Origin of the sequence: Paenibacillus sp. FSL K6-2524 (assembly GCF_038005525.1) — a bacterium.
Lineage (GTDB): Bacteria > Bacillota > Bacilli > Paenibacillales > Paenibacillaceae > Fontibacillus > Fontibacillus anaericanus.
This window is the reverse complement of record NZ_JBBOSP010000001.1, coordinates 6,024,043-6,139,385: the sequence shown is the minus strand read 5'-3', so window position 1 is coordinate 6,139,385 and position 115,343 is coordinate 6,024,043. Positions and strand designations below refer to the sequence as shown.

Sequence of the window (115,343 nt, the reverse complement as noted above, 5' to 3'; positions counted from 1 at the left end):
AGGGCACAGTCGGCTCCAGGTGTTAGCGATGGTACTGTATCCGATTGGGCGAGAGGTTATGTCCAGGTGGCACTTGGGCAAGGATTGCTAAGCAACTCTTCGGACGGTACATTTGGCGGTAAAGAAGAAGCGAGCCGTAATTTACTTGCTACCGGATCTTTCGAAACCGCCAAAACGTTCGAAGCTACCAGGCCTCTTAAGGTGTCAGGAGCGGACTTCACCGCGGGGAACAAGTTGGAACTGACGCTAACAGTAGGGATCGATGGGAGTTCCGTTGATCTATCCAAGATTACGATTAACGGTGTGCCGCTTGATCCGAAGTTAGACAGTTATGTGCTGTCCGAGGACAAGAAGACGATCATTATCAAGTTGCATCAAGGTTTTAAGCTCGATACATCCAAGACACCGGTTATCGTAGTAAAAGGCTTGAAGACATTATTCGGTAACGAGGTGAAAAATGAGGAGAGTACATTAATACCGGTTAAGATAACCGAGCCTCCGGCGACGCCACCAGTAGTCACGCCATCGCCATCAACATCAACCCCATCCACGCCATCGACATCCACGCCTATACCCACACCAGGGCCTGATGTGACTCTGGCAATTAATGCCGCGAACGGAACCATCACGCAAACGACGGCTTCTTATCCGGTAACGGGATCGGTCACCGGGGTCGTGTATTATTCCGTGCTTCCATCCGGTTTGGCAGCTCCGAGCTTGGATGGTATTAAATTAGGGACGAATGCTGTCGTCCACGGTTCGGTTGAATTGGATGGAACCAAGGGAAATTTGGAACTGTACGGATTGTCAGCGGGCACTTCATACGTGTTGTATGCTTATGAGTCTGCCAATAATAAGACATCTACCATCTCCAATGTACCTTTTCAGACGTTGGTTGAGCAGCAAATCGGACCTGTGATTACTTTTAACGCATTGGTGACAAATAGAAGCAGGGGAGACGTTAGCGACTCGATCAATGCAAGTGTGAACGCCGATGGATATGATAAGCTATATTACGTTCTTACCGAGTTTAGTCCTTCTGATTCTCCAAGCGCTGATCAAGTAAAATCCGGGCAGGATGCAACGGGAGTTCCAGCGCTTCAGTATGGAACGATCGATACGGACTCACGGGAATCCAATATTGGTATCTCCGGGGACTTGCTTTCCAACATGACTTATCGTCTCTACATAGTGGGATCTAAGGAAAATTTGAATAGTCAAGTTGCGGAGTTTACCTTCTATCGTATGGATCCGATCATCGAATCGTTTATGAGTATAAGCATGCCTATCGTGACCCCTAATTTGATTACGGTCTTACCGGAGTACACCGGAAGTAATTATAATTTCTACTACTTAACAACAGATCAGTTTGCAGGTGTGAATCCACCTTCTGCTGATTATATTATTAATCAGGGTGGGCTTGGAACGTATAATTCAGAAGACAGAACAGTGAGTATTCAGGGTTTGTTTGCCGCCGGTATTGGACTTTATACGGTCATTGTGGAATACGATCAAACGGTGGGCGATTATATTCGCTCGAACGTAGTAACCTATATTCCTGTTCCTAGTAGTGAATTAGACCGGAGATAAAACAGAGGCCGCTGAAGAACTTGTAGTTTTTTGGAACTACTAAAGTTAGATGAATAAAAAGACGACCCTTATTCCCATTTTTTTGGGATGAAGGTCGTCTTTTCGTTTATGATTAACCGTGAATATATCGATTCAGTTTACTTTCTCATACTGCTTATAGATACATAGGAAATGAGCGGACGGCGAATTATTTTGTCGAGGAAGGCTCGGAGAATCTTGTACTCACCTATTTCCAATAGATATCATAATTATAATAAATTTTGAAATGATTCAACAAATTTATGTCGATACATGCCAAGTTTGTGAATATTACCGCAAGTGGCAATTGTAAGCCAAAGAAAGGGAGTTTATACTTAGCCTTAATATTGATAGATACATAAGTTATGATAACTATATTTTCTACTAGAGGGAGCTATTTATGAAGTTTTCCGTTGGTAAAAGCTCGAAACGTGATTTCAAGGAAGCTGTATCGGAAGCTGCAGCAGGGCTCGTTTCGCCCAAACTCCTGTTGTTCTTCTCTGATGTGGAGTGCTTTGAGGGGTATAACGAAGAAATTAAGGGACGGTTTAAGGACAGCATTATCCTCGGCTCCACCACCTTTGCGGGCTTCTGCAAGGATGGCGCTTATAAGGATAGCTTGCTTGTTATGGGGATTGAAGAGGGGATTGAATGCTACGCCGACGTGCTGGAGGACGCCAATCGGTATCCGCTGAAATATGTGGATCGGGTTCAACAATGCGTACAAAAGTTCAGTGATACGAAAAACACAGTATGCTTTGAGATCTCTGCTGCGCTGATAAGCTGCGAGGAACTGGTTCTGTCCACTCTCAATTCCATCCTTGAGGATAAGGAGATTCCCTTGTTCGGGGGATCAGCTGGGGACTACGGTAAAGCAGAGAAAACATTGATATCTTTTAATGGCACTATTTACAGGAATGCCTGTGCTTTTGTCATCATCAAGAACCTGGGCGGGAAGATCCACCTATATCGGGAGAACATCTATAAACCGACAGCCCATTACTTCACTGCAACGAAGGTCGATGAACGAAACCGGATTGTTCACGAATACGACAACCGGCCTGCCGCCAAAGTTGTAGCGGAGGCTCTGAATACCACGGTAGAAGGATTACCGAAATACTTAGATAGTTATCCCATGGGCAGAATCATCGGTAATGACATGTATATCACTGCTAACCAGATGGTCACTGCAAACAACGGGATGGCTTATCACGCTAGAGTCTATAATAATTCCCAAATGGTGCTTCTTGAACCGGATGACTACAAGAAAGTTATACATACCACCATCGAAACTGTCAAAAGAGATATTCCTAACCCTTCGCTGGCTATTATGATCAATTGTTTGGCTAGATCTATGCTGTTTGAGGGGGATGGATACCTAAGCGGCTTTGCCAAGGAAATGAGCTCGGCCTTGGGTAATTATATTGGATTTGCTGGGTATGGAGAGCAGTTGGGGCAGCAGCATTTTAACCAGACCATGGTCTTGGCTGTATTCGAATAGTGAGGTAGGATGCATATGAAATGGTTCAAATCAACATATAAAAATGTCGGGACGGATAACGTGGCGGTCGCAATTGAGCCTGTGCAGAAATTGATTCCAGAAGCGTCAATCGGTTACGACCAAGAAGTTCATTATGGTATTATGCACATCGAGAGGAAACTCGGTGAATTTATGAACGAAGAAGTCATCGTGACCCAATCTATTCATGAGATCGGTACAACTTACTCCCAGATTAACTCCATCCAGGACATGATCATGAATTTAGATGCTAACTTCAATCAGTTCCGGCAGTATGTTCAGGAAATTGATGGTGTAATGAGTCAAACAGATACCACTGTCAAACAAGCGGATGATAAGATGGGTATCCTATCGGATAAGCTGAATGGAACTTGTGAACAGCTTCACTCCATTACGGATGCGTTCCATGTGCTGGAGCAAAACTTCGGGCATATCAAGGAAATGTCCGCCAGCATTACCGATATCGCAAGGAACACGAATCTACTAGCACTCAACGCTTCCATCGAGGCTGCCCGTGCGGGGGATGCCGGAAGAGGGTTTGCCGTTGTCGCGGATGAAATAAGGAAGTTATCCTCCTCCACTGCCAAATTGGTCCATGGCATTGATGATAGCGTCACAGCGCTGTATCAAAGCATCGATTCACTTAAGGGAAGAATTGACCATACCACTGCAACCATTCAGGACAACTATCAATATGCCCAAAATGTACAGCAGGACTTTAAGCAGGTAACGGAATCTACGGTGGAAGTGAAGAATTTCAGCAATCATATTATTACAGGAATCGAACGAACGAGCTCGGAGATCAATGGCGCGGTGTCGGGAGTGGGCTCTGTAACCGAGCTTGTGACCTCGCTTGGCAATAAGCTGGAGAAGCTGAACTTGCGATTAAGTAAAAGGTCCATCATCATTTGCAGTATTACGGACTTTCTTCAGCAAATCGAAAATATGCTAACGGATTCGATAAGCCAAAAATCAAAGAAGCATTAATGGAATGTGTTGAAGTCATAACCGAATACGCTTAAGAAGGCCACCCGATGGGGTGGCCTCAGCTTGTCGAGAAACCCAGTCATTTTCATGACATCGGGTTTCTCTTTTTATTTTGGCAGATATAAAATCGGGAAACTAGGGGTTTAAACCCGGTACTCCAGGCGATCCAGGTGGATCGCCATCTTCTTCATATTCTGTACGGCTGCCGTCATCAGTGCTTGTTCTCTGACGTTTGGTAGCCCTCGCAAACGGCAATAGCGAAACCCATGGAGCTCTTTAGCATCCGCGAAGCTTCGCTCTATCGTTTCTTTTCGTTTACGGTATAACTGTTTGCCGGACTTGCTGAGCCGGTTATTCCGTACCCAGTCCTTGCTGTCTTCCCAAACATGTCGGGTTACCACCTTCCGGTGGTTTCGGGATTGCGTACATTGGTCCAGCAAGGGACAGTTCTTGCAATGCTCTGGATCGGACGCGTACTGCCGATAACCCTTGCGATCTGTGGTTCGGTAACCCAATTCATGGCTTGCAGGGCAGACGTAAATATTTCGCTCTGCATCAAACGTGAATTTCCATTTCGGAAACAAACCTTGCTTCGGATGAAATCTTCGGTGAGCAATTACCGCGAAAATATTTCTGCTTTGTAAACCTCGACAAATTGGCGTAGTTAAATAACCTGAATCTAATGCAACAGCTTCGACCTCAAATTTAAAACGTTCTCGCTGACGGTCCAAACGCGACAAATAGGGAACAGAATCATGGACATTTCCCGGTGTGACATGCACGTCCGTAATAAAATTGTACTTTGTATCCACCGTGCGGTGGTCCAGATAAAAGAAGCCCTCTGGTTTGCCATCCCGAATCATATATCCGCTGTCCGGATCCGTCTTGCTTACTTTAATTTCTTTGTCCTCAGTCACTTCCTCTCTAGGTTTTAGGGCTTTTTTCCGTGCTCTTTCCGGTCTTCTGCAACGGCGGCGTTTAGCTCGTCCACGTAATCTTTGGTATTTTGCAGCACTTGCTGTTTTGTGTACTGGTGTTTATTCGCATTTGCTTTCACGTGGGTAGAGTCACTCACCAGAACACGTCCGCCAACCATCCGGTGGGAAATGCCCTGCAAGACAATCTCATCGAAAATATCCTGAAAAATGTTCGTACCTTTAAACCGAGTTCGCCGATTCCAGCTAATAGTTGTATGGTCGGGCACTTTATCTGTTAATCCGAGGCCTAGAAACCATCGGTAAGCTAAATTGGTCTGAATTTCACGTTCTAATTGGCGTTCGGAACGAATGCCATAAAAGTATCCGAGAAATATCATCTTAAACAAAACAACAGGGTCAATCGCGGGTCGTCCATTATCCGCACAGTACAAGGGCCGAACTTTTTCATTGATAAAGGAAAAGTCGATATGTTTATCTACTTTGCGCAGCAAATGATCTTGCGGGACCAAATCTTCTATGGAAACAAACTCGTAGACTTGTTGTTTTTCTCGGTTGGAACGTAGCATACAGAACACCATCCGTTCTATAATAGTTACCTATATTATACAACATTAACGCGGTGTCGTCTTAAATAATTAATTCATAAAGAAGGCTGTCGAGACTTTCTCGACAGCCTGAGGCCACCCGATGGGGTGGCCTTAAATTTTGTCGTTACGTTTGAAAAATCGTTTGAAAATCTAAAGTCTACTAAGCAGGTATACCTGTATAATAGACATAAGGAAATCTATACCATCCGTTACTCTACATGTTCACTGAGGCGGATTGTGAGTTACTTACATAAATGTCTTAGAAGAGAGGAATACTTCTTGGCAAATCATTCACGAAAATACCAAATGAAAATGAGTCATATACTATTATTACTAGGACTATTCTTAGTTATTTTATCCTGTTCGCGCATTTTGTGGATGGAAATGTTTCATGATCAAAAACATGAGCTAATTAAAAACGGGCAATTCGATTTGCGCAGTTGGAATGCAGAAGATGGGGATATTGTTTTACTAGACGGGGAATGGGAGTTTTATCCCTCACAGTGGTTGATGGACGGCAGACGGCAACAAGCATTAGATGAGAATGAGCCAAGGCTTATTCAGGTTCCAGGAAGATGGAATGAAGCTCTGCATACTGAAAAATCAACTCCATACGGATTTGCTTCTTATCGCTTGCTTCTTTATGTAAATCAGGAAAAGGACCTTAATTATAGTATTCGTGTACCCAGCGTACGCACTGCATCAGAATTATATGTAAACGGTCGATTGCTTACTAAATCCGGACAGGTGGCGACAACAAAGGATGAATATATTTCGAAGGACCTACCTTATTCTACAACCTTTACAGCAGACGAAAACGGTGTAATCGAACTCGTCATTCAGGCGGCAAATTATGTGGATAGTCGAAGCGGGGGCATTGTCCGATCCATTAAATTTGGTTCAGAAGAAGCCATTGCCAAAGAGATGAAATCTTCCGTTTTTATGCAGTTTTTGGCAGCGATTATATTTATTATGCATGCTGTCTATGCACTTATTTTGTATTTACTAGGAAATAAGGAAAAGAAGCTGCTTTATTTCAGTTTGCTTGCATTATGTGTAACGATCACGAGTGTCTTTAGTACGGATGAGAAGTTGTTCCATCAATTATTTTACATTGGAATTAATTGGGATTTTAGGCTGACTAATATTGCTTTCGTTATTGCAGCCTATGCTTTGCTCCAGTGTACGAATCATCGCGAGCTTCTATATTGGCGTAGGATGTACCCTGTCTATAAAGTAATGAATCTAGGGACTGCCGGCATCACTTTCTTTTTAGATCCATCTCAAGTGATTATGCTCTTTCCGATTTATTATCTATTAGTTGGTATTGCTGCAGTTATCACGTTGATTACAATGGTTAAAAAAGTAATCAAAGGATTAAAGAGCAATCTTTTACTGCTTTTCTCTTTTCTTGCGTTGATGAACCATTCTCTTTGGTCGTTAATCTTGCTGGATAGTGGTTTGAGTCTTGTCTACTATCCGTTCGATATGATTATTGCGATGGGTTGTTTAGCTTCTGAATGGTTTAAGGGTTACTTTATCATGCATGCGAACACCAAAGAGCTTGCTGCAACCTTGCAAAGAATGAATGACCATAAGGATCAATTTCTGGCAAACACATCGCATGAATTTAAAAATCCGCTGCATAGCATTCTTAACATGTCACAATCCGTTTTAAAAAGGGAACAGCATTTATTGCAGGAACGGAGCATCAAGGAGCTTGAAACGGTTTTATCTGTAGGACGTCGAATGACATTAATATTAAATGATTTGATTGATGTGATGAGTTTACGGGAGGGCAATCCGCGTATACAGAAAAAAGTTATATCTATTCAGCCAATTGTGACCGGAGTACTTGATATGCTGCAATTTAATGCAGAAGTAAAGTCTATAACAATTGCAAATCAAATTCCTGAAGATTTTTCTCCAGTACATGCGGATGAGAACCGGGTTATTCAGATCGTTTTCAATTTACTTCATAATGCTGTGAAATTTTCGAACGATGGGGTCATTTCGATTCAAGCTTTTGTAAAGGACGGACGAGCTTATATCGTTATTACTGATACCGGGATTGGAATGGATGAGAACATGCTTAGGCGCCTATTCCGTCCGTACGAGCAAGCTAGCACGAGTGAGACCATGATTGAGGGTGGCTTTGGGTTAGGTTTGAGTATAAGCAAGCAACTGGTTGAGCTTCATGGAGGTACGTTAGATGTGTCCTCTGTTTTAGGAGAAGGCTCAAAATTCACTTTTTCATTAGAGCTAGCAGGCTTGGAAGAGAATGATGTGACGAACTCTTTTGAACCGTTACTATTACAATCCATGCCGACTCAAGAACATGTTTCGATCAAAGCAGTAAAGGCAGATATCCCGATGACTGCAAAACCAACAACTTTTTTAGAAATGGATCGAGACCGTCCAATCCTATTAATTGTTGATGATGATCCTATTAACCTTCAAGTGCTTGAAGCCATACTACCACCAGACGAATATGATATAACAATGGTAACGAGTGGCAAAGAAGCGTTAGCTGCATTGGACATAAAGAAGTGGGACCTGGTCATCTCCGATATTATGATGCCGCTGATGTCCGGTTATGAGCTGACACGAATGATTCGTGAGCGGTTTACACTTACAGAGCTCCCTGTTTTGCTCCTTACTGCAAGAAGCCGACCGGAGGATATTCAAAGTGGTTTTATAGCGGGAGCAAACGATTATGTCACGAAGCCAGTGGAAGCTATAGAAATCAAATCGCGTATAGAGGCGCTAATTACGATTAAACAATCCGTTCGGGAACAACTGCGATTAGAAGCTGCATGGTTACAAGCGCAAATAAAACCTCATTTTTTATTTAATACGTTGAATGCTGTAATAGCCTTAAGTGACATTGATTTGAATAAAATGCGTGATTTGCTTGATGAGTTCAGTAATTTGTTGAGGAGTAAATTTAAATTTCAAAACATGGATAATCTTGTTCCAATCCAAGAAGAGCTAAGTCTAGTGCGCTCTTATCTATATATTGAAAAGGTTCGGTTTGAAGAAAGGTTACAGGTTATTTGGGAGATAGACGAATGCGAGGACATAAAAGTTCCATTTCTTTCGATCCAGCCTCTTGTTGAAAATTCGATAAGACATGGCATAATGAAGCGCAGCCGTGGAGGAAAGATCCTTATTCGGATTTCTGTCTATGAGACGCACGCAGAGATAACAATTGAAGACGATGGGGGCGGAATAGACGAGGTTCAATTGCAACGAATATTAGAAAGAAAAGCAGATAGCCGTTCGGGCGTCGGATTGATTAATACCGATCAGCGACTAAAACGACACTTCGGACAAGGACTTAATATCAAGAGTACGTTAGGTACAGGGACAAAGGTAACCTTTCATGTACCTAACAGGTTGAATAGCGGGGATTAAGCTTGGTGATATCTATAAATCTATATAAGAGAAGCTTAACTTATATGGTGTTTGGTGGATATCAGGGGCTCAGAGTTCATGCAGAGTAACTTCACTGCGAATAAGGAATCGAGCATTTATACCAGCCTGACCAATCCCTTTAGAGATATAGAATGTGCCATGGGTTCCTGAATGCATTCCTTTGTAAATACCATCGGCTGCTAGCCTACCTTTATCTATGTATTGGAACAAATACGGCACGTTGAATTGCATACCGTGGAAATGGCCGGCCATCAAGTAGGTATACTTGCGTTTAATAGATAGAACAAGATTGGGGTTATGAGTGAGGACTAGAATCGGTTTGCTTGGATCGACGTTTGCGAATGCTTTATCAACCTTGCTTTTCTTGCTGCCAAAATCATCAATGCCAACAATTTGAAAGTTATCAACCAATATGGACTGATTGATAAGGACTTGTATGCCTGCGCCCTCAAGAATGCGGATAAGCTGATTAAAAGCAGTGAACTTTAGGCGATGATCATGATTCCCCAATACGGCAAACACAGGAATGCCGGGCCCTGCAATTGCGTGAGCATACCGCTGTACCTTGGATAAATATCGGGATTTTTGAGTGAAGTCTCCTGTGAGAACAATATAATCTGGAGCTTCTTTTTTAATTAAACGGGTCAATCTTCTCGGACTAATACGGAGTTTCTCCACATGTAGGTCACTAATTTGAAGAACGCGGCTTCCAATCCCACAAGAGTAGCTGACACGTTCCACCTTAAGCCATTGGGTCGGAAAGATCAGAAGGAAATAGATGACGGCAGCGATAAACAGGATAATGTAATAGATCATGGAGTACATCCTTCCTTTTTGCAAAGTGGATAAAAGTGATATATTCAAGTATAGATGGCTTAATCCCTAACAACAAATTCATTATAAAGGAATTGCGCCATTAAGGCAGCAATACAGTATAATACAACCTCCCGGGAAGGGTGCAGACACATGAATAAAACGGATCGTATGTTAGCCATTGTACTTGAACTGCAGCGTAACAAGGTGTTACGAGCCGAGGATTTAGCCGCTAAATTTGAAACTAGCGTAAGAACTATCTACAGGGACATTCAGGCTTTGAGTGAAGCAGGCGTATCTGTGATAGGGGCTCCTGGTCAGGGATATTCCTTAATGGATGGGTATTTCCTACCACCGGTCAGTTTCACGGTGGAAGAGGCTGTGACGTTACTCATCGGGACAGATTTTATCGAGCAGTGGTTTGATACCGACTATAGCCATAAGTCTCGAACTTCGAGAAGGAAGATTGAAGTCATTCTACCGGAGCCAATCCGCAGTGAGGCCTCCCGGATACGCAAGAGCTTTCGTTTGTTTACATTGGCTGAAGATATAGTACGAATACAAGAGAAGGTATACTTGGAAGCGATTCGTCGAGCGATATTGGAGGAAAGGAAAGTAAGCTTCCACTATTCCAAAAGAATTGCCGAAGTGGACGGGAACCGCCAAAGTGTTCGTACGGTTGCTCCTTATGGACTTGTGTTTCATCAAGGGGCATGGGTACTCATCGGACATTGTGAGTTGCGCCAAGATATCCGTCATTTCCGGTTGTCCCGGATGACGGAGCTTATCGATCTGGAGGATCAATTTAAGCAGCCAGCTGATTTTCATTTGGATGTATACCAGCCTTCAGACGACCGCAACGTCATTGTGTGCATCCTTGTCCAACCTGATATTGCCGATAAGGTAAGGGAGTCTAATAACTTTTATTTAGAAACCATAGAGGATCATACGGAAGGATTGCTGATGACCTTTCGCGTTCGACAACCCGATGAATTGCTGTACTTTGTGCTTGGCTGGGGAGCCGGAGTGGTTGTACTGGAGCCGGAATCCTTCAGGCAACGGGTTAGAACTGAATTGGAAAAAACGTTAAAACGGTACTGACATAATGGTGTCAGTACCGTTTTTGTATACTTAGATAAAAAGATAACTAAGGGAGCTAATGTATGATGATTACAACAAAGGAAGCATTACAACGCTTTGAAGAAACGGCGATATATTATATTCATGAACTGGATCAATTCAATATGGAGCAACTGAAGCAAAAGCCAAGCGACAACGAGTGGTCAATCGGGCAGATGGTTCAACATCTTATTAGCTCCGCGCTTTATATGCAGCTTCGTAATCTGGATCAATGCTTGGTGCCAAGCGAAGATCCTCAGGTACCTCGAAAGGAAAAGACCGAGCTTGGTGCGGCGGTATTTGCTCAAGGTAGTTTTCCGCCCATTCGTATTCAGGTTCCGCCTTCTGCCCAATATACACCAGAGCAGCCAGAGGGAAAAGAGCAGCTCATTCAAGGGTTACACAAAGCTATCCAGAGAATGAAGGAGATTGAACCGACCCTTGAAAAAGCATTCAAACAAAATACAGTGTCACATCCGTCATTCGGTGGACTGTGTGCGGAGGAATGGTTTCTGCTTGTTGAAATGCACTACCGTCATCATCTTCTGCAGCTAGACCGCTTGAAACAAGGATTGTTTGGAGCAGCGAAATAGACACGGTCATTTTGAGATCGCTCAGAAGGACTTTGTGACGATTGTTAATGCGATACTGGGCAAGGTGATACGGTGGTCCGTATCATAATTAGCTGGGGTAATAGCCTTTATTTAAGGAGTACACTTATTAACATGATATCTTCCTCTTGGCACCACCATAGGAGAACCTGAGATCGGATCCTCTATCACTGAGCAATCAAGCCCGAAAATCTCTTTCACCAAGGAGCTCGTTATAACCTTTGAGGGCACACCCTCAGACACAAGCGTTCCTTTATGAAGTGCGAAAATATAGTCTGCATAACGTGCGGACAAGTTGATATCATGGAGAACCATGACGATCGTAGTTCCGTGTGTTCGGTTAAGGTCTGTGAGTAGGTCAAGAATCTCAACTTGATATGCGATATCTAAAAAGGTTGTAGGTTCATCAAGAAATAGAATGTCGGTTTGTTGCGCTAGAGCCATTGCAATCCAGACACGCTGCCTTTGACCACCCGAAAGCTCGTCAATATTATGGTTGGCAAACTCAGTAATATCCATAATTCTCATTGCTTCGGCTACGGCCTCATAATCCTTTTTGGTCCATCCGCTGAACAATGACTGGTGTGGGAATCTCCCCCGCCCAACCAAATCTGCCACGGAAATTCCTTCCGGAACAATGGGCGATTGCGGCAGCAGCCCGACCACTCGGGCCAATTGTTTGGGTGAAATTTTGCCGATTGCCTTCCCATCGAGAGTGACTTTTCCGGATATAGGCTTGATAAGCCTTGCCAGTGTTTTAAGAAGCGTAGACTTCCCGCAGCCATTTGAACCAATAATGACACTGATTTTATTGCTGGGGATTTCAAGGCTTATTTTCTGGATCACCGGTTTATTATCATAGCCCGCTACTAATTGTTCAGCTTGAAAAGTATGTGTTACTGTCATTATAATTCTCCCTTTCGATTCATTCGGATCAGCAAGAAGATCAGATAAGGTGCTCCGAGTAATCCGGTTATGATACCCACAGGGAATCTGTATGCAAAAGCAAACTGTCCGATCAGATCTGACGCCAAAACCAGATTAACGCCAACAAGACCTGCCGGAATGACGTTTGAGAAGCCGACTCCAACTAACCTTTTTGCGATGGGTCCCGAAAGGAAGGAGACAAAGGCTATTGGACCCGTGACAGCGGTAGCAATAGCAATCATGATGACGGAACTCACAATAAGCGCAATTCTAGTCTTATCCGCATCGACACCGAGCGAAGAAGCCGCTTGTTCTCCAAGTTCCAATATATTTAGATGTTTGCCCAGCATGATAACGATAGGAGCAAAGATAAGCACCGTTATGACAAGAGGTGGAAGCTCCTTCATCTGAGAGCCATTGAGGCTGCCCGTGAGCCATCTGAGTGCTGCAGGAATATCTTGTTGTGCGCTAATGAGCAGAAGATAGGATATCACGGCGTCAAGCATGGCCTGTATGCCTATTCCGACAAGAATTAACCGCCCAATCGAGAATGACTTTCCTCTGGATAAGAAATAAATCAATATCACTGTTGCAAGACCGGCAAACACCGAAGCCACGGAAATAATAGCCCCGCTTGTATGAAGTATTATGATGCAAAAAACAGCCGCCGCACCTGAGCCGGAAGTAATTCCGATTACATTCGGGTTGGCGAGGGGATTACGCAGCATGGTCTGGAAGGTGTATCCGGCAAGACCGAACGCAAATCCGGCAAAAAGACCTGCCAGCATTCTCGGTAGACGTATGGTATTAACCGCAAAAGACACGCCCTTGAGCTGTTCTCCTGAAAGCGCCCGGATTACATCTTTAACTGGATAAATGGTGTTTCCGAGTAAAAGCATAGTGATGCAAAGCGTGCAAGCAAGCACCACAAGGATGCCGGTAACAAGGAGCCAACGGCGGCGTCTTTGACGTCTACCCGCCATAATAAAATCAATAGATGGATTCTTCATAATGAACGCACTTTCGATTTCATAGCTAATATGATGAGTATTGGAGCTCCTATAAACGCTGTAACTACACCGACTTCGACCTCTCCAGTACCGCCGATAAGCCTGCCGCCTACATCAGAAATCGTCAAAATGATTGCTCCTGTTAGAGCTGACATCGGTATAACAAAACGTAAGTTAGGTCCAAGAATAAGCCGCACAACATGAGTTGATAAAAGACCGATAAAACCAATAGGGCCTGCCAACGCAGTCGTCGCTCCGCATAAAAGAACACCCGCAAGAGCTGCGAAAAATCTCAATACGCCTGTTCGAACGCCCAGTCCGGTCGCAACATCATCTCCCAGTGCCAGCGCATTTAATGCCGGGGCAGTAATAAACCCTATCAATATTCCGACAATCAAAAAGGGGGAAAAAGTAGCAATACCATTCCAGGTTGCCGAACCTACACTGCCCACTTGCCAAAACCTGAATTGATCCATGACATCAGCGCGTGGAATCATGATTGCAGTGACAAGAGAAGAAAGGGCTGCGCTTGTGGCAGCCCCCGCGAGAACAAGCTTAATGGGCGTGGCACCGCCACGTCCCATCGACCCTATTCCGAATACGAACACTGCAGTAATCGCAGCTCCGGCTAATGCCAGCCATATATATTGGTTTGCGGTGCTTATGTTCAAGAATGCAATTCCGCAAACAACAAACAAGGAAGCACCTGTATTAACTCCCAGTATACTTGGGTCTGCAATCGGATTGCGGGTGACTGCTTGCATAAGTGCTCCGGAAACTCCAAGGGCCGCACCGCAAAGTAGACTGAATACAGTTCGGGAAATCCGCTTGCGCACCACGCTTGTCTCGAAGGAGTCTATATCCGGGTGGAATAAACCGTCTATCAGTTCTTTAACACTCATCACCCGAGATCCTAAGACCAGAGATGCAAATATGCATATTCCGAGCAAGATCATACAAATCACCAGAACCGTCGTAAAATTCCTAGGAGTATGCAAGCTGGATAGCTTATTTTTTGAAGACGATGAACTATTCATTCAGCTTATCAATAGCTCCGTCGATTAATGTCAGGTATTCATCCATGGTATAAGAGATCGAAAGTGGATTTGGGTTTCCGGAAGCCGCCAAAGGTGTACCGTTACCAATAAATACGACGGATCCTCTCTGGATCGCAGCAATTTTACCTAGAACAGGATCAGCTTTAACTGCTTGATATAAGCTTTCATCGCCATATCCAATGATAAGATCAGCATCGTTAAGGATGTCAGCATTCTCGGCGCTTAAATTCATGAAGAAGGCGGTTGGATCCGTAATCTGCGACGTAACGCTTTCGGGATAAGTCATTCCCAGCTCAATCAGGAAAGATCCGCGGGGATCAGCAGGTGTATAAATATGAAGTTGAGACATATCCTCAGCCGAGAAGTTAGCCCAAACTACCTTTTTCCCCTTCATATCAGGATGTGCACTTGCTTTCTCCTGAATGAGTTTCTCGGTGTCCTTGATAAGTTGTTCACCCTCCGCTTTCATGCCCATACCTGTTGCATTATTAATGACTTGTTCACGCCATGTGGTAGACCATGCAGTGGTCTGATAAGCCACAACCGGAGCAATTTGGCTAAGCGTATCATAGTCTTCCTGTGTAATACCGGAATAAGCTGCAAGAATGACATCCGGGTCGGAATCGGAGATCGCTTCAAAATCAAGGCCGTCTGTATCCTGAAAAATATTAGGATTTGTTGCGCCAAGTTCCTTCAGTTTTTCCGCTGTCCAAGGTAAAAGTCCGCTGTCATCCTGAACGCCGTAATTCGCCGCCGAGAAACCTACAGGTACAACACCGAGAGCAAGAACAACATCATGATTCGCCCATTGTATGGTAGCTACACGTTCAGGTTTGCTTTCAATAACAGTTTCGCCAAAAGCATGCTTGATCACGATCGGATATTCAGCATTTGCATCTTGGGAAGCGGGTGTTTCTGTTTTAGGTGTTTCGGCATCTACCGAAGCAGTCGAATTGGAGGACTGACTAGAACAACCAACTAGCGTTAGTGCAAGAAGGGCGGAAATGAATAATGTGGTTAATGACATCTTTCGTTTTGTGTTCATGTGTATCCCCTGTCCTATCAAGAAATGTATTTTTTAAATATATTTGATAATGATTCTCAATGTCAATAAATATATCCCTTCTATAGATGGGATGTCAATAAAAAATTTGCTAGTATGGTTCGAGGAGCCTACCGAGTATTAGTTATACCTTTTATATAAATTGTGAATATTTTAATTTATTAGTAATTGTGATAGACTACGATCAGATTATTACGGGAACAGAAAAGTTTAAGAGATAAGGATGGTGAAAATGGATAACAGACAAATTAAAACGGACGTTATTTTAATTGGTGCCGGAATTATGAGTGCCACACTGGGGACACTGTTGAAAGAATTAGCACCGGACTGGGAAATTAGAGTATTTGAGAAGCTCGCGAACGCAGGCGAGGAAAGCTCTAACGAATGGAATAATGCGGGAACGGGACATGCAGCACTGTGTGAACTTAACTACACCGTTGAACAACCGGACGGATCTATAGATATTAGCAAAGCTATAAAAATTAATGAACAGTTTCAGGTATCCATGCAATTCTGGTCTTATCTTGTAAACAGTAATCTGATACATAATCCGCAGGATTTTATCATGCAATTGCCTCATATGAGTCTAGTTCAAGGGGAAAACAATGTAACATTTTTGAAGAAACGGTTTGAAGCGCTTTCAAATAATCCTCTGTTTCAAGGGATGGAACTATCCGATGATCCAGGGAAGCTAATGGAATGGATTCCGCTTATTATGAATGGCCGAACATCCAAGGAACCTATAGCTGCAACCAAAATTGACTCAGGAACGGATGTCAATTTCGGTGCATTAACCCGCATGTTATTTGACCACTTAAAGAGTAAAAACGTCGATATCAATTACAAACATCAGGTTAATGATATTAAGCGTACTAGCGATGGTTCATGGGAATTAAAAGTGCGAAATGAATATACCGGTACCGTGCAACGCCATACTGCAAAGTTCGTTTTTATCGGCGGTGGGGGTGGAAGCCTACATTTACTTCAAAAGTCCAGAATTCCTGAAGGGAAAAAGACAGGGGGATTCCCGGTAAGCGGAGTATTTATGGTGTGTAACAATCCGGATGTTGTAGCTCAGCATCACGCGAAAGTATATGGTAAAGCTGCGGTGGGTGCTCCTCCAATGTCCATTCCGCATCTTGACACAAGATTTATCGATAATAAAAAATCGTTACTCTTTGGACCCTTTGCAGGTTTTTCACCTAAGTTCTTAAAAACAGGCTCCATGTTTGATTTGATAACTTCCGTAAAACCGGATAATCTTCTAACTATGTTGGCTTCAGGTGTAAAAAACGTTCCATTGACAAAATATCTGATTCAGCAAGTTGTGTTATCTAAAGAGAAGCGTATGGAAGAATTAAGAATGTTTGTTCCGAACGCGAGGAGTGAGGATTGGGATCTAGTGGTGGCGGGCCAACGCGTACAAGTGATCAAAGATACTGCTGATGGCAAAGGAATGCTGCAATTTGGTACGGAAGTTGTGAGTAATGATGATGGTTCGATAGCTGCATTGCTAGGCGCTTCTCCAGGTGCTTCCACTGCCGTTCACGTCATGCTAGAGATCATCAAAAAATGCTTCCCGCAACATTTAAAAGAGTGGGAGCCGAAAATAAAAGAAATGATTCCTTCCTATGGGGTATCACTCAAGGATAACCCAGAGCTTTTACACAAAATTCATACATCAACAGCGCAGACGCTCGGTCTAAGTAAAAACAAGCAATATCAAAGTTAATGTTCTGAATGTCTTGATGCTCAGAAAAAACACCTCCACACCTGAATGAATCGGTAGTTCATACCCATTTTTTCAAGCGGAGGTGTTTTTATTTGTCTCATTTGATAGTCAGTCAGACTAAACTGGAATGGCCTCATAGGCCAACTTCATGATTATATCTTTATGTTGAGGATATTTAGACAAAAGTTCATCTTGTGTAAATAACTCAAAGTCCCTAAATTCAAACCCAGGCGAAACCATGCACCCTACTAAGGAGAATGTATTTTCATCCATAACGGAGGATCCAAAGATCGAGTTTTTGGGAACTAACACTTGCGGAGACTCCCCCTTGTCCAAGTTTAGCCCTAGTTTATGCTCTATATAAGCCCCATGTTCATCAATAACATGAACTGTTAATGGACTTCCTGCATGATAATACCATAATTCATCGGACTTCAGACGATGGAAATGTGAGATATCATTAGAACCTAAGAGAAAGTAGATACTTGTATACAACTTTCTTTTCCCTTCAAAATCTACGGTTAATTCCTGATCTGAAGTTTGTTCCTCAGATTCAAATGTTCTTTTATAATATCCACCCTCTGGATGTGCATCCAGTCCTAGTTTGGATATATAGTACTTTGCGTCATGCTCTTTCATAGCATTATGCCTCCCCATAGATGTGTTTATTACGGCAATAATTAAAGCCAGTTTACCACGAATAGCCGTTAACACCTATTTTGCGTCTATAGAATTCTTTTAATCAGCAATCCCGATCGATGAGCAATCGTATGTTGAATCCCCTAATGCCTTCACGATAAAATCTGCTACATTAGCACGTGAAATCGTTTTTGACTTATCAGGTACGCTTGTAGCAGATTCCCTATACTGTCCTGTCAAAGGTTTATTCGTCAACCCCATGGGCCTGGCAATGGTATAGTTCAGTTTATTTGCCACAATATAATTAACGGCGCCTTGATGATCTATCAGCGCATTCTTTAGCATTTTCATGACTAATTTCCCACTAATACCCGGAATTTCATTATGAATGCCTGCAGAAGCTGTATAGACGATTCGATAGATTTTATGGTCCATCATTCCATCTACTATATTTTTGGTCATCTCTGCTAGCTCCGTAGATTTTTTCATACCTTGACTAGAGCCTAAACAGGATACAACTGCGTCATGTCCTGCAATGGCTTGGGTAACCTCTACTCTATTGAAGCCATCACCTTGGATAATATGTAGTTGCTCATGTTTCACTTGTAATTTTGAAGGTGTACGTACAAATGCGGTCACCTCAAAACCCCTTTCTAACGCCTGCTTTACCACACATTGACCTACCCCACCTGTTGCACCAAAAACAATAATTTTGATACTACCACTCCGTTCATTTTGTAGAGTAAGTATAACGTAGGGCAATAGATTGTTATACTCTTAGCCCTATGTTTATTATATATAAATTGGTTTAAGTACGTTCTATAATTTATGAGAACGGTTTCTTAAAGAAAGATAAAATTTGTAAGGGGGATTAAATTGAGAAAAATCGGACTATTTTCCGTCATCTTCGTACTTGTAAATGTACTGGTGTTATCCGGCTGTGGGACAGGATCTAATAATACAGCTAATACTCCAAATTCATCAAATTCTGAAGCGGGAAGCGAGCTGGAATGGGATTCTGCTGCGAAGGAATATGTAATGGAAGCGGAAGTTGCTTCGGGTGAACAAGCATTGAAGATTTGGGTCGAATATGAGGATTATGCCAAAGCACTCATTGCGGCATTCAAAGTCAAATATCCAGAAGTTAAAGTTGAATATGAAATTGTTCCAAAAGTTGAAAGTGTGGAACGCATGGGATTGGATGGAGAAGCCGGTAAAGGCGCTGACGTCTTCATGTTGAGTTACGATAAGCTCGGAATGGCTATCGATAATGCAACTGCCGCACCCCTTGGTCAGTATAGTGAATCGCTAAAAGAGAGAGTGCCAGCTACCTTTATTGAGGTAGTAAGTAACGAAGATCAAATGTTCGGCGTTCCGATCTCGACCGAATCGATAGCACTCTTTTATAACAAGACATTATTGAAGGAACTTACAGGAAGCGACCAACCTGCGGCAACATGGGAAGAGATCGCAGAGCTTGCTAAGGGATATAACAACAACGCTACAAACCAATGGACGATCCGTTTCCTAACAGGCCAATTGTATTATTCTTACCCTGTGTTATCTTCCTTGGGTTGGCATCTTTTTGAAGACAGTGATTTGTCTAAACCAAACTTTACATCGGCAGAGCTTACGAAAGGTTTGGAATATTACAAATCCCTACGAGACATCTGGAATGTTAACTCTGCAGACGCAACCTATGACTCGATCGAAAATGAGTTTATCAAAGGTAAAACACCTTATATAATTACAGGCCCATGGGTATTCAAGGATTTCGATGCGGCTGCACAGGAAGTCGGCTTTGAATACGGTGTGGCGAAATTACCTAAAGTAGCTTCGGGTGAGGTAGCCTCGTCCTTAACAGGTATTACGGTAGCTGCTGTATCCGGATATTCGAAGTACCCAGCCGCTGCACGGGTATTCGCTAATTTCATGGCATCCAATGAAGGCGCAGCTGCACTGCACCAATCGATTGGAGCGATTCCGGCACTTAAGAGTGACCAGATTCAAAACGTAGAAGGTATCGATGGGAACGATCATATCGCGGGTATTATCGCTCAATCTGAAAATGCCGATTTAACTCCGCAACTTCCAGAGTATCTCTATACTGCAGGCAATGCACTTATTGTAAATGTATGGGATAACCTGCTGTCAGTTGAAGAGGCGCAAGCGAAGGCAGAGAAAGAATACGCAGATTTGAAGGGTTTAGGTAACTAACCTAAATGCCTGAAACTGTGCAGAGATAAAGGTGAGAGAAATGAAAGATTCGCAAATCAAACAAACACCAAATTGGTTAGTTGGATTGTTGTCCGCCATTATTTGGGGCTCTGGACAAGTATTGAATAGGCAGTACTTAAAGGGGCTTCTCTTCTTTCTTATAGGAACGGGGAGTATTACAGCAGAAATTGTAACTGGCAACTACCTGAATATGAGTGGCGGTTATAGCCTTCGCGTGAATGGCGGCTTTTTCTTAAAGGGAATATGGGGATTAATCACGTTAGGTACGCAACCGCGGAAGATGGGGCTGACCGGTCTTACCGCGGGCGATCATTCCATTGTACTGATGGCGAATGGGATTATCTCTTTGTTAGTTATCCTTATTCTATTGTTCCTCTACGTATGGAATATAAAAGATGCAGCTAAAAGTAGAAGCGCAATTAATGAAACAGGTAAGTGGGAAAGTTCGCTGCAGTATTTCCAAAAAATATGGGGTTCGATGTATGCGTATATCGTGCTATCCCCCAGTGCGGTGTTGTTGTTATTTATAAGTGTACTGCCGATTGTATTTGGTGTAATGATCGCATTTACCGATTACAGTCGTAATAATACTCCGCCTACCAAACTTGTGCATTGGGTCGGGCTGGACAACTTTATAACGGTGACGCAAGTGTTCTCATGGATGCATACATTTCTAGGTGTCTTGGCTTGGACCTTCGTATGGGCAATCGTTGCTACCGTGACGACCTACTTCTTTGGATTCTTCCAAGCCGTTCTTCTAAATGACTCCGCCGTGAAATTTAAAAGGTTTTGGCGCAGTATCTACATTTTGCCATGGGCAGTACCAGCCATGATCTCTGCGCTCGTGTTCAAGTCGATGTTTAACGGGCAGTTTGGTCCAGTCAGTCAATTTCTACTTGATATCGGCCTTACGTCTGAAAGGATTAACTGGTTCACAGATCCCAATCATACGACGCTTGCACGGATATTAGCGCTGTTGGTCAATTTGTGGCTTGGCTTTCCCTACTTCATGGCACTTATCGGGGGTACGCTCACAAATGTCTCGGAGAGCCTTTATGAAGCAGCCCGCATAGATGGAGCTAGTTCTGGGCAGATGTTCTGGAGAATCACGTTACCTATTGTATACAAAGCAACGGCACCTCTGTTGATGTTGTCCTTTGTTAGCAATTTTAATAACTTCGGCGTCATCTACTTCCTAACGGAAGGTGGACCAGCTAATCCGAATTATAATTTTGCAGGTAATACTGATTTATTGATTACTTGGTTGTACAAGTTAACTCTCGATAACCGACTTTACAATATGGGTGCAGTCATGTCCATCATCGTCTTCCTGATCGTTGCTAGTTTCTCGCTACTAAATCTACGGAAATCGAAATCGTTTGAGGAGCTTTAAGCTATGAATCGTAAGCGTAAAAACGTTGCAGGAGTATTCAAAACAGTCCTGATCTACATGGAATTGATTGTTGTGGCGCTTGTCGTTATCTACCCTTTGGTTTGGATTGTAGGTTCTTCCTTCGGTAGTTCGAAGGGACTCGCTAATGCTTCTGCCATACCACACAATCCCACCTTGCAGAACTATAAGGATCTTTTTCAGAACACGAATTTTCCAATATGGTATATGAACACGCTCAAAGTTGCCCTAAGTAACATGGTGTTTGGTGTCCTTCTCTCGACTTTAGGAGCATACGCGTTTTCAAGATTCAAATTTAAAGGAAAAAAAGCGAGTCTGTTGACGATTCTAGTTCTGCAAATGTTCCCAGCCTTCTTAACAGCAATTGCTGTGTATATGCTGTTTCTGAACTTTGGCCTGCTGGACAGCTTAGTCGGTCTAGTCGTTGTGGGTATCGCTGCTCAATTGCCCTATAATATATGGCTACTTAAAGGATATCTCGACAATATTTCACCGAGTTTTGATGAGGCGGCCTTAATCGACGGTGCCTCACGTACACAAATTTTCACGAAAATTATTATACCGTTAGCGTCACCCATGCTGACTTTTGTAGCTGTATTACAATTTGCTGCACCATGGATGGATTTTATATTGCCAAGGTTGCTTATTTCTAGCGAAGAGAAGAAGACGGTTGCCATTGGCCTGTATTCGATGATTATCGATCAGACCAGGAATGAGTTCACGTTGTTTGCATCAGGATCGGTGTTGGTAGCTATTCCAATCGCGGTTCTATATATTGTGCTTCAGAAATATTTGATTAACGGGTTGTCGGCTGGTGGAGACAAAGGATAGGAAGGATAGATAGAGATGAGCCATACTTTTATGAAAGGCGTAGATATTTCTATGCTGACTGAAGTGGAAACCTTAGGGGGAGAATACTTCCTCGACAATGAGAAAAAGGATCTATTTGAAATATTACGTATCAAAGAGTTGAATGCAGTCCGGCTGCGATTATGGTTGAATCCTTATGATGAAGAAGGCGAGCCTTATTTGGGCGGAACTAATGATTTGGAGACAACGATTGAGTTAGCTAAAAGAGCTAAAGAACAAGGACTTCAGTTTATGCTTAACATCCATTACAGCGATTTTTGGACGGATCCGAAAAAGCAGTCGAAGCCAAAGGCGTGGCAATCCTTTTCCGGTGAACAATTGGAGGAGAAAGTTTACCTTTACACCAAAGAGGTTCTAGACGTATGCAGAGCTTGTGACGTTCTTCCGGATATCGTGCAGGTTGGGAATGAGACCACGAACGGTATGTTGTGGCCTGATGGTAAGACGCCTAAGTATCTTTTTGAAGAGAAAAAGTTCGAAGCCGTGGATGAAGAAGAGTGGAAATTATCCTATGATCGATTGGCTAGTCTGTTAAAGGCAGGAGTTCGGGCGGTAAGAGAAGCGGGCTCGATGAGAATCATCTTGCATCTTGATGCAGGGGGTTCTAACATTCTGTACCGAACTTGGTTCGATGAGATGAGTGCGAGAGATGTTGATTACGATATCATAGGATTATCTTATTATCCGATTTGGCATGGAACCTTAGAAGAGCTGCGATTCAATATGGAAGATATAAGTGTTCGTTATGACAAAGAGGTGCTTGTCGTAGAGACCGCTTACGGATTTACGTCAGAAAGTCCGTCTGGACATGATATTTTTACAGAGTATCTATCTAATCAAGCCGGGTATCCAGCTACAGTAGAAGGTCAAGCGCAATTTCTGCATGATTTGATGACGACGGTGCAGCAGGTCCCTAATAATAAGGGACTCGGAATCGTCTATTGGGAGCCCGCATGGTTGCCTGTGGAAGGGTCAAGCTGGGCGAGCTATGCCGGTATGAACTACGGGAATGATATCGCTACGATGGGGAATCATTGGGCCAACCAAGGATTATTCGACTTCAAAGGAAATGCGCTGGACTCCCTAAATGTATTCCGAAAATTTTGAGCATGGTATAATTGTCGGCAAGTAGTGGGAATTATCCATAACTAGACTGGTTGCTAACAGGTGGGATGATCCATGAGATGGAGCAATGAGAACATCAGATGTGTATTTAATTCATTAGAGCGTTCGCTTCCGCTGTATGTCGAAACGATCGGTTACAGTGCATGGGAACGCATATTCAATCGACCGGATGGATATCCCTATTATCACTGGCTTCACACGCTAGAAGGGGAGGGAATCTTTGAGTTTTCAGGATCAAGGGTCTCGCTAACTGCAGGCAAGGGAGTATTGATAACGCCTTTTACCCCTCATTTCTATTATCCTGTATCCGATCGTTGGTCGACTGCTTACATTACATTTGGTGGTGTGGCTGTAGCTGCGATATTGGATTCAATAGGAATGAACCAATCGGCTATTTATACCGAGTCGGATCAGTTTAGCTTCACGAATGTCATTGGGGAGATGATTCATAAGGTCGATCGGGATGCCGAATTCTCTGGATTGGAGTCGTCTACAGAGTTGTATCACTTTCTGATGCTACTGAAAAAATTTGGCATGCCAAATGATCAGCCCTCATTGTCCCAGTATTATGATAAGCTGCGTCCCGTTGTACAATGGATGGAGGAAAATTGTTCTGCCAACGTCGGACTACCGGAAATTGTAGGACAAGCTAATATGAGTGTTTCTTATTTGAATGAGCTGTTCCGCGATGCATTCGGCATGAGCCCCTATTCTTTTTTGATTCAACTTCGAATTCGGGAAGCCAAAAAAATTATGGTGACGAATCCCGGCATGGCGCTTAAAGAGGTGTCTCTATTAGCAGGTTACAATGACGTTAGCCATTTCGTTGCCACCTTTCGAAAGAAAGAGGGAATTACCCCAGCCAAGTATAGGGAACTGCATCTTGCTGCCCAAGCGAGTGATGCTCTATAAAGTGGATCTAAAACCAACTCCGTTAATGGAGTTGGTTTTTTGTGCAATGATCGAATTCGTAATTAATACTATAATGTTGGATATTATGGAATAGTTTTCGCTAAATATATATACATAGTTGAACAATTGATATGCAGTATGCCACAATAAGTTGGTGGATTTTCGCTGAGAAGGAGTGCATAGCAATTAAGAATATTGGTATTGATGTTGGCGGCACGCTAATCAAAGTTGTGAGTATGGAGAATGATGTTCTGAGTTTTAACAAATTCCCTGTCGCCCAAATAGAAAACGTCGCTATAGAGATGAATAAGTTGGATGATGCAAAGATATGTCTTACCGGTGGTAAGGCTGAATTGTTTGAATCATTTATGATAGGAAAACCTTTACATATTGTTGAGTTCGAGGCAACATGTCGCGGAGTACAGTATCTTCTTAATAAATATGATTCGAAGCAGCAAGAATATATAGTAACCAATGTGGGGACGGGAACTTCGATTCATCATGCTGGAAAAACTAAGCATGAACGTATCGGAGGAACGGGGGTTGGTGGTGGTACATTATTAGGTTTAGCTCGTCTGTTGACTGGTTTAACCGATTATGAAGACATCGTCAAACTAGCGTCCAAAGGAGAACGGGATCGAATCGATTTGAAAGTGAGTCATATTTATGAGGATGCAGAGCCTCCAATTCCAGGAGATCTGACGGCAAGTAATTTTGGCAGAATGCTAAAGTTACCTTCTACGGATGAGCTTACACATGAAGAGCTTTTGGCCTCGGTAGTAGGGCTTGTAGGGGAAACCGTAGCAACGACTAGTGTTCTTGCGGCTCAAAATTGTGGCGTCTCATCTGTTGTTTTTATTGGATCCACGTTTATAGACAATGAGTTACTTAGCGAGACTGTGCAAAGATATACTCTGCTTAGAGGAGCTTCACCCGTATTTGTTAAGAATGGTGAATATTCTGGAGCTATCGGTGCCTTACTCTATGGAGCTAGATCTTAGCTTCTATATCAATTCAGAGATTGATACATTAAACGCAAAAAAGGAGAGGGACTGATCACCCCTCTTCTTTTTTTGTGAACCAAATAAGGGGAACTTATTCCTAAATAAAGCGTTTGATACTATATCCATAACAATTAAGGAGGGCTTCCATGAATGGATTATTTGGGTTCATTCTGCTTGTCATAGGAATCTTAGGGGTCGCATCACCGTACTCAGCCTGGTATTTATCTATTGGTTGGAAAATTAAAGATGCGGAACCGAGCGACGCAGCACTCGCTATGCATCGAACCGTAGGCGTCATAGCCTCACTTGCTGGATTTATTCTAATCGTTTCGAGCTGTGCCTCTATGTTTACAGGTGGTTCGGATGCTAAATGGGAGAAGAAATTCCAGCAACGGCTGGAGACCGGAGTAGTGTCAGAAATCTCATTTGGTATGATCGATAAAATAAGTTTGACGGTTGAAGAGAGGAACGAGGTCGTGGAACTGATCAAGGAGGCGCGATTGGAGCCATTCGATACAGGGAGTATATACGGGGCTTCCGGTTCAGGGTCTATTTCTTTTGAGGATGGGTATCAAGTCGAGTTGGTTCTGTTCGGTAACTCCCATGGTATTGAGCTCCATCCTAATGAGACTGAGAATGCCTTCAGGATAGAGAGCAACGAGCTAGAAAGTTGGATTCGAACCCACGTTCTGAATCGTGAATGAAAGCTCATCTGAGCTGCTCCTTGAATTGGCCGGCAATTTGAACAGCGGCATCCAGCGATTCTGCATATAATAGAGAAGGTATGTTGCCGAGGCAGCATACCTTTTTATTTTTTTTGATGAGGCAATTGAACGTTTAGGTTAGGCTATTCGTATAATAGTTGTTCAACTAGAAAAATCGGATGAAGAAGATGATAGGACGCTATTCCAAGCGTTTTATATAAGCTAATGAAGAGGTGATGGAAGATGCTCACAATAAAACATTTTTCCAAACGGTATAAGGGTGGTAAGAAGGCGGTAGACGACTTGAATTTAGTGGTCGAGCGTGGTGATATTTATGGCTTTATCGGACATAACGGAGCAGGCAAAACAACGACCATTCGGTCGGTGGTGGGTGTGCTTGATTTTAAAGAAGGAGATATTGAAATTGATGGTATCTCGATTAAAAAGGATCCGGTAGCCTGTAAAGCCATTACTGCGTATATTCCTGATAACCCGGATCTATACGATCATCTTACCGGCATCCAGTACTTGAATTTCATAGGAGATCTCTTCAAAGTATCCAAAGCCGATCGTGAGGCACTAATTAAAAAATACAGTGATGACTTTCAGCTTACAGCCAGTCTAGGTGATATGATTTCTGCGTATTCCCATGGTATGAAGCAGAAGCTTGCTATCATCTCTGCGCTGATCCATAAACCTAAGCTGTTAGTGCTGGATGAGCCCTTTGTTGGACTTGACCCTAAGGCTGCTCACACGTTAAAGACGATCATGGCGGATCTCTGCCGCAATGGTAGTGCAATCTTCTTCTCGACTCATGTACTGGACGTGGCAGAAAAGCTTTGTAACAAAATTGCGATTATTAAAGCGGGTAAATTAATAACCCATGGCAGGACAGAAGATGTTAAGGGTGACAACAGTCTTGAAGATGTATTCCTGGAGTTGATAGCCAATGATTAATATATGGAGATTGACGAAGCTCCAGTTGCTATCTTCCTTTGGCTTGAATAAAGCACTGCATGCTCGTGATGTGAAGGAAAGACGCAAGTTACTTCTGCTGAGTATCAGTGTTCTGATTGGTGTGGGCATGATTGCAGTGGTTTCATTTGGATACAGCTATGCGATGGCGATGACCTTTGAATCAATAGGTCGGATGGATCTGCTACTTGCTATTATGATGGCTGTAACCTCCCTGATCGGACTCTTCACAACGATCTATAAGGCAAGCGGTGTATTATTCGGTTTTAAAGATTACGATTTGGTTATGTCATTGCCTATCAAAACGAGCCATGTTGTTGCGAGTCGTGTGCTTCAGCTCTATGTGCTGAATTTATTTTTTACTTTGATGGTGATGGTGCCAGCTGGGGTGGTTTATGCGATCAAAGTAAATCCTGGTTCGTTTTATTATCTGTTTTTTCTGATGACACTCTTATTTATTCCGTTAGTACCGATCATTGCTGCAACTATTGTTGGCGCACTAATCAGCTGGATCTCCTCACGATTTAAGGCGAGTCGGATGATCAATATCCTATTAAACTTTGCACTTGTTATTGCCATTATGGCGAGCTCGTTTCGTGTGGATGGTAATGAGCAAGAATTTGCTGATATGAGTACGGGGCTGGCGGGTATGATATTTAAGCTGTATCCTCTTACATCCATGTATATAGATGCCGTTTGCTCCTATCAGGTTGGCTCATTTGTCTTATTTATAGCGATATCCCTACTTTCATTTATGTTGTTTTGCACAGTACTGGCTACAAAATATAAAGCCATTCATACAGGGTTAATGGCTTCTCATACGAGCAGCAACTATCAGATGAAGTCGCTATCAATAGGGTCGCCATTTCGCGCGCTTTATAAGAAGGAGCTGCGTCGATATTTTAGTTCTTCCTTATATATACTGAATACAAGCATCGGCATGATACTTTTACTTGCGATGTCGATTTCCTTGCTATTCATAGATGCCGATGAGCTTGGACAATTGACTAACATACCGCAGCTTTCTACTTATTTGAACATACTGGCACCACTAGTCGTATCCATGTTTGTCGCTATAAGCTGTACAACGTCAAGCTCCATTTCTCTTGAAGGTAAGAATATATGGATTTTAAAGAGCTCACCTGTACCGAAACAAACGATACTACTTAGCAAAGTTGCGGTGAACCTTACCGTTACCCTACCTATCTTGGTTGTCAGCTGTGTGCTGCTGATGATATCCTTGCACACGGGATGGATGGAAAGCTTGCTATTGCTTGTGATCCCTGTGATTTATGCTTGTTTCTCCGCAATAATGGGTGTGCTGGTCAACTTAAAACTTCCTAAGCTGGAGTGGACAAGCGAAGTTACCGTTATCAAACAAAGCGCAGCGGTTATTGTAGCTCTATTTATAGGTATCATCAGCATAGTGATTCTGTTGGGTCTATCCCTTCTTTTGTCCAATATAAATGGGAATCTTATTTTGTTAGGCATTGGACTTATTATGATAGTGGTCTGTAACGTGATGTACCGATACATCGGGGCAAAAGGGGAGCAGTTGTTTCAGGCTCTTTAATAATTCAAAGAATGCCAAAGATATGTAAGCACGCTACTTGGTTATCTCGAATGGCTCTAAGCCGGAGAATTTCCTCCGCCTTGAGGCATTTTAATAGCGATAGCCAGAGTGAATATCGAAGACCCCAGGTATAACCTTGGGTCTTATTGCGCGCGAACATAGGAGTCTTCGAGGGTTAACCGAAAGAGGTGAAGACGCTCTGTTCGACGATTTCCTGGACTTCTTCCTTGTACGCGGCATATTGCTCAGCGGAAATGCTGCCGCTGCGAAGGCGGTTATCTAGTTGCTCTATAAGTTGTGTCGTTTGCAGTTGGATGACTTTCGCGATGTCTCCACCTTGATCCGTCGTAATGTCATACAGGGAATTACCTTCATATAAGGATTCATACAGCTCCTCGTCGGACGATTGATTGAGTGCTTCCAGCAAATCATCTTTCTCCGAAACACCAGTGTAGGACCACTTCGCTACGGGACTTGCGCTTGCAATGGAGTCGGCTAATGCGCTATTTCCGAAGGTTATAACTACAATCATCGTTCCGGCAATGATTACTCGTTTTATGTTCATAGTTAAATTCCTCTTTTCCATGGTTATTGGTGTTAATCATATGATTAAGAGATGTAAGAGTTTCAGCCTAGTGTTATTGTAACCAGCAAATCTGAGTGGAACCTTAATTGTTCTTTAAGATTATGTAAAGATTGGGAGAGTGTCCTCTCTTATCTTGGATAAAGTATATGCTTAATTATCAAAATGGAAGCGAAGTACGTTTGACAACGTTCGTAGTATTCTGCTAACTTATATGTGTAACGTTACACATATAGAGAGTAGGTGTTGGTTATCACGATAAGAGATAATTATTCGGTCCAATTCATAGAGAAGCAACTGGCCGCACTGGTAAAGTGTGCTTGGGATGATAGTCCTCTTTCTGCGCACGATATCATCGGTCGTACAGTAGTTTCACTCGTCTCCTCCGGTTCGGAACGTGGGGCATACATGGATTACTTTGGAGGGACTACATATCCGGTGGAATCCGGCTACGCTGCGGCAATGGAAGTGCAGGAGATCGGCGCCGCGGTAACGAATGTCAATGTAGGAGATATCGTGTTTGCTATGGTTCCCCATCGTGTATATAACCGAGTGAAAGATGACGAAATCATACATATTCCTGCAGGGATGCTTCCGGAGCATGCAGTGATTGGCCGTTTTCCAGCCGTATCAATGACGTCTATGATTCATACACGAATTCGTCCGACCGAAGTGGTTCTCGTGACAGGATTGGGTGTTGTTGGACTTATGTGTGCTCAGGTCATGCAGCATTGTGGTTACAAGGTTTATGCGTTCGACCCCAACTTGAGTCGTAGAGAAGTTGCACAATCCTGTGGACTGCGGCATGTATACGGTTCCCTTGACGATGTGCCTGAAGTAAAAGGAGTTGCTGGACTAGCAATGGAATGCTCCGGACGGGAAAATGCGGTCTATTCCTTGATGGCAAATCTGCGAAAAGGCGGAGAGCTCTATCTAATAGGCGTACCATGGTTTCGTTCTACGGATACTTTTGCGCAAGAGCTGTTATTGAATATTTTCTACGGGTACATTCATGTGTATTCTGGTTGGGAGTGGTCCTTGCCGGGTAATTCCACGGACTTCGATCCAAACAGTAATCATAATAGTATGGTGAGAGCCATGGAATGGATTCGGGATGGCTTGATCAAGGTTGAAGGAATTTATGAAGTCGTGTCCCCATCTGAATGTGCCGGGGTGTATGAGAGTATAGCGTGTGGGACTTTGCAGAAAACATGTGTCTTATTCGATTGGAGATTGTAACGGGTAAGAGACCCATTGGATGCTACACTCAAGGGAAGATTAATTGCATAGAGTATAGAACAAATATCATAATAAGATTATGTTGAGAAATGAGAATGGAGGTATAGGAATGGCAACGATTAAAGATGTAGCAGAGAGAGTAGGAGTATCCGTTACTCTAGTATCCCGAACACTGAATAATCAAAAAGGAGTTAAACCGGAATCCAGAGCGAAAATCCTTCAAGCTATGCGCGATCTAAATTACGTACCTAACGAGTTGGCGCGTTCTCTTGTACTCCAAAGGACGAATACGATTGGTATCGTTCTAGACTACCTTAGCTCTCCCTCAGCCAGTAAGCTGATTAAGGGATTAGAGAAAGGCGTAGATGAGTTTGATAAAGAGGGCGTATACAATATTATTTATTGCAGCGCGAGTGGAGATTTTCAGAAGAAGCAGAGGCATGTTGCATTCCTAACAAAGGGGAGAGCTGACGGGGTCCTAATCTATGGAAGCCTTGTTACTGATGATGAGATTATCATGAATTTATCCCAATCTAATTTTCCTACCACACTGATCGAGAACGATTTGGATTCGGTTAATGCGAATAAAGTCGTGATGGACAATGTAGATGGTGCCTATAGAGCAACGCAGTATCTAATAGGGCTTGGACATCGCAGGATTGCCCATGTGACAGGGAATATTAACCTTAAGATAACATTAGAACGGCTTAATGGTTACATGAGAGCGTTACAGGATGCTCAGATTCCCATTGATCCGACATTAATTATTTACCCCGATTTCAGCGTCCCTCAAGGCGGAGATACGCATGACGTATGGAGTATCGAAACCTATATAAGGTGCGGCTATGAGAGTGGTAATAAACTGATGGATCACCCAGATCGGCCGACAGCGATCTTCTTCGCGACGGATATCTCTGCCTTTGGAGCCATGAAGGCGCTTGAGGAGAGAGGGCTCTCTGTACCCGACGATGTATCTATTTTTGGTTACGATGATGAGCGTCCGGCTGATTTCGGTTTTCAATTCGAACCTATCAGCACAGTCAAGCAGCCGCTTGAACTTGCAGGATATACGGGAATTAAGCAAGTGATCAGCAGCTTGCAAGACTTGAATGCGCCGAAGGAAAGAATTGTACTGAAGACAGATCTAATCATTCGTAATAGTTGTAAAGAGAAAGTGTAATATCCTGATGGTTGAACTTCAATTATCGGCAAAGTGGCTTAACACATCTGCATATTTCTAGATATCTTTCACATATAGATCAGCTATAATCGACAGCCACTTGCCGGCGTTCCCCGTCCAGACTTCTTTGTAGGTAGCGTTATTGAATTGAGGCCAGTAGGGCTCATCTTCATTACCGAACGTTTGAATCCCTACCGGAATTTCACCCGTCATTTCACCGCTCATAACAGAGTATTGCTGCGCATAACGATAGCCCTCACCATACATCAGTGATTGGCCAAACGGATTTTTGCCCACAATCCACTGCAACTGTCCTTCGGCGATCTCCTTTAAATTACGGTCCTTCAAATAGGCAGCGGCTAATGAAGCGGCCTTCCCAGTAGATAAGATCACAGCATTGTTGCCTCTAAAGGAAAACCATACGGGGAACTTCCGCAGATAATAGGAGTCATTCAATTTGACGCCGTGTTTCAACTGGTCCTGATAGTCCTCTTGTGCACGGTGATCTGTCAGAAGATGCTGATAATGAAAGCTTTTCTCGTCTAAATGCTCTTTGATATGATACACACCACTCGATATCATTGGATAAGGCAACGTATAGGTCGATAGATCTTTCAGATATTGTCCGTAAGCTTGGATGGACTGTAGCCAGCCCTCCGCTTGTGGATGATTATTTTGCGTTTCGTGAATGGCGATAAGGGCATGCATGTACAAATGCTCCCGGGCTTGATGGTTAAAATGTTGTAGTACCTGTTTATTTGGGTCGCGATAGAAAAACCCAGATAATGTGGAGCTATTATCAAGGATAATGCCCTCTAGTTCTTGGCAATCTTGGACGTATGCGATAAACTCTGCAGCTTTAAGAGCGTACCATTCATCCTTTGTTATACGGTATAGCATCGATGCTGCCCAAGAAGCTGTCGCCATATATAGACTTTCCGAAGTTTGATATGTATGCTCCCAGAAGATGGGCTTCTGGTCAAAGCCATGTTGCTCAAATTCCGCTATCGCAAATTGAAAATCTTCCTTTGCAATTTGAACCAAGCGGTTGGATAGGGCATCGTTCGTTGTTATCAGCTGGCTACTAATGTAGGCCTCAATTCCCGCACAATAGAAATTCTCGTAAGCTTGATTATGAACGCGGGCTTCTGCATCGTCCATATTGCCGATCCGCCCATCTGTCCAGCGGGTAATGCCGGCGCTTGTCGCTCGGTATCCATCGCCGAAGCGTGTCTTAAGTATGAAATCTAAGCCCCATTCGCCTTCTTCTAATAGCCTGAGGTAGAGATCTTCGTCGAGTAGCTTCACCTTCTCCGCCATTTCGAAGAGGGAGAGGGTCACTTCGGCTGTTTGAATTAGCTGTTGTGATACATCCCCAGCATCGTGCCAGCCCCCATTGAAGGACAGGGTTGTATCCTCATGAGTTGCGATAATATCGGCGTGACAGCTACCATGAATGCCAGGGACGGGATAACCACACCGCTCGCAGAAAATGAAGTTCAATGCTTTCCAAACGGATGCATGCCAAATATCCACGCTATTCCCTATAGTAAATGGCTCGGAGGTTAATGCCCCAACTTGTAAATAATAGCTACCTTCTTGAGATAGTTCGGAGAAATCCATAATGTAGAATTTGCCTAGATCCGTCTCCATGATATCGATATTGCCGGAGTATGCCATCTTGTTTGTCTCGGCATGCTTTACTTCGAACCGTTGAGCGGGCAATTGTGAGGCAAAGGCCGTTTTGATCCCGGATAAGTTATATCCGCTGTGGGAGAAGATAATATCATTTGGTTTAGGAATCCAGCCTTTTGAGATCTCGAATTCTACTACCCTCTCAAGTTTCACTTTACGTAGGCGTAGCTCTAGCTCATCACCTGTAGTTCGTTCCTTGCCGACCAAGTAGTAGCCGATCGACAGCTCAGTAATCGCATCTCTAGGTAACCCTTCGATTTCCAAGTGTACGGTATTCCATTCGTGGTTGTTCAGATTGATACCATGATAGCCTTCACGATGGTAGATGTCAGGAACGGGGATAATGCCCTCATTTTTGAACCTCAGCATAATATATGGGTTAGGGACACCAGGGAAATTAGGATATACCTCGAGTGTGATCCGGTTGAAATCTTCCCAATTTTCACGGTCAAATGTCTTGACCATACTCGCGGTCCCAAAGTTTACGTAGTCGCCGTCTTCTGGGGCACCTTCTGGCCAGTCTGGCATAAGTGATGGAGAGCTTATCTGAAGCTCCTGATTAGGAAGTGTGAGTAAGTCCCAGATTCCTGTATTAATCCAGCCGGCACTACCTGGGTGCCTAGAGTCGAATAGATATTTTTCTTCCAGAACGGTATTGTTTTTTTGCTCATGCTCAAGTGAAAACTCCTCGTCCAGCACTAACGGCCGATGAATATAACCCGATTGTTTAATCGCCTCTTTGAACTTGGTGTTCATATCCTTCCAACTCCTCATCGTAATAATTTACTAGTCTCCAAACCAACCAATGCAGCGCCAATAAGTCCACTCTCGGTTTGCGAATGCTTCGGTAATACAAGACCATTGGTTACAAAGCGCATCGTACGTGGATTTAAATAGTGCTTAATTCTGTTCAAAAAGTATGTGTTATTCGTGACTCCACCACCGAGAATAATCGTGTCTGGATCGCTGACCCGTACCAGATTCATAATCGTTGAAGCAAGAGCCGCAGCAGCATCTTCAGTAACTTTCGAACAGAGCTCATCTCCGGATTCAGCCCCGTCAAATATGGCATAGGCTGATATGCGCTCGCCCTCTTCAATGTTCAAAGAGGTGGAGGGGTATTCGTCTTTCAAGGCAATGATCCGCTCATGTAATCCTAGACCCGATGCTAACCGCTCTACGCACCCCGTCCGACCGCATCCGCATAACACATCGCTATCCATCGCAACGACTGTATGCCCAATTTCACCAGCATTGAAATGTGAGCCTGTAATGTATTCTTTGTTAACAACGAAGCCAGCTGCAATGCCTGTACCGACATTCAAATATAGAAAATTATTGGATAAAGTTCCCCATCCGAAGTGCTGTTCTGACTTCGTAGCACAGGCTACGTCATTATCGATTCCGCAGGGCAAATGGAATAAAGCTTCGATGATCTGCTTAACATCCGTCTCTTGAGATTTACCGGGCTCAATTTCAAGCCATATCCCATTCTCATGATCAACTCGTCCAACAAGACCAATCCCTATGGCTATTTGCTCCTTAGCTATGAAGGGTACTGTTTTCTTATAATCATGAATTGCATGAATAATATGTTCGAGTGCAATAGTCTGCGTGGTTGTATCGCTGAGATAAGACTTGGTATTTAGGACCTCTCCATCTGGTGTAACCTCTCCCAGCAGTATTTTGGTTCCACCTAGATCTATCGCAAGAATGGATGTAGGAATCTCGTTGTCCACTAGAAAACATCTCCTGACTACTTGGTAACTTTACCATTTTGTGAATGTGTAACGTTTTCGAAACAAGGTTATCAAACAAGAAATTAGCTGTCAACTAAACAAAAGCGGGTTAAAAACATGATTTCACTGCAATTATTGCATCCCAAAAGCTGAAAACCTAGGTGTGACGCTGGAATTCAGCATTATAAGTTGATGTATTTCATAAGAGTTTAGTCCGTATTTGATAGGTTAACGGTGAACGAAATGTGAAAATATGTGTATAAAACATTGACAGGGTAAATATTACCTGATATTTTATGTGTAACGTTACACAAACATTTGACGAAAGTCCACTATTCGGAATCGTTCGTCGCCCAGGGTTAAGTTTGGTTGACACGCAAGAATGAGAAGGAAGAATAGTGAGAAAATTTGAGTTTTAGGCTCTGAGGAGGCAACCATGAAAATTACAATCATGCCGGACGAACAGAAATTTGATACTACAGCAGCTTGGAGAATTATCGCACAAATCATGCAGAAGCCAGATTCTGTCATTGGCTTATCTACCGGACAGACAACTGGTGGGATGCATCGAATCGTGTCAGACATTTATAGGGAGTATCCATTTGATGTTTCGAAAGTGACCTTCTTCAACGTTGATGAATTGACGAATTTGGAAAGAGAGTATTCAGGAAGCTGCTATACGATGATTTACGATCAATTAGTAAGGCATCTGGGTATTTCTGAAGATAACTTCATCATGCCACCAACATTATCGGATGATTTTGAAAGAGAATCGAAGATTTTTGAGGAGAGACTAGCTGGTCGTGGGGGCGTAGATTTACAAATGCTCGGCATCGGAATGAATGGTCACATTGGAATCAACCAACCCGGCACTCCTTTTGAAAGCGAGACTTGGGTATCCCCGATGGATCCTGACTTTGAAGCCCGTGTCCGTAGAGAAACTAACGTGCCGGACAGCTTAGAGTTAGGTGGACTAACACGCGGTATCAAAAATATAATGCACACACGTAAAATCATCCTGGTTGCCAAAGGCGTGCACAAAGCCAAGATCATCGAACAAGCGCTGCTCGGACCTGTGACAACAGACATCCCAGCTTCGATCATTCAATTGCATCCGAACTGTGAAGTGCTTATGGATGCTGAGGCTGCAGCTAGCGTCAAGCACTTGGTATCAAAATGGGATGGCATTTCATGAAACCCCTATCCGTTGCGTTAGGGTTGTATTCTGTTTATCGGGAGCTGCAGGCTGACATCGAACAAACGCTTTTTCGTGTAAAAGAGCTTGGCTACGAAGGCGTTGAGTTTTATGGCAAGTTTGTACACCCCCCCGAAGTGATTCGGACGCTCTTGGAACGAAATGGTCTTGTGAATTGTGGCTGGCATACCGAGTGGGAGTTATTGCAACCGGATACACTCCCCGCGACGGTTCAATATCACAAGCTTGCAGGTACTCGAAATGTGATCATTCCGGCGCTCGGCGGTCCATGGGAAATTGCCCATATCCAAGAGGAGGACTGCCCGGAGGTTTGGATACAGCACGCTAAGAGGATGAACCAAATAAGTAAACGACTGCAACAACATGGAATGAGGCTCGGGTATCACACGCACGCACACGAATTTGAGATTCGATACGATGACGGAACTACTCCGTGGGATCTGCTGTGTGAGCATCTGAATAATGACATCATCCTTGAACTAGATACCGGCAATTGCTTGGAAGCAGGTGTCGATCCAGAGGAAGTGCTTGCAGCAATTCCGGGTCGCCCCTTACTTGTACACGGTAAACCCTATTCCCACCGAAGCGGATTGGAGAGCTTTATCGGAGCGGAAGATGACGATAATAACTGGCCTGAAATTGCGAAGCAATGCCAGATTGCTGGTACGGAGTGGCTTATTGTAGAACATGAGTCTGAAAAGGCATATCCCGGTTTTGAAGGTGCAGAACGTTCTCTGCAGGGGATCCAATCCGTTCTGGAGGGATAGTAACGAAATGTATACGACAAATAAGCGGTTAGGCATTCACCACGTTTGCTTGAAAACATTTGATCTGGCCCGAACGGTTGCGTTCTATATAGAAGGTTTGGGAGCTAAGTTCTTGGTCGAGTGGGGCACAGATGGCGGGAATGATCATGCTGTGCTAGTTGATTTAGGTGACGGTGATATTATCGAGATCTTTCAATCTAACGATTCGTTCCCTATGGGCATATGGCAGCACGTGGCGATTCGCACGGAGGATATTGAAGCATCACTACTCAAAGCCGAAGCTGCAGGGGCAACTCGCAGGGGGCAACCGATGGACGCTGACATTACGGCCCATTCAGGGGAGATCGTTCGAATGCGCTTTTGCTTTATTGAGGCTCCAGGTGGAGAAATGATCGAATTTATACAAGATCGGTAATGCGCCGGAAATCAAGGAGGAATGGTTCCCAAATGATAAGAGATCAACTGAAAAACATGAGTTTGGAGCAAAAGGTCGGTCAATTGTTTATGTGTGGGTTTGATGATACGAAGCCCAATGATGCAATTCTAAGCCTGATTAATGATTATCATATTGGCGGCGTCAACTATTTCCGCCGCAATGCTAGTTCACCAGAACAAGTAGCCACTCTATCTGCAGATCTTCAACAAGCATCAGGCATTCCGCTACTTATTTCTATCGACCAAGAGGGCGGCATGGTGGCGGGGATTGAAAAGGGCGTTACTCTCATGCCTGGTAATATGGCGATTGGTGCGACGAGGGATATCGAAGCGGCCCACAAAGCGGCCTTCATCGCAGGCAGAGAACTGCGGGCTATGGGTATCAATATGGACTTTGCTCCTTGTTTAGACGTTAATAACAATCCGGATAACCCTGTAATCGGTGTTCGTTCTTACGGGGAGAGTCCGAGTCTAGTTGCTACCATGGGCTGTGCTGCAATCAAAGGGTATCAGGAAGCAGGTGTAACTGCCACCACGAAACACTTTCCTGGACATGGGGACACGAACGCTGACTCCCATCATGAATTACCACTAGTAGGTCATGATCGCAAGCGGTTACATGAGGTGGAATTAGTTCCATTCAAGCAGGCTATTGCTTCTGGAGTAGATGCAGTAATGACGGCGCATGTGATCTTTCCCGCTTATGAGGATCAAGATATTCCGGCAACATTGTCCCATAAGATATTGACGGGTCTGCTTCGGACGGAGTTAGGATTCGAGGGGATCATTACAACCGATTGTTTGGAGATGAACGCCATCCAAAAGGGTGTAGGTGTTGGTCTTGGGGCTGTTATGGCAATTGAAGCAGGAGCTGATCTGGTATTGATCAGTCACCAAATCTCGCTTCAAACCGAAGGGATTGAGGCGGTTCTTGCCGCTGTCCGCAGCGGAAGGATCAGTGAAGCACGCATCGAGGAATCGGTGGAACGCTTACTGAAACTGAAACAGAAAAATGGGCTATTCGAGCAAAGTAAGCCCGTGAATACATCAATCATCGCTACGGATGAATCGCTGACATTCGCGAGGTCGCTTAGCGAAGCAAGTATTACGCTCGTTAAGAACGAGGGTACATTCCCATTAAACTCTGACGCAAGAACGTATATTGTATGGCCGAATATGCGTCCAGTCTCAGAAACGGCTGAACCCGAAGGCCAGGAAGTAACGCTCGGTAAAATGCTGACAAGCAGGGTGACTGGGCTCAAGGAACAGGTTATTGACGTTAATCCAAGTGAAGATGAGATAGCGAATGTGTTAGCAGAAAGCTTGGATTACGAGCAGGTCGTTGTTGCTACGTATAATGCTAGCTTTTCAACGGGTCAGCAGCGACTCGTGCAGGAGCTCGCAGAAAGAGAAGGCATAGCGCTAATCGTCGCTTCCCTGCGAATTCCGTACGATTTAACAACTTTCCCTAAGGTTAAAACCTATCTAGCCTGCTACGAGAACAAACCGCTCACTATTCAGTCATTAGCCAAAGTACTCATGGGAGACATTCCTGCGAGAGGTAAGCTTCCTGTTACGGTAGGATCTTATGCAGCCGAGTGACCTAAGCCTAAGCCAGCTATCAACAACCTGAAATTGGGTTATCTCATGCATAGCTTGATCCCTTATGCTTCAAGCTCATTCCACATCAATACTAGAGAAGTTATGAAAAAACTGGAGGATGCCAAATGGATGGAGAATCAGCAATCCCAGGAGTACAGGCCAATCGCCCTGACTTAAAAGCAAGGGCTAAGAAATTCGGAAGAAAGTTTGTCAGTCAACGGTATTTGCAGATGATGGTGCTGCTTGGAGTAGCATGGATGATCATATTTAACTACATTCCATTGTACGGGATCATCATTGCGTTCAAGGAGTTCAATATTATTCATTCGATCGCTGAAGCGCCTTGGGTTGGATTAAAGCATTTCAAAGAATTTCTGACCGATGAAAACCTACTTTATGTACTAAAAAATACGCTGGGTATGAGCTTTTTTAAGTTACTCATTGGCTTTCCGCTACCGATATTGTTCGCACTCTTTCTTAACGAGCTTCGTAATGTGCGTTTCAAGAGATTTGTACAAACCATCTCGTATTTACCCCACTTTCTGTCGTGGGTCATTTTAGGTGGGATCCTGACGACCTGGCTTGCGGATGTCGGAATCATCAACAATATGCTAATGGCTTTGAATTGGATCGACGAACCAATTAGTTTCTTGGCAGAACCATCTTACTTCTGGACCATCGTCATTACCTCGGATATTTGGAAGGAACTTGGATGGTCTGCGATTATTTATCTAGCCGCCATTTCGAGCGTTTCACCTGAGTTGTACGAGGCGGCAACCATCGATGGGGCAAGTCGATTCCAACAGATGTTCCGGGTTACGTTACCTATGATTAAAGGGACTGTCTCAATATTGTTCATTCTGGCGATTAGTGGCATTTTGAACTCCAACTTCGATCAGGTATTCATTTTGAGAAACCAACTTAATGAAACCGCGAGTAATGTCATCGACACCTATGTGTATCAAACGGGGATTACCCAAGGGCGTTTTTCCTATTCAACAGCAGTCGGCCTATTTAAATCAATCATTGCCTTTATTCTTTTGCTCTGCGCCAACTTTGTCACGAAGAAGCTAAACGATACTTCATTATTTTAAAAGGATGATTAGAATGCGAGGGAAACGTAATTTAGGAGATTCACTCTTTGATTGGGGCAATGTGTTGTTAATGGTGTTCATCTGCTTCATCACGCTCTATCCGATATGGTATGTGTTGATCAATTCCTTTAACGACGGCGTCGACGCTATGAGGGGCGGTATTTACTGGTACCCTAGAGTGTTCAGTCTAGAAAGTTACGAGGCTGTTTTCAAAAATAAAGGCCTTATGACATCGATGGGTGTAACGGTTGCAAAAACGGTAATTGGTACTGTTGTACATGTATTGTTTACGGCGATGGTTGCTTATGGGGTATCGCGAAAAGACTTGATCGGGAAAAATATCTACATGCTTATAGGAACGGTTACGATGTTTTTTGGTGGAGGGCTAATCCCATCCTACCTACTAATCCGCGACCTTCATTTATTGGATACTTTTTGGGTTTATATCATTCCAGCGATGTTTAGCTTCTTCGATCTTATTATTTTTCTCACGTTCTTCCGCGATATTCCTGAAGGTATGGAAGAAGCGGCGAAAATTGATGGAGCGAATGATCTGAAAATTTTTTATCGCATTGTTCTTCCTGTGTCTATGCCAGTTATGGCGACAATTGCTATGTTCCACGGGGTCTTTCAGTGGAATGACTACTTCACAGCTGTTATCTACACGAACAACCCTGACCTACAGCCGATTCAAACGTTCTTGTATCGGATCGTCGCATTATCTGGATCGAATCAGATTGCATCTGTAGTACCTGGTAACGTTGTCCGGACCGTAACCTCGCAGTCTGTCAAACTAGCGACAATGGTAATTACGACAGTACCTATCGTCATGGTGTATCCATTCTTGCAGAAGTATTTCGTGAAGGGCTTCATGATCGGTTCAATGAAAGGTTAAATTCCCTCGGCTACAGACTTTGTTTCAATACAAAGATGTACATAAATACACATACGAAAAGGGGTTTTGAAGTTGAGCAAAATGCGTAAAGGTCTGATCGTTGGAATGCTTTTCTGCATGGTATTTGTCTCAGTCGCATGTTCGTCTACTAAGTCTTCAGAAAACACAGGTTCTTCTAATTCAGCTGAGCCTGTAGTACTAGACCCTAACGTACCAGGTTGGAAGTCTGACTTGACTCCGATCACGTTTGATTGGTATGTAAACTTCTCATGGTTCACTAATAAGTGGGGGGAAGACTATACTTCTAAGTACATCACTGAAAAAACCGGCGTTAACGTTAATCTGATCGTTCCAGCTGGGAATGAGAACGAGAAGCTCCAAACGATGATCGCATCTGGTGACTTACCCGACTTCCTCACATTGGGTGTAGATGATGGTGCGGTCCAGAAATTGATCGACGGTGGTTTGGTAGAATCATGGAATGAGCTAGCTGACAAATACGATCCGTATTTCTTCAATGCTTCAGATCCAGATAAAGTAAGATGGTTCACACAGGAAGACGGTAATTTCTACGGTTATCCGAACGCCTCTTCTTCACCAAATGATTTCACGAAATATGGTGTGCAATATACATCGAACCAATCATTCCTTGTCCGTAAAGATATGTATGAAGCACTTGGTAAACCGGACATGAGAACTCCAGAAGGTTTCCTTAATGCTCTACAGGCGGCAAAAGAAATGTATCCAGACGTAGACGGGCAACCGCTCATTCCGTTAACCTTTCACGAATTCACAGACAATGGTAACTACTCGCTTGAAAACTTTTTGCAGAACTTCTTAGCTATTCCGCAAGAAAAAGACGGGAAGTTATATGACCGCACTACGGATCCTGAGTATATCAAATGGTTAAAAACATTCCGCAAAGCGAACGAAATGGGATTACTCTCTAAAGATATCTTTATCGACAAGCGTCCGCAAGTGGATGAGAAAGTTACACAAGGTCGTTATTTCTCCATGCTATATCAAGTTTCAGACGTTGGACCGCAAAATGCCGAGGTTTATTTGAGTGACCCGAATAAGGTTTATATTCCGATTGACGGGCCGTCGAACTCTAATTTAGATCAGCCAACACTTGCAGGCCCAAGTATTAACGGTTGGACATTCACTCTTATCTCTAAGAATGTAAAAGATAAGAAAAGAGCTATCGAATTTATGACCTACATGATTAGTGAAGAGGGTCAAAAGGACATTGCATTAGGTGTAGAAGGTATAACCTATGAGAATGTTAACGGCAAGGATCAATTCATAGAATCATATTTGAAAGATACTAGTGGCAGCACTAAGTATGGAGCACAACAGGCATTTTGGATGCTTATGGATACGAACATGTGGTTAAACTGGGCACCGCCGACTATTGAACCGTACTTAACCTCTCAGGAATGGTCAAAGGGCAAAACTTATAACTTCTCGGAGTTTAATCAGCTTGATCCTGCAGGTACGTCTGAAGAAGGTATCATAGCGACGAATATCAAACAATTGTGGGGCAAGACATTGACGAAGCTATTGCTATCTAAGAATGATGCTGATTTTGATGAAACCTTTAATAAATTTATTAAAGAGCGCGATAAATTAGGATTTGATAAAGTAGTGGCATATCAACAAAAGAAATACGAGGAAAATAGAAAAAAACTCGGAATTGAGTAGTAATACTAACAATGAATAAGGTGGTTGTTATATGCTGAAGACGGTTTATGTCGTAAGAGATGATTTTTATCATCCAAAAGAAGTCATCGATCCGGAAATTGCCAAGGTCTTTAATTCAAATGAGTGGAATGTCGTCTTGACCAACCGTTTAAGAGATATACTAGAAACTGAACAACAAGTAGATTTGACGATGTTATTTACTGTGGGTCGTCCGGACGGGGAAGCAGACATTACGCATGAAGAGCAGAATCGTTTCATAGCCAAAGTTAAAGACGGAATGGGTGCCATGTTCGTTCATGCAGGTTTAGTCTTGATCGAGGAAGATAGCCCATTCTACGTCGAACTGAATTCTGGTAGATTTCTAGGACACTCGCATGATCACGTGCCTGTTGAGAACGTTACGATTCGTAACGTCTCTCATCCGGTATTGGAAGGCATTACTGGATTCACTGCTATGGACGAACATTACTATTGTTCGGTCGATGTCTCCCGCACTGATATGTTGATGTTAAGCACATCCGAAGTAGTGACCGCCGCTTGCGCCTGGGCACACTCGGTGGGAAGTGGTAAAGTGGTAGGTATGACGCCGGGCCATACTACAGAGGCACTTGGTCACCCGCAAATGATTCGCTTGATGCAAAATGCAGCTAACTGGACCACGGGTCTTTAGTCTAAACCGATGTTTCCCAAGATGCCTTGTTGCATTCCTTACGCGCATTGGGGATGTACATATGCAGTCAGAGGAGGAGTTTGAACTATGTCCGATATGCTTGTAAAGCTGTATGAACTAAATGAAGTTGAGTCCATTGAAGATTTCAAACAACGTACTGGGGTGACGATAAGGCGTGCAATGCCCCCAGAAAAACATGTTGTGACGGGATGGGTTAGTGAACATTTCGGTCTCCCTTGGGTAAGTGAATGTGAAGTCGCATTTTCCCGCCCTGCTGTAAATTGCCTAGTGGCTATTGAAGACAATAAAATGCTGGGATTTGCTTGTTACGACGTTACAGCTAAAGGTTTTTTTGGTCCTACAGGCGTTGATGAGAAGGAACAGGGTAGAGGAATTGGCACCATGTTATGCTTATATGCTCTGCAATTGATGCGAACCGAAGGTTATGGATATGCCATTATTGGAGGCGCAGGCCCAACTGAATTTTATGCTAAAACGATTGGGGCTACGATCATCGAAGGCTCAGTACCAGGCATATATAATGGAATGCTAAATAAAGATTGGGATTAACAAGAACTCCCCATCATCATCCGTATTGGATGCACGATGGGGAGTTCTTTATTCGTTCGTCTCTAGATGTCAGACTCGTCAGATTCCTCAGAAGAATTTGCGTCAGATTGAGCTTGCGCTGCTTCATTCCGGCTCCATTCCAAGAACGTAGATGTATCTTCATCTTCAGGGTCCATTTCATGTGCAATCTCAAATTCTCTGATAGCATCTTCAAGTTGATCCAAATAATAATAGGCGTACCCCACACGGAAATGCCATAGTGGGTTATTCTTTAACTCTTCGTCAACCTTCAAGAACCACTTCAGCGCTTCTTTGTAACGTCCCAGATTGTTCAGGGCTCTCCCCAAATGAATGGCTAGTTCATCGTCAATCAGCGGTGTAGGAATTTCATTAATTCGATCGACTATTTGGTTGTACTCATCCCCTTCATGCCAAGCATTCAGTTCTGCGATAAGTTCATCTCTCATTGCTTATGCCTCCCGATTATAGGTAGAAATAGTGTGAAAAGGGCATTTATCATCCTGAAAATCCCCTACTTAAGAAATACTTTACCACTTCTACGAGGAGTTTCCCATTCCTTCCATTACATTAGTTCAATTGAAAGACTATCGATCCACTGCATTAGTATCCGGAATGACGAATGAGACGGTTGTTCCTTCGCCCGGTTTACTGATGATAGACAGGCCTTGGCCGTACAATTGTGTTAGTCGTCGATTCGTATTGGAAAGGCCAATTCCACTATTTCCCTTCATGGTTGGACTCAATAGTTGATTTACTTTTTCTTGTTCCATACCCTTGCCATTATCTTTTACTTCAACAAGTGTGAAGTTATCCTGGCGTGTAATCCGAATATGAACCGTTCCACCTTTGTGTTGACTAAGTATGCCGTGTCTAACAGCATTCTCAATCAGTGGTTGTATCAGAAGTGGAGGGAGATGCAAGTGGATGCCGGGCTCAACCTCCCATTGGATATTTAACCTGTCTTCAAATCGCACTTTTTCAATATACAAGTAGGCTTCGGCAAGCTCCAACTCATGGGAAAGCTTGACCAGTTCTCCTGTATTTATGAAATCAAAACTGATCCTTAAAAACGAAGCAAAGGCATCGCCCAGATCTTGCATTTTTTTCGCATCTATATCACTAAGTGCCATAATTGAATTGAGCGTATTAAATATAAAGTGCGGATGGATTTGTGCCTGCAGATAAGCGGCTTCTATGCGTAAACGTTCATTGACCGATTGCTTCAAGGTGATTAGAGCCCTAATTCGGTATCTAAGTTCCAGTGCGTCTACCGGCTTGGTCACATAGTCGTTCGCTCCCGAAGAGAATCCAGTGTAGATGTCAGCCGACTGACTACGTGCCGTCAGTAGCAGAACTGGAAGATCGGCTGCAGAGTAATGCTCCCTTACTTTCTGAGTCAATTCGTAACCTGATATATGCGGCAACATGACATCGGCAATCAGTAGATCCCACTGCCGGGTACCTAGTAGTTCCAATGCCTCAAGGGCAGAATTGGCTGTTGTAATGTTGTAAGGCTCCGTCGACAGGATTCCAACAAGCACATTCAAGTTAATTGGGTCGTCATCAATTGCAAGGATACTCGCCTTCACTTCATTTAAAAGCGGCGGGATAAGTGAAGAGGCTGCCACTTCATCGATTGCGGCATCATGGAAGATGAATCTTGCTTGTTGATCTTCTGTTCCTTCCGTTACAGGATGGGTCAGAAGAGGGTGCTGCGATAGTGGGAGATCCACCATCCCCGCTAACGGCAGGTCAAAACTGAATACGGATCCTTTCCCTATGTCGGACCGTACGGTTAATGCACCGCCGTGTAATTCTATTAGTTGCTTGCAGATGCTTAAGCCAAGCCCGATTCCTCTCCCATCGCTTACCCCATAAGACCCTTGTTCATAAGGGAGAAATATTCGCGTCTGTGTGTCTTTGTTCATGCCAACCCCGGTGTCGGAGACATGGATCAAGGCATATCCGTGCCGCATCTCGGCGGACACTGAGATCGTCCCTTCTTCCGTAAATTTGATGGCGTTATGTAATAAGTTATACAGAACTTGCACAAGTCTTTTCTCATCGGCCATTACCGGCGGCATCGATTCCGCTATATCTATATTTAGTTGAATAGGTTTGCCTTCTATCATAAATCTTAGCATTTCGATGACCCCGGGAACGATGGATTGAATCTTTAGGGGCTCTTGCTTCAGCACGATGCGTTGCTCCTGAAGCCTTGCGACATCGAGAAGATCGCCGAGCATGTAAGACATGCGGCGACTTATGGTGATAAGAAGTTCCATATCTTTTAGGCTTTTCTTGTCCATATTCGCTTGTTCTTTGGTTACAACGGTCTGAGCGATGTTCATTATACCGTGCAGCGGTGTCCGCAATTCGTGTGAAGTATTGGCAAGAAATTGGTCTTTCAGTTTGTTGGATTTTTTTAACTGTTTGTTCAGCAGGGTATTTTCTCTAGTATTACGCAAAAATTTCTTGAACCAGTACGTAGAAAAGCCAATAAGGGCTGCAATGATATCTAATGGATAGTATACGACATTAACCTCTTTATGAGAGATTAATAAGGTCCAAAGAAAGTTAGACATAATACTTGCTGCCGATAATAGTAAGAAGATGATGTCGACGTCGTCTTGCTTCTTGAAGATCGTGATTCCCACTAAACAAATAGACCAAGCAATGGGCAGCAAATAGAAGAAAGTATATATCCCTAATCCAACCGTTACATTGACCAGTGAGGCGGATGAAACCAATATAAATGCTGAATAAGAAATGAGGGCGATGGTATATATTCGCAACCATTTGTTCTTTTTTGGAATAACCGAAGAGAATTTTCTGAAAATAAGTAGAATAAAAAAGGTTTGCCAAAAATGAGCAAGCAGGTTGATTTTTAGCGCCCATGTATAATTGATCGGCAGCCATAGTAAGAGTAGGTTATCATGACCAATTACAATACATACTCCGACCGCCAGCGTTAACAGACTGACAACGAATAGGGATTGTTCCTGGCGATTGAATAAATAGAGGATGCATGCATACAAACCGTGAAGCAGCAAAATAATAAACGCAACAAGTTGAAATCCGATCGAGTACCAACGCACGTAGTCGATTTCTGCTTGAGAGCCAAAACGAATGGAGTTCATGATACCACCGTTATCAGGATTATCGAAGTTAGCTATTCGAATGAGTAATTCAATTTCTTCCACGCCCTGAGCAAAGTAGGAAGCTGTGTAAGAAACACTTTTAGGGGTGTATTCATTGGCGTTCTCGGCTAGTTTTCCAAAAGTGCCTTCGGCCTTCCCATTTATCTCTACCTCAGAAGAGGTTTCTAATCCTCGTAACCAAAATGAGATAGGTTGTTTCAATGGATCAACTAGAATACGTAGTCGATACGTTGCATAACCCAAAGAGGAGCGGGTGCCTTCTGACAGCACACTGCTCCAATCTCCCGGAACTTGAATATAACGGGGTTGACTTTCGATCGAAGGTATATCTCGATAGGAAACGAACTTACCCGGGTAAAGTCCCCATTGGCCATCCAGAGGAATGCTTGAGGATGTATCTAAGTCTATGCCGCGCATGTCGAGTACACCATTCACAGCACGAGGGGACTCAGATGTGGAGAATATCTGGGACCAGGCCCATCGGAGGCCGAGGAGAACGCTAATAAATATTAGAATTATGGTTATATATTTTAGTGTGGTTTTATTCTTTATTCGCATCATCATATAAACGCAATTCGACATAAATGGCGTTTATCCTTTTATGCATTTTATACCTAAATCTACACCGATTGGCTCGATTTATTAATTCTCAATTGATTTGTAAATCAGTGAAGCCATTTGGCCGATCTTCTGTATATGCGTTAAATGAAAAGTGCTAGGCACGGTTCCTTGTGGAAACAGGGGGATACCTTCACCAAGTACCTTAGGAATGATAGTGATTTGAAGTTCGTCTAACAAATTGGCCGCTAAAAAATCACCAACAAGTTGCCCTCCTCCTACAAGCCATACATCGCCTTCTGATGTGAGTTTTAACCTTGGAATAAGTGTGGTAAGGGCTTCATCCGTAAATGTAACGTGCGGTGCAGGGGCTTGTTGCGATCTAGTCAGAACGTAGCATGGTTTGTCAGCATAGGGGAATTCATCAGCGAGTAACAGCACCTCGTCATATGTGAGGCGACCCATTATAACCGTGCCTACTGTTTTATAAAACTCTCCATAGCCACCGTCCCCACCATCAGCTTCGACATCCATCAACCAATCTACTGAACCGTCGAGCCTTGCAATGTAACCATCCAAGCTCATGGCGATATACAGCACCACTTTATTATTTTTCATATTCAATCGCTCCTTTCTATGGTTTATGATACCCTATAACTATGACAAAATATGACGTAATTAGGTGAGAAGATGAATAATCGAAGACTAAGTATGATGAGGTTATTAGATTCGAGAAAAAAATTTACTGCTCGTGAGTTGGCGATGCGGTTCAACGTATCGGTTCGTACGATTCAACGAGACCTAGACCATTTGCAACAGATGGGCTTTCCTCTATATGCAGAGGTGGGAGCGAACGGAGGTTACCATGTGCTACCGAACAGAATTTTGCCACCGCTTCAACTTACAGAGCATGAGGCGTTTGGGCTGTTTATGATGATTGAATACTTGGAGAAAGTATCTGACTTCCCCTATGGCTCGATTCGTGCCCAGCTAGCGGAACAATACTTTTCAAGCTTGCCGGTTGATGTACAAGATTCGATCACTCGCATGAGACAACACATTGCCTTTCTTCAACATCATTGCGTGCAACCAGAACCTATGACTACAAAAATACTAAGTGTTGCAGTCGAGAAGAGTAAGGCTGAGTTCATATATACATCCCGCAATGGAACGAAGAAGGTGGAGGCATACCCGCTTGGCATCTATTATGAGCATGGTTATTGGTATATGCCCGCTAAGAACAAGGAACGAATCTTACTGTATCGGGTTGATAGAATACAACAGTTTGATATACTTCATCGCATGGACGGTTCTATTCCAACGCTTAAAGATTGGCTAAGCTCAGAAGATAACAGGGCAAGCGTGGAAGTGGTATTGCAGTTTACTGACTTTGGAGCGAGGCTCGCAGAATCGGAACCTCTATTCAAGCCTGTTCAACAGAACAAATGGTGCGGGCAGGTTCCTCCGGATGAGTTCCCCTTTATGGCACGAAAATTGCTCTCGTATGGCCCCGAAGTGAAAGTCATAAGCCCGGTGGAGCTGCAAGAATTAATAATGAAGTTGTTGCAGAGTAGTTTAGCCCAATATTCCCATAATAAGTTTCTGTAATTTATTAGTTATTGAAATAATTGTTGTTATCTTTGAAAATATTATAGTGGAAAATGTTTTGCAACTGGGTTTCGACAGATAGCAAGAGAGGCGGATTACATGCAACAAGTATTAGATAATTTGATTACTGTAACAAATGAGTTTCTTTGGTCAAAGATTTTGATCGTTCTTCTTATTGTTTGTGGTATTTATTTCACCATCAGATCGAAGTTTGTACAGTTTGGTATGTTGAAGGAAATGTTTGTAGTTCTTAAAGGTTCTAATGAAAGGTCTAAAGATAGCATTTCATCGTTCCAGGCCTTTTGTATAAGTATGGCGGCTAGGGTCGGGACAGGTAATATAACCGGTATCGCGATTGCTATTGCATTAGGGGGTCCAGGGGCGGTCTTCTGGATGTGGATTATTGCGATAATTGGTTCAGCATCCAGCTTTATTGAGAGTACATTAGCACAGGTGTACAAAGTGAAAGATAAGACCGGATTTCGAGGCGGGCCTGCCTATTATATGGAACAAGGTCTGAACAAGCGTTGGATGGGAGCGATATTTGCTATACTGATTACGTTATCGTTTGGTCTCGTATTTAACGCTGTTCAGTCCAATACGATTACAGTGGCCTTCGAGAATTCATTTGGGACCAATCGGATCGTTCTGGGGCTTATCATAGCTGCTGTATTTGGGGTTATTATCTTCGGCGGGATCAAGCGTATCGCCAGAATGTCTGAATACATCGTAGTCATTATGGCTGTGATTTATATCGGGAGTGCTCTAATCATTATGCTACTCAATATTACCAAATTGCCTGAAGTTCTAGCACTTATTGTGAAGAGCGCATTCGGATTCGAACAAGTTGTGGGTGGATCTTTTGGGGCAGTGATTCTACAAGGTGTGAAACGCGGGTTGTTCTCGAACGAAGCAGGTATGGGTAGTGCACCCAATGCTGCGGCTACTGCAACCACAAGTCATCCTGTTAAACAGGGACTTATGCAAGCACTTGGGGTACTTACAGATACGTTAATTATTTGTTCTAGTACCGCATTTATTATATTGCTGTCCGATGCGTATAAGCAGCCAGGGTTAGACGGTATCAAACTGACGCAAGCTGCATTAAGCGAGCATATAGGTTCATGGGCATCAGGCTCATTAGCCATTATGATTCTCCTCTTTGCATTCAGTACGTTAATTGGGAATTATTATTACGGTGAAACGAACATAGAATTTTTGAACTCAAAAAAGTCAGTGTTAACAATCTATAGATATAGTGTTCTGGGTATGATTGTGTTTGGCTCTGTAGCTAAGGTTCAATTGGTATGGAATTTGGCTGATTTATTTATGGGTCTTATGGTGGTCGTTAACTTGATTGCCATCCTTTTACTATCTAAAGTCGCCTTCGCTGCTTTACATGATTACAAGAAGCAGAAACGTGCAGGGAAGGACCCTGTGTTTTATAAAGATAGTATTAAGGGTCTAGAGCACGTTGAATGTTGGGATAACCCGTCGGGTGTGGAGAAGTAAATAAATATGGTACTCAACCCGTAAAAATAGAAAACTCGTCCAGTGCATTCTCAGCATAGGACGAGTTTTTTTGTAATCGAGACGATATTATTTCCAAGTCGTAATAGTTTCAACAGGCAAACGGTAAGTTTGGAATCCTTCATTTGCTGCTTTACCGATTGTAATTAGCATAATAGGGATATAACGATCTTTATCCAGGCCATATACTTCTGCTATTTGATCTTTCTCATAACCACCAATGGGGTTCGTGTCATAGCCGTGTGCCCGTGCGACAAGCATAAGCTGCATCGATACAAGGCCAGCGTCAAGTATGATGGTTTCTCTCATGTTTTTCTCGGGCATCGCTTCATAGAGAGGTTTGAATGCATTCAGTTGAAACTCTTTGATTTCCTTAGGCATATATCCAAGCTCAACAGCTTTGCCGTAGATTTCTTCGGCATAGTCGATGTTATTCATATCTGCAAAGACAGCGATGACAGCCGATGAACTTAAGACTTTTTCTTTGTTGAATTTAGCAAGATCACCTAACGTTCCTTTTCCTTCTTCACTATCAATGACGACAAAACGCCAAGGCTGCATGTTGATTGAAGACGGTGCCGAAGTGGCCTCGGCCAAAATTTCCGTCATTTCCTCACGGCTAATTTTTACGCTTGGATCATATTCTTTAATGGACCGACGTCCATATACAATCTCGTTGAAATCATTTGTTTTCTGAAAGTTATTCATAGTTGTTATTCCCTGCTTTCTGTTGTTTGTATATATTTGAGGAGTCAATAGTTGATATGTCAATTAATATAATACAAAACAAAAGAGACTGCAATAGCCGGAATCATTTACCACTATAGGGTGGGGGTTATTCTAGCGTAAATCACAGTAAAAAGGAATTTCTCTGATCCTGTCGAAAACATAGGAGCGTGCCTGTATAGGTAACCCTTCAGGCAGGAAGGGAGCTCTTATGTCTACTTACAACCTTCTCGAACATCTATTATTCCCGTCGATTTTCTTAAATAAACAGAAGCTGGATCGTGAACCTGAACTGTGACCCGTAAGATGGAAACTTTGAAAAAAGTGACCCTCTTACGGGTCATTTGTGTTTTAATCGAACTATTGAAACAAAACCGTGGAAGAACTCATCAATAAAACGAGAGGTGATTTAAAGATGTTCAACGAAAATGAGATTAAACAGCTAGAGGGGAATCCAAATGTCGAGAACGTGACGGAGAAGAGTATTACGTATTCACCTACGTTTAAACTTGCAGCAGTTAAGGCCTATAAAGAGGGACAAACCCCGATGGAGATTTTCCTCAAAGCCGGATTTAATATGGATATTATCGGTCGTAAGAAACCCAAGCATTGCCTAAACCGTTGGCGTAATTCTTACCAGGCTCATGGAGAAGATGGACTGCTTGAGAATCATCGGGGAAAAGGATCTACGGGCAGAAGACCTGCAGGAGAACTCTCCACCGAAGAAAAACTAAAACGTGCGGAAGCACGAATCAAGCTACTTGAGATGGAGAATGACTTTTTAAAAAAGCTCGAGGCGCTCGAAAAGCAGAAAATGCTGAGGAAACGTTGACACCCTCCGAGCGCTTCCAGATCATTAACCACACCATCCGCAAGCACGGCCTACAGCGTATGACGCGCTACCTATGCAAGTTGGCCCATGTGAGTTTAAGCGGTTATTACCGCTGGCTTGCGGCTGAGGAATCCAGACAGTTACGAGAGGAAGCAGATGAGCGTGACGCTTTCCTTATCCAAAAGCACTTTGACGATTTGAATGGTAAAGCTGGAGCCTTAGTAGTGAAGATGAGACTTGAACGGAAGAGCAGCGTTGTCATGAACCACAAGAAGATTCGAAGATTAATGCGAAAATATAACCTTATTGCTACGATTCGGCAAGCCAATCCCTATCGTAAGATGGCGAAAGCTACAAAAGAGCACCAAACATGTCCAAATCTACTAAAGCGTGAGTTTGACCAAGGAGAGCCTGAGAAGGTACTGCTGACGGATATAACCTATATGCACTATGGGCATGGACAATGTGCCTATCTGTCCGTGGTGAAGGATGGATCGACGAGACAAGTTTTGGCTCATTATCTCTCCTCCTCTTTGGCCCTATCGCTAGTGGAACGGACTATGGAAAGGTTGCTGGATCGACTGGATAGCAATATTCATCCTGAGGCCATTTTACACTCTGACCAAGGGATGCATTATACTCACCCAAAGTTTCATCTTCTCGTCAATAAGGCTGGCATTAAGCAGTCCATGTCCCGCAAAGGGAATTGCTGGGATAATGCCTCGATGGAGACATTCTTCGGTCATATGAAGGATGAGCTAGAGTATAAATCGTGTACGACCATTCAGGAATTACGAGTTCGAGTAAATGACTATATGGAATATTACAATACGGAGCGTTACCAGTGGACATTAAAACAGATGACTCCTGATGAATTCAGAAGTCATCTGTTGACTGCCTAACGAAAGGCTCTTTTTCAGAACTGTCTACAAATAAGGTCACAGTTCAACTGGAAGGAAAGACTGTTCTTATAACGGGTGCAAGTTCTGGAATAGGTGAGCAGCTGGCATATATGCTAGCCGAGATTAAGGTTCATCTCATATTGGTGGCAAGACGAGTGGACAAGCTTGTAGCCATGAAAACCGCCATTGAAATGAAAGCTGCCCAAATAAGTGTGTTCCCGGCGGATCTTCGAAATGAGCAGGAGATGGAGGGATTACTCGCCTTTCTTCATCAGCTTCCGGATGGGCTGGATATCGTTATAAGTAATGCGGGTCATTCCATCAGGCGTTCCATTCATCAGTCCTTGGACCGCTATCATGATTTTACTCGTACAATGGCGATCAATTATTTTGCCCCGGTTCAATTACTCTTATCTACGCTTCCTCTTATTGAAAAAAAACAAGGACACATCATCAACATCTCGACCGTAAATACGCTGTTGCTCCCGATGCCCCATTGGGCGGCTTATCAAGCGTCGAAGGCGGCTTTTGATACTTGGTTTCGATCTGCCGCTCCTGAACTAAATATGAACGGGGTCTTCACTACCTCAATCTATCTTCCGTTAGTCAGAACACCTATGATCCTGCCAACCGCTGCTTATCAAAAACTACCTGCCATGTCACCACAGCATGTTGCAAGGATTATTTGCAATTCCATATATACGAAAAGAAAAACATATAAACCATGGTGGTTGATTGTCGGCCAGCTAGGATCCTTATTATTCAGAAGGTGCCTGGAATTTTCAATCCCGAGAAGGTTAAGGAAAAGGGGGAAACGGCAATGAGGCTATTTAAATTGTTCCATGTTATGTACAAAATCAGACTATTTTCCCCGTTATCCTTGTTTCGGTTATCTTCCGCCATTTATACATTTGGAATCAATTTGATGACGTTGCTGAATTTTTCAGCCCGGACTTACGGAGAAAAGATAGCGTTAGTAGATGAGCAGGAAAGCCTAACTTATAGCCAGTTGTTTGCACAATCCGAAGAGCTTTCGGTCGTTTTGAGGGAGAGTTACCAACTAGCAAGCGGCAAGAAAGTGGGTTTTTTGTGTAAAAATCATGCTTCTTTAGTAAAGGCGATTTTTGCGGTTTCTTTATCCGGGGCAGATGTATATTTGCTTAATGCGGAAATGAGCGAGAGCCAGTTGAATAACATCCTTGAGCGCCATGATTTTGACCTCATGGTCCTTGATGAAGAACGAAGTCCCTTGCTTGAACAATCTTCATATACAAAGTCCAAACTACTTAGCTATCATGATACGCTTCCGGCGATAAGCAACCTATTTTCTACGAGAAATTACACTAAGCATAAAAGGTACCGAACTTCCACAAGCAAACTTGTGCTTCTGACCGGTGGGACCACAGGAAATGCTAAGGAAGCTGCACATAAACCCTCGCTATTTAATTATTTAAATCCTTTCCACGACTTCCTTATTCGCTTAAAAATCTTGAATTATCACACTGCTTATATTGCGACGCCTATTTATCACGGTTATGGAGTAGCGGTACTGATCTTATTTTGCGCTTTGGGAAAGAAAGTAGTTGTTCATCGTGGATTTGATGCAGAGGAAGCATGCCGCTTGATTCGGGAGCACCAAGTTGAAGTGGTAACGGTTGTCCCTTTAATGTTACATAAAATGTTAAATACGAACGCGGATGATTTGAAATCCCTTGCTTGTATCGCTTCAGGTGGTGCAGAGCTCAATCCCAAACTGGTAAAAGAGACGCAGGGTCAATTGGGAGAGGTCTTGTACAATCTGTATGGCACTTCAGAAGCGGGCTTGAATATCATCGCAACGCCACAGGATCTAGCATATTCCGCATATACGATCGGCAGAAAGATTAAGGGCGTCCGCTTAAAAATAATGAATGAGCGCAAAGAGGAAGTAGAAGCTCGCACGGTGGGTCAATTTTGCATTAGCAACAGTTGGTCCATGAGAAACGGGGTTAATTCCTGGATCGAAACTGGTGATTTAGGCTATCAAGATGAGAAGGGCTACTATTTTCTGCGTGGAAGAGCGGACAGTATGATCGTCTCAGCGGGGGAAAATGTATATCCTCTTGAAGTGGAACAGCTCCTGCTCACGCACCCTCAAATTGAGGATGCGGCCGTAATCGGAATGCAGGACGAGCAGTTTGGACAGCGGCTGAAAGCCATTGTCCGACTAACTCCTCAGGCAGAAACGACAGAAGAGGAGCTTCTTCAATGGCTGCGCCCTAGACTGGCTCGATTTCAAATGCCCAAAGAAATCATTGTTGTGGATGATTTACCCTATACTTCATTAGGGAAGCTCGATAAAAAGCGGCTTAAATCATAATTACATGAAGTCGAAAAAATATCGGATGACGTGAAAAAAGACGGGCGAGGTGTAGGTCAAACTGTCGATTCGACTTAAGTAGCTTTTTTTCAAAGCCTCGAACCTATCGTCATCCCCGATTAACAAATCCCGCTTCAGCACTGACACCGTTAAGCTACCGAAGAAACCACTCAAGCTGATCAGCATGCCAGATAGGATCCCGAAGGTCAGGTCCAGCGGCGTCAGATAAGGATATATCAGATAGGATACCCCTGTCGTTACGAGGAACGCACATGCGAAACCTTCCCAAGTCAAATGTGGGTTAGAAGTGGGGACTACTTTCCGCTTGCCGAAATAGATCGAGGCCAGATGGTGCACGACATCATTAAGCTGGGTCAACACCACTAGAAAAAGTACAAGTCCCGCGCCATACTGTGGCGTAGCAAATTGAAAATAGGCCAGGTGACTAAGCCCAAAAACCATGAGCATAAGCCCCCATTGAGCCCGGCTGACACTGCGCAGAAATCCTACTGTTCCTTTGTTGATCAGTCGTGGGAGCGGAAGGAGCAAGAATACATACACAGGAATAAAGACAATAAACATCCCGTACCATTCGATATAAATCCAATAGAACTGCAGGGGAATGGATAAGTATGCCCACAGAAACAGTCTGCGATCGGCTTTTCTTGATCGAATCATGGAGAAATATTCTTTCAGTGCGAAGAAGCTGAGTACCATGAGGGACAGAAGTGAAACGACGGGGTTTAACAGCGTTGCTAAGCAAAAAATGAAGAGCATGCCCCACCAGGTTGTGATGCGAAATCCAATGCCTGTATAGTCTTTATCCGGCTGTATTTTGCCTATCGCATAATAGATCAATTGGATAGCCGATAAGGTTGCAAAAATAAGAATTAAGGTCAATAGTGAACTGTCCATTACCAATCACCAACTTATCGCAGGGTAGGATTTCATTAAAGGGATCATATGTTATTATGAAGGAATAGTCCAAACTTGATAAGGGGAAGTTTTGTAAATGGTAGCTGATCAATCGGTTTTTATCTTGCTTACGAACACCGGAACTCTGTTTACAAGAGTTATTCAAACCTACACGAAGGCTCCTTACAATCATGCCTCGATCTCCTTTAATCGGGAACTTTCAGAGTTGTACAGCTTCGGACGAAAGCACCCCAACAACCCCCTAAATGGTGGGTTTGTGAAGGAGGACCTGAAGACAGGAACTTTCAGCAAGTATCCGAATACGACGTGCGTGATCTATGAGCTTCAAGTATCCGAGCGTGAAATCGAGAAGATGAAGCGGGTCTTGCAGGTGTTTATCCAAAAGCGCCAAAAGTATCTCTATAACATTCTAGGTGTAGTGGGCATCGCACTGAAAGAACCAGTCGAATTCAGCAACTCTTACTTCTGTTCGCAATTCGTCGCAGAGATTCTGGAGCGGTCCGGCATCAAGTTATGGAACAAGCTACCTGCACTTGTAACACCGGATGATTTCCGGCAAAGTGACCGGCTGCATTTGATCTATGAAGGCAAGTTAAGTCAGTACGAGCTCCGGGCTTAGCGGCTTGATGCATACATGAATTAATGAAGGGCTCATCCATGAAATCAGTGCTTGATAAGAACCAGCGTGCAGTGGAGTTTTGGAGGAATGTGGACAAGCGGAGCGTTCGCCTTTAAATGAGAATTTCAACCACTACAATAGTGTATTCAGGAAATTCTCATTTAACAGCGATGGTAACATCCTCCAAAACGTAACATTACTTCCCGTTTTATTTCGTCAAGCACCGATTTTGATTTTGAGCCAATGAATGCGAGGTTAACTATAATGATCGTTTTCATCAGTATTATTACATTAATAGTCGTAACAATCCTATTCTTGAATCTATATCCGGCATTTGGCGGCAATCCTTCCCAAGAGCAGCTTCGTAAGTATCGCCAATCGCGAAACTATAGAAAGAATAAGTTCATTTATCCAGAACCTTCGAAGACAGTTCAACTTAAGAATATGGGCTCTTTACTACGCGATTATGCCAAGGGGAACCCAAATGTAAGACCTGCTAAGGCGATTCCGATGGACAAGTTTGATCTGAATAGTTTGGAGGGGCAAACACAGCCTTCCATTACATGGTTCGGTCACTCAGCCCTGTTGCTTCAGCTTGAAGGGAAAAGAATATTGCTGGACCCCATGTTCGGCAAATCGCCTTCTCCTGTGCAGATGTTTGGCGGCAAAAGATATAGTAAGGAGTTACCGTTCGAAATTGAGAATTTACCTGCCATCGACGCAGTTATCTTATCACATGATCATTATGACCATTTGGATTATGGGACCATAAAGCAGATAAAGGACAAGGTGACGCAATTTATCGTGCCTCTCGGCGTGGGTAGCCATCTAGAACGGTGGGGGGTCGATTCGAAGCGAATCAGTGAGCATGACTGGTGGGATGAATTCGAATTCCAAGGGATAAAGCTTGCTTGTACCCCGGCAAGGCACTTTTCGGGAAGAAGCTTATTTAATAGTGGTTCCACGTTATGGTGCTCTTGGGTAATCGCAACGAAAGAGACAAGGGTGTATTTTAGCGGAGACGGTGGTTATGGTCCTCACTTTGGACAAATCGGAGAAAAGTATGGTCCTTTTGATCTAACATTGATGGAATGTGGTCAATATGACACCAGATGGTCTGACATTCATATGATGCCGGAGGAAACGGTACAAGCTCATATAGATGTGAAGGGCGGAATCATGATCCCCATCCATTGGTCTGCATTTACGCTATCACTTCATGATTGGAATGATCCGATAGATCGCGTAACTACAGCGGGCCAGAAGATGGGTGTGAAAATTTCGACGCCGAAAATCGGGCAAACCGTGCTGATCGGCTCGGATACATATCCTACTTCGACATGGTGGAAATGACGATGAGGATTAAGAAATTAATTGACGAATTTTTATCATAACATTAGAATGCAAAAAATAACCAAATACTAAGACAAGGACAATTAGATCTATGTGAACTATCAGAGAGCTGCTGGTTGGTGCGAAGCAAGCAGCAACTGGATTCGAACAATCACCTCTGAGCAGATCCCCGAAAAGAAGTAGGCGGGTCCGGAATCCGACCGTTAATTTGGAGCATCATTGTTAGATGATGGCAGAGAGGGTGTATTTACGATAAATACACCAAACAGGGTGGTAGCGCGGAGTAACTTCGTCCCTAATGGGGGCGAAGCTTTTTTGCATTCTAATAAAGAATTGAGAAAGTATGTAGTTACTTCTTGAAAAACGATAAATGCACTCACAGGTTAATTCTAAAGGCATTATTCACTCTTTTATTTTTGTTATTCACTATTATTTACAGATTATTTTTCTTGGTTAAAGTAGTTACCAGTATATTGTCCTCTGTAATATATTCTTCAATTTGAACAATAATATTGCTGTTCTCTTCAACCCATATTTTCACCTTTTCATCCATAGTAGACATTTTAGTAGTTCTAATTATTTCTTCTGTAGTATTTTTTATATCTTCATTTCCAGAAATTTTGAAACTATTTATTTTACCATCTATAGTGGTATAGAATACATGCTCATCTTTTTCTAAATTAGTGATAAAAAAAGGAATTTCAAAATATGATCCCGCACTAATAGTTTGAGTTTTGGGAAAGGAAACTTGATCATTAGTAGTATTTACTTTCCCATCTTGTGTATATTCTTTAGATTTAGTTATAACATTTTTGGATTTATTTTGATTTTTAATAATAACATTTTTTTCGAACCTATTTTCCTCATTTAAATATTCAGTTTCAGTGAGGGATAATAATGAATATTCAGAGTTCAATTCATATTCCTTTATATTAGTTAAATCCTTTCCCAGCCCTGTTAAAAACTCTTTCGTTAAATATCTCTTTTCGTGTATTTGCGTATAGTTACTTTTCCCTCGAGTTATAGAAACTTCTTGAAAACCTATATTTTCGGAGGTAACTTTATTTTTTATCTCATAATAAAGATTTATAGTCTCATTTTTATTATAAACACTGTCCTTTATAGAATTATTATCTTTCATACTGGAATTTTCGTTTTGACAGGAACTCAGGAGAAAAATAGCAATAATTAATAAGATATATTTTATCCTCTTCATATAGTAGCCTCGATTCAATAGAATTTAGAGGAAGGGGGAGTACTCCTTCCTCTATGGTTCAATTAGCTCCAGTAACTATAGCCCCAATTCCAATACCAATGAAAAGTAAGACCAGGACCATTTCCATTTTCAACAAACCACGCCGTAGCTCCCTGTTGTGCTACATTAGCAGGAGTAAGTACTGGGTCACCAGTCCAAGTTTCAGTATATATTGCAGTACTTGGAGTTCCTACAAGGCGACCTTTTACTAATTGAAATGATCCACCAAGACTTCCAATACCATTACCAGCGATTTGTGGATTTATTGACCAATTAAAACTACTCGTTGAAGTTTGCTCTGTAGTACCTTTTGGAGACCAATCGTGTAAATTTATTGATCCACCCGTAGACTCATAATAATTAGCCCAACCTAATTTTGTAATTCCTGAATATTTTGAACTTGAAATCGTAACTCCTGAGATTGAAGAATCTTGTTCTAAAACAAAAATAGTGTGTTTTCCTGTATTGTTTGCCTTGTAAAGGCGGACAACACCATAAAGATTAGAATATGTGTCGCCATCTTGTGTAGGATATGAATTTAAAAGTGTGTAATCCGAAGTAGCATAGGTAGATGAATTAATGTAATAGCTAATTTCGTCATTTAAAGCCCGATTCCCATAGGATTTTATAAGCTCTCGATTTTTAATTGGGTCTGTGGTCAAGTACATTCCCTTAGTTGTTTTGGAACTCTCCTTTTTCACAGAGGTTTGAATTGGGGAAGCATTAACTGAACCAACTAGAGATGAGATTAGTAAAAAAGAAATTACAAAGGCAACTGTTTTTTTGAACAAATTATCCCCTCCTACAAATACAAATATTGGATGATCATCCTATATACAGAATATATGTAATACTTAGTTTTGTAAAGCCGGAGTATGTAGATTTATATATATATGGATGTTAATTCCATAAAAAATATAGGGTCAAAGCGAATGATATTCATAGAAGATACACATTTTACTTATTAAATGGATACAAGACAACAGCTTGACGTCTTGCATCTGGATACTTCATTTCACTTGCTGTTTGGTAGAAGGACTTAACGAAAATAGGAAGAACCCTCTTATATCGCCCTGAAATAACTATAACGTAGTTAGGTTTTGGAATTATTAATATGATGTATATAATAAACTTACCTCTTAAAGAGAACAAAGTAGAGAGAAAATCCTCTCTACTTTGGTTTGAAGTATCTAATTATCGTATTACAACTCGTTATTCCTCTTTTACAGTAACGCTTATTTCAGAGAAATCGGCTTGATCAGCAATCTATTCCTCTACGTAGATCGGACGATAGTTTCCTGTTCTACTGTTGAAGTTAGAATAGTGAGTCAGAATACTATTTGAAATGCGAAAAACTCATTTAAGATTGTAGTAATCTACATTGCCGCTGCTTCATTAAAGATCATTCTTTGAGGTTGATAGGGCTCAATCCCGTAGTTATTAGAGGGTGGTATCGCATCTTCCGCGTTGATAGGATAGATACCTTCTAGTGGAGGAAGAATCTCTTTTCCACCCTTCTTAAACCCTACAACAACATGTCCAGAGTAACCACTTTGCTTATTTTTAAAGAGGGGTTATTCCAGTGCTATAGTGGTAGAGCTATGCTCGGTCCTTGCATCCGATGGTTTGGTGCCGATGTTGTATGTTGATTCACAGAATCCAGATTCAAATAAGGTATATCGTAAAATAGGTTTTCGAGGAAAGCGGGGAAATAGTCGATATCAAATTCGAATAGCCAATAAGCTGCCCAAGGGAACGGGGGCAGCTTTTCTTGTTCAATCTCCTTTGAAGAAGCTCCTCTTGCGTTTAATCACAGCATCTTTCAACGAGTTAGTGTTTAATAAAGTTGTTATACAGAAATTATTAACTGATTACTTAAATAATCGGACGAGGTGAAAGCGTGTAGGATTCATTAATATCATCTACCCTGATGTTTACATCATATAAATTTTTTAAGGGGATGTTTATAAATGAATTTAACTTGGGATTTAGAAACTCTATATCCTTGCTTTGAGTCGGAGAAATTTAAAGGGGATCAGGAGCTACTTCGTCAATATATAACCGAATTAAATGATTGGGCTGACGTAAATCTGCATGATCATGAACACGCGGCTGCTAAAATGGAAGATTTCTTAAGACGCTACAATGCATTTAGGAGTGTATATACCTGTTTGTATTCGTATGCTGATTTAATACTAAATGCTGATAGTAGTACGGAAGCGATGAGCGTTCTGGATGATATTGTGGATACGAGTTCAGCAGCTACGGATGCTTTTGTGAAGTTTAACAAGTGGCTCAAGGGATTAGACAGGTTGGATACGATTATCGATACTTCACCGTATCTTTCTGAGCACCGATTCTATCTTAGCGAACTTCTAGACCAGTCCAAATTTTTATTAAGTGAAGAGATAGAGAGTGTTATTGCCAAAATGCAAAATACCGGGTCTAAAGCATGGCAAAGGTTCTATATGCAGTGTGCTTCGAATGTACTCACGAATCTGGATGTGGAAGGTGAGTCCAGAAGTGTGTCACTTTCAGAGCTTAGGAATATGGCGTATGACAGAAATCCTTCTCTAAGAAAAGCAGCGTACAATGCGGAGGCCGAGGCTTGTAAGAGCATTGCAGAGCAAAGTGCAGCCTGTATCAATGGCATAAGTGGAGAAGCTATTACGGTCTATGGAATGAGAGGATATCAGTCTCCTTTAGAGAAGGTGCTTGCGGCTTCAAGAATGGATGCCCAAACGTTGCAGGCGATGCAATCGGCTATACAAGAAAACTTGCCTATATTTCATAAGTATTATGAGAAGAAGGCGATGCTTTTGGGACATACCACTACAAGTCTTCCCTTCTATGATATCTTTGCCCCAATAGGGGAAGGTAATGTTACCGTATCGTATTCCGAAGCAAGGGACTGTATTGTATCCAGCTTTAGAACCTTTAGTGACGATCTAGCTGATTTTGCTCAGAAGGTGTTCGACAATCGATGGGTTGATGCGGAGCCGAGGGCGGGCAAAGGAAACTATGGAATGTGTATTGATATTTTTCCGATACAAGAAAGCAGAATTTTGACTAACTTTACGGGAAGTTATATCGATATCAGCGTACTTGCACATGAAATAGGACATGCCTATCATAGTTCCTGTCTGGTAAATGAAACGATGGTAAATACGGATTATCCTACACCTATCGCCGAAACAGCTTCGATCTTCTGTGAAAGTATTGTGAATAACGAACTACTGCGGATCGCACCGACGGGTGAGGCTGTGTCTATTTTGGAGAGGGGTATATCGGACGCTGGTTATTATATTGTTGATTTCTATGGCAGGTATTTATTTGAGAATAAAATGTATGAACGAAGACAGTCTGGTGCGCTGTCCGTTGAGGAACTGAATGAACTCATGCTTGCTTGTATGACAGAAGTTTATGGCGAGGGCATTGATCCTGCTACAATCCATCCTTATATGTGGCTGAACAAGATGGGGTATTTTTTGGCGGGCAATGAATATTTAAACTTCCCGTATTCCTTCGGGCTATTGTTCTCAAAAGGTCTCTATGCACAATATAAGAAAAGAGGGCAGGCTTTTGTAGCCCAGTATCATGCTTTTCTCAGTGCTACGAGTAAGAATAATATTGTTGATGCGGCTAAGATCATGGGCATTGACGTGCACTCCTCACAATTCTGGAAGGATGCATTACAGCTTATTGAAGAAGAGATTGAAGAGTTTATTAGTAGAGTCTAATGCATATCTATAGGATAATTTTATAACAGAAAGGGCTGCCGATGATCGGCAGCCTTTTGGTTATGAGAAATCCCTAATCTTGAAGTATTTAATAATCGTAGTGATGAGTTGTATACCCAGAATTACTCCAATAATAGAAAGTATTCCTTGTGTAGCATATGACCAAACTGTTTGGATTGTTTGCAACGCATCGCTATCATTCAGGATCAGATCGGTTTCTGCTATTAGCTGCATGAAATGAGGATTCCATATGGATGAATCCGCGAACATGAACACTGCCAGTACGAAATGGAGGACGATTGCCACAATATCAAATGTGATTAGTTTGATGCTCCATCTCCCCGCAATGATTTTCATGATATCACTCAGTATGCTTATAGCGAATACGATCCAAATGAACGGCAGAAACCTGTGGAACACTTCTCCATCAAAAATGGGGATAATCGTCCGAATACTGATATCTCGAGTGAACGAAACCCCAAAAAGATCGATTGAGAAGGTTAGCAACACTAACAAAATAATAGTAAACGTGATGCTTACAATGGGTTCAGACATTTTAATTCGGGCCTGTTGATTGGGCAGGGGAGGTAAATCGGATAGTTTCCATGAATCCATGCCGAGTTTACTCTTATTAATGCCCTTATAATCTACAAGGAAAAAGATGATCGTTACCCATGCAAATCCTTGGAAGAAGCCCGATATGATGGAACTTATATAGCTTGTTAACTCACTTTGTATTTGAGCGGGATCTAGAAGAGTCTCAATCACAAAGGCAACTGTCGTAGCAATTGCGATCGCTGCCAGCGCGATCTTGAGGACGAATAGATAGGTTGGAAAGAGTTCCGGGCCGATCAGATATCGCTTACTCCCTCTGTATTTATCCGCTAGATCACTTGGATTTCCAAGCTCAAGAAGCACCTCTTCCACGTCATTCTGGGTGATTTCTCCACCTTGAACGCGCTCTTCAACCATATCCTCAATTAATCCGTATAGTTCCTTCTCTATATCTGCTCTCTGTTGTTCAGGTAACTTTTGCGTTACAGCATGAATGTACCGTTTAACTACTTCCATCGTCCGTTCCTCCCCGAATTAAGCTATCAAGGCTGACCGTCATCATTTGCCACTCCAGGCATAACTGACGGTAAACTTCCTTACCAGTAGGACTCAGCATGTAGTACTTTCGAGGTCTAGTTTCATTCGTGTCCCACTTACTTTCAAGTAATTCTTGCTTCTCCAACCTGCGCAATAGAGGGTACATGGTCCCTGGATCGATGTTAATCCCCTTTTCTTCCAAAATAGAGACTAGAGAGTAGCCGTACTGCGGCTCCGATAATTGACTGAGTACGCCGATAATGATCGTTCCGCGCCGCATTTCTTGTGTTAACCCGTTGATGGTTTCTTTTATATCCATGAAACATCAGCTCCTGATACCACTATACTGTATGACACACACTATTGTAAATAATACATTAAAAATAAATTTCAATTATAATGAATATTGTATCTCCGTCTAGAGGCTGAGATCATTTCGGGTCAGAGTCTGATTACATATATTTCGGAGCACTGTACAATGAATATAGTTGAATGAGGGGACGGATGGATATGAGATGGCATCGATACATAACACGCTGGGCAACTTCAAGAGGTATAGAGGGGAAAGAAATCGATTATCAATGGCCATCGCCCTCATTACCGATCGTCAGCATTCGTAGTAATCTAGGCAGATACTCAGATCAGAGTTATGGAAATGGAAGTAAGCCACGTTTTAAGACAGCTGTAGGCTTAATTGCTATTGGGGATGTAGCTATTGGACTGGTCTCTATAGGTGCTATAAGTGTAGGATTGTTATCCGTGGGTGCATTATCGTTTGGTTTGTGGTTAGCACTGGGTGCAGTGGCGTTGAGCTGGCTTGGTTTATCCATCGGTGCGGTGGCAATTGCAGGTGCAAGTGCAGGAGTAGCGTTGGGTGCAGTAGCTATTGCGAATTGGGCTGTAGGAGCTGTTGCTATGGGGAAAATCGCTGTGGGGGCAGTCGCTATTGGAAAATGGGCATATGGCGTTGTCGTGATTGGTGAGCATGGGTTAGGATTAATTCCCATCACACTTGATGTATGGAATTGGTTCCGGGGATTGTTTGGTTTTAAAGGTTAGGGACCTTAAAGCATTGAATTAACTAGGGGTTAAAATATATCAGCCGCATCGCTATAGGAATAATCCTATTAGCAGTGCGGCTGTATTTTATTATTTTATGAGATTATTTCAGCTTAAAGCCCGCAGTAACAGGGTTGTGGTCACTGTTCTCGAAGTTCTGATTGTGTCCGGTAACATTTAGGATTTCTACATTAGGAGATACGAGAAATCCGTCGATCACAGCGAGGAAATTGATCCCTTCTTGATATGCTACGTCTAGCGTACGGACAGAAGGAGTGTTTGGATCGACTGCCCACTGGAAGCCATCTGGACCGAAGGTGTCCGGGAATGCTTGAAGCCATTCGGGCCATTCCTGCTGTGTAGGGAACTTACTTGGGTCCGTGCTAGGAAGTGAGTGATTCCAGTCGCCACCCAGAATGAGATAGTTATCTTTCTTCACTTCTTGATTGATATAGTCCGCTAGGAATTCAAGCTGTTGTTTGCGGATGGTACCGCCCTTGTCGAATGCCGACAAGTGAAGATTGATCAACACGAGCTCCTTACCATTATCTACGGGAAGTCTATTCTCTATAAATGCACGATCCAGCTCGAACAACTGAACAGGCCAACTTTCCTTGCCAGGTAGATCGAAGCGGGTTTGAGATGTGCTGTTGAATGTCGATAATGTCAACAAACCACTTTGTGCCCCGCCCATTGGATGAGTCACGGGGATAGGTACCCAAGGCACCTTGTAATTATAAGCAAACGTGTCGCTATATCCAGGAAGACTGTCGCTGATTTTCTTGACTTGGTTAATATGGTTACTACGTGAGGAGTTCACATCAACTTCCTGCAACATATACAGGTTGGATTGGGTATCACTCAGAAAATCTTCGATGGCGCTAAGGTTGGTCTCCGTTTGCCCCTTACTGCTAGATCTGGACATCGTGCCACCATCCATGAAGAAATCCTGTCCTTGGTCAAGGCCAGCGTAGCCAATATTGAATGTAGTGATGGTGAAGGGATCACCTTGCTTAAGTATAGTAGTGCTATTGTTGTTGGTTTGAAGCTCTACTTGAGCAGGAGGTTTATAATCACTCGCTGTAATATAGATCAGAAAAATAGCAAGTGCAGCAACTGGAATGAGCACGATCCAGGCTAGCCATTTCAGCGTTTTTTTGAGCATCGAGTATGGTTACCTCCTAGTATTTAAATCTTATCGTGCGGTGTTTTACGCTACAGAGAACTTACCATAATTACGAAGAAGGGGTCTAGTGGTTGACGCAAAAAAACCGCATCGCTATAGGAATAGAAGCCTAAGCGAAGCGGCTGTTTCTTTGACCTTATCTTGTGTAATCCTATCCAAGCAGTTTGGAGATTCGTTCTAGTGCCTCTGCCAGAACCGATCTCGGGCAGGCGAAATTAACTCGCATATAACCCTTGCCTTCTGAGCCGAACATAGCCCCACTATTCAATAAAACCTTAGCTTCTTTAGATATTTTATGTTCTAGTTCTTCACTGATATTCGTGTCTTTGAAGTCTAACCATGCCAAATAGGTACCTTGTGGTTTGGTGTATTTAACATTTGGCATTCTGTGATTCACAAACTCATGAATAAATTGTGCATTAGATTCCAAGTACACTAATAATTGATTTAGCCAATTGGCCCCTTCTTCCGAGTATGCGGCAGTTGTTGCCACAATGCCAAATGCATTAGGTTCCATAATGGAGGACTTCTTCAGTTCTTTATCCACTTTTTCTCTAATGACCCGATTTGGAATTATAATATTGGAAATTTGCAGTCCTGCTAAGTTAAAGGTTTTGCTTGGAGCTGTACAGATGATCGAATTATTCGCAAATTCCTCACCTAGTAGAGCGTAGGTAAGATGACTGTTCCCAGGCAAGATTAAATCGTTATGAATTTCATCCGCGACCACAACCACATTGTTTGCGTTGCAGATTTCCCCTAGCTTCCGAAGTTCATCACTGCTCCACACGATTCCCATCGGGTTATGGGGGCTACATAAGATAAGCATCTTCGTTTGTGGATCCTTAGCTAATTGCTCCAATTGATCGTAGTCCATCACATATTTATCGTCCACGAGCTTCAAAGGATTGTTTGCTACGATCCTATTGTTGGTCTCAATTGTGCTTCTGAAAGGTGGATATACGGGTTCTTGGATGATGATCTTATCACCCTCATCGGTTAAGGCTCTGATAAAGAAGTTAAATGCAGGGACGATCCCTGGCATCATCGTTACCCATTCCTTTTGAATGTCCCAATCATGTCTTGATTTCTGCCACCAAGTGAGTGCCGCATAGTAATCGTCGAGAGGAGAGGTATATCCGAAGATTCCATGTTCTGCTCTCTTTATTAAAGCATCAATGACAGGCTGAGGAGCACGAAAGTCCATATCGGCAACCCACAGTGGTAATATTCCGTCTGCATCAAAACCCAGTCTTTTTGTAAGAACCGTCCGATCCCATTTTAATGAGTTGGTGTTCTCTCTAGCTATAACATGGTCAAAATTATATTTCATAATAACCCTCCGAGTAAGTTGATTACGTCATAAACTTCATACTGTTACTCAGTATAACTTATTATGGACAAACACAAAAACATGAAATGTAATTACAGACTAATGGGCCAATCTATGGTGATAAGGGTTCTTGATTCTTTATATAGTTTGATTTTTTTGGGATATAATTAGTATGAATTAATAAGAAAAGAACATCGGAATACCTATAGGAGGCGAAGCGTAATGGCTAAATCGATCGTAGAAAAGTTGAATTTACATAAGTACGACCAAGTAGCGGTATTGAATCAACCTGAAGGAAGCGGTTATTTGGTCGAATTGGCAGACTATGATACAACGCTCAAGGAGCATGGGTATGATCTGATTTTTGCCTTTGTGTTAGATCTGGAGTCTTTAAAGGAACTGGTTGATCGCGTGATTGAACATCAGCACCTCAACAAGAATGGCTATCTCTTTGCGGCATACCCTAAAAAGGGAAACAAAGTCTATCCCACGTACATTCATCGGGACGATTTACTGGATGGTATAGGAAGCGATGAGAGTGGATATGTAGGGACAAGTAATATTAAATTTGCACGTATGGTGGGGTTGGATGATGTCTTTACCGTTGTTGGGTTAAAAGAGGACGCTGGAGGTAGAAACCAAACTTCTTCGCAATCAAGTCAACGAGTAGATGATTATATTTCCCTGATTCCAAGTGTGGAGAAGGATTTGGAGGATACGCCTGAGCTGCTTGCGATATATCAATCGCTTACTCCAGGATACCGCAAAGATTGGGCACGGTATGTCTATAGTGCGAAACAAGAAGAAACAAGAGCCAAGCGTAGAGAAGAAATGAAGATGATTCTTCAGGCGGGCTATAAGAGTCGAGAGTTATATCGTAAGGATCAAGCGTAATTTAAATAAGACATCAACTTACTCAGAAATAAACTCATCTATATCGTCTGTTCTAATATCAATATAGTCATCTGAATTATTTGCTTTTACCAAACGAATGTACATAGGTTTTTCATCTATGCTGCCACCACCGATAAGAAGATAATATTTTTCATCAATATCATAGTGCTGAATATATAATCCACTACCAATATCAGTGCTATCGTATATTTTAAAATCTTTCCATGAAAGTTCATTACCCTTTATAGATAATTCTATTACATTTTCTAATGATAAGTTGTCTTTTTCCTTTTTGAAAACTTGCGATTCTTCAGCTTCCTTATTTCCGCATGCTGTCATTGTTATAACCAAAAATAATATAAGAAAAGAACTCACAATCCTTCTCATCTACATGACCTCCTATATTATTATTCTATGCCGTCAATGGGAGTGGCGATAGTTCACCCAAATTATAACATTTTTTTCTTTTCGAAGTTGTAACTATAAACGTGCACTTAATGTCTCCTATATCTAAAGTATCAGTACCTATATCAAAATCTCTTGGAAACCATGAAAATAATGAATGAAAATGCATCAAAATTAATGTAAATTACCTAGTACGATATCATACCAACTGACCATGCGGTGTGATGTTTTGATATGTTACTGTGAGAATGTACTTAAAATTGAATAGGCAAACCTATGGAAATGTAGGGACGCAAAGCTAAAGGGACTAAAGTTAATCAAGTTTAGTGACGATGTCAGCCAGCTGCCAAAGAGTGTAATATTCTTTTTGTTATTTAAAGTTTATTAAAAGTGGAGTTTTCATTTTTAATAGACTTTGTGTGCAATCGGGCTACTCTTAGGGTAGTTTTTTTTGCGCCTTTTTAGGTCATTCGTCATAACTATCGTTCATCAGGAGGAAGAACGTATGAAGAAAATGATTGCAATCGTCACATCTGCAGCGCTGTTAGTTAGTATGTCGAGTGAAGTTGGGTATGCTTTAGCAAGTGAAATACATAACGCTAATGTAACGAAGAATGTGTTAGAGAGTAGGGTTAGTCAATCTAGCTTAGCATCGGTTAAGCCGTTCGATTTGTACGGGAAGGAAATCTTAAATACTTACAACACAGCTTTTAAAATGGATAATGCAAATATTAAATCGATCACGAATAATGGTGGTAACTATTCAGGTTCTCCTATAAACAAGGCGATCGATGGAGATATGAATACGCACTGGGAGACAGGTAAACCGAATACTTCAACGTTTACGAATGAGGTCGTATTTCTTTTAGATGAATCAACTACATTAAATAGAATCGTGTATGCTGCTAGACAATCTAGTGCAAAGGGCAAAGGGTTTGCTGAGGAGTTTGAAATTTATAGCTCTATGACGGACTCAGGCGATGATTACACATTGGTATCGACGGGTGAATATAAAGGTTCAACAGGCGACGTAGTTGAAATTAAATTTGCGCCGGCAACATTTAAGAGAATCAAATTTGTATACAAAAAGGCGAATCAAGAATGGGCAAGTGGGGCTGAGTTTTCTTTCTATAAAGAAGATGCCGTATCAGATCAGATGAAGAACTTATTTACGGATGATACATACAGTCAAGTTAGCGAAGAGTTTAATACATTAGACAAATTAATAGCTTTGGAGAATGAAGTGAAGTCACATCCGCTATACGCTCAATTTCAAGCGGAGATCGAGAATGCAAGAATACTTCTCTCAGGCAATTCAATAGGATCAACTACAGCAAAGGTTTCCACCCTTAAAGGTTATGGCACGGAATATGAAGCAGCTTATAGCGAAGCCTATCGTATGCCGAATTCGAACGTGTCCAAAGTAACGACTAATGGCGGAAGCTACCCGGGAACGAAACCAGAATACATGCTGGATGATCAGCCAAATACACATTGGGAAACGAATAAAAACAATGATGATACCTTCACGAATGAAGTTGTATTTGAATTAACGAATGCTGAAGTGCTGGACAGAGTAGCCTTTCTAGCTAGAGATAATCGGAAGGGATTCCCGGAGGCATTCGAGATCTATGCATCCGAGACGAGTAAAGGAGATACGTTCCAACTTGTTTCTAGCGGAACTGCAGTTAGTACAAATGATTTTCTGCAATTTAAGTTTGAGCCAACGAAGTTTAAGCGAATTAAGTTTAAGTTCACAAAAGCTAATATTAACAGACCGTTTGTGGCTGAATTTAGATTTTACAAGCAAGATCAAGTGAGTGATACGGTAAGTGACCTATTTACTGATGGAACGATGAGTTCGGTAGTTCCCGAATACAATAGTGTTGCAAAAATCAATGAGCTAGAGAAAGTAGCCTTAGCACACCCATTATATCCTCAGCTCAAAGATCAACTGGATTTGGCGATGAAGATCGTAAATGGTGAGGTACAAACCGAAGGTATGATCATTACAGCTGAACAACATGGCGATATGAAGAAGCATGCGCAGCAAAATCTTAGATTTAATATGGGCACAAATAACCAGCCTACTGGACTTGTGGCAATGCCCGGCGATACGATCAACGTCTATGTGGATGTCGATTCTACCGCTAAAGTACCTTCGTTAATCTTTTCGCAGCAAGAAGGTTCTTGGAATAGCTGGGCAAGGGGTGTACAATTGCGTGCTGGGAAAAATACGATCGTGGTGCCTGAATCTACTACCAACAATGCATATGCCCATGATGTAACGAAAGGTGGACCTGTTTATATCGTTAATCCTTATACGCCGGAAGAGCAAGGCAAAGCGCCTCTCCTTCGATTTGAAGGTGTAGAACGATTCCCGATGATGACAAAGGATACCGATCCAGCCGAATTTAAAACTTTCTTAACCGCGTATAAACAAAGATTAGACGCAGACAAAGCAGCACATCCGAACGTTAGTGACCGTGAAATGATTGATGTCGTCGAAATGGTGAGTGAGCGTATTATTTTCACGGGTACGGCTACCTTGGCCCACAATGAGTTTATAACGAAAGATCTAAATCCCATGGCTACTTTAACGGGTTATGATGTATGGATCAATAGATTATTTGATTACTTTGGCCTTGATGGTCGTAGTGAGAACCATGATGCCAAGCTTATTCGGGAGAATATTAGATTAATGCAGCCGTATGGTGCGATGTATGCAGCAGGTGACCATACCGGCATTCAAAGTGGAACCATACCCTTGATGCTACAGGATCTCAGCACGACGAATCCAGGTTGGGGCTTGTCGCATGAGATCGGGCACCGTATGGCTGTGAGTGAGCGGGAGTATGGTGAGGTCAGCAATAACATGTTACCTATGATGATGTCTGTAGAGCGTAATGCTATAGATACACGTATCCCATTTGAATCGGATATTTATAAATATGTTATTGAAGAAAATAAAGTAGCCATGGAACAGCAGGGTCTTTTTGCGAGACTCGGAGCGTTCTGGCAATTGGAACTAGCGCATCCAGGATATTGGGCGAAGTTAAATAGTCTATATCGAGATCGTAAAGTATCCCTTCCTAATGGTGAGAGCTCGAGACAGCAGTATTTAGTAGAATTCTCTTCAGAAGTGTTAGGCCAGGATTTGAGCAGCTTTTTTGCTAGACACGGCTTTACTGTAGATCCAGCGACGAAGGTGAAGGTAAGTAAATATCCAGCTTCGGGCAAGTTATGGTATATAAATAATTCGGTTGTCTATTATGAAGGAACAGGCATAACGGACAAAAATGTCTCCATCAATGTAAATATAAGTGCTAATGCAGCAACGAAAACGAATACGTTAAGCTTCAATATGGATAAAGCCTATAAACAAGATTTCCTCGGGTATGAGATTTACCGAAACAATGTCTTAGTTGGATTTACAGGTACCGACCAATTTGTAGACGCCAATGTGGATGGTACTCAGAACTATACCTATAAGATCGTTGGCTATGATAAAAAATTAAATACATTGAACCCTGTAGAGGTTAAGGCGTTCAAGCCAGCGTTATCGGTTGAAGAGCATGTCACGCTCAAGCTGAATCAAGCATTTGATCCAACCAGCTATGTTAAGGCGACGAACTATCAAGGGCAAGATATTACTAGTGCTGTTATCGTCAAATCGAATAACGTGGATATCACGACAAAAGGAAATTATGAGGTTGTCTATGAGATCAAGAGCGAAGGGACTACCGAAACCAAGACGACACACGTAACCGTAACCAGTGATTATGTGTATGCTTCGGATCTGGATGCGGTATCCGCTATTGTTGGCTCGGGCACATTTAAGAAAGACAAAGCACCATCAGGTAGCGCGATCACACTAGTAAGACAAGGCCTAGCTGCAACTTACGCTAAGGGTTTGGGGGCTCATGCCAATTCTGAAGTAGTATATAACATCGAGGGCAAGGGTTATGACTTCTTCGAAAGCTATATCGGTATCGATCAAGCGGTGAAAGGCAATGCGGCTTCCTCTGCAACGTTTGAAATCTATGTCGATGGAGAACAGAAATTTAGCAGTGATGTATTCAAATCGAGCACAGAACATGAATTTGTACAGATCCCTGTTACAGGTGCAAGTGAGATCAAACTTGTGACAACAGATGCGAACCATAATGGGAATTCATGGGACCACACCGTATGGGCAGATGCAAAGTTTACGAATAATGCTAGTTTGCCTACATTAACGGTTCCTGATGCCATGGAGTTTGTGAAGTTGAATAGCGATTTTGATGTTCTCAAAGGCGTAGAAGCATCGGATGCCGAAGATGGAAATCTGATTGGACAAGTTGAAGTTAACTTGAACGGTTTCAATTCGGGTAAATCGGGAACGTATCAGGTCGAATTCAAAGTGACTGACAGTGACGGCAATACGGTTTCGAAGTCAAGGCAAATCGTTGTGTACAGTGCTAGTTCATATCTTAGTGACTTGAACTGGGAATCAGCTAGAACAGATTACAATGTGGTTAGAAAAGATAAAGCGAGTACAAACAGTACGATTAAGTTACTTGTTGATGGTGTAATCCAAGAGTTTGAAAAAGGGATTGGAACGCATGCCAACTCTGAAATCGTATATAACCTTGCCAATACGAACTACGCTTATTTTGAAACGGTTATTGGTGTCGATCGCAATATCCCAGAGCAAAATAACTCGAGCGTGAAGTTCAGTATCCTAGCAGATGGTCAAGAAGTGTATAACAGTGGATTGATGAAATATGCTACGGAAGCTAAATTTGTTCGAATCCCAGTTACGGGTGTGCAGCAATTGAAACTAGTCGTAGACAATGCAGGGAACGGAAATGCTTCCGATCATGCGGATTTTGCAGATGCGAAGTTCCTTGTATTAAACAGTGTACCAGCACTTACGATACCTAAATCCATATCGACTAAAGTAGGACAAGCCATCCATATCGATGAGTATTACGAAGCCATTGATGCCGAAGATGGAGACTTAACTTCTAGTGTGGTAGTTACAGGTGAAGATCAAGTTAACTTTAATCGAGCTGGCGAGTACATGATCTCTTACAACGTTACGGATAGCGACGGCAATACAATCACGAAGATTCGTACGATCGCCGTTGTGAATATGGACGATCACAACTATCTGACGGATTATGATTGGAATGCTACGCAAAATAGTTACACGGCTCCTAGAAAAGATATCTCTATCAGTAGTAATACTCTACGATTAACAGATGAGAGCAATCGTGAAGTTGCTTATGAAAGAGGAATCGGAGCACATTCAAATTCTACGATTGTGTATGATTTAAGCGACAAGAACTACGATTACTTCACTTCATTCGTTGGTGTTGATCGACAAATGTACAGTTCCGTTGGTTCTGTAAGCTTTGAGGTTTATGTCGATGGAGAGAAGAAATTTGATAGTGGACTCATGAATGCAAGAGACCCACAAAAATTCATCGAAGTGGACATTAACGGTGCGGTGGAGCTTAAGTTAGTCGTGACGGACGGGGGAAATGGTAACGGATCTGACCATGCTACATGGGGAGATCCGAAGTTGCATTTTGCCAATGCGGATAGACTATTCACTGGAGTTCTGGAACAAGCGATCGTAGATGCTAAAGTCTTGGATTTAGAAGGTTTTACTGCGGAGAGCATTGCAGAATTCACTGCTAGCTTGTCTAGAGCGGAAGAAGTTGTTGCGAGTAGAGAAGTTACGCAACAAGAAGTTGATGCAGCAGTGGTAGCATTACAAGCAGCAACAGCAGGTTTAACCTCAATTGACTTAACTCAGGTGATTACCGTGCAAGATAACTATCTAAGTAATTCTATCAAGACAACTTTAGGTATTACGGGTGATATCACACTGGGCGATATGCTGGGATTGACTACATTAACGAGTGAGACCAGAAGAGCAAGATCGCTGGAAGGTTTGCAGTATGCCAAGAACTTGGTGACGTTAGATGTCACAGGCAATGAAATTACGGACTTCTCTCCTTTAAATGGATTAACGAAACTCGAAAACCTATTGATTGAGCCGCAAATCGTTGAGGTAGGAGGAACGTTAGAAGGACCGATTATTGAAGTGGAAAACTTAGTTACAGGAAGAGACGGTAATAAAGTTACCCCTTATTTAGCAGGGGTTAGGCACAATCAAACGTTTAATGAGATTGTTTTGGATATGAGTGAATGGGATCAAAACCCCGATAAGTTCACCATAGACCTTTCCAATGAAGATAAGGGGTATTACATGATGTTCATCTCTTATCAAGTAGAAGGTAGCCTTGTACAATTAATGTATCTGATTGATAACAAGTAAACTTTATGGCACAAAACGAGAAAAATAGGGACAGAAGAACAGTTTCCTTGTCCCTATTTTTTTCATTTGCTTTTTCTAACTCTAGTTGATAGGATAAGAAATTACTTGTAAATAAAAGGAGTTAGTAATCCATGTTACGTAAAGCGAGGGGTTGGCTGGAGCAACGGTCGCCTGCTCAGGTTATAAGCGGATATTATTTACTAGCCGTAATTGTATCCATTCTCTTATTTAGTATCCCGGCCGTCCATAAGCCGGGTGTTGATGTGTCATTTTTTGATACCGTGTTTACCGCGGTGAGTGTAGTAAGTGATACAGGTCTAGGTGTATTTAACGTTTCAGAAACCTATAGCGTATTTGGCTATTTTGTCATTATCCTCGTCTTGCAATTTGGTGGTATTGGCATTATGGCGATGAGTACATTTTTCTGGATGCTTCTAGGTAGAAAAATTGGACTTAAAGAACGCCAACTGATCATGGTGGATAATAATCAGTTTGAATTATCTGGCCTCGTACAATTAGTGAAAGAAATTCTGAAAATTATTGTCTTTGCCGAGCTTATCGGGGGACTCATTCTCGGATTCTATTATTTACGATTTTTCTCAACTTGGGAGGAAGCATTCCTTCAAGGTTTATTTGCGTCGGTCAGCGCGACCACAAATGCAGGTATGGATATAACAGGAAATTCACTTATTCCATTTGCAGGTGACTATTTTGTCCAACTAGTGACGATTACACTGATCATTTTTGGGACCATCGGGTTCCCTGTATTAGTTGAAGTAAAGAACTATTTTTATAGAAGAAGAAACAAATCAGATTCCCCTTTCCGCTTTTCCTTATTTACGAAGTTAACGACATTTACGTATGCGATTCTTCTTCTTATGGGGACGATTTTTATTTTATTGTTTGAATATCAACATTATTTCAAGGGTATGACGTGGCATGAGAGCTTCTTCTATGCTTTCTTTCAAGCAGCAACGACAAGAAGTGCCGGGCTTACTACCATGGACATAAATGATTTTTCAATGCCAACCCACTTGTTTATGAGCTTTCTTATGTTTATCGGTGGGTCCCCTAACTCTGTGGGCGGTGGGATTAGGACGACGACATTTGCGCTAAATATATTATTTATTTATCACTTTGCTAGAGGGAACCGTGATATCAAGGTCTTTAATCGAGAGCTTCATCCTGATGATGTGATGAAATCTCTGGCCATAACGTTATTAGCTATTATCATGTGTGGTATGTCAGTGATAGCTATAAGTATCTCCGATAGCGAACAGCAACTCATTGCTATTCTGTTGGAGGTGTGCTCCGCCTTTGGTACCGTAGGTTTGTCGACGGGGATTACGCCAGAGCTTAGTCCTTTTGCGAGATGCCTGCTCATGATATTGATGTTCATTGGAAGAATTGGTTTAACTTCGTTCTTATTTATCATAGGTGGTAGACAAAAGAAGGCAAAATTCAATTATCCAAAAGAGAGAGTTATTACTGGCTAACTTACAACGAAGTAAATTTTACAAAAAGTTCAGTTGAAATACGACATACTGTTGTCTGACATCGTCTATTATAATGAGTCTATTGATTCATAAGGAGATGATAGGTTTGGGTGAAATTATTAGAAAAGATATAAATGAAGAATATGCCTACTCCGGATATGTTGAAGCAGGTGATTTCATCTTTCTGAGCTTTTGCGTTGGTAATGTTGGGCAGTCCATTGAAATGCAGATTGAGGGAGCACTCGATAACATGAGTGACAGATTACAGCAGGCGAATTTAACCTTGGATGCAGTAGTGAAGGTAGATGTTCTGCTAAGAGATGTCTGGGGTATACCTGTTATGGAGGAGGTTTTCAAGCGGAGGTTTAAAGGCAACTATCCAGCTAGAAAGACTATCTCTACAGAGTTTGCGCATCATGGTGGTCCAAGTGGATTAAAGGTTCAAATTGATGGGATAGCCTATAATCCGAAAGTAAAGTAATACAGGGGGACAATAGGATAAACGGTAAAAGTAAGGGTGGCGTCGAGTCACATGGATATATACAAACAGGCTGACCATAATGCGTCTCCATGAAGCGTCGAATCTCGATGCGCTTTAGGAGGAACGCTTATAGGTCAGCCTGTTTTGCGGGTGCAGCCCTTTCTAGAATGGACTCATGCCGAGTGTATTCAGTTTCTCGCCCGTAATATCGACGCCCATTTTCGTCGTAATGTCGCGATAATGACCGACGCGGCGGCCGACTCGATAGTCGGTTTCATCTTTGTTGCCTTCAAAGCTACCGTTGATGATCATGATGGTGATTCCAAATCCCGCAGGCGTTAGCCCTTTAGAGATGTCAGTAGCTGAGGGTGTCCAATTTCCAACGATCACATCATGAGCTGATGGCTTTGGTGGTTGTGGCGTCATCCAGAATAACATAGCCGTCATAAAGCCCAATTTACCGTCGTTTGTAATAAGCTCCGGTTGTTGAAGTAAGGTATCTTTCGTCCCATAGATAATTCCACTAATTAGTCCATAATTGTAATTCCAACTCAATTGAATCGGACCACGTCCATGATACGATTTACCTGAAACTGGAGGGAAGTCAGCATGAGATTGAACGTAACCGATGTTGGTAGAATTGATATAACCCACTTCTTCATTCCAAAATAGACCCCAACGAAGCTCGCCACCAGGCGCTGTCGCCCAACCACCGCCCGTTTCATGCGCAATATTGGCGAGGAAGGCCGCCAGCTCACGCTTACGATTCTCAGCAGAACCTTCCTTAATAAATGAACCAAAATCAACTGTCTTGGAAATGATCGGAACCGTTAAGTTCCATGAAGCGTTAAAGTCGGCGTTTTGATAGATGAGTGTTTCTGTCTTCGTTGTCTTGTCCAATCGGAATACACGATTGTTCCATGTAGCACCCTCTCTGTATTCCAGCTTGTACTTAATATTTGCCACATCGGTTACAGCTGCGATCAGGTTACTATACGAATAATAGTCTGCTTGTCCCTGTTTATAATATGGCTTGTCCGCAGCAAATGTGTGCCACTCTGTAGAACCGATACGCATCGGGAACAGCGCTTCGTATTCACTTTTCGGTAGTGCGCTCTGCACGGCTGCAACCGCATTGGCTGGCGAAAATTGCGGGTCTATACCGCCCCATAGCGATGTAACTTGTGGATCGGTTAGTACACAACTTTGGCCAGCGTTTAATTCGCCTAGCGTGGTTCTTACGCTGATGCTCGAACTTGCCGTCGTGTTATTCTTGCCATCCCTTGCTTTTACGAAATATGAATATGGGGTATCTTGTTGTAAGCCCGTATCGGTGTAAGTCAGTGTGGATGCGTTGGCCGAGGAACCAACCTTTGTCTCGTTCCGGTAAATGTCATAACCCGTCACAGCAATGTTGTCTGTTGCGGCATCCCAGATCAATGTGATGGTGTTAGCTGTTTGCCCAGTCGAAACAAGATTCGTCGGAGCTGTAGGAGGAATAAGATCTTCTACGCCCCCCGTATCAGGACCAAGTAACAGCCACGGTGAGCTTGATGGATCACCCGAACCTGGTACATCGCCTTGCGTCCACCATTTGGCCCGGTACACACTGTTGTTATAGCTGACCTCATTGCCGCCCAAGTACACTTGAGTGGATACCCAAGGTGATGCGGTTAATGAAGCTTGCTCTTGTAATTCATTTGCGGAGATCGATTTTGTAAACGCTTCCATAGGTGTGAGTACTAACAATGCGGACAGTAAAGTGATGCATACGCGCATGAGCTTGATGCTTGTCAATTTACGTTTCATAGTTATCCTCCTATACTATAGATTTAAATTCACTATCAGTATAGTAGACTATGAATCTATTATCTATAGTCATATATGACTATATTATGTTAAAAATACATAATTTGTTATCCCGAATATTTAGGTTGAGCTAATGGATTTTTAAGAGCTACTCTTAAATTAGGATTAACTAAACGTTCATGTATTCTCATAATGTTAGCTTGATATTTGTAGGGTGTCCCTTCAGAATGAAGAGGATGCTATCGAAGAGGAGAATTATGGGATGGATAATGTTCTTGTACGCAATAATGTAAAAGTGATTGGAGAAGGGAAACAAACCATTATCTTTGGACATGGATTTGGATGCGACCAAAACATGTGGCAATATATCGTACCCTCATTTAAGACAAAGTATCGGATCATTCTATTTGATTATGTTGGTTCAGGCCACTCAGATATATCGGCATATAATGCGGAGAAATATAGTTCATTACATGGTTATGTACAAGATGTATTAGACATCATCAAATCGTTGGATCTTAAAGATGTTATATTCATAGGCCATTCGGTTAGTTCTATGATAGGGATGCTTGCATCTATCGAGCGACCCGACTATTTTGATAGATTGATAATGATCGGACCTTCTCCACGTTATTTAAATGAGGGTGAAGATTATTTCGGTGGTTTCGATAAAAGTGATATTACTGAACTCCTAGATATGATGGAGATGAATTTTGTGGGATGGGCTAGTTTTATGGCGCCACTTGCGATGAATAATCCTGACCCGATGTTATCGCAAGAGTTAGAACAAAGCTTTAGTTCATTAGACCCTGTGATTGCTAGACAATTTGCAGCAGCTACATTTTTATCGGATCATCGGAGTGATTTATCGAAAGCTACAGTTCCCACACTCATTATGCAGTGCTCGGATGATAGCATTGTACCTATACAAGTAGGAGAGTATTTACATCAGCACTTAAAGGGGAGTACGTTTCGCCTAATGGAGGCAAAGGGCCATTACCCACATATCAGCCATCCAGAGGAAACGATCACTTTCATTAATGAATATCTTCAATCAAGTTGATACGATTAAACTGTATTGAAAGGAAATGAGCGAATGGATGAGCGATTACAATATGCACCATGTGGGTATGTTTCCATAACTCATGAAGGAATTGTTATCGATGTGAATCAAACATTCCTTGCTATCATGGGATATAGCCGAGCAAACTTGGTGGACAATCATTTTGAATCTATCATGTCTACGGCAAATAAGCTTATTTTCCATACATATTTTTACCCTTTTATAAATCTCAATGGACATGTAGAAGAAATGTTTTTAAGTTTAAAAGATCATAAAGGTCTCGCCATTCCCTTTCTGCTTAATGGTAGAAGGTTTGAGAAGGAAGGCGTTGAGATTATAGATTGTATATTGATGCAGATGGGTAAGCGCATTGATTATGAGGTTGAAATTCGGACAGCCAAAAGGCAAATAGAAGAGGCGTATTGGGAGAAAGATCAAGCGCTAGTGAAGCTAGAACAACTCCATATGGAGATTGAACAGAAGCAGCAAGAACTGATGGAGTTAAACGCTAACTTAGTTAAACTGTCTGTTACAGATAAGCTTACGGGTCTGAAGAATAGACGGTTTTTTGAGGAAAAGTTAGAGGATCAAATGATTCTCTACAGCCAGACTGGGCAACCTTTTTCGCTGTATATCGTAGACATAGATCATTTCAAAAAAGTAAACGACACATGGGGACACCCGATGGGCGACTCTGTGTTAGCAAAATTAGCGGAGGTCTTACAGTCTCATGTCCGTAAAGGAGATATTGTGGCTAGATATGGCGGGGAAGAGTTTGTCCTCATCTTGCCTAACATGGATGCCGCTGAGTCCAAGATAAGAGCAGAGGAGTTGCGACTTACTGTAGCTAGTTCTACTTGGGAAACTGGGCAGATAACGGTAAGCATCGGTATAGCAACGTTTATCCAGATGGATTCAGATATTACGCTACTGAAAAAAGCCGACCTAGCACTTTACGCCTCTAAAGAGAATGGAAGAAATCGCGTCACGCATTTCACGGATATGAACAAATAAAGGAGAGAATACAGTGCACACATTAAATGAGAACCCTAATGTTGAAAGTCGCAACGTAATTAGCTTTCTGGAAACCGTGGATGTACGGACGGGGGAACGTACAATTTTGGCGCAATTCGATTCCCTAATTGAGGCTCCGAATTGGACTAGTGATGGCAAAAGGCTGATATACAACAGTCTAGGCCGGATCGTATCCTTTGATATTGCCACTAAGGAAAGTCTAGTTATCGACTCAGGTTATGCTAATCACTGCAACAACGACCATGTATTATCTCCCGACAATGCTCATATTGCGGTAAGCCATCATACGCGAGAGGACGGTATGTCTCGGATTTATGTTCTCCCTTTGGAAGGTGGCAACCCGAGTTTGATTACCCCTATCGCACCAAGTTATCTCCACGGCTGGTCCCCTGACGGCAGTACACTGGCTTATTGTGCTGAGCGTAACGGACAGTATGATATATATACGATTCCAGCAACGGGTGGGGTGGAATCCCAACTGACGGATACTCTCGGATTGGATGATGGCCCTGAATACTCCCCAGATGGAGGACATATTTGGTTTAATTCCGTGCGTACAGGACTAATGCAGGTATGGCGCATGAATGCCGACGGCAGCGAACCGGTGCAAATGTCCTTTGATGAAAGCAATAACTGGTTCCCGCATGTATCACCCGATGGTAAAACGGTGGCATATATTTCTTATCAAAAAGGCGATGTTGACCCAGGAGATCATCCTGCCAATAAGCATGTTGAAATTCGCGTAATGTCCAGTACAGGCGGTGAATTTCGTACGCTAGTCAAGCTCTTCGGTGGTCAGGGAACGCTTAACGTGAATTCTTGGTCTCCTGACAGTAGCCATCTGGCCTTTGTAAGCTATCAACTGAAGGATTAATAGAACACTTTACGATGAAGGAGATCGAGCGCTTGTTCGATTTCCTTTAATTCTTTCTCAGAAATATCCTTGATTCGTTCATCAAACCTCGATTTAACATGCGCAAAAACCTCATTCATCATGTCTTCCCCTTTTTCTGAGAGCCGGATAAATTGTTTGCGACGGTCTTCATTATCGGTAATCTTCTCGCATAATTGCTTTTCGTTTAATTTTCTTAGCTCACGGCTTGTGTTCGGCATGGACATCAGCATACATTCACTGATTTCACTTATGGTTACAGGTTGGCTGACTGCAATATATTCAAGAATCTTATATTGAACAGGTGTAATCGCTTCGGATTTCACATCTTTGGTTATCTCACTTGTTACTTGATGAACAGCAGCTGTGAAGGCCACGAATTTCTGGAATATGTAGTTCTTGTCCATAAAAATCACCTCTATATGAAACGATAGCAAAATGATTATCAAAATACAATTATCATTTGACAACTAAATTCAGAATATGGTACCCTTTGGTTATCAAATGATAAGTAAAGGAGTAATCCTATGAAAGCACTCATTATATATACACATCCGAATCATCAGAGCTTAAGTTATGCATTTTTGCAGGAAGTCATCCAGGGCGCTCAGGAGAATACTACAATTGAAGAAGTTAAGGTACTCGATTTATATGAGGAGGGTTTTAACCCGACCCTGGTGTTTAATAAACAGAAACGTAGAAGAGATATGCATCGTGACCCAGACTTTGCTAGGTACAGGGAACAGCTGATGTGGGCTGATAAAATCATCTTTGTATATCCGATTTGGTGGGGGCGTCCTCCGGCTATGCTGATGGGATATATCGATCAGATGTTTGCCTCGGGTTTTGCATATAAAGAAACGGGTAAAATGCTACCTGAGGGACTTCTTAAGGGAAAGTCAGTTGTCTGCATTTCCGTTATGAAGGGTCCAACTCATTATCCATTGCTATGGCTTAATAATTCCCACAAAGTCTTAATGCGCAAAGCGCTGTTCAACTATGTAGGGATCAAGAAGGTGAAATTCTTTGAGTTTGGCAACATGGAGAGTCCAAAGGGTAAACATAAGGAGAAATTGAACAAGATACATCGCTATTTCAAAACAGTGGCACAGTAAAGGTTGGATCGGGTGGACTGATGAACCTTCATCCTTAATAAAAATAAAGAAGGCGGCGGTAGCACCTGAGAGGTGATACTGGCCGTCTTCTTTAGGATTTATAATTAAAGAGCTTCCTTAATGACCTTCTTGTAATGCAAGACAGATAGCACCCCAAAAATGGAGTATAGCCCGGTATATAGTACCATAACTAGAATCATCGGCGTCCACAGCTCTGAGCCAAAGAAGAACCAGCCCGATTGGACTGCAAAGTAACTATGGCAAAGCCCGACGACTAATGGAATCCCGAAATTGAAGACTTGTTTTACTTGAATACCCTTTATCAGATCGCCCTGTGTGAAGCCGAGTTTTCGCAAAATCGTATAACTTGGTCGTTCATCTTCACTTTCGTCCATTTGTTTGAAGTAAAGAATACATCCCGATGTAATCAGAAATGTGAGTCCTAAGAAACCAACGACAAACATCATGAGTCCCATGTTTTGTTTCTGATAGTTGCTCGTCTCAAGCCTAGAGTCATAGGACTTAATATTAGTAAAGCCGATTTCTTTAAAAATATCATTGGCCGCTTTAATTTGATCCTGATCCAATATGTCGATTCCGATATACACGGATGCTTTCTTCTGAATAGAGGGATCTAAATCATCTTTCAAGCGTTGAAATACGGTTTCGTCTACTATGGCAACGGGCAAACCACCATAGCTAAAAAATCCAGACACGATGGTATCTTTCTTTAAACCTACAAGTTGTTGCGGAATGACTTCATGTTGACTCTTCAATTCAATTGAACCTGAGTCATCGAGGGGCATAAATTTCTGGTTCACATCACTATAACCTGTAAAAAGAGTCTCACCCGGTGACAATTGAGTATCTTTGGTCGACTTTTCACTAATTACAGCCAGGGTCATGAGATTCGGATCAACGAGCATGCCTTCCATACTCATATCCAGTATGTTCTCTACATTCACATCTACCTGGATGACATCAATGATTTCCTCGGAGTACTTAATGTCCTTTGCGAGTAAAGCTTCTTTAAATCGTTTCGCATCTTCGATATTTGTAATTGAAAATTCTGCTGGCACATAGTTCTCAGCACTCTTCTCGGCAGAATAGTAGGAGATATAGCTCAAGGATAACAAGCCAATCGCCAACGCAGATACGGTTGTAATAACGGTTAGTAATACGGCATTTGATTTCATTCGAAACATAATGGTGGAGAGGGATAATACCTCATTAATGTTCAAGTAACCATTTTTCTTCTTCCGAATGATATGAAATATAAAACTAACAGATCCTTTATAGAAGAGATAGGTCCCAACAATAACAGAAGCCAGAATGATCACCATGGCTATCAAAAGTTCATTCATGGTTACGAAGTCTCCTCCAAATAACTTAGAAGAAATGTAATAGCCAATTAGAATGAAGCCGATGCCAGCTATCCCGATGATCATTTCAAGAATCGAAACTTTTTTTATCTTGGCTTCCGTACTAGATTTCACGGCAAATAAGGATAGAATACTTTGTCTTTTTATAAACACATAATTCATCGACATAATAAAGAGATAGATAGCGCAGAACACAATCAATGTTTGAATTAGCGCATTGGTAGACAATCGAAGTGTTGCGATCCCTTCAACACCCGTGATTTTAAATAAGATCATGATGATTAATTTGGATACGGAGAACCCTGCAAAGATCCCCAGGAACAATGATCCGAAATACAGAAAGAAATTTTCGACGATAAGGATATTGAATATCTTGTTCTTGGTCATCCCTATTAATTGAAACAGTCCAATTTCTTTGCTGCGGCGTTTAATAAAGATCGTATTGGCGTAGAAAATAAAAATGGAAACAATAGCCACAAGCAAAATGGATGCTGCCTTTATTGCAGCTGCCCCTTTAATCGACCCCTTTGTTGGATCCATGGCTGGGTCGTACTGTAACGTGACGAATGCGAAATATAGTGCGGCGCTAAAGATTAAGGCAAAGACGTAAAGATAATAATTCTTTAGATTCTTCTTCAGATTGCGAAAGATGAGTTGATTAATGCTCATTCTGCACCCCGCCTAATACCCCTTGTGTTTTCATGATGTCTTTAAAGAAGGTTTGTCTTGTTTCTTCGCCTTTATTTAATTGAGTATAAATTCGTCCATCCTTTATAAAGATGACTCTACTGCAATAACTAGCAGCCACGGGATCATGCGTAACCATAACAATAGTCGCTTTTCGCTTCAGATTTAATTCACTTAGCTTGTTCAATAGATCCGAGGCCGATTTAGAATCAAGTGCACCTGTTGGCTCGTCCGCAAAAATAATGCTTGGTTCATGAATAAAAGCTCGTGCCGCAGAGGTACGTTGCTTTTGACCCCCGGAAATTTGATTGGGGTACTTGTCTTTTACATCATAAATGCCCAGTTCCGTCGCCACTTCTACAAACTTCTGATTGGCTTCTTTTTTCGGCATCTTTGTAATGGATAAGGGTAATAAGATGTTCTCCTTCACGGTTAGCGTATCTAATAAGTTGTAGTCCTGAAAGACAAAACCTAAATGATTCTTGCGAAATTCAGCTAATTCTTTTTCTTTCATCTGAGATATTTCGGTTCCTTGGATGGTGATCGTTCCGTTACTAATCTTATCAATCGAGGAGAGGACATTGAGTAATGTCGTTTTCCCGGAGCCGGATGCCCCCATAATACTAACGAATTCGCCTTCTTCGATGACCATATCCAGGCCGCTTAATACTTCTTGCTTATTAAATTTATTGCCATAGCTTTTATGGATTTTATTTGCTTCTAAAATAACCATCTCGTAACACTCCCATTTCTCAATAAACTATATAAGTTGAATTACTCATTGTGATTATAGGCTCCGAGAGCGAAAAGTTCTTACGATCGCTGTTGTCCCCAAATTTCTTGATTGAATTGTTATTAAGGTTGAAATTCGGGGACAAAGCATATGCTTACGAAGTAGCTTTCTTCCAGAAAGCTTTCAGGCGAACGCAGTTTACGCTTCCGAGGTAGCTTTCCTAAGGAAAGCTTTTAGCTTCTTCAGAATCATTTCGCTCTCTCCGCTATATCATTATTCTTTTATTCAACTTATATAAGTATAAAAGGCTTGGTCGTTCTTATCGTGCGATTGAGCGAACAAATAGCACAAGCATGTGACATTGTTGTCACATGCTTGTGATGTTAAGGAACTCGTTGCGTTTTGGAAAGGTTAATGTAAAGGTTGATCCTACTCCAAGTGCCGATTCTACACTTATTTGGATCAATAATGACTGTGCTGCTTTTTTAGCTAAATATAAACCCATGCCCGTTGCCGCATTGTCTTGTCGCATCGTTGTGGATGTAAAACCTTTATCGAATATACGTGATATATCCTTGGGGTCGATGCCGCGTCCGTGATCTTTTACTTCAAGGATGACCTGATCAGCCTGCGGGTAACTATTAATTATAATATCGGAGGATTCACTATATTTCACGGCGTTAGTTAGGAGCTGTCTTATGATAAAGGCCAGCCATTTCCGATCACTAAGCACTTCCGGTGAATCTAATTGGATGTCAAAGCCGACTCCTTTTTGAATACACCAGGATTGTAAGGTTTTAATTTCATTAAAAATGATATCTTCTAAATCGATCCGTTCCATAAATAGATCATTTTCAATAAACGGAATGCGTCGTTGATGGAGCTGTTGGTCAAGCAAGTGATGAATTCGCAACCATTCATAGGTTAGCTGAGTTTTCATCGTATCGTTGTCTAAACGCTCGATCATCAAATGCATAGCTGTTAACGGTGTTTTAACCTCATGAATCCAAGATAATAAGTCATCCTTCTCTTCCTCAAGAGCCATTAGACTTTGCGAGGCAACTTGTTTCAGAAATTCGGCTTGGCTGAGTATACTATCTTCAACAATTTGTTCAAAAGGACTTCCCACACTGGGCAAAGTCGATAGATCGAGATCGTTATTTCGCTCTTCTAGACCCTTGTAGAATCTCGTTTCTTTATGATAACGAATGATGACAAAGCCCATAAATAGGATCGTCGACAAAAAGACAAGATAAAGAAGAGGTTTTAGCGGGATTTCTGGGTCAATAAAGACAATAAAGATATTTAATAGCTGCAGAAGTATAAATAGAATGATCCAGCTATATCGTTCTCTGATAAATTTACTAATCATAGCTATTTGCCTCTTCCGTGGCCATATAACCTTGCCCAACCTTTGTTTCAATAAAGATGCCTAAGCCAAGCTCGTCCAATCTTTTTCGTAAACGATTCACATTAACTGTCAGGGTATTGTCGCTGATAAAACGTTTATCATCCCATAAGCTATTAATTAACTCCTCACGAGTTACGATCCTGTTCTTCTTCTCAATGAGTAGCTTCAACACAAAGACTTCATTCTTTGAAAGTACAATGGTTCCAATTGGATTGGTGACCGTATTTTTCTCATAATCTACAGTTGCCCCACACCACGTCTTGAGCTCCACTTTGTCCGTATTGTAATTGTAGACACGTCTGAGCGTCGCCTGAACTTTGGCAATGAGTACATCAAAGTGAAAGGGCTTCTGAATGAAATCATCGGCTCCTAGCTGCATGGACATTACGATATCGGTAGGGTGATCACGGGAGGATAAGAAGATAATCGGAACGTTGGAATGGGACCTGATCAACCTGCACCAATGAAAGCCATCGAATTTAGGTAATTGAATATCAATGACGACCAAATCAGGACGGATATCTGAAAATTGCTCCATCACTTTACTGAAATCAGTAATCCCATACACATCATAGGACCACTGCGATAATCTATCTTTGATCTCATGAAATAAGGTTGTATCATCTTCAATCAACAAGAGCTTAAACAAAGGATTCACCACGCTTTAAGTTTCTACTGCTACAGGAATTGTATAATAAAACCATAAGGGAAGCTATAGAGGGCTATATTTTGCTCCCGTTAATCCTGGTTTCGATAGAGACTGACGGATGAAAGGGATATATCAGAGTTTCTAAATCAAACAATTGATCAATATGATATACGCCGTGGGGAAGAGAGGAAGTATAGACCTTATTCGCTACGGCAGAAGCTACTTTGGCGGTAATATCAGCTTCGTTTTCTCCTTGTAAAAAGCATTCTACCTTCATATTTTCTTGCCCCTTGTTACCCCATGCATCGATTTTTACGGCAAACTTGGCGGTTCCGAATGACATCTTGCCGAACGCTTGAACGAAGGTATTTCGAATCGGCATGTACTTCAATAAGCGGAACATGCCTGATGCTCTCAGCCAAGCAAGTAATTTTGTTGTTAGATTTGAATCAAAGCAGAGGCGTGTAGAGACTGAAGGCACATCAAGCGTTTGCGGAAGCACATGCTGATCTGAAAAATTGAAGCGGTATGCTTTTTTTCGACCCAAGCCCGTTCCAAAGTCGGTTGTTTTACCGTCTCGAAAGCTTGAAACTGCCATCCTATTTCCATCCTTAACGACATCATATTGCGTGCCGAGGTTATCGATCGTCCATTCGATAGAAGCTTTGCCATGCTGATCTCCGAGCCCTAGCATGATGGATATATCGACTGACTCCGTCTGTTCCATCTGACGCTTTGCGTGTAGTGCCATTAGGTTCGTCATCCCCGGAGCAAGCCCTACACTCAGCGCTACTGTGGCATGATGGTTCATAGCTTCCGAATGTAATTGTTCCACCTGAGATAGAAACGAAATGTTCGCAGAAATGTCCACATAATGAATTCCCTTATCGAGACAAAGACGAACGAAGTGGGGATCTGTTTGATCCAGACACATGACGATCAGTTTCACGTTATTCAGAACATTAGGATCGACATGCTCGCTGATGTTGAGTTGTAATGGCTGGACCTTTCCGCCAGTAGTACGACTGAATTTGTCCGCACGTTCAAGATTTCTTCCTGCAGCAAAAACTTTGCCGGGATATAGATCGCCTAGCTCTCTGCAGATCCTTTGCCCCACATGACCATAACCGCCGATCACAACAATGTGTTCATTCATGTTCATCTCACTCATATCCTTTATCTATATAGTATAGTTACTAAACTAAATATCCAAAAAAATTACTTTTGTAAAAAGGAGTTCAATTTATCTATACATTTCTCGAATATTTCTATCTCTTGTTCACTTAATTGTGTACGCAGTTGATCGTAGAATCGGAGATGAACTTCCTCGTGAGCTGCGTTAGCCTCCTTCCCTTTCTCGGTAAGTGAAATCAGGGTCACTCTTGAATCCGTTGGATGGGGTGACCGCTCGACAAGCTCTTTAGTTTCTAAACGGGTAATCAGCTGTGTCACCGCACCTTTTGTAATGGCCAGACGTCCGGCGAGCTCACTCATAAGCACGGTTCCTTCAGAACCGATGGCTTCAATGGTATGAATTTCGCTTGGAGTTAAAGGTCCGGCGCTCCCAAAAGTATGGGGCTGGCGTTCAAGTCGGCGAAGCTGCATAATCATGCGTCCTAGTTTGCGACTTCCCGTATTGTTGTCGTTCGATGGGGTGTTATTTATATTATTCATGGGATTAGTATAGTTGCTAAACTTATTTACTGTCAAGGAATGGTGAAACTAATGGTTACAAGGCGGTCCTTGTCTCCGGGATGACTTTACTGATAATGTAGTATACAAGCACAACTTGATTTAGCTCGGATCACTTAATATAGGAGTGGGACAAGAATGAGGCAAATCACAATTTTGATAGCGGATGATGAAGCGGAGATTGCAGATCTGGTTGAGCTACATTTGCAAAAAGAAGGTTATCATATCATCAAAGCTGCTGATGGAAAAGAAGCGATACAAGCTATTCAATCCAAATCCATAGATTTGGCGATTTTAGATATTATGATGCCAGGGCTTGATGGTTATGAAGTTACCCGTCAAATTCGCGAGCGGCATCTTATGCCGATCATCTTTTTGAGTGCCAAAACATCGGACCTGGACAAGATCACCGGTCTAGTAATGGGGGCGGATGATTACATGACCAAACCTTTCAACCCCATGGAATTAGTTGCTCGGGTAAATTCCCAGCTTCGTCGTTCTATAGAATTTAGTCAACCTACACCTACAACTACGAATATAACTGTATTGGAAGCGGGGGGCTTAGCCATTTACCCCGAGCAGCATAAGGTTACCCTTTATGGGGAGAAGGTTGAGTTAACGCCGAAGGAGTTTGATATTTTATATTTTCTAGCTAAGCATCCGAAGCAGGTTTTTAATATCGAAAGTATTTTTCAGCAAGTATGGGGCGAGGCCTATTACGAAAGTGGCAACAATACGGTCATGGTACATATCCGGACGCTACGCAAAAAGCTTGGGGAAGATCAGAATAAGAACAAGTTCATCAAAACCATTTGGGGTGTGGGGTATACCTTCAATGGATAAACTCGTAAGCAGCTTCCGAACCAGGATGATTATGTTATTAGGCTTAAGCATGTTAATGTCCGGTCTAATTACCTATGGGATCTATAGAGTTCTTCAGTCGTATTATCGTTCCCAGGTTAGATTTGAGGATCCGTTGACGCCCATTCGCTATTTCATGAGGGATATTGGCGATTTAAACGCCTTTTTAATTATATTTATCCCGCTCGCGATCCTCTTTTTCTTCTTGCTAACCAAGCCGTATGCGACCTATTTCAATGAAATCTCTAGGGGAATTCATCATCTGGCTAATGGTGACTTTAAGAACCGTGTTCATATCTCCTCCCATGATGAGTTTAGAAAAATTGCGGATGACCTTAACCTGGCCAGTGCAAAGTTACAAGAGGCTGTGGAAAGAGGAGAGTTTGCAGAGAACAGCAAAGATCAATTGGTAGTTAATTTAGCACATGATCTGCGTACGCCGCTTACTTCTGTATTGGGTTATCTCGATTGGATTCTTAAGGATCATGAATTGACGGAGGAACAGGTAAGACATTACGCAACGATTGCTTATACTAAGTCCCAGCGCCTAGAGAAACTGATCGATGAATTGTTCGAAATCACTAGGATGAGCTATGGCATGCTACCCGTTGAAAAGTCACGTATAGATATAAGCGAGCTACTCGTCCAAATGAATGAAGAATTGTATCCAGCGTTTGAGAATAATGGCATAAAAACCAGATTGAATATCACGCCTAATTTATGCATTCACGGGGATGGAGAACTGCTAGCACGAGTGTTCGAGAATCTATTATCCAATGCGATCCGTTATGGCAAAGAGGGCCAGTTTGTAGATATCAATTGTGACCTTGTAGAAGGACAAGTGGTTATTCAGGTGATCAATTACGGAGGGTTTATCGCTCCAGAAGAATTACCTCATATTTTCGATATGTATTATACGAATAACCGTTCACGAACACATCAGGAGGGCGGAACAGGCCTCGGCTTATTTATAGCAAAGAATATAGTAGAGCAACATAAAGGAACCATCTCTGTCGAGAGCAATGTGATCCGAACACAGTTTGAAGTGAAGTTACCCCAGGAATTGACCTGATTAAGCAAAATTATTTGTTCAACTTATATGGCTCAATCTAAGAATCAGTGGTTGGCAAAAAACGAAACGTTACTTCCCACTATAGGGTCTATCAACCACTTATTTTTGTTTTGAGTCACTTTTATAGCCAAATTTAAGGAAAACTTTAGAATTGTTCCATCTTTTTTTAAACTCTTTTCTCTATCCTAGATATATGAAGGATCAAGGAGGAAGTTGTGAATGAAGAAGTGGGGCTTTTTTGTGATGATTATATTGTTGTTAGGAGTTGGATTTCGGTACTTTGGGCCAAGTTCTCAGCAAGAAAATAAGCTTATGAATGAACAACGATTAGTTCGAGGGGAAACTGCAACAAATAGCGAATCAAACACCGGATCAAACACCGGATCAAACACCGAGTCTAATACCAATAAAAATTCCGCTGCGAATACCGTATCGATAGATATTACGGAAGATCAGGTTTATCAGGGAGATTTATTGTTGGTTAACAAGGAGTATCCTGTGCGCGAAGAAAGTGTGAAGGCCGATATTGTTAATCTATTTGAGCAAAAAGACTTAGTCCAGGGATATGGATTGCTGGATACAAATATTCGGTTGTCAAAGAGTGTTGCGCAAACTTTTCTAAAAATGATTGAAGATGCTAAGGGGGATAAGGTAAATAACTTCTTAATCAGCAGTGGTTATCGAGATTTTGAAGAGCAAGATGGGTTATATCAACAAAAGGGATCAGATTACGCCCTACCAGCTGGTTATAGCGAACATAATTTAGGATTATCACTGGACATAGGTTCTACCGAAGCTGAGATGAGTACAGCATCTGAAGGAAAATGGTTGAAGGAAAATGCTTGGAAGCACGGGTTTATTCTACGCTATCCAGAGGATAAGACGGCGATCACGGGGATTCAATATGAGCCGTGGCATTTTCGCTATGTAGGTATGCCTCATAGTGCCATTATGCAGGAGAGAGGTTTTACATTAGAAGAGTATGTAGATTTCCTGAGAGACAATCAGAGCCTATTAACCGAAGTTGATGGGAAATATTACGAGGTGACCTATCATCCCGTTTCTGATGACACGGCCATTGAATTACCAGCGGGTCGCAAGTATGAGATATCAGGGAACAACATAGATGGGGTCATTATAACGATGGAATAAGGGGGGATGATGATGAAACTTAGAAACCCAATAATAAGGACTATTTTAGCAATAGGATTTATCGTGTACCTATATGCATTGATGAGGATGATTTTATTAAAGTGGAATGCTCCTGACTTTCCATTTCTCTACGGCCAATTGTTGAAAGCGTTGGAGAATCCTAATCGGGTATTCGGTTCCGGTGCACGAGTAGGTAACTTAGTCCCTTTTAAAGAGATCACGAATGCAATGGGGGATATATCCTTATCTAATCCTCATTCGCTTATTAACTTGGTAGGCAATATTGCTATATTTATTCCTTTTGGAATGTTTATTTCAGTTCTGTTCCATCAAAACGGTGCTACTTTTAGAAGAGTATTGATTTTGTCCTTCTGTCTTAGCTTGAGTTTAGAAGTAGCACAATTGGTATTGTACATTGGAACTTTCGATGTAGATGATCTGATACTAAACACAAGTGGTGGAGTGATCGGTTATGGTGTGGTTAAGTTGTTTACCTATAAACCACGGGCTGTCAGTTCAACTAATGGACGAAGTAGAAAAAAGGCTCAAAACCAAAATTAGCGGGTGACAGACCCTATCTGTAGATACCTCCGCTATTAACAAGTACTTATATTAGGTCCATAAGTAACCCCTGCTCGATGGAGTATGAATAACTGGAATTCCTCCTACTAATTTGGCTTGCATACAATCAATGGCCAACTTAACTGGAATTTCTCCATCTAATTCAGCGCTTCTGACCAGTTGTGACCGAAAATCGGTTGATTAACTGGAGTTATTCCAGTTACACGCGGAAGGATATGTCCTCTCAACAACTTAACTTGAGTAATTCCCTTTAAATCGGAAAAGGATCGTTATGTGGACTCGCAGCGTTTATGAACTATACGCATAGTGCTGCGTTATGGATTGTGGCTTCGGGCATAGGTGCGGAAGAACTGCGTGTTATAAATGAGACTCTAGCTGCAGCAGTGCTGTCTTTCAGCATGGAATGTGCTTCGTCCGATACTCATAAATAAGCCGCCACTTCGACTTCGTAAATAAGGTGAAGAATAAAGTAAAAGCAGATCTCCTTCGTTTAAGTACGAAGTGGATCTGCTTTTTCATCGGATTATAGGATAAGCGTATTAGTCTGCTTTGCTTTTCAAGAATCTTTTCTTCATAAATAGGAACACACACAATGCAAAGATCAGGGCTAGGGCAGCATAGACGATATTCGAATAAACATCCATATAACCCACGATATCTCCCCATGAAGCACCTACTGCAGCCCCAACATAGATGAGAACGGCATTCCAGATTAATGATCCCAGCGTTGTAAGGGAGATGAAGGTAGCGAAATTCATCCGTATGCTACCGGCAGGGATGGAGATCAAGCTTCTAATCAACGGGACGAACCGGCAAACGAAAACCGCCCATGATCCATATTTAGTAAACCAAGCGTCAGCTTTATGAATATCTTTGTTAGTTAAACGAAGAATGCGACCATATTTAACGATAATTGCTTCCAATCTCTTTACATCAAGCAAGACACCAATCCAATAAAGGATGACGGCTCCAACTATAGAACCAATTGTAGAAGCAATAATAACACCAATAATACTAAGATTAGATTGTGTGGTCATAAAACCACCAAAGGTAAGTATGACTTCCGATGGAATAGGTGGAAAAAGATTCTCAATTGCTATCAATAGAAAAATGCCGATATAGCCGAATTGATTCATGATTTCGGTAATCCAATGTTCCATTTCAACACTCCTAGAATTTTTTTCTTGTATCTCTATCTCTAGTTACATATTTTGTTCGTAAGATATGCTATCTTCCGATTCCTCCTGAATAAATCGATTCACAATTTTGGTGGTGTTCACCCAATCTTGAATAGACCTATTCAATACAAGTTTGCCCTCTTCCGTAATGGAATAATATTTACGCTTTCCCCCGTGGGTTTCATTGCCCCAAAAAGAGGAGATGGCATCGTGCTGTTCCAGTCGTTTGAGAGCCAAATAAAGCGTGGCCTCCTGTATTTCGAATTCACCTTGTGTCTTTGACTTTATGGCTTTAGATATTTCGTAACCATAGTTCTCCTTCTCCTTAAGGACAGATAAGATCAGAAGATCAATGGTACCCTTTAGCATTTCGGTATTCAAAATGTCACCCCCAACAAAGTACTCAATGTAATTGAGTACTAACCTATCATAAAATATATTACTTAACATTGCAAAGTACTCATCAAATATGAAAAAAACAAATTGCTAATTTAAATACAGTTAGATAAACTTGGAAAAAGTCCAGGGGGGATGAAGGGCGTGGCGGACATTAACGAGTTAAGGCAATTTCCTATACTGGAGACCGAACGATTACGGTTAAGACAGCTTGGATTAGCAGATACTGAGGCATTGTTCCAGACCCTCTCTTCGGAGGAAGTCATGCGGTATTATGGTAGATTTCCTTTGCTGGAACAGGTTGAGGCGGCAGAGTTGATCGAAAGATTCCGACTGTTGTTCGAGGATTACAGGGGCATTCGTTGGGGAATTGAGTTGAAGGAGAACGCGCAAATCATTGGATCAGTAGGATTTCACGCCTGGGCATTCTCACATAACCGTGCAGAGATTGGGTATGAGTTGAATGAGGCATATCAAGGACAAGGTTACGCCCGCGAGGCACTGACGGCAGCGATTTCTTATGCTTTTCAAGACATGGGTTTGAACCGGATCGAAGCTCTTGTATACCCGGAGAACGATGCATCGGAGAAGCTGCTGTTACGGCTTGGCTTTGATTTGGAGGGACTACTTAAGCAATATGCCTTCTTTCGTGAGACGTATGTTGATTTGAACATGTTTGCGTTGCTAAAAGGGTAGTTGTAGTGAATTTACAATCGGATTGATTAGCAAATAAGCCACTCGAATATTGAAGTGACCCCCTAAAGTTAGACAGGTTATTTTATTAGGCAATTTGTTGGGCATGAGTTCGGTACTGTACCGGACTCATGCCTTTTAGTTTTGCCTTAATTCGCTTGTTGTTGTAATAATGGATGTATTTTGATAGCTCTTGTTTAAAATGTGCGATACTTTCAAATTCCTTTAAATACAGAAGTTCAGATTTCATGATGCCAAAGAAGTTCTCAATGACGGCATTGTCGTAGCAGTTACCTTTACGGGACATACTTTGCTTGATGCCACGTTCTTCAAGGGCATGACGATACTGTTTCATCTGATAGTGCCAACCTTGGTCAGAATGAATAAGGGGCTTATCTACATCTGTTAATCGACTGAATGCTTGATCTAACATCGTAGAAACAAGCGAGTAGACCGGTCTTGAACCGATCGTATACGTAATAATTTCACCATTATATAGATCGAGTACTGGAGATAAATATAGCTTTTCTCCGAATAATTTAAACTCTGAAATATCCGTAACCCATTTCTCATTCGGCTTTTCAGCGTGGAAGTTACGTTCTAAAATGTTGGGTGCAATCTTGCCAATCATCCCTTTGTACGAGCGATATTTCTTCATACGTACCAGGCACTTCAATCCTAATTCTTGCATGATACGCTGAACCTTTTTGTGATTTAACTGACGTCCTCGATTCATCAATTCGTCGTGAATACGACGATAGCCATAACGTCCTTCGTGTTCATCATAAATCGCTTGAATCAATGCTTTTAGCTTCGCATCTGGGTCAGGCCTACCAATGTTCTTTACCCAGTAATAATACGTGCTACGTGGGACATCTGCCAACTGCAGGAGTGCTTTCACCGAGAATTCGTTCCTTAGTTCATAGACGACTTGTGCTTTGTCTTCTTTGGTGATTTTTCCTTGTTTTGAACTAAGGCATTCAACTTTTTTAAGTAAGCATTCTCCATGCGTAAACGCTCTAACTCTGCTTTTAAAGCCTCGACAGAACCATCATCTGGCACCTGTTTCTTGGCTGCTCCTTGTTTTTCACTATTCATGATAGGACGCCCCTTTTTCTTTGAGTTGAGGGCGTCCATTCCTTCATTCTCTATCCTTCTTCTCCATTTCCGAATCATACTAGGTTCAGATATGTTGAATATGGCTGCTGTTTCATTAGGTGACGTCCCATTTTCGTTCATATAATTGAGTACGTCTAGTTTATACTGAGTAGAATAGCTTGTATAGGATTTCTTAAAAGCGTCGGCTCCATGATACTTATATTGTTTAACCCAGTTCATTACGACGGCTGAACTCGTTCTTAATTCTTCCGCTAGCGAGTTAAAACTTTCTTTGCCTTCTAGGTAACTAAATACGGTCCGTAGTTTTATTGCTAAAGAATACTTGGACATAAAAACTGCACCTCCAATTGTTAGTTGTGTCTAACAATTGGGGTGCAGTTCAATATTCGGGTGGCTTTATTATATTCAGATGTAAACGTTCATAAATCATATACATTTAAGCCTTTTTGAATTAATTGGTTAATTTCGGGCACCTTATATCTATCACTTGCTACCACTATGTTTCTCATATTACTTTCTATTAAACTCGGACTATTTAGTGCATATGCACAATATTTTTCGTTGGAATATCAATTGTTAAACCATAGTGGCGCCAATATAATGAAAACGTATTCATTACTTCTCTGAGGAGGGTTTAAGATGACGGCAACATTAGATATTAGTTGGATTGGTGCTTTAGCCGGCCTAGCGCTAGCAATCATATTAATTTTGTTCAGACTGGCACCAACATATGCATTGATTCTGGGGGCAATTATAGGAGGATTTATTGGAGGGGCTAACTTTTCGGAGGTAATCAGTATTCTAATTTCCGGAACACAAAGTGTTCAAGGTACAGTTATACGGATTATCGCTGCAGGTGTTTTTGCTGGCGTGATGATGGAATCTGGATCAGCGGGAACTATCGCGAAAGTTATTGTTGATAAACTCGGTGGAACAAAAGCTATGCTGTCGCTGGCATTGGCTACTATGGTAATCACAGCGGTAGGGGTATTCATTCCTGTTGCTGTATTGATTGTTGCACCAATCGCATTGTCTGTTGGCCACAAAATGGGATATTCTAAGATTGCCTTGCTAGTGGCTTTATCTGGTGGTGGTAAAGCGGGGAACATTATTTCTCCTAACCCCAACACCATTGCAGCAGCAGGTGGATTTAAACTCGATGTTAACCAGGTGATGCTTGGTGGATTAGTCCCTGCTATTTTCGGGTTAGTAGTTGCGGTTCTTATCGCATCCTTAATTAAGTATAAAGGCACTAAAGTAACGGATCTTGAAGCGGCTGAATTGGAGAAGACAAGCCCTACAAATCTTCCATCTTTATCTAAGGCTTTAGTTGCGCCGATCATCGCTATTGTTCTTTTGATGATAAGCCCAATTGGTTCGATGTTAGGTGTTGATTTCCTAGCATCACTAAAAATTGACTCTTTGTTTATCCTGCCATTTGCCGGTATAGTTGGCTCCTTGGCATTAGGTAAGACCAAAGAAATATTGAATTATTGTACGGCCGGTTTAAATCGAATGACACCAACCATTTTGATCATTATTGGCGCAGGTGCCATTGGTGGATTGATTACAGCTTCAACCCTACCTGCAGAAGTTGTTGCTCTTGTACAATCCTCGGGCATTTCCGGTATGTTCCTTGCGCCAATTGCAGGTATATTGATGGCAGGAGCAACAGCATCGACTTCAACAGGTGTCATTTTGGCTACGGGTTCATTCTCAACTGCAATATTAAATACTGGAGTAGCGCCTCTATCAGCTGCAGTTATGACTCATGCCGGTGCTACTGTAATCGATCACTTGCCACATGGAACTTACTTCCACGTTACACGTAATGCCATGGGTATAAGCATGAAGGATAGAATGAAGGTTGTCCTGTATGAAAGTATGGTCGGTATAACGATGACTATAGTGGCAGTAATTCTTTATGGATTTATTTTATAAAAGGGGAGGAGAATAACTCATGGGAAAAATATTTATGTTGGCTCCTGATTCGTTCAAAGAAAGCATGACAGCAAAAGAAGTATGCGAAGCCATGGAAATCGGCATAAAAAGAGCTATTCCAGATGCGGAGTGCATTCATGTACCTATGGCTGACGGCGGTGAAGGTACAGTCCAGTCATTAGTAGATGCAACAGGGGGCACCTTGATACAGAAAGAAGTGACCGGGCCTCTGGGTACACCGGTTCTCGCCCATTATGGAATTTTGGGAGACGGTAAAACAGGTGTGATTGAAATGGCATCAGCCAGTGGGATCCATCATGTTACGAAGGAAACAAAAACCCCTTTAATTACAACTACCTTAGGAACAGGTGAATTAATTAAGGAATGTATTGAAAAGGGCATTACAGATATCATTCTAGGCATTGGCGGAAGCGCTACAAATGATGGCGGAACTGGAATGGCAAAAGCACTAGGGTATAAATTCCTGGATAAGCACGGCGATGAGTTGCAGCTTGGTGGCGGATATCTAGGTGAGCTGGATAAGATCGATGTTACTGATGTACTTCCGCAATTAAAAAATATTAATATCCTGGTAGCATCAGATGTAACCAATCCATTATGCGGTGAACGGGGCGCATCCGTTGTGTTTGGTCCGCAAAAGGGTGCCACGCCTGAAATGGTTGCATTCTTGGATGAAAATTTAAGACACTACAGCAAAGTTGTACAACAGCAACTTGGAATCGAAATTTTGGATGTACCTGGCGCAGGTGGTGCAGGCGGCCTAGGTGGTGGACTCATTGCTTTCACTAACTCCACAATGAAAAAAGGAATCGAAATTGTAATTGAATATACAGGTTTGAAAGAAAAACTACAAAATGTGGATTACTGCTTTACAGGAGAAGGAGGAATCGATTTTCAGACGAAATTCGGTAAAGCACCCTTCGGAGTTGCCCAAGCAGCTAAAAGTGTTAATCGCGATATGAAAGTGATCGCCTTGGCCGGATATGTGGGCCAGGATGTTGAAGCCTTGTACGATGAGGGGTTTGATGCCATCTTTGGAATTGTTCCTGGAGCAGCAGATATTGATACCTTACTGGCACGAGGTAGGGAAAATGTTGCCCGTACATCTGAAAGCATTGCTAGATTGTTAAAATAAGAGTCAAAAAGGGTGTCCCTAAGTCATAGGGGCACCCTTTTTTATATGATCCGGTTAATTAGCATAAAAATGAGTTCCACGAGCTCTAAAATATTTTTGGGATCTTTGCCTGTAATCGTGTGAATCTTGTTTAATCTATAGTTCAATGTATTTCTGTGGATAATGAGCTTTTCAGCGGTTACATTGGCGTTTAGGTTGCAGCCCAGATAAACCTGAAGTGTTTTTATCAATTCATCATTTTTTTCGAGTAAATGGATCAGCCGTTCTGCCTTAGTATCATTCTTTTGCAGTTTAGACATATCGGCGATGAATTCACATTTGGAATAGGAGATGGTTTTTTCGTTGAAATAAAAACCCTTCAATACACGCATTGCCGATTTGGCCTGCAAAAACCCCTCAGAAATCGTGTCGTTCACTTTACTGATTGAAATAAGCGCATCCGGATTCTGATTTCTAATTAATTGTTGTAGGGCTTCAACCTTATCCGCTTCCTGAATGACTAAGCAAAGCGAAGTTTTTGATATTTTAAAGGAGGGGAAGCCTACAGTGATATCCTCCGCAATCTCATTAGAAGAGTCCACATATAGGACTTGGGAGGGTTTGCTTAACTGAATGCCATAGGTCAATGCCTGATTCATTAATTCTTTCGTATAGGTGGTGTCCGAATCAATAATTAAGCTAAAAAACTCTTGTTTTAAGTTATTCTTCAAATTCTCTTTTTCCAAGGCGATGCTTTGGTCGATTAACAAAATAACAGCTGATTTTAAAAGGTTTCCGAAGGGTCTCGTTTCCTTTACTTCGCCGCTGATTCCTACCACTCCAACAATATGGCCATTCATTTCGATCGGTAAGTTAATGCCCTTCTTTACGAACTCCTCATCCTTGTGAATTTCTACAATTTTGCCCTGTTTTATAGCTTTCAATGCACCGTGATGCAGCGTACCAATCCTTCCTTTATTTCCACTCCCAATGATCATACCTGTTTGATCCATAATATTAATATTATATGGAATATCCTTCATCATTCTATCAACAATTGTTTGGGCCTGATTATGCGTCAACTCATACATAGCGGTATCTCCCTCATAATCATTTTTAGGCTTACCCCACAATTATATACGTATAGATTGTCGTTAGTATATGCGGTAATCACTATGTTTTAGCAAGTTGTAATGTTATCCGTTGTAGTAATGTCCAATGGCAAAAAGACATAGTCTCCATCCCTATGAATCGTACATTTACGAACAGGAATAGGATGTTTGAACAGGGGTCCATCTATAACTGTGGTATGGAACTCACCACCTTCCCCGCACGGGTCAATGCCACGATCTATAAGCTCTTTTACATATTCAAGGGTTAGTGTTCGCCCTAAATCATCTTTCCGCATACCTAAGGATAAGTTTACAGTTACAACAATCGTGGTAAATCCAAGATGGATAAATTCCTCGACCGCTTCTCTATGATCCATTTCCCATAGCGGCATCCCCAGCTTTAATCCCGCATTTTTCGTAACTTTATCATGCCAGCAACCGTGAGTGGGCACATCCAAGTCTCCAGTTACTAATACCTCGGCACCTTGATCCTTAGCCTGAGCTAAGAGTTGCATATACACCTCTTCATAATCTGTCCAACTTGCTGCCCCAGTATATACCGGTAGACCTATAGATTCAGCTTGAGCACGTATGAGCTCTGGAGGCATGCCATGGGATCTAGAACGTTTGCCTTCTTCCTCCAGCATCACGATTAGTCCTACTGCCGTTCCCATTTTCATGGCTTTATATAGAGCTAGGACGCTATCCTTTCCTCCACTAAAAGAGGCTATAAATTTATGCCCGTGGGCACCATTTTTCCAGTTCACATATTCCATGATTGTGATTCCTCTCCTTTTTGTATCTCTCATCAAACTCTAATGTATCTCCAAAGTCTTTCTCATTCATTATGTTTTAACATAAGGGTAATCACAATGAATATAGGAGGAAATAACTTGAAAATTCTAACGAAGTTTATGCTGGTATTGAGCTTATCCGTGGTCACTCTATTTTACACGAGCCTGGGAAGTACAGGAACTGTCTCTGCGCGTTCAATGGTCGATCTGGATCTCGACCTCGATCTTGGCTTTGATTTAGATCTCGATCTCAAGTTAGTTCATTTGGATCTGCAACAGTTAGGTAATACGGACACTGGAATAACCATCGATAAAGGGACGACTCGTATTAAGGTAGGGGACAAAACCAAGACGTTTTCTGTAACGAACCAAAACGGTACGATTGAGTTTAAGCAAGGCCACGTCAAGGATGTAGAGGTGCAAACGAAAGTGGTTGTACAAAATGCGACGAAAGAGGAAGCAAAGGTAGTTGCAAGTAAGGTGAAATTGCAAGTGAAAGAGGGTACAGCTTTAGACATCAAGACGTCTAGCGAGCCTTATGGAAAGAATAATATGTATCGTCCGAGTATTCATTTGACGATTACTTTACCTCAAACTATCAAATCTGACTTGAACGCAGTGCTGACGAATGGAAATATTTCTTTGTCAAAAGTTACTAGCATAGGTAAAATCAAATTAACATCTCAGAACGGGAACATCACAGCAAAGGGAGTTAGTAATGACATTTCTCTGCAAACGACCAATGGCGTAGTCCAAGTGTCCGATGCGAAGAAGAGTGTTCGCGCTAAGGTTACTAATGGAAACATTGTAGCCAATCGTATTTCGGGAGCACTCCACATGGAGACGACGAACGGCAACCTGTCTTCGGATGATGCAGTCTCATCCGTAAAGGCAGTAACTATGGCGGGGAACATTAATATTGAAAGCTCGAAAGTTGGCGGTGATTGGGACGTGTCGTCTACCGTAGGGAATGTATATCTAGCTTGGCCTGAGAAAGCAGCGGTGGAAGTCAACGGAACAACGTCCTTCGGAGAAATAGAAACGGATCTTCCGCTAACGGTTAAGAAAAATCATGTAACAGGTAAAATCGGCTCGGGTTCCTATCAAATACAAGCGTCCTCCATGGGCGGGTTATCATTAATGAAAAACTAGTAATTTGCGAAGAGGTGAATCAGGAGTGAAGGAACGGATTTTAATCATCGAAGATGAAATCGCTATGATACGCCTCTTAGAATTGGAGCTCTCTTATGAGGGATACGAGATCACGATAGCCAGTGATGGTCTTGTCGGTGCAGACATAGCCCTTAATGAGAACTTTGACTTGATTTTACTAGATTTAAATTTGCCTGGAATCAATGGAATAGAAGTCTGTAAGAGAGTGCGTGCGGTGAAGCAGACGCCGATTATTATGCTAACGGCCAGGGATACGATAAGCGACCGGGTACGAGGGCTAGATACGGGGGCGGATGATTATGTGCCGAAGCCGTTTGCAATCGAGGAGCTTCTCGCGCGCATGCGTTCCTTGCAACGTAGACTTCAGCTCAAGGAAACGGCGGACGTGCTGTACGCCAAAGATTTAACGTTAAATATGGTATCGCATTACGTTAGTCGATCCGGGCAAGAAATTGAATTGTCGCAGCGCGAATTCGAACTTCTTCGATGCTTGCTTGCCAATAAAAATCGACTGATGAACCGCGAAGCGCTGCTCAATCTCGTATGGGGTTATTCCTTCGAGGGAGAAACGAACGTAGTAGATGTCTATATAAGGTACATACGCATGAAAGTGGATGAAGGATTTAGTGAGAAGCTGATCCACACCGTCCGCGGCGGCGGCTATATTTTAAGGGACTGAAGGTGAGCGAAATGAAGGCATGGACGTTCTCTCGTAAAGTCAGCGCATCCATTGCGCTGACGTCCCTGGTTGTCGTGATGGTCGTCAGCGGATTCGTATATGTCACTTTCAAGCATTGGACTGAGAGCCAAGAGGTTGATTTGCTAGATGCTAAGCTTAGACAGTTCGAACTTCAACTAGGTGAGGTAGGATTTATATCTTCCTTACTTAACCCGGGATCTGGGGAAGGCACTGGAATGGCAGCGTTATTTGAACCGGATCTGTCCTCGCTTGAGTCCGACCTTGATGAGGGGCAGTACCTCCAAATGTTAGATTCCAGCGGCCTAGTATTAGCAGAGGTAGGCACGGAAGAACAGGTCAACAATGATGTTAAGTATACAGCGGAAAGAGATATAGAGTTACTTGTATTTGGTACTGTTAAGCTACAGCTTATGGATAGCGGACATTCACGAAGTGCAACCGCAGAGCGGGAGATCGGCAGGCTCCTTCTCCTTGGCTTATTAATAGCAGCCGTCGTGTCCGTCATTACGGGGTGGATCGTAGCCCGTTCGGCGTTGAAGCCAATTCGCATGATGATTGGGGAGGTGCGAAGTATCGGGGCGAACAATTTGTCTCAGCGGCTGCATTTGCCTGTTGCCAAGGATGAACTTCATCAATTAGGGGAGACCTTCAATAGTTTCCTGCATAAGCTAGATGTTTCTTTCGAGCAGCAGCGCCGATTCGTCTCGGATGCTTCACATGAACTGAAGACACCGATCGCTATCATCGAAGGGCATACGCATATGATACAACGGTGGGGCAAGAAGTCACCGGAAGTGTTAGATGAATCGCTCGCATTTATGATGGATGAAACTAAGAGAATGAAGGAACTAATTGCCCAGTTACTATTGCTTGCCGAAGCGGAAGAACCGCTATTGGACGGTGTAGGAGAAGTGTGTGATCTTCATGATACATTGAGGGAACTGATTCCCCAGACGGTACACGTCAATCCCGAAGTGATACTGGATTATGATGGTAGTCCGATTGGGGAAGCGATTCTGATTCGAATGCCAAGGGGCGCCAGTTATCAAGTGTTGCGAAATATTGTAGAGAATGCGTTTAAATATACGCCTAAAGGCGGTACAGTAAGCATTAGTCACTTCATAAAGGATGGGCAGGCGATTGTGATCGTAGAGGACACTGGAATTGGGATATCTTCCGAACAGCTGCCGCACATCTTCGATCGATTCTACCGCACAGAGGGTTCACGGAACCGGGCACAGGGAGGATCGGGTCTGGGGCTTGCCATTGCCAAAGCAATCATGGAGCGGTATGGAGGTTCAATTCACATCGATAGCACGTTAGGTCAAGGCACGAAAGTGACTTTGCGGTTTATTGGAGAGTAAGGGAGATTTAGCGATGTAATCAAAATATAAAATAGCATCTAAACTTATTGTATGTCTTTTTGACAATAAATAAGTTTAGATGCTAAACTATTATAAATATATTAAAGGATTTGCATTAAATTTTTTTGCTCATTTAGTTTAGTAACTATACTACACGGAAAAGCTGGTGATCATCTTGAATATATCTGCACCACCCGCAGAAGCTCTATCAGGTAGACATCGTTTTTTGATGATGGCCTCCATATGCATAGGAGTATATATCTCTCATTTTACAGCAGGTATCGTGAACGTCTCGCTTCCTAAGTTCATGATAATCTTTCAAACGGAGCTGGAAACGGTTCAATGGATTACTACAGGGTATTTACTCGTCATCGCTTCCTTACTTCCGATAATGGGCAAATTAGGGGATCGCTACGGGCATCGGTGTATTCACAATCTCGGATATGTGTTTTTTACCATCAGCTCTGTTCTAGTGGCATTTTCACCTAATATATCCGTGTTGCTTATTCTTAGAATGGTTCAGGCCATAGGTGCTGCGATGTTTCAAGCCACGAATATTGCACTGATCACGATTCATGTACCGAAGGGAAAAAGAGGTCACGCGCTAGGTATCATGAGCACTGCTGTTGCCCTTGGTGCGATGACTGGACCTATCATCGGTGGATTTATCGCTGAATGGCTGAGTTGGCAATGGTTATTTTTGATGCATGTTCCTGTTGCTCTTGTTGCCACATTGCTGGCTATGCGCTATATTCCCGAGCGAGGACAGGAAAGACAAGAGGAACCTTTCGATAGTATTGGAATGATCTTATTCATATTTGTGATCGGCTCTGTCATATTCGGAATATCGAATGGAAATGCATGGGGATGGCTATCCGCTGAAACCTTATCTCTGTCTGTTGCTGCTGTCATCGCCTTCTTTCTCTTCCTACTGAGAGAATCAAGGGAAAAAAGCTCTTTTTTGCCACTTGGGGTGTTCCATATCCCGGAGGTATCCTATGGATTAATCATAAGCTGTGTTTCTTTTATGCTGGCAAATAGTGTTCTAGTCACCATACCCTTTTTCTTATCTCGAAATGCTGGCTTCTCATCGGTAACCGTAGGAACGATCATGATCGCCTATCCGATACTTTTAGCCTTTACAGGTCCTGTTGCAGGTCATTTGTCCGATCGTTATGGATCTAGGTCCTTTATGTTCATGGGGTTATGTGGTATGGGAATCGGACTAACGGCGCTTGCCCTTTATCTCCATCAATTGTCGACGGTTGGGATTGTCGCCGTACTAGCATTAATAGGAGTGGGAATGGGGCTTATTGCATCACCTAATAACAGCTTTATTATGCGATATGTTCCAATGAAAGATGTTGGCTCGATAGGAGGAATGATCGCATTAACGCGTAATGCGGGGATGGTTCTGGGAGCTGCCTTAGGACTTGGAGTGATGAATGGAGATGCCATTCAGGATTCTGCACCTTTATTAGGTGCTTTAAAGTCCGTATTCGGATTAGGGGGTATAATTTGTATGGCTAGCATTATCATGCTGGGTTATAGCGTACTCCTAAACAAGAAGAAAGCTTGATGTCACCTTTACGGCACGTTGTTATGACAAGTGATTTTGCCGTATTTATGACACGGTGAACCAACCGTATCGTAAGGCTCGTGAATCTTCAAATGAATATTATTCAATGAAAGAAGTAGGTGTTCGACTCCCCCTTGTGCCCATTAGAAGGACCAGCTACAGGAGCGGGTCTTTCGCTATTCATATAGCTAAGTTGTTGACAAATTGTAGACATGAGATTTAAGCCATTGACCTTTCCGCTAACCAATCAGAGAGGTCTTTTTGCGAAACAAGAAATAATATACATGGGTCTGTGAAGTTTACAATAGTAATCTGATCATTGAACGTCTAGCATTAAGTATAATGGGACGACGCATTTGGCGGATAAGGCGTACTTCGAAATGGAGAGTTTATGAAAAAGACTATTGTTTTTGTATTAACGATACTTATATTATTCTCAGGATTCGCAACACAAAGTTATGCGTTGTCAGATACGCAATCTGCGGCAATACAAGCGTTGCTGGATGATGCCTCTCGTATATCAGGTGTGCCGGGAATGTCAATCTCCATACTTGCTGATGATGAAGTGTTCTACTTTTCTTCCGGGTATGCAGACCGTGAAAATGGGTTGTCTGCAAGTGAAAATACACTATATGAGTTGGCCTCGGTCAGTAAAGCTTTTACCGGCATGGGTATTCTGCTGTTGGAAGAGCAAGGGCTGCTGTCAATGACTGACAATGTCCAAAAATATTTACCTTGGTTTACGTTAAAGTATCAAGGGAAACCTGTTGATATGCAAAGCCTTACACTCAATAACTTTCTTCACCATACTAGCGGCCTAACAAATCGTAGGCATACTCAAAATATTCCACAAGGCAATACGCCAGATTTGCTGCAAAAGACTGTGGAAATGCTGGTAGATGCTGAGTTGGCGTTCCCTCCCGGTGAACAGTATAACTATGGAACCGTTAATTATGACGTATTGGGTTTGGTTATTGAGATTGTGTCGGGACAAAGCTATGAAGACTTTATGAGGGAGCAGGTATTTCAGCCGTTAAGTCTTCACCAGACGTATGTTTATAAAGAAGATGCTCAAGCCACCGGACAGTTGGCACAGGGCTATCGTTCTTCCTTTTTTATGACAACTCCATATAACGCGCCGGATTTTTCCGGGAATAAACCCGCAGGCTACATCATTTCTTGTACAAAAGATATGGCGCGTTGGATGGGCATACAGATGGGCATACAGATGGGTATTGTGCAGGACATACCCGAAATATTCCATACGGTTATCGAAAAATCACATCAGGGTGATATGTCTGTTTCGGCTGTCAACGAAATGTATTATGCGGCGGGCTGGTCGGTAAACGCCAACCAAACGATTATAGAGCACCCAGGGGGTAATCCCAATTTCGCAACCGAAGTGGCCATACTGCCAAATGAACGAACAGCCGTCTGCTTGCTGACCAACGGCGCAAATACTAATAGAAGTATGGTACTAAAAGTTAAAGATATATTAGACGGCAATATAACGCAGTCATATGAAATAAGCGGCACACAGCTTTTGGACATCATTTTGTCGTCTACCACAATTATTCTTTGCCTATTGGCCGTTCTGTTCTTTCTCTTAGGATTACGCAGAAGGAAAACGAATGAGCGGCAGCCAATGACAAAAAGGCGAATAATCGTAACAGCTATTTTGTTGATTGCTACGATTGCCCTGTGTATAATGTGCGGTGCATTAGATTGGTCAACGATACTTATTTGGCAAACATATAGTGTTCTTACGGCTTTGATTTCGTTGGCATTATTAACAGCAAGCATTACATGGTTTGTATACACTCACCGATATAATGCCTCGCTCCGAAAATAAGCATTTAAACTCCCGCTATGAAGGGTCAAATCACCATTAATCATTCAACTATCGGGATACGATAATTGAACAAAGCGAGAAAAAGAAAGGGCCATCCAAAGAGGATGGCCCTAAAACTTGCCGTTACAGATAGCACGGTGAACCGTATCATAAATAGAGGCAGTTTTTTTCTGAACAGCTTAATTTACATGGGTTTTGGTCGACATATCAAAATCAACATCTTCAATAAATTCGATAATTTCCCCGTTGGGACTGTGAATGATAGCGTTCTTTATTAGAAGGGGCGGTTCGCCAAGAGAAAGGTTATCAGGTTCTATAAAGGCCTCTGCTCCATGAGCAAGGGCTTTTTGATACATTTCATCTACATTATCCACATAGAAGGCGAGATGTAACAACGCTCCGTGAGCAATATCTTCTTCAGACAATGCTTTCTTACCTTGAGCAGGGATGACTGCATCGTTATCAAAGATCTCAATGCAGGTTCTTTGGTCAGGCGAAATCAGCATGGAAGCTTCTTTAATTTGAAAGGAGGGTAAACTCCAGTGATGACCTAACTTGAACCCTAAAACTTCAATATAGAATGTAATGGTTGCTTTATAATCTCTGGCTTGGATCGCTACATGTGAAAGGCCTTTTACGCTCATCAATAATCGCTCCCTTATAAAATATATATTTATTATAGTTGCATTAATAAGTAAGATACATACAAAAGATAAGTGTTTTATAGTAATATGATTCTTAAATATAAGGTATTTTTGGTGAATGGGTTTATTTTATTGAATTGAATCAGGGGGCTCTAGATATGGAACATCTTATGGATGAAATTGATAAAAAAATCATGGCATTACTTCAGTACAATGCACGAATGTCCATTTCTCAAATCAGCAAAGAGGTTTCGATGTCGCAACCATCCGTTAAAGAAAGAATGATCAAGTTGGAAGAAAAAAACATCATATCTGGGTATAACACAGTTTTTAATTTACGGGAAATGAATCGAGGCACGACCACTTTTATTCTATTAAAAACAGAACATTGCCAAGAGCTCACTGTTTTTTGCGAAAATGCTATGGAAGTAACTGATTTATTTCGCATTAGTGGAGAATATAATTATCTCATTAAGGTACAAACCGCATCTATTGAGGAACTTGCTGAATTTCAAGATTCCCTTATAAAGTTCGGCCCTTCAAAGTCTCATATCAGTTTGAAAAATATATTGGAAAACAGGGTTTTGCTCTAATTGGAGGTAAAGCTGTTCTTATATTAATCGCGAGTCTAAACTTGCCGTTACAGACTTCATGGTGAACCTCATCACAGATAGTGATAAAATGGAAAGTAGAAGTAGTCGTGAACTGTTAACTTAATGTGTTTTTCGATGAGGTTATTAATTCGTTTGCAAAGGAGTGGGACATCATAGAGTATCGTCGTCTTGGAAACAGTGGATTAGAGGTATCGGCATTAGGGCTTGGAACCAATGCATTTGGCAAACGGGCCGATCAGGACACATCTACGAAGATCTTGCATTATGCCTTGGATAGCGGTATTAACTTTATAGACACAGCTAATATTTATGCGGGCTCTGAGTCAGAGAGAATTATTGGGCAAGCTTTGGATGGAAGACGAGATAAGGTTGTATTAGCTACAAAGGCAGGATTAGTGAAGGGCGATGGTCCGAACGAGCGGGGGTCATCACGCTATCATTTGCAACAGGAGCTGGACAACAGTCTTAGACGCTTGAAAACAGATTATATTGATTTGTATCAAATCCATACATTTGACCCGTATACTCCGCTTGAAGAAACATTGCGTACTTTGGATGATATGGTCAGTTCAGGTAAGGTCCGTTATATTGGGGCATCTAATTATGCTGCATGGGAGTTAATGAAAGCGCAGGGGATTAGCGAGAACAAAGGTTATACGCGGTATATTTCTACTCAAGTTAGTTATTCCCTCGCGGATCGAACGCCTGAACAGGAACTAGTTCCTTTCTGCTTAGATCAGGGTGTGGGGATTATCCCCTATTTTCCGTTAGCAGGTGGTATTCTTAGTGGGAAATATACGTCAATAGACCAAGCACCTCCAAGTTCAAGAGCCGTTACCGACCCGAATTTCAACAGATTTCTCAATGAGAGAACGATAGCACTTGGGCAAAATGTAAGTAAACTTGCAGCAGAACATGGCTATACTCCTAGTGCGATTTCGATTGCTTGGCTTATGGATCGGCCTGCTGTCTCAACAGTGATCGTGGGTGCAACACGTGTCGAACAACTAGAGGCTAATTTAAAGAGCGTTGATATCCATCTCGATTCCGAAGTAACTAAACAGTTGGATGAAATCAGCGATCCATTTCGTTATAGCGAACCATTCGCTGTTTACCGTTTAACTTAATTTAGATTCAGTCATTTCACTTATAGTAGGGAGGGGCATTATGACAAAGTTTAAGATCAGCTCTATGCAAGGTCTACACTATAAACAACGGCGGTTGTTTGTATAGAGCGAAGAATTAATTTTACCGCCATAATTCAGTAAGATGATCCTTATAGGATGATCGGTTGTTTATAGAATAGACTTTGCTACCTTAAAAAGTTCAATAATTTTAAGGAGTAGAGTGATCATGAAATATGTAAACGCTGATCTTATTTTTCCGGAAGAGTTGTTAAAGGAAATACAGAAATATGTACATGGTGGCTTAGTATATGTCCCCAAACCTGATGAGGTACGTAAGAAATGGGGCGAAAATTCAGGTGGCAGAAGCTATTTGAATCTTAGAAATCATGAGATCCGCCAAAAATTTTCTGCTGGGATGACGATTGATCAACTTTCAGGTCAATTTTGTCTTTCCTTCGATAGTATTAAGAAGATTGTTTATGTTAAAAAGTAGACTACATAAGGTCACATTGGATGGAAATCTGATGTGGCCTTTTTGTGCAAAATTTATTTTAAAGTGTTTATTATATATCTTTAGAGTGCCACCACTTTTATACTTACTTGTACAAAGGGGGCATCAACTATGATGGAGTTTTTTCAATATGACACTGATGAGAATAGACGTTCATTGTTAGCACGAGCGAGGAAAGTTGCTTTATCGGCGTTGCAACAGTATGACCTGGAGTGGGAACGGATCCAATTCATCCAATTATCCGATACGATCACCTATAAAATCGAGACAAGTACAGCGGGAAGTTATTTACTTCGTATTCATTCGGCAAGGCTCCGCAAAGAGGAAATTGCTTCAGAACTTGTACTTCTTCAAGCTTTGAATAAATCGAGTGAGCTCAATTTACCTGAAGGTCTGGCAAGCTGTAATGGCTCTTATGTATTGGAAATAGAAACGGAAGAAGGGTATCAACGTCCCTATGTCACGATGATGCGCTGGGTAGACGGCGAGTATGCAAGCGGGAAGCTTTCGGACAGCTGTGTATATAACGTGGGCGTTATGATGGGGAGACTGCATGATGTAGCAGCGAGTTTTGTTCCACCTGCTGATTTTGTTCGTCCTGAATGGGGGGCTGATCAATTTAGAAGTGAATTTGCTAAATTAGAACTTTATCATACACGGTTCCTATCAAATGATGGATGGAAGTCATACCAAGCTGCAGCCGAGACAATACTGTCCGAGCTCACTGAAATGGAGCGCAGCGACCAGAACCATGGACTCATTCATGGGGATTTACATACGGGCAACATCGTTTTTAATGATGAACAACCGTATCCGATAGATTTCGGAAGATGTGGTTACGGTTATTATCTCTACGATATGGCGGGTTTGTTACTAGAGCTTAATCCGAAGCAGCGGGGGATGTTTATCCAAGGTTATGAGAGTGTAAGAAAGTCGGAACCGGGTTATATTCGGCAGCTAGAGTGCTTTTTCATTATGTTCATGATCGAGAACTACTGCCATCATGCGCCAGATCCAAGAGAAACCTCCAGCCTAATCGAAGAGCAACCGTACGCTGGGGCTTACATAAGAGAATATTTAAGTGGCCATTCATTCTTATTCGAAGTAATCGAACCTGTGAAAAATATATAGGTTAGAGTTAGTAAAAAGAAGGGAGCAGGTCAGTATGAAAATCGAAGTAAAATTAACCACTAAAGAAGAGGCCTACATTATAAAAAATATGTACCCACTATACCTTCACGACTTGTCGGGGCACTATGGACTTATTGCAGGACATACTCCAAATCGTCATGGAATATTTGAGGATAGTAATGATTACACAACATTACAAGATCAATATGATGTCCAGAACATTTGGTGGGAGAAACCAAACTGTCTTTATCCGTATTTAATCTTTGTAGATGATATTCCAGCTGGCTTTGAACTTGTTGCTACACCACCTTACTGCACGCCGGGCATTGATTTTTTTGTGAATGATTTCTTTCTTATGCAGCCGTTTAGAGGTAATGGGATTGCACAATGTGCTGCAACGAAAGTATTCGAGATGTTTAGAGGTAAATGGGAGCTATTTACGAACCCAGCGGACAAGAATGTGATCGGACAAAAGTTTTGGCGTAAGACCGTATCTAATTATACAAAAGGTAATTATGAGGAAGTCTTAGGGCCAACGATCGATGGTAACAAGTTAATCTTCAGATTTTGTAATACATAACATGTAATGTAAGTGTAATAAATGGCGGGGATTTGTGTAAGTCATAAGCGTCAAGTGACACATGTTACAAATGTTATATTGGCAGCCCGAAAAGATGCCTTTAGAAAAAAAGTTCACCGTTTTTTGAACTTTTAGCAGGGAGCGTCGTTATACTGTCTGACAATCTACTCGTGCGCGCGGGGGGTGGCCAAGTACGAATGGAGGCAGCCAATCATGCAAGTAGTAATCCAGCAATTATGCAAAAAATATGGCAGCAAACAAGTGCTGAACGGAATTAACCTGACACTCAGCACAGGAATGTTCGGCTTGCTCGGGCCCAACGGGGCGGGGAAATCAACATTGATGCAAGTATTGGCAACAGCAATACCGAAAACATCGGGAGAAGTGCAAATCGGTCACTGCAAGCTTGGGCGCGATGAACGTGAAATTCGTGGCTTACTCGGCTACCTGCCACAGGAGTTTGGGGTTTATCGCAAGTTGACAGGGGCGGAATATCTCGATTATGTCGCGTCCATGAAGGGCATTACAAATGGAAAAGCCCGGAGGGAAGCAGTAGCTGATATGCTGCGCAAAGTAAATCTGGAAGAGAAGCGCCATGTCCGTATAGGCAAATATTCTGGCGGGATGCGGCAGCGCATCGGTATTGCTCAGGCGTTGCTTGGTGATCCGCAGTTTATTATTGTGGACGAGCCTACGGTAGGGCTGGATCCGGAAGAACGCATGCGTTTTCGTGATATGCTGGCAGAGCTGGGCAAAGATCGTACTGTGCTGCTGTCTACACATGTCGTCGCCGATATCGATAATAACTGTCAGAGCATGGCGATTATGAGCGGGGGGCGCATCGTATTTCACGGTACGCAAGAACAATTGCTCCAGCGTGTGCAGGGACAAGTATGGACGGTCCAGGTGGGTGATGAGAAGCTTGCAGAGCTCAAGGAGACCGCGGTCATCGTGACTGCGAGGCGTTCAGGAGCTGGTTACGAGGCTCGAGTTCTTGCCAGCTCTGTGCCGTTGCCTGGAGCAGTCCAAACAACAGCAGGGCTGGAGGACGGATATATAGCGGTCATGAGAGCGGGGAACAGCCAATGAACCTGATTCGCTATTACAAAACCGAGTGCAAGCTGTTGCTGCGCGGCCCCGGCTTGTATCTGATGTTGGCAACCATGGCTGGCATCCTGTATTTGATGATTCAGACGATCGATGCAAAATTGGATCGTGCAGTATACGTAATGGATATATCTGAGGTGTATTGGAATGTAGCCATCATTATTTTGCCTTTGCTGGCAACGGCGATCGCACGGCGGGATGAAGAATGGAAGACAGCATCCATGATGGCCACCTTCCCGTATCGGACATGGGAAATGGAGGCTGCACGCTTGCTCTGCGCAGTAACCCTTCCTTTATCAGCTGCGCTCGTGCCGATGGGGGCTTATGCATG

The 115,343-nt window shown here is 42.3% G+C and carries 102 protein-coding genes, 1 pseudogene, 1 riboswitch and 1 other annotated feature (2 of these 105 only partly in view); of the genes and pseudogenes, 66 read left to right on the top strand and 37 right to left on the bottom strand.

The window, feature by feature from the left end:
• The 3 genes from NST85_RS28495 to NST85_RS28485 form a co-directional block, all read left to right on the top strand.
• Positions 1 to 1,590 carry the 3' portion of an S-layer homology domain-containing protein gene (locus NST85_RS28495; protein ID WP_341191007.1) on the top strand. It extends 465 nt beyond the left edge of the window, so 1,590 of the gene's 2,055 nt are visible here — the last part of the coding sequence; the start codon falls outside the window, past its left edge; the stop codon is at positions 1,588 to 1,590.
• 418 nt (positions 1,591 to 2,008) lie between these two features.
• The gene (locus NST85_RS28490; protein ID WP_341191006.1) at positions 2,009 to 3,109 is read left to right on the top strand and encodes an FIST signal transduction protein; all 1,101 of its coding nucleotides are present in this window, start codon (positions 2,009 to 2,011) and stop codon (positions 3,107 to 3,109) included.
• 15 nt (positions 3,110 to 3,124) lie between these two features.
• Positions 3,125 to 4,114: a methyl-accepting chemotaxis protein gene (locus NST85_RS28485; RefSeq protein ID WP_341191005.1), complete on the top strand. Its 990-nt coding sequence runs from the start codon at positions 3,125 to 3,127 to the stop codon at positions 4,112 to 4,114.
• Positions 4,115 to 4,257: 143 nt separating this feature from the next.
• Here the strand turns inward: NST85_RS28485 and NST85_RS28480 are convergent.
• A protein-coding gene (locus NST85_RS28480) for an IS1182 family transposase (RefSeq protein WP_341188322.1) occupies positions 4,258 to 5,618 on the bottom strand; the annotation gives its coding sequence in 2 pieces (ribosomal slippage) (positions 4,258 to 5,048 and positions 5,048 to 5,618; 1,362 coding nt in all).
• Positions 5,619 to 5,945: 327 nt separating this feature from the next.
• On the opposite strand from NST85_RS28480, the gene NST85_RS28475 reads away from it, so the two are divergent.
• Entirely contained in the window at positions 5,946 to 9,056 is a 3,111-nt protein-coding gene (locus tag NST85_RS28475; protein ID WP_341191004.1) for a hybrid sensor histidine kinase/response regulator, read from the top strand.
• A 69-nt stretch (positions 9,057 to 9,125) separates the two neighbouring features.
• Here NST85_RS28475 and NST85_RS28470 read toward each other — a convergent pair whose 3' ends face one another.
• A complete protein-coding gene (locus NST85_RS28470; RefSeq protein WP_341191003.1) occupies positions 9,126 to 9,893 on the bottom strand; it encodes a metallophosphoesterase in 768 nt (255 codons plus the stop codon).
• Between the two features lie 150 nt (positions 9,894 to 10,043).
• Between NST85_RS28470 and NST85_RS28465 the strand changes: the two genes are divergently transcribed.
• The gene (locus NST85_RS28465) at positions 10,044 to 10,991 is read left to right on the top strand and encodes a helix-turn-helix transcriptional regulator (RefSeq protein WP_341191002.1); all 948 of its coding nucleotides are present in this window, start codon (positions 10,044 to 10,046) and stop codon (positions 10,989 to 10,991) included.
• Positions 10,992 to 11,056: 65 nt separating this feature from the next.
• Positions 11,057 to 11,602, top strand: a complete 546-nt coding sequence (locus NST85_RS28460; RefSeq protein WP_445671191.1) for a DinB family protein — start codon at positions 11,057 to 11,059, stop codon at positions 11,600 to 11,602.
• A gap of 111 nt (positions 11,603 to 11,713) precedes the next feature.
• Here NST85_RS28460 and NST85_RS28455 read toward each other — a convergent pair whose 3' ends face one another.
• From NST85_RS28455 to NST85_RS28440, 4 genes are read right to left on the bottom strand one after another with little or no spacing between them, the layout of a single operon-like run.
• Positions 11,714 to 12,526, bottom strand: coding sequence for an ABC transporter ATP-binding protein (locus NST85_RS28455; RefSeq protein WP_341191001.1), 813 nt, complete (start codon positions 12,524 to 12,526; stop codon positions 11,714 to 11,716).
• A complete protein-coding gene (locus NST85_RS28450) occupies positions 12,526 to 13,557 on the bottom strand; it encodes a FecCD family ABC transporter permease (protein WP_341191000.1) in 1,032 nt (343 codons plus the stop codon). The genes NST85_RS28455 and NST85_RS28450 overlap by 1 nt, the downstream gene beginning before the upstream one ends.
• The gene (locus NST85_RS28445) at positions 13,554 to 14,594 is read right to left on the bottom strand and encodes a FecCD family ABC transporter permease (RefSeq protein ID WP_341190999.1); all 1,041 of its coding nucleotides are present in this window, start codon (positions 14,592 to 14,594) and stop codon (positions 13,554 to 13,556) included. Before NST85_RS28445 ends, NST85_RS28450 begins: the two co-directional genes overlap by 4 nt.
• Positions 14,587 to 15,660: an iron-siderophore ABC transporter substrate-binding protein gene (locus tag NST85_RS28440; protein ID WP_341190998.1), complete on the bottom strand. Its 1,074-nt coding sequence runs from the start codon at positions 15,658 to 15,660 to the stop codon at positions 14,587 to 14,589. The genes NST85_RS28445 and NST85_RS28440 overlap by 8 nt, the downstream gene beginning before the upstream one ends.
• Positions 15,661 to 15,910: 250 nt before the next feature.
• Between NST85_RS28440 and NST85_RS28435 the strand changes: the two genes are divergently transcribed.
• Positions 15,911 to 17,410 carry a malate:quinone oxidoreductase gene (locus NST85_RS28435; RefSeq protein ID WP_341190997.1) on the top strand — a complete coding sequence of 500 codons (1,500 nt, stop codon included), beginning with the start codon at positions 15,911 to 15,913 and terminating at the stop codon, positions 17,408 to 17,410.
• Between the two features lie 117 nt (positions 17,411 to 17,527).
• On the opposite strand, the gene NST85_RS28430 is transcribed toward NST85_RS28435, so the two are convergent.
• Both NST85_RS28430 and NST85_RS28425 read right to left on the bottom strand, forming a co-directional pair.
• A complete protein-coding gene (locus NST85_RS28430; protein WP_341190996.1) occupies positions 17,528 to 18,049 on the bottom strand; it encodes a cupin domain-containing protein in 522 nt (173 codons plus the stop codon).
• 99 nt (positions 18,050 to 18,148) lie between these two features.
• Positions 18,149 to 18,811, bottom strand: a complete 663-nt coding sequence (locus NST85_RS28425; RefSeq protein ID WP_341190995.1) for an NAD(P)-dependent oxidoreductase — start codon at positions 18,809 to 18,811, stop codon at positions 18,149 to 18,151.
• A gap of 114 nt (positions 18,812 to 18,925) precedes the next feature.
• Between NST85_RS28425 and NST85_RS28420 the strand changes: the two genes are divergently transcribed.
• From NST85_RS28420 to NST85_RS28380, 9 genes are all read left to right on the top strand, one after another.
• On the top strand, positions 18,926 to 20,266 hold the full coding sequence (locus NST85_RS28420) for an extracellular solute-binding protein (protein WP_307400351.1): 1,341 nt from the start codon (positions 18,926 to 18,928) through the stop codon (positions 20,264 to 20,266).
• A 40-nt stretch (positions 20,267 to 20,306) separates the two neighbouring features.
• Entirely contained in the window at positions 20,307 to 21,680 is a 1,374-nt protein-coding gene (locus NST85_RS28415) for a carbohydrate ABC transporter permease (RefSeq protein ID WP_307400353.1), read from the top strand.
• A gap of 3 nt (positions 21,681 to 21,683) precedes the next feature.
• Positions 21,684 to 22,529, top strand: coding sequence for a sugar ABC transporter permease (locus NST85_RS28410; protein WP_341190994.1), 846 nt, complete (start codon positions 21,684 to 21,686; stop codon positions 22,527 to 22,529).
• 15 nt (positions 22,530 to 22,544) lie between these two features.
• Positions 22,545 to 23,675: a glycoside hydrolase family 53 protein gene (locus NST85_RS28405; RefSeq protein WP_341190993.1), complete on the top strand. Its 1,131-nt coding sequence runs from the start codon at positions 22,545 to 22,547 to the stop codon at positions 23,673 to 23,675.
• Between the two features lie 72 nt (positions 23,676 to 23,747).
• Complete coding sequence (locus tag NST85_RS28400; RefSeq protein WP_127191549.1) at positions 23,748 to 24,605, top strand: AraC family transcriptional regulator; 858 nt, start codon at positions 23,748 to 23,750, stop codon at positions 24,603 to 24,605.
• 131 nt (positions 24,606 to 24,736) lie between these two features.
• On the top strand, positions 24,737 to 25,606 hold the full coding sequence (gene coaW / locus NST85_RS28395) for a type II pantothenate kinase (RefSeq protein WP_341190992.1): 870 nt from the start codon (positions 24,737 to 24,739) through the stop codon (positions 25,604 to 25,606).
• Between the two features lie 149 nt (positions 25,607 to 25,755).
• Positions 25,756 to 26,313: a DUF6199 family natural product biosynthesis protein gene (locus NST85_RS28390; RefSeq protein WP_341190991.1), complete on the top strand. Its 558-nt coding sequence runs from the start codon at positions 25,756 to 25,758 to the stop codon at positions 26,311 to 26,313.
• 243 nt (positions 26,314 to 26,556) lie between these two features.
• Positions 26,557 to 27,270 carry an ABC transporter ATP-binding protein gene (locus NST85_RS28385; protein WP_341190990.1) on the top strand — a complete coding sequence of 238 codons (714 nt, stop codon included), beginning with the start codon at positions 26,557 to 26,559 and terminating at the stop codon, positions 27,268 to 27,270.
• Complete coding sequence (locus NST85_RS28380) at positions 27,263 to 28,861, top strand: hypothetical protein (protein ID WP_341190989.1); 1,599 nt, start codon at positions 27,263 to 27,265, stop codon at positions 28,859 to 28,861. The genes NST85_RS28385 and NST85_RS28380 overlap by 8 nt, the downstream gene beginning before the upstream one ends.
• A gap of 175 nt (positions 28,862 to 29,036) precedes the next feature.
• Here NST85_RS28380 and NST85_RS28375 read toward each other — a convergent pair whose 3' ends face one another.
• Positions 29,037 to 29,426, bottom strand: a complete 390-nt coding sequence (locus tag NST85_RS28375; RefSeq protein ID WP_127191556.1) for a hypothetical protein — start codon at positions 29,424 to 29,426, stop codon at positions 29,037 to 29,039.
• Between the two features lie 264 nt (positions 29,427 to 29,690).
• Here NST85_RS28375 and NST85_RS28370 point away from each other — a divergent pair, with 264 nt between their 5' ends.
• Complete coding sequence (locus NST85_RS28370) at positions 29,691 to 30,683, top strand: zinc-binding dehydrogenase (RefSeq protein WP_341190988.1); 993 nt, start codon at positions 29,691 to 29,693, stop codon at positions 30,681 to 30,683.
• A gap of 109 nt (positions 30,684 to 30,792) precedes the next feature.
• Positions 30,793 to 31,863 (top strand): LacI family DNA-binding transcriptional regulator, encoded by a 1,071-nt coding sequence (locus tag NST85_RS28365; protein WP_170220153.1) that lies wholly within the window; start codon positions 30,793 to 30,795, stop codon positions 31,861 to 31,863.
• A gap of 57 nt (positions 31,864 to 31,920) precedes the next feature.
• On the opposite strand, the gene NST85_RS28360 is transcribed toward NST85_RS28365, so the two are convergent.
• Positions 31,921 to 34,314, bottom strand: a complete 2,394-nt coding sequence (locus tag NST85_RS28360; protein WP_341190987.1) for a glycoside hydrolase family 9 protein — start codon at positions 34,312 to 34,314, stop codon at positions 31,921 to 31,923.
• 14 nt (positions 34,315 to 34,328) lie between these two features.
• The gene (locus NST85_RS28355; protein ID WP_341190986.1) at positions 34,329 to 35,297 is read right to left on the bottom strand and encodes an ROK family protein; all 969 of its coding nucleotides are present in this window, start codon (positions 35,295 to 35,297) and stop codon (positions 34,329 to 34,331) included.
• Between the two features lie 436 nt (positions 35,298 to 35,733).
• On the opposite strand from NST85_RS28355, the gene NST85_RS28350 reads away from it, so the two are divergent.
• From NST85_RS28350 to NST85_RS28310, 9 genes are all read left to right on the top strand, one after another.
• The gene (locus NST85_RS28350; protein WP_307400382.1) at positions 35,734 to 36,492 is read left to right on the top strand and encodes a 6-phosphogluconolactonase; all 759 of its coding nucleotides are present in this window, start codon (positions 35,734 to 35,736) and stop codon (positions 36,490 to 36,492) included.
• Positions 36,489 to 37,280, top strand: coding sequence for a sugar phosphate isomerase/epimerase family protein (locus NST85_RS28345; protein WP_341190985.1), 792 nt, complete (start codon positions 36,489 to 36,491; stop codon positions 37,278 to 37,280). Before NST85_RS28350 ends, NST85_RS28345 begins: the two co-directional genes overlap by 4 nt.
• A gap of 7 nt (positions 37,281 to 37,287) precedes the next feature.
• Positions 37,288 to 37,695 (top strand): VOC family protein, encoded by a 408-nt coding sequence (locus NST85_RS28340; RefSeq protein WP_307400387.1) that lies wholly within the window; start codon positions 37,288 to 37,290, stop codon positions 37,693 to 37,695.
• A 32-nt stretch (positions 37,696 to 37,727) separates the two neighbouring features.
• Positions 37,728 to 39,317 (top strand): beta-N-acetylhexosaminidase, encoded by a 1,590-nt coding sequence (gene nagZ, locus NST85_RS28335; protein WP_341190984.1) that lies wholly within the window; start codon positions 37,728 to 37,730, stop codon positions 39,315 to 39,317.
• Positions 39,318 to 39,442: 125 nt separating this feature from the next.
• A complete protein-coding gene (locus NST85_RS28330; RefSeq protein WP_341190983.1) occupies positions 39,443 to 40,411 on the top strand; it encodes an ABC transporter permease in 969 nt (322 codons plus the stop codon).
• A 70-nt stretch (positions 40,412 to 40,481) separates the two neighbouring features.
• Positions 40,482 to 41,306 carry a carbohydrate ABC transporter permease gene (locus tag NST85_RS28325; RefSeq protein ID WP_370877732.1) on the top strand — a complete coding sequence of 275 codons (825 nt, stop codon included), beginning with the start codon at positions 40,482 to 40,484 and terminating at the stop codon, positions 41,304 to 41,306.
• Positions 41,307 to 41,387: 81 nt separating this feature from the next.
• Positions 41,388 to 43,010 (top strand): extracellular solute-binding protein, encoded by a 1,623-nt coding sequence (locus NST85_RS28320; protein ID WP_341191180.1) that lies wholly within the window; start codon positions 41,388 to 41,390, stop codon positions 43,008 to 43,010.
• A 31-nt stretch (positions 43,011 to 43,041) separates the two neighbouring features.
• Positions 43,042 to 43,680, top strand: coding sequence for a ThuA domain-containing protein (locus NST85_RS28315; RefSeq protein ID WP_341190982.1), 639 nt, complete (start codon positions 43,042 to 43,044; stop codon positions 43,678 to 43,680).
• An 87-nt stretch (positions 43,681 to 43,767) separates the two neighbouring features.
• Positions 43,768 to 44,250: a GNAT family N-acetyltransferase gene (locus NST85_RS28310; RefSeq protein ID WP_341190981.1), complete on the top strand. Its 483-nt coding sequence runs from the start codon at positions 43,768 to 43,770 to the stop codon at positions 44,248 to 44,250.
• Positions 44,251 to 44,312: 62 nt separating this feature from the next.
• On the opposite strand, the gene NST85_RS28305 is transcribed toward NST85_RS28310, so the two are convergent.
• The 3 genes from NST85_RS28305 to NST85_RS28295 form a co-directional block, all read right to left on the bottom strand.
• Positions 44,313 to 44,717, bottom strand: coding sequence for a tetratricopeptide repeat protein (locus NST85_RS28305; protein WP_341190980.1), 405 nt, complete (start codon positions 44,715 to 44,717; stop codon positions 44,313 to 44,315).
• 138 nt (positions 44,718 to 44,855) lie between these two features.
• Positions 44,856 to 47,849 (bottom strand): hybrid sensor histidine kinase/response regulator, encoded by a 2,994-nt coding sequence (locus tag NST85_RS28300; RefSeq protein ID WP_341190979.1) that lies wholly within the window; start codon positions 47,847 to 47,849, stop codon positions 44,856 to 44,858.
• Between the two features lie 225 nt (positions 47,850 to 48,074).
• Positions 48,075 to 48,608: a dihydrofolate reductase family protein gene (locus NST85_RS28295; protein WP_127191571.1), complete on the bottom strand. Its 534-nt coding sequence runs from the start codon at positions 48,606 to 48,608 to the stop codon at positions 48,075 to 48,077.
• A 72-nt stretch (positions 48,609 to 48,680) separates the two neighbouring features.
• On the opposite strand from NST85_RS28295, the gene NST85_RS28290 reads away from it, so the two are divergent.
• Together NST85_RS28290 and NST85_RS28285 are read left to right on the top strand one after the other, a co-directional pair.
• The gene (locus NST85_RS28290; RefSeq protein ID WP_341190978.1) at positions 48,681 to 49,598 is read left to right on the top strand and encodes a helix-turn-helix transcriptional regulator; all 918 of its coding nucleotides are present in this window, start codon (positions 48,681 to 48,683) and stop codon (positions 49,596 to 49,598) included.
• A 99-nt stretch (positions 49,599 to 49,697) separates the two neighbouring features.
• Positions 49,698 to 51,110 (top strand): alanine/glycine:cation symporter family protein, encoded by a 1,413-nt coding sequence (locus NST85_RS28285; protein ID WP_341190977.1) that lies wholly within the window; start codon positions 49,698 to 49,700, stop codon positions 51,108 to 51,110.
• Between the two features lie 87 nt (positions 51,111 to 51,197).
• Here NST85_RS28285 and NST85_RS28280 read toward each other — a convergent pair whose 3' ends face one another.
• Positions 51,198 to 51,836 (bottom strand): nitroreductase family protein, encoded by a 639-nt coding sequence (locus tag NST85_RS28280; RefSeq protein WP_341190976.1) that lies wholly within the window; start codon positions 51,834 to 51,836, stop codon positions 51,198 to 51,200.
• Between the two features lie 433 nt (positions 51,837 to 52,269).
• Here NST85_RS28280 and NST85_RS28275 point away from each other — a divergent pair, with 433 nt between their 5' ends.
• From NST85_RS28275 to NST85_RS28260, 4 genes are read left to right on the top strand one after another with little or no spacing between them, the layout of a single operon-like run.
• Positions 52,270 to 52,686, top strand: coding sequence for an HTH domain-containing protein (locus tag NST85_RS28275; RefSeq protein WP_246054465.1), 417 nt, complete (start codon positions 52,270 to 52,272; stop codon positions 52,684 to 52,686).
• Positions 52,683 to 53,588 carry an IS3 family transposase gene (locus NST85_RS28270; RefSeq protein ID WP_246054466.1) on the top strand — a complete coding sequence of 302 codons (906 nt, stop codon included), beginning with the start codon at positions 52,683 to 52,685 and terminating at the stop codon, positions 53,586 to 53,588. The genes NST85_RS28275 and NST85_RS28270 overlap by 4 nt, the downstream gene beginning before the upstream one ends.
• Positions 53,561 to 54,412 (top strand): SDR family NAD(P)-dependent oxidoreductase, encoded by an 852-nt coding sequence (locus NST85_RS28265; protein ID WP_341191179.1) that lies wholly within the window; start codon positions 53,561 to 53,563, stop codon positions 54,410 to 54,412. The genes NST85_RS28270 and NST85_RS28265 overlap by 28 nt, the downstream gene beginning before the upstream one ends.
• On the top strand, positions 54,409 to 55,947 hold the full coding sequence (locus NST85_RS28260; RefSeq protein ID WP_341190975.1) for an AMP-binding protein: 1,539 nt from the start codon (positions 54,409 to 54,411) through the stop codon (positions 55,945 to 55,947). The genes NST85_RS28265 and NST85_RS28260 overlap by 4 nt, the downstream gene beginning before the upstream one ends.
• Here the strand turns inward: NST85_RS28260 and NST85_RS28255 are convergent, their stop codons facing one another.
• Positions 55,948 to 56,862 carry a phosphatidate cytidylyltransferase gene (locus tag NST85_RS28255; RefSeq protein WP_127191577.1) on the bottom strand — a complete coding sequence of 305 codons (915 nt, stop codon included), beginning with the start codon at positions 56,860 to 56,862 and terminating at the stop codon, positions 55,948 to 55,950.
• Between the two features lie 97 nt (positions 56,863 to 56,959).
• Between NST85_RS28255 and NST85_RS28250 the strand changes: the two genes are divergently transcribed.
• A complete protein-coding gene (locus NST85_RS28250; protein WP_127191578.1) occupies positions 56,960 to 57,502 on the top strand; it encodes a hypothetical protein in 543 nt (180 codons plus the stop codon).
• A gap of 264 nt (positions 57,503 to 57,766) precedes the next feature.
• The gene (locus tag NST85_RS28245) at positions 57,767 to 58,855 is read left to right on the top strand and encodes an MBL fold metallo-hydrolase (RefSeq protein WP_127191579.1); all 1,089 of its coding nucleotides are present in this window, start codon (positions 57,767 to 57,769) and stop codon (positions 58,853 to 58,855) included.
• A 61-nt stretch (positions 58,856 to 58,916) separates the two neighbouring features.
• Positions 58,917 to 59,155: a binding site (T-box leader), on the top strand.
• 133 nt (positions 59,156 to 59,288) lie between these two features.
• Here NST85_RS28245 and NST85_RS28240 read toward each other — a convergent pair.
• Positions 59,289 to 59,996: a hypothetical protein gene (locus tag NST85_RS28240; RefSeq protein ID WP_341190974.1), complete on the bottom strand. Its 708-nt coding sequence runs from the start codon at positions 59,994 to 59,996 to the stop codon at positions 59,289 to 59,291.
• Between the two features lie 137 nt (positions 59,997 to 60,133).
• On the bottom strand, positions 60,134 to 60,901 hold the full coding sequence (locus NST85_RS28235) for a hypothetical protein (protein WP_341190973.1): 768 nt from the start codon (positions 60,899 to 60,901) through the stop codon (positions 60,134 to 60,136).
• A gap of 787 nt (positions 60,902 to 61,688) precedes the next feature.
• Between NST85_RS28235 and NST85_RS28230 the strand changes: the two are divergent.
• Both NST85_RS28230 and NST85_RS28225 read left to right on the top strand, forming a co-directional pair.
• A pseudogene (locus NST85_RS28230) lies at positions 61,689 to 62,006 on the top strand (GNAT family N-acetyltransferase); the annotation flags it as partial.
• A 74-nt stretch (positions 62,007 to 62,080) separates the two neighbouring features.
• A complete protein-coding gene (locus NST85_RS28225; RefSeq protein WP_127191582.1) occupies positions 62,081 to 63,850 on the top strand; it encodes a M3 family oligoendopeptidase in 1,770 nt (589 codons plus the stop codon).
• A gap of 60 nt (positions 63,851 to 63,910) precedes the next feature.
• On the opposite strand, the gene NST85_RS28220 is transcribed toward NST85_RS28225, so the two are convergent.
• Complete coding sequence (locus tag NST85_RS28220) at positions 63,911 to 64,921, bottom strand: HAAS signaling domain-containing protein (protein ID WP_127191583.1); 1,011 nt, start codon at positions 64,919 to 64,921, stop codon at positions 63,911 to 63,913.
• Positions 64,908 to 65,261 carry a PadR family transcriptional regulator gene (locus NST85_RS28215; RefSeq protein ID WP_127191584.1) on the bottom strand — a complete coding sequence of 118 codons (354 nt, stop codon included), beginning with the start codon at positions 65,259 to 65,261 and terminating at the stop codon, positions 64,908 to 64,910. The genes NST85_RS28220 and NST85_RS28215 overlap by 14 nt, the downstream gene beginning before the upstream one ends.
• A gap of 191 nt (positions 65,262 to 65,452) precedes the next feature.
• Between NST85_RS28215 and NST85_RS28210 the strand changes: the two genes are divergently transcribed.
• The gene (locus tag NST85_RS28210) at positions 65,453 to 66,001 is read left to right on the top strand and encodes a hypothetical protein (protein WP_341190972.1); all 549 of its coding nucleotides are present in this window, start codon (positions 65,453 to 65,455) and stop codon (positions 65,999 to 66,001) included.
• A 103-nt stretch (positions 66,002 to 66,104) separates the two neighbouring features.
• On the opposite strand, the gene NST85_RS28205 is transcribed toward NST85_RS28210, so the two are convergent.
• Both NST85_RS28205 and NST85_RS28200 read right to left on the bottom strand, forming a co-directional pair.
• A complete protein-coding gene (locus NST85_RS28205) occupies positions 66,105 to 67,166 on the bottom strand; it encodes an endonuclease/exonuclease/phosphatase family protein (RefSeq protein WP_341190971.1) in 1,062 nt (353 codons plus the stop codon).
• A 172-nt stretch (positions 67,167 to 67,338) separates the two neighbouring features.
• Entirely contained in the window at positions 67,339 to 68,520 is a 1,182-nt protein-coding gene (locus tag NST85_RS28200) for a MalY/PatB family protein (protein ID WP_341190970.1), read from the bottom strand.
• A gap of 222 nt (positions 68,521 to 68,742) precedes the next feature.
• On the opposite strand from NST85_RS28200, the gene NST85_RS28195 reads away from it, so the two are divergent.
• Positions 68,743 to 69,414, top strand: coding sequence for a YdeI/OmpD-associated family protein (locus NST85_RS28195; RefSeq protein WP_127191588.1), 672 nt, complete (start codon positions 68,743 to 68,745; stop codon positions 69,412 to 69,414).
• 18 nt (positions 69,415 to 69,432) lie between these two features.
• Here NST85_RS28195 and NST85_RS28190 read toward each other — a convergent pair whose 3' ends face one another.
• The gene (locus NST85_RS28190) at positions 69,433 to 69,801 is read right to left on the bottom strand and encodes a hypothetical protein (RefSeq protein ID WP_127191589.1); all 369 of its coding nucleotides are present in this window, start codon (positions 69,799 to 69,801) and stop codon (positions 69,433 to 69,435) included.
• Positions 69,802 to 70,076: 275 nt separating this feature from the next.
• Positions 70,077 to 70,170, top strand: a riboswitch (cyclic di-GMP riboswitch).
• 154 nt (positions 70,171 to 70,324) lie between these two features.
• On the opposite strand from NST85_RS28190, the gene NST85_RS28185 reads away from it, so the two are divergent.
• The 3 genes from NST85_RS28185 to NST85_RS28175 all read left to right on the top strand — a co-directional run bounded on the left by NST85_RS28185 (position 70,325) and on the right by NST85_RS28175 (position 78,127).
• Positions 70,325 to 76,150, top strand: coding sequence for an NPCBM/NEW2 domain-containing protein (locus tag NST85_RS28185; protein ID WP_341190969.1), 5,826 nt, complete (start codon positions 70,325 to 70,327; stop codon positions 76,148 to 76,150).
• Positions 76,151 to 76,281: 131 nt separating this feature from the next.
• Positions 76,282 to 77,646, top strand: coding sequence for a TrkH family potassium uptake protein (locus NST85_RS28180; protein ID WP_127191591.1), 1,365 nt, complete (start codon positions 76,282 to 76,284; stop codon positions 77,644 to 77,646).
• A gap of 106 nt (positions 77,647 to 77,752) precedes the next feature.
• Positions 77,753 to 78,127: a RidA family protein gene (locus tag NST85_RS28175; RefSeq protein WP_127191592.1), complete on the top strand. Its 375-nt coding sequence runs from the start codon at positions 77,753 to 77,755 to the stop codon at positions 78,125 to 78,127.
• 162 nt (positions 78,128 to 78,289) lie between these two features.
• Here NST85_RS28175 and NST85_RS28170 read toward each other — a convergent pair whose 3' ends face one another.
• Positions 78,290 to 79,936, bottom strand: a complete 1,647-nt coding sequence (locus tag NST85_RS28170) for a glycoside hydrolase family 19 protein (RefSeq protein WP_127191593.1) — start codon at positions 79,934 to 79,936, stop codon at positions 78,290 to 78,292.
• 262 nt (positions 79,937 to 80,198) lie between these two features.
• Between NST85_RS28170 and NST85_RS28165 the strand changes: the two genes are divergently transcribed.
• The 3 genes from NST85_RS28165 to NST85_RS28155 are packed head-to-tail and all read left to right on the top strand — an operon-like array spanning position 80,199 to position 82,908.
• Positions 80,199 to 80,999, top strand: coding sequence for an alpha/beta fold hydrolase (locus NST85_RS28165; protein ID WP_127191594.1), 801 nt, complete (start codon positions 80,199 to 80,201; stop codon positions 80,997 to 80,999).
• 33 nt (positions 81,000 to 81,032) lie between these two features.
• Positions 81,033 to 82,013, top strand: a complete 981-nt coding sequence (locus NST85_RS28160) for a sensor domain-containing diguanylate cyclase (RefSeq protein WP_127191595.1) — start codon at positions 81,033 to 81,035, stop codon at positions 82,011 to 82,013.
• A 13-nt stretch (positions 82,014 to 82,026) separates the two neighbouring features.
• The gene (locus NST85_RS28155; RefSeq protein ID WP_127191596.1) at positions 82,027 to 82,908 is read left to right on the top strand and encodes a TolB family protein; all 882 of its coding nucleotides are present in this window, start codon (positions 82,027 to 82,029) and stop codon (positions 82,906 to 82,908) included.
• Here the strand turns inward: NST85_RS28155 and NST85_RS28150 are convergent.
• Entirely contained in the window at positions 82,905 to 83,333 is a 429-nt protein-coding gene (locus tag NST85_RS28150) for a MarR family winged helix-turn-helix transcriptional regulator (protein ID WP_127191597.1), read from the bottom strand. The two genes, NST85_RS28155 and NST85_RS28150, sit on opposite strands and share 4 nt — an antisense overlap.
• Positions 83,334 to 83,453: 120 nt before the next feature.
• Between NST85_RS28150 and NST85_RS28145 the strand changes: the two genes are divergently transcribed.
• Entirely contained in the window at positions 83,454 to 84,041 is a 588-nt protein-coding gene (locus NST85_RS28145) for an NAD(P)H-dependent oxidoreductase (RefSeq protein WP_127191598.1), read from the top strand.
• A 104-nt stretch (positions 84,042 to 84,145) separates the two neighbouring features.
• Here NST85_RS28145 and NST85_RS28140 read toward each other — a convergent pair whose 3' ends face one another.
• The 6 genes from NST85_RS28140 to NST85_RS28115 all read right to left on the bottom strand — a co-directional run bounded on the left by NST85_RS28140 (position 84,146) and on the right by NST85_RS28115 (position 90,577).
• Entirely contained in the window at positions 84,146 to 86,092 is a 1,947-nt protein-coding gene (locus NST85_RS28140; RefSeq protein WP_127191599.1) for an FtsX-like permease family protein, read from the bottom strand.
• Positions 86,082 to 86,843 (bottom strand): ABC transporter ATP-binding protein, encoded by a 762-nt coding sequence (locus NST85_RS28135; RefSeq protein ID WP_127191600.1) that lies wholly within the window; start codon positions 86,841 to 86,843, stop codon positions 86,082 to 86,084. The genes NST85_RS28140 and NST85_RS28135 overlap by 11 nt, the downstream gene beginning before the upstream one ends.
• 367 nt (positions 86,844 to 87,210) lie before the next feature.
• On the bottom strand, positions 87,211 to 88,215 hold the full coding sequence (locus NST85_RS28130; RefSeq protein ID WP_127191601.1) for a sensor histidine kinase: 1,005 nt from the start codon (positions 88,213 to 88,215) through the stop codon (positions 87,211 to 87,213).
• Positions 88,208 to 88,903, bottom strand: a complete 696-nt coding sequence (locus tag NST85_RS28125; RefSeq protein ID WP_127191602.1) for a response regulator transcription factor — start codon at positions 88,901 to 88,903, stop codon at positions 88,208 to 88,210. The genes NST85_RS28130 and NST85_RS28125 overlap by 8 nt, the downstream gene beginning before the upstream one ends.
• Positions 88,904 to 88,976: 73 nt before the next feature.
• Positions 88,977 to 90,059 carry a saccharopine dehydrogenase NADP-binding domain-containing protein gene (locus NST85_RS28120; protein ID WP_127191699.1) on the bottom strand — a complete coding sequence of 361 codons (1,083 nt, stop codon included), beginning with the start codon at positions 90,057 to 90,059 and terminating at the stop codon, positions 88,977 to 88,979.
• A 62-nt stretch (positions 90,060 to 90,121) separates the two neighbouring features.
• The gene (locus tag NST85_RS28115; RefSeq protein WP_341190968.1) at positions 90,122 to 90,577 is read right to left on the bottom strand and encodes a MarR family winged helix-turn-helix transcriptional regulator; all 456 of its coding nucleotides are present in this window, start codon (positions 90,575 to 90,577) and stop codon (positions 90,122 to 90,124) included.
• Positions 90,578 to 90,733: 156 nt separating this feature from the next.
• Here NST85_RS28115 and NST85_RS28110 point away from each other — a divergent pair, with 156 nt between their 5' ends.
• The 5 genes from NST85_RS28110 (at position 90,734) to NST85_RS28090 (ending at position 94,693) form a co-directional block, all read left to right on the top strand.
• Positions 90,734 to 91,438, top strand: a complete 705-nt coding sequence (locus NST85_RS28110; protein ID WP_127191603.1) for a response regulator transcription factor — start codon at positions 90,734 to 90,736, stop codon at positions 91,436 to 91,438.
• A complete protein-coding gene (locus NST85_RS28105) occupies positions 91,431 to 92,528 on the top strand; it encodes a HAMP domain-containing sensor histidine kinase (RefSeq protein WP_127191604.1) in 1,098 nt (365 codons plus the stop codon). The genes NST85_RS28110 and NST85_RS28105 overlap by 8 nt, the downstream gene beginning before the upstream one ends.
• A gap of 219 nt (positions 92,529 to 92,747) precedes the next feature.
• The gene (locus tag NST85_RS28100) at positions 92,748 to 93,680 is read left to right on the top strand and encodes a M15 family metallopeptidase (protein ID WP_127191605.1); all 933 of its coding nucleotides are present in this window, start codon (positions 92,748 to 92,750) and stop codon (positions 93,678 to 93,680) included.
• 12 nt (positions 93,681 to 93,692) lie between these two features.
• Complete coding sequence (locus tag NST85_RS28095; protein ID WP_281278187.1) at positions 93,693 to 94,241, top strand: VanZ family protein; 549 nt, start codon at positions 93,693 to 93,695, stop codon at positions 94,239 to 94,241.
• A gap of 311 nt (positions 94,242 to 94,552) precedes the next feature.
• The gene (locus NST85_RS28090) at positions 94,553 to 94,693 is read left to right on the top strand and encodes a hypothetical protein (protein ID WP_170220157.1); all 141 of its coding nucleotides are present in this window, start codon (positions 94,553 to 94,555) and stop codon (positions 94,691 to 94,693) included.
• Between the two features lie 108 nt (positions 94,694 to 94,801).
• Here NST85_RS28090 and NST85_RS28085 read toward each other — a convergent pair whose 3' ends face one another.
• Both NST85_RS28085 and NST85_RS28080 read right to left on the bottom strand, forming a co-directional pair.
• On the bottom strand, positions 94,802 to 95,422 hold the full coding sequence (locus tag NST85_RS28085) for a DedA family protein (RefSeq protein ID WP_341190967.1): 621 nt from the start codon (positions 95,420 to 95,422) through the stop codon (positions 94,802 to 94,804).
• Between the two features lie 42 nt (positions 95,423 to 95,464).
• Positions 95,465 to 95,821 carry a PadR family transcriptional regulator gene (locus NST85_RS28080; protein ID WP_127191608.1) on the bottom strand — a complete coding sequence of 119 codons (357 nt, stop codon included), beginning with the start codon at positions 95,819 to 95,821 and terminating at the stop codon, positions 95,465 to 95,467.
• Positions 95,822 to 95,980: 159 nt separating this feature from the next.
• Here NST85_RS28080 and NST85_RS28075 point away from each other — a divergent pair, with 159 nt between their 5' ends.
• Complete coding sequence (locus tag NST85_RS28075) at positions 95,981 to 96,532, top strand: GNAT family N-acetyltransferase (protein ID WP_341190966.1); 552 nt, start codon at positions 95,981 to 95,983, stop codon at positions 96,530 to 96,532.
• 85 nt (positions 96,533 to 96,617) lie between these two features.
• On the opposite strand, the gene NST85_RS28070 is transcribed toward NST85_RS28075, so the two are convergent.
• A protein-coding gene (locus NST85_RS28070) for an IS3 family transposase (RefSeq protein WP_127195313.1) occupies positions 96,618 to 97,978 on the bottom strand; the annotation gives its coding sequence in 2 pieces (ribosomal slippage) (positions 96,618 to 97,522 and positions 97,522 to 97,978; 1,362 coding nt in all).
• A 309-nt stretch (positions 97,979 to 98,287) separates the two neighbouring features.
• Between NST85_RS28070 and NST85_RS28065 the strand changes: the two genes are divergently transcribed.
• Together NST85_RS28065 and NST85_RS28060 are read left to right on the top strand one after the other, a co-directional pair.
• Positions 98,288 to 99,589 carry a GntP family permease gene (locus NST85_RS28065; protein ID WP_127191610.1) on the top strand — a complete coding sequence of 434 codons (1,302 nt, stop codon included), beginning with the start codon at positions 98,288 to 98,290 and terminating at the stop codon, positions 99,587 to 99,589.
• Between the two features lie 19 nt (positions 99,590 to 99,608).
• Positions 99,609 to 100,745, top strand: a complete 1,137-nt coding sequence (locus NST85_RS28060; RefSeq protein WP_341190965.1) for a glycerate kinase family protein — start codon at positions 99,609 to 99,611, stop codon at positions 100,743 to 100,745.
• A 41-nt stretch (positions 100,746 to 100,786) separates the two neighbouring features.
• Here NST85_RS28060 and NST85_RS28055 read toward each other — a convergent pair whose 3' ends face one another.
• Together NST85_RS28055 and NST85_RS28050 are read right to left on the bottom strand one after the other, a co-directional pair.
• On the bottom strand, positions 100,787 to 101,815 hold the full coding sequence (locus NST85_RS28055; protein WP_127191612.1) for a CdaR family transcriptional regulator: 1,029 nt from the start codon (positions 101,813 to 101,815) through the stop codon (positions 100,787 to 100,789).
• An 89-nt stretch (positions 101,816 to 101,904) separates the two neighbouring features.
• Positions 101,905 to 102,612, bottom strand: a complete 708-nt coding sequence (locus NST85_RS28050; RefSeq protein ID WP_425464329.1) for a Dph6-related ATP pyrophosphatase — start codon at positions 102,610 to 102,612, stop codon at positions 101,905 to 101,907.
• A 117-nt stretch (positions 102,613 to 102,729) separates the two neighbouring features.
• On the opposite strand from NST85_RS28050, the gene NST85_RS28045 reads away from it, so the two are divergent.
• The 5 genes from NST85_RS28045 to NST85_RS28025 all read left to right on the top strand — a co-directional run bounded on the left by NST85_RS28045 (position 102,730) and on the right by NST85_RS28025 (position 109,298).
• Positions 102,730 to 103,782, top strand: coding sequence for a DUF4097 family beta strand repeat-containing protein (locus tag NST85_RS28045; RefSeq protein ID WP_170220158.1), 1,053 nt, complete (start codon positions 102,730 to 102,732; stop codon positions 103,780 to 103,782).
• 25 nt (positions 103,783 to 103,807) lie between these two features.
• Positions 103,808 to 104,482 (top strand): response regulator transcription factor, encoded by a 675-nt coding sequence (locus NST85_RS28040; protein WP_127191614.1) that lies wholly within the window; start codon positions 103,808 to 103,810, stop codon positions 104,480 to 104,482.
• Positions 104,483 to 104,493: 11 nt separating this feature from the next.
• Entirely contained in the window at positions 104,494 to 105,867 is a 1,374-nt protein-coding gene (locus tag NST85_RS28035; protein ID WP_127191615.1) for a sensor histidine kinase, read from the top strand.
• A gap of 166 nt (positions 105,868 to 106,033) precedes the next feature.
• A complete protein-coding gene (locus tag NST85_RS28030; protein ID WP_341190964.1) occupies positions 106,034 to 107,446 on the top strand; it encodes an MFS transporter in 1,413 nt (470 codons plus the stop codon).
• Positions 107,447 to 107,837: 391 nt separating this feature from the next.
• On the top strand, positions 107,838 to 109,298 hold the full coding sequence (locus NST85_RS28025) for a serine hydrolase domain-containing protein (protein ID WP_127191616.1): 1,461 nt from the start codon (positions 107,838 to 107,840) through the stop codon (positions 109,296 to 109,298).
• 179 nt (positions 109,299 to 109,477) lie between these two features.
• Here the strand turns inward: NST85_RS28025 and NST85_RS28020 are convergent, their stop codons facing one another.
• On the bottom strand, positions 109,478 to 109,942 hold the full coding sequence (locus NST85_RS28020) for a VOC family protein (RefSeq protein ID WP_341190963.1): 465 nt from the start codon (positions 109,940 to 109,942) through the stop codon (positions 109,478 to 109,480).
• A gap of 158 nt (positions 109,943 to 110,100) precedes the next feature.
• Between NST85_RS28020 and NST85_RS28015 the strand changes: the two genes are divergently transcribed.
• The 7 genes from NST85_RS28015 to NST85_RS27985 form a co-directional block, all read left to right on the top strand.
• Positions 110,101 to 110,535, top strand: a complete 435-nt coding sequence (locus NST85_RS28015; RefSeq protein ID WP_127191618.1) for an Lrp/AsnC family transcriptional regulator — start codon at positions 110,101 to 110,103, stop codon at positions 110,533 to 110,535.
• Positions 110,536 to 110,708: 173 nt separating this feature from the next.
• A complete protein-coding gene (locus tag NST85_RS28010) occupies positions 110,709 to 111,683 on the top strand; it encodes an aldo/keto reductase (RefSeq protein ID WP_341191178.1) in 975 nt (324 codons plus the stop codon).
• 226 nt (positions 111,684 to 111,909) lie between these two features.
• Entirely contained in the window at positions 111,910 to 112,176 is a 267-nt protein-coding gene (locus tag NST85_RS28005; protein ID WP_127191619.1) for a CD3324 family protein, read from the top strand.
• Positions 112,177 to 112,305: 129 nt separating this feature from the next.
• Complete coding sequence (locus NST85_RS28000) at positions 112,306 to 113,325, top strand: phosphotransferase enzyme family protein (protein ID WP_341190962.1); 1,020 nt, start codon at positions 112,306 to 112,308, stop codon at positions 113,323 to 113,325.
• A gap of 34 nt (positions 113,326 to 113,359) precedes the next feature.
• Positions 113,360 to 113,905 (top strand): GNAT family N-acetyltransferase, encoded by a 546-nt coding sequence (locus NST85_RS27995; RefSeq protein WP_341190961.1) that lies wholly within the window; start codon positions 113,360 to 113,362, stop codon positions 113,903 to 113,905.
• Between the two features lie 213 nt (positions 113,906 to 114,118).
• On the top strand, positions 114,119 to 114,994 hold the full coding sequence (locus NST85_RS27990) for an ABC transporter ATP-binding protein (protein WP_341190960.1): 876 nt from the start codon (positions 114,119 to 114,121) through the stop codon (positions 114,992 to 114,994).
• Positions 114,991 to 115,343 carry the 5' portion of a hypothetical protein gene (locus NST85_RS27985; RefSeq protein WP_341190959.1) on the top strand. The gene runs 2,143 nt beyond the window's last position, so the window shows 353 of its 2,496 coding nt (coding positions 1-353); it begins with the start codon at positions 114,991 to 114,993; its stop codon lies off the right edge, out of view. Before NST85_RS27990 ends, NST85_RS27985 begins: the two co-directional genes overlap by 4 nt.

What these genes read in the sequence shown, in the direction of transcription:
- NST85_RS28490 (WP_341191006.1), top strand. Translation starts at nt 2,009, where the DNA reads ATGAAGTTTTCCGTTGGTAAAAGCTCGAAACGTGATTTCAAGGAAGCT.
- NST85_RS28485 (WP_341191005.1), top strand. Translation starts at nt 3,125, where the DNA reads ATGAAATGGTTCAAATCAACATATAAAAATGTCGGGACGGATAACGTG.
- NST85_RS28475 (WP_341191004.1), top strand. Translation starts at nt 5,946, where the DNA reads ATGAAAATGAGTCATATACTATTATTACTAGGACTATTCTTAGTTATT.
- NST85_RS28470 (WP_341191003.1), bottom strand. Translation starts at nt 9,893, where the DNA reads ATGATCTATTACATTATCCTGTTTATCGCTGCCGTCATCTATTTCCTT.
- NST85_RS28465 (WP_341191002.1), top strand. Translation starts at nt 10,044, where the DNA reads ATGAATAAAACGGATCGTATGTTAGCCATTGTACTTGAACTGCAGCGT.
- NST85_RS28460 (WP_445671191.1), top strand. Translation starts at nt 11,057, where the DNA reads ATGATTACAACAAAGGAAGCATTACAACGCTTTGAAGAAACGGCGATA.
- NST85_RS28455 (WP_341191001.1), bottom strand. Translation starts at nt 12,526, where the DNA reads ATGACAGTAACACATACTTTTCAAGCTGAACAATTAGTAGCGGGCTAT.
- NST85_RS28450 (WP_341191000.1), bottom strand. Translation starts at nt 13,557, where the DNA reads ATGAAGAATCCATCTATTGATTTTATTATGGCGGGTAGACGTCAAAGA.
- NST85_RS28445 (WP_341190999.1), bottom strand. Translation starts at nt 14,594, where the DNA reads ATGAATAGTTCATCGTCTTCAAAAAATAAGCTATCCAGCTTGCATACT.
- NST85_RS28440 (WP_341190998.1), bottom strand. Translation starts at nt 15,660, where the DNA reads ATGAACACAAAACGAAAGATGTCATTAACCACATTATTCATTTCCGCC.
- NST85_RS28435 (WP_341190997.1), top strand. Translation starts at nt 15,911, where the DNA reads ATGGATAACAGACAAATTAAAACGGACGTTATTTTAATTGGTGCCGGA.
- NST85_RS28430 (WP_341190996.1), bottom strand. Translation starts at nt 18,049, where the DNA reads ATGAAAGAGCATGACGCAAAGTACTATATATCCAAACTAGGACTGGAT.
- NST85_RS28415 (WP_307400353.1), top strand. Translation starts at nt 20,307, where the DNA reads ATGAAAGATTCGCAAATCAAACAAACACCAAATTGGTTAGTTGGATTG.
- NST85_RS28410 (WP_341190994.1), top strand. Translation starts at nt 21,684, where the DNA reads ATGAATCGTAAGCGTAAAAACGTTGCAGGAGTATTCAAAACAGTCCTG.
- NST85_RS28405 (WP_341190993.1), top strand. Translation starts at nt 22,545, where the DNA reads ATGAGCCATACTTTTATGAAAGGCGTAGATATTTCTATGCTGACTGAA.
- NST85_RS28400 (WP_127191549.1), top strand. Translation starts at nt 23,748, where the DNA reads ATGAGATGGAGCAATGAGAACATCAGATGTGTATTTAATTCATTAGAG.
- coaW (WP_341190992.1), top strand. Translation starts at nt 24,737, where the DNA reads ATGCAGTATGCCACAATAAGTTGGTGGATTTTCGCTGAGAAGGAGTGC.
- NST85_RS28390 (WP_341190991.1), top strand. Translation starts at nt 25,756, where the DNA reads ATGAATGGATTATTTGGGTTCATTCTGCTTGTCATAGGAATCTTAGGG.
- NST85_RS28385 (WP_341190990.1), top strand. Translation starts at nt 26,557, where the DNA reads ATGCTCACAATAAAACATTTTTCCAAACGGTATAAGGGTGGTAAGAAG.
- NST85_RS28380 (WP_341190989.1), top strand. Translation starts at nt 27,263, where the DNA reads ATGATTAATATATGGAGATTGACGAAGCTCCAGTTGCTATCTTCCTTT.
- NST85_RS28375 (WP_127191556.1), bottom strand. Translation starts at nt 29,426, where the DNA reads ATGAACATAAAACGAGTAATCATTGCCGGAACGATGATTGTAGTTATA.
- NST85_RS28365 (WP_170220153.1), top strand. Translation starts at nt 30,793, where the DNA reads ATGGCAACGATTAAAGATGTAGCAGAGAGAGTAGGAGTATCCGTTACT.
- NST85_RS28360 (WP_341190987.1), bottom strand. Translation starts at nt 34,314, where the DNA reads ATGAACACCAAGTTCAAAGAGGCGATTAAACAATCGGGTTATATTCAT.
- NST85_RS28350 (WP_307400382.1), top strand. Translation starts at nt 35,734, where the DNA reads ATGAAAATTACAATCATGCCGGACGAACAGAAATTTGATACTACAGCA.
- NST85_RS28345 (WP_341190985.1), top strand. Translation starts at nt 36,489, where the DNA reads ATGAAACCCCTATCCGTTGCGTTAGGGTTGTATTCTGTTTATCGGGAG.
- NST85_RS28340 (WP_307400387.1), top strand. Translation starts at nt 37,288, where the DNA reads ATGTATACGACAAATAAGCGGTTAGGCATTCACCACGTTTGCTTGAAA.
- nagZ (WP_341190984.1), top strand. Translation starts at nt 37,728, where the DNA reads ATGATAAGAGATCAACTGAAAAACATGAGTTTGGAGCAAAAGGTCGGT.
- NST85_RS28330 (WP_341190983.1), top strand. Translation starts at nt 39,443, where the DNA reads ATGGATGGAGAATCAGCAATCCCAGGAGTACAGGCCAATCGCCCTGAC.
- NST85_RS28325 (WP_370877732.1), top strand. Translation starts at nt 40,482, where the DNA reads ATGGTGTTCATCTGCTTCATCACGCTCTATCCGATATGGTATGTGTTG.
- NST85_RS28320 (WP_341191180.1), top strand. Translation starts at nt 41,388, where the DNA reads ATGCGTAAAGGTCTGATCGTTGGAATGCTTTTCTGCATGGTATTTGTC.
- NST85_RS28315 (WP_341190982.1), top strand. Translation starts at nt 43,042, where the DNA reads ATGCTGAAGACGGTTTATGTCGTAAGAGATGATTTTTATCATCCAAAA.
- NST85_RS28310 (WP_341190981.1), top strand. Translation starts at nt 43,768, where the DNA reads ATGTCCGATATGCTTGTAAAGCTGTATGAACTAAATGAAGTTGAGTCC.
- NST85_RS28305 (WP_341190980.1), bottom strand. Translation starts at nt 44,717, where the DNA reads ATGAGAGATGAACTTATCGCAGAACTGAATGCTTGGCATGAAGGGGAT.
- NST85_RS28300 (WP_341190979.1), bottom strand. Translation starts at nt 47,849, where the DNA reads ATGCGCGGCATAGACTTAGATACATCCTCAAGCATTCCTCTGGATGGC.
- NST85_RS28295 (WP_127191571.1), bottom strand. Translation starts at nt 48,608, where the DNA reads ATGAAAAATAATAAAGTGGTGCTGTATATCGCCATGAGCTTGGATGGT.
- NST85_RS28290 (WP_341190978.1), top strand. Translation starts at nt 48,681, where the DNA reads ATGAATAATCGAAGACTAAGTATGATGAGGTTATTAGATTCGAGAAAA.
- NST85_RS28285 (WP_341190977.1), top strand. Translation starts at nt 49,698, where the DNA reads ATGCAACAAGTATTAGATAATTTGATTACTGTAACAAATGAGTTTCTT.
- NST85_RS28280 (WP_341190976.1), bottom strand. Translation starts at nt 51,836, where the DNA reads ATGAATAACTTTCAGAAAACAAATGATTTCAACGAGATTGTATATGGA.
- NST85_RS28275 (WP_246054465.1), top strand. Translation starts at nt 52,270, where the DNA reads ATGTTCAACGAAAATGAGATTAAACAGCTAGAGGGGAATCCAAATGTC.
- NST85_RS28260 (WP_341190975.1), top strand. Translation starts at nt 54,409, where the DNA reads ATGAGGCTATTTAAATTGTTCCATGTTATGTACAAAATCAGACTATTT.
- NST85_RS28255 (WP_127191577.1), bottom strand. Translation starts at nt 56,862, where the DNA reads ATGGACAGTTCACTATTGACCTTAATTCTTATTTTTGCAACCTTATCG.
- NST85_RS28250 (WP_127191578.1), top strand. Translation starts at nt 56,960, where the DNA reads ATGGTAGCTGATCAATCGGTTTTTATCTTGCTTACGAACACCGGAACT.
- NST85_RS28245 (WP_127191579.1), top strand. Translation starts at nt 57,767, where the DNA reads ATGATCGTTTTCATCAGTATTATTACATTAATAGTCGTAACAATCCTA.
- NST85_RS28240 (WP_341190974.1), bottom strand. Translation starts at nt 59,996, where the DNA reads ATGAAAGATAATAATTCTATAAAGGACAGTGTTTATAATAAAAATGAG.
- NST85_RS28225 (WP_127191582.1), top strand. Translation starts at nt 62,081, where the DNA reads ATGAATTTAACTTGGGATTTAGAAACTCTATATCCTTGCTTTGAGTCG.
- NST85_RS28220 (WP_127191583.1), bottom strand. Translation starts at nt 64,921, where the DNA reads ATGGAAGTAGTTAAACGGTACATTCATGCTGTAACGCAAAAGTTACCT.
- NST85_RS28215 (WP_127191584.1), bottom strand. Translation starts at nt 65,261, where the DNA reads ATGGATATAAAAGAAACCATCAACGGGTTAACACAAGAAATGCGGCGC.
- NST85_RS28210 (WP_341190972.1), top strand. Translation starts at nt 65,453, where the DNA reads ATGAGATGGCATCGATACATAACACGCTGGGCAACTTCAAGAGGTATA.
- NST85_RS28205 (WP_341190971.1), bottom strand. Translation starts at nt 67,166, where the DNA reads ATGCTCAAAAAAACGCTGAAATGGCTAGCCTGGATCGTGCTCATTCCA.
- NST85_RS28200 (WP_341190970.1), bottom strand. Translation starts at nt 68,520, where the DNA reads ATGAAATATAATTTTGACCATGTTATAGCTAGAGAGAACACCAACTCA.
- NST85_RS28195 (WP_127191588.1), top strand. Translation starts at nt 68,743, where the DNA reads ATGGCTAAATCGATCGTAGAAAAGTTGAATTTACATAAGTACGACCAA.
- NST85_RS28190 (WP_127191589.1), bottom strand. Translation starts at nt 69,801, where the DNA reads ATGAGAAGGATTGTGAGTTCTTTTCTTATATTATTTTTGGTTATAACA.
- NST85_RS28185 (WP_341190969.1), top strand. Translation starts at nt 70,325, where the DNA reads ATGAAGAAAATGATTGCAATCGTCACATCTGCAGCGCTGTTAGTTAGT.
- NST85_RS28180 (WP_127191591.1), top strand. Translation starts at nt 76,282, where the DNA reads ATGTTACGTAAAGCGAGGGGTTGGCTGGAGCAACGGTCGCCTGCTCAG.
- NST85_RS28170 (WP_127191593.1), bottom strand. Translation starts at nt 79,936, where the DNA reads ATGAAACGTAAATTGACAAGCATCAAGCTCATGCGCGTATGCATCACT.
- NST85_RS28165 (WP_127191594.1), top strand. Translation starts at nt 80,199, where the DNA reads ATGGATAATGTTCTTGTACGCAATAATGTAAAAGTGATTGGAGAAGGG.
- NST85_RS28160 (WP_127191595.1), top strand. Translation starts at nt 81,033, where the DNA reads ATGGATGAGCGATTACAATATGCACCATGTGGGTATGTTTCCATAACT.
- NST85_RS28150 (WP_127191597.1), bottom strand. Translation starts at nt 83,333, where the DNA reads ATGGACAAGAACTACATATTCCAGAAATTCGTGGCCTTCACAGCTGCT.
- NST85_RS28145 (WP_127191598.1), top strand. Translation starts at nt 83,454, where the DNA reads ATGAAAGCACTCATTATATATACACATCCGAATCATCAGAGCTTAAGT.
- NST85_RS28140 (WP_127191599.1), bottom strand. Translation starts at nt 86,092, where the DNA reads ATGAGCATTAATCAACTCATCTTTCGCAATCTGAAGAAGAATCTAAAG.
- NST85_RS28135 (WP_127191600.1), bottom strand. Translation starts at nt 86,843, where the DNA reads ATGGTTATTTTAGAAGCAAATAAAATCCATAAAAGCTATGGCAATAAA.
- NST85_RS28130 (WP_127191601.1), bottom strand. Translation starts at nt 88,215, where the DNA reads ATGATTAGTAAATTTATCAGAGAACGATATAGCTGGATCATTCTATTT.
- NST85_RS28120 (WP_127191699.1), bottom strand. Translation starts at nt 90,059, where the DNA reads ATGAATGAACACATTGTTGTGATCGGCGGTTATGGTCATGTGGGGCAA.
- NST85_RS28115 (WP_341190968.1), bottom strand. Translation starts at nt 90,577, where the DNA reads ATGAATAATATAAATAACACCCCATCGAACGACAACAATACGGGAAGT.
- NST85_RS28110 (WP_127191603.1), top strand. Translation starts at nt 90,734, where the DNA reads ATGAGGCAAATCACAATTTTGATAGCGGATGATGAAGCGGAGATTGCA.
- NST85_RS28105 (WP_127191604.1), top strand. Translation starts at nt 91,431, where the DNA reads ATGGATAAACTCGTAAGCAGCTTCCGAACCAGGATGATTATGTTATTA.
- NST85_RS28100 (WP_127191605.1), top strand. Translation starts at nt 92,748, where the DNA reads ATGAAGAAGTGGGGCTTTTTTGTGATGATTATATTGTTGTTAGGAGTT.
- NST85_RS28095 (WP_281278187.1), top strand. Translation starts at nt 93,693, where the DNA reads ATGAAACTTAGAAACCCAATAATAAGGACTATTTTAGCAATAGGATTT.
- NST85_RS28090 (WP_170220157.1), top strand. Translation starts at nt 94,553, where the DNA reads ATGAACTATACGCATAGTGCTGCGTTATGGATTGTGGCTTCGGGCATA.
- NST85_RS28085 (WP_341190967.1), bottom strand. Translation starts at nt 95,422, where the DNA reads ATGGAACATTGGATTACCGAAATCATGAATCAATTCGGCTATATCGGC.
- NST85_RS28065 (WP_127191610.1), top strand. Translation starts at nt 98,288, where the DNA reads ATGACGGCAACATTAGATATTAGTTGGATTGGTGCTTTAGCCGGCCTA.
- NST85_RS28060 (WP_341190965.1), top strand. Translation starts at nt 99,609, where the DNA reads ATGGGAAAAATATTTATGTTGGCTCCTGATTCGTTCAAAGAAAGCATG.
- NST85_RS28055 (WP_127191612.1), bottom strand. Translation starts at nt 101,815, where the DNA reads ATGTATGAGTTGACGCATAATCAGGCCCAAACAATTGTTGATAGAATG.
- NST85_RS28050 (WP_425464329.1), bottom strand. Translation starts at nt 102,612, where the DNA reads ATGGAATATGTGAACTGGAAAAATGGTGCCCACGGGCATAAATTTATA.
- NST85_RS28035 (WP_127191615.1), top strand. Translation starts at nt 104,494, where the DNA reads ATGAAGGCATGGACGTTCTCTCGTAAAGTCAGCGCATCCATTGCGCTG.
- NST85_RS28025 (WP_127191616.1), top strand. Translation starts at nt 107,838, where the DNA reads ATGAAAAAGACTATTGTTTTTGTATTAACGATACTTATATTATTCTCA.
- NST85_RS28020 (WP_341190963.1), bottom strand. Translation starts at nt 109,942, where the DNA reads ATGAGCGTAAAAGGCCTTTCACATGTAGCGATCCAAGCCAGAGATTAT.
- NST85_RS28015 (WP_127191618.1), top strand. Translation starts at nt 110,101, where the DNA reads ATGGAACATCTTATGGATGAAATTGATAAAAAAATCATGGCATTACTT.
- NST85_RS28005 (WP_127191619.1), top strand. Translation starts at nt 111,910, where the DNA reads ATGAAATATGTAAACGCTGATCTTATTTTTCCGGAAGAGTTGTTAAAG.
- NST85_RS28000 (WP_341190962.1), top strand. Translation starts at nt 112,306, where the DNA reads ATGATGGAGTTTTTTCAATATGACACTGATGAGAATAGACGTTCATTG.
- NST85_RS27995 (WP_341190961.1), top strand. Translation starts at nt 113,360, where the DNA reads ATGAAAATCGAAGTAAAATTAACCACTAAAGAAGAGGCCTACATTATA.
- NST85_RS27990 (WP_341190960.1), top strand. Translation starts at nt 114,119, where the DNA reads ATGCAAGTAGTAATCCAGCAATTATGCAAAAAATATGGCAGCAAACAA.